The organism is Rhizobacter sp. LjRoot28, from assembly GCF_964253025.1.
In the GTDB taxonomy this organism is placed as follows: Bacteria; Pseudomonadota; Gammaproteobacteria; order Burkholderiales; family Burkholderiaceae_C; genus Rhizobacter.
The window spans coordinates 2407253-2522595 of the sequence record NZ_CAXUQC020000001.1 but is presented as its reverse complement, the minus strand read 5'-3'; the positions used below and the strand labels follow the sequence as shown (position 1 = coordinate 2522595).

75 protein-coding genes and 1 tRNA gene (1 of these 76 cut by a window edge) are annotated in these 115343 nt (G+C 67.2%); 42 read left to right on the top strand and 34 right to left on the bottom strand.

From position 1 onward, the window contains the following. Positions 1-279 precede the first annotated feature (279 nt). The 4 genes from ACSQ2F_RS11490 to ACSQ2F_RS11475 form a co-directional block, all read right to left on the bottom strand. Positions 280-369 (bottom strand) — tRNA-Ser (locus ACSQ2F_RS11490). Positions 370-382: 13 nt separating this feature from the next. Beyond that, positions 383-751, bottom strand: a complete 369-nt coding sequence (locus ACSQ2F_RS11485; protein WP_436022841.1) for a DUF2237 family protein — start codon at positions 749-751, stop codon at positions 383-385. Between the two features lie 2 nt (positions 752-753). Beyond that, positions 754-1665 carry an SPFH domain-containing protein gene (locus ACSQ2F_RS11480; protein WP_436022839.1) on the bottom strand — a complete coding sequence of 304 codons (912 nt, stop codon included), beginning with the start codon at positions 1663-1665 and terminating at the stop codon, positions 754-756. Between the two features lie 29 nt (positions 1666-1694). Continuing rightward, positions 1695-2132, bottom strand: a complete 438-nt coding sequence (locus ACSQ2F_RS11475) for an NfeD family protein (protein ID WP_436022837.1) — start codon at positions 2130-2132, stop codon at positions 1695-1697. A 132-nt stretch (positions 2133-2264) separates the two neighbouring features. Between ACSQ2F_RS11475 and ACSQ2F_RS11470 the strand changes: the two genes are divergently transcribed. Beyond that, on the top strand, positions 2265-4529 hold the full coding sequence (locus ACSQ2F_RS11470; protein ID WP_436022835.1) for an Orn/Lys/Arg decarboxylase N-terminal domain-containing protein: 2265 nt from the start codon (positions 2265-2267) through the stop codon (positions 4527-4529). A gap of 124 nt (positions 4530-4653) precedes the next feature. Here ACSQ2F_RS11470 and fabI read toward each other — a convergent pair whose 3' ends face one another. Next, on the bottom strand, positions 4654-5439 hold the full coding sequence (gene fabI, locus ACSQ2F_RS11465; protein WP_436022833.1) for an enoyl-ACP reductase FabI: 786 nt from the start codon (positions 5437-5439) through the stop codon (positions 4654-4656). A 285-nt stretch (positions 5440-5724) separates the two neighbouring features. Here fabI and rimP point away from each other — a divergent pair, with 285 nt between their 5' ends. The 8 genes from rimP to ACSQ2F_RS11425 all read left to right on the top strand — a co-directional run bounded on the left by rimP (position 5725) and on the right by ACSQ2F_RS11425 (position 16255). Further along, positions 5725-6270: a ribosome maturation factor RimP gene (gene rimP / locus ACSQ2F_RS11460; RefSeq protein WP_436022831.1), complete on the top strand. Its 546-nt coding sequence runs from the start codon at positions 5725-5727 to the stop codon at positions 6268-6270. Further along, positions 6267-7745 carry a transcription termination factor NusA gene (nusA, locus tag ACSQ2F_RS11455; protein WP_436022829.1) on the top strand — a complete coding sequence of 493 codons (1479 nt, stop codon included), beginning with the start codon at positions 6267-6269 and terminating at the stop codon, positions 7743-7745. Before rimP ends, nusA begins: the two co-directional genes overlap by 4 nt. A gap of 69 nt (positions 7746-7814) precedes the next feature. Beyond that, on the top strand, positions 7815-10673 hold the full coding sequence (gene infB / locus ACSQ2F_RS11450) for a translation initiation factor IF-2 (RefSeq protein WP_436022827.1): 2859 nt from the start codon (positions 7815-7817) through the stop codon (positions 10671-10673). Between the two features lie 84 nt (positions 10674-10757). Continuing rightward, entirely contained in the window at positions 10758-11123 is a 366-nt protein-coding gene (gene rbfA, locus ACSQ2F_RS11445) for a 30S ribosome-binding factor RbfA (protein ID WP_436022825.1), read from the top strand. Between the two features lie 10 nt (positions 11124-11133). Next, positions 11134-12123, top strand: a complete 990-nt coding sequence (truB, locus tag ACSQ2F_RS11440) for a tRNA pseudouridine(55) synthase TruB (RefSeq protein ID WP_436022823.1) — start codon at positions 11134-11136, stop codon at positions 12121-12123. Continuing rightward, positions 12120-13946, top strand: a complete 1827-nt coding sequence (gene typA, locus ACSQ2F_RS11435; RefSeq protein ID WP_436022821.1) for a translational GTPase TypA — start codon at positions 12120-12122, stop codon at positions 13944-13946. Before truB ends, typA begins: the two co-directional genes overlap by 4 nt. Positions 13947-14004: 58 nt before the next feature. Further along, positions 14005-14889, top strand: coding sequence for an alpha/beta fold hydrolase (locus ACSQ2F_RS11430; RefSeq protein ID WP_436022819.1), 885 nt, complete (start codon positions 14005-14007; stop codon positions 14887-14889). 13 nt (positions 14890-14902) lie between these two features. After that, positions 14903-16255, top strand: coding sequence for a DNA recombination protein RmuC (locus tag ACSQ2F_RS11425; RefSeq protein ID WP_436022817.1), 1353 nt, complete (start codon positions 14903-14905; stop codon positions 16253-16255). Between the two features lie 41 nt (positions 16256-16296). Here the strand turns inward: ACSQ2F_RS11425 and ACSQ2F_RS11420 are convergent, their stop codons facing one another. From ACSQ2F_RS11420 to ACSQ2F_RS11400, 5 genes are all read right to left on the bottom strand, one after another. Further along, a complete protein-coding gene (locus ACSQ2F_RS11420) occupies positions 16297-16959 on the bottom strand; it encodes a glutaredoxin family protein (RefSeq protein ID WP_436022815.1) in 663 nt (220 codons plus the stop codon). Between the two features lie 52 nt (positions 16960-17011). Further along, positions 17012-19030 carry a M3 family metallopeptidase gene (locus ACSQ2F_RS11415; RefSeq protein ID WP_436022813.1) on the bottom strand — a complete coding sequence of 673 codons (2019 nt, stop codon included), beginning with the start codon at positions 19028-19030 and terminating at the stop codon, positions 17012-17014. Positions 19031-19110: 80 nt separating this feature from the next. Further along, entirely contained in the window at positions 19111-19968 is an 858-nt protein-coding gene (folD, locus tag ACSQ2F_RS11410; RefSeq protein WP_436022811.1) for a bifunctional methylenetetrahydrofolate dehydrogenase/methenyltetrahydrofolate cyclohydrolase FolD, read from the bottom strand. A 74-nt stretch (positions 19969-20042) separates the two neighbouring features. Beyond that, a complete protein-coding gene (locus ACSQ2F_RS11405; RefSeq protein ID WP_436022809.1) occupies positions 20043-20666 on the bottom strand; it encodes a response regulator transcription factor in 624 nt (207 codons plus the stop codon). Positions 20667-20677: 11 nt separating this feature from the next. Beyond that, positions 20678-23212, bottom strand: coding sequence for a PAS domain S-box protein (locus ACSQ2F_RS11400; RefSeq protein WP_436022807.1), 2535 nt, complete (start codon positions 23210-23212; stop codon positions 20678-20680). 182 nt (positions 23213-23394) lie between these two features. On the opposite strand from ACSQ2F_RS11400, the gene aceE reads away from it, so the two are divergent. Genes aceE through lpdA form a run of 3 tightly spaced genes read left to right on the top strand, consistent with a single transcriptional unit; the run spans position 23395 to position 29645 of the window. After that, positions 23395-26100: a pyruvate dehydrogenase (acetyl-transferring), homodimeric type gene (aceE, locus tag ACSQ2F_RS11395; protein WP_436022805.1), complete on the top strand. Its 2706-nt coding sequence runs from the start codon at positions 23395-23397 to the stop codon at positions 26098-26100. A 25-nt stretch (positions 26101-26125) separates the two neighbouring features. Next, a complete protein-coding gene (gene aceF, locus ACSQ2F_RS11390; RefSeq protein ID WP_436022803.1) occupies positions 26126-27838 on the top strand; it encodes a dihydrolipoyllysine-residue acetyltransferase in 1713 nt (570 codons plus the stop codon). A gap of 31 nt (positions 27839-27869) precedes the next feature. After that, on the top strand, positions 27870-29645 hold the full coding sequence (gene lpdA, locus ACSQ2F_RS11385) for a dihydrolipoyl dehydrogenase (RefSeq protein ID WP_436022801.1): 1776 nt from the start codon (positions 27870-27872) through the stop codon (positions 29643-29645). Between the two features lie 82 nt (positions 29646-29727). Here lpdA and ACSQ2F_RS11380 read toward each other — a convergent pair whose 3' ends face one another. After that, complete coding sequence (locus ACSQ2F_RS11380; protein ID WP_436022799.1) at positions 29728-31248, bottom strand: TolC family outer membrane protein; 1521 nt, start codon at positions 31246-31248, stop codon at positions 29728-29730. 255 nt (positions 31249-31503) lie between these two features. Between ACSQ2F_RS11380 and ACSQ2F_RS11375 the strand changes: the two genes are divergently transcribed. Both ACSQ2F_RS11375 and ACSQ2F_RS11370 read left to right on the top strand, forming a co-directional pair. Next, on the top strand, positions 31504-32211 hold the full coding sequence (locus tag ACSQ2F_RS11375; protein WP_436022797.1) for a transglutaminase-like cysteine peptidase: 708 nt from the start codon (positions 31504-31506) through the stop codon (positions 32209-32211). A gap of 25 nt (positions 32212-32236) precedes the next feature. Further along, positions 32237-34162 (top strand): bifunctional diguanylate cyclase/phosphodiesterase, encoded by a 1926-nt coding sequence (locus ACSQ2F_RS11370; RefSeq protein WP_436022795.1) that lies wholly within the window; start codon positions 32237-32239, stop codon positions 34160-34162. A gap of 183 nt (positions 34163-34345) precedes the next feature. On the opposite strand, the gene ACSQ2F_RS11365 is transcribed toward ACSQ2F_RS11370, so the two are convergent. The 4 genes from ACSQ2F_RS11365 to ACSQ2F_RS11350 all read right to left on the bottom strand — a co-directional run bounded on the left by ACSQ2F_RS11365 (position 34346) and on the right by ACSQ2F_RS11350 (position 60194). Next, positions 34346-55609, bottom strand: a complete 21264-nt coding sequence (locus tag ACSQ2F_RS11365; protein ID WP_436022793.1) for an immunoglobulin-like domain-containing protein — start codon at positions 55607-55609, stop codon at positions 34346-34348. A 295-nt stretch (positions 55610-55904) separates the two neighbouring features. Next, positions 55905-57398, bottom strand: coding sequence for an HlyD family type I secretion periplasmic adaptor subunit (locus ACSQ2F_RS11360; protein WP_436022791.1), 1494 nt, complete (start codon positions 57396-57398; stop codon positions 55905-55907). Next, a complete protein-coding gene (locus tag ACSQ2F_RS11355; protein ID WP_436022789.1) occupies positions 57395-59632 on the bottom strand; it encodes a type I secretion system permease/ATPase in 2238 nt (745 codons plus the stop codon). The genes ACSQ2F_RS11360 and ACSQ2F_RS11355 overlap by 4 nt, the downstream gene beginning before the upstream one ends. Before the next feature lie 16 nt (positions 59633-59648). Further along, positions 59649-60194: an NUDIX hydrolase gene (locus ACSQ2F_RS11350; protein ID WP_436022787.1), complete on the bottom strand. Its 546-nt coding sequence runs from the start codon at positions 60192-60194 to the stop codon at positions 59649-59651. 79 nt (positions 60195-60273) lie between these two features. Here ACSQ2F_RS11350 and ACSQ2F_RS11345 point away from each other — a divergent pair, with 79 nt between their 5' ends. The 6 genes from ACSQ2F_RS11345 to ACSQ2F_RS11320 all read left to right on the top strand — a co-directional run bounded on the left by ACSQ2F_RS11345 (position 60274) and on the right by ACSQ2F_RS11320 (position 66618). Further along, a complete protein-coding gene (locus ACSQ2F_RS11345) occupies positions 60274-60981 on the top strand; it encodes a fumarylacetoacetate hydrolase family protein (RefSeq protein ID WP_436022785.1) in 708 nt (235 codons plus the stop codon). Positions 60982-60997: 16 nt separating this feature from the next. Then, positions 60998-61636 (top strand): maleylacetoacetate isomerase, encoded by a 639-nt coding sequence (gene maiA / locus ACSQ2F_RS11340; RefSeq protein WP_436022783.1) that lies wholly within the window; start codon positions 60998-61000, stop codon positions 61634-61636. Beyond that, positions 61636-62406 (top strand): peptidoglycan editing factor PgeF, encoded by a 771-nt coding sequence (pgeF, locus tag ACSQ2F_RS11335; protein ID WP_436022781.1) that lies wholly within the window; start codon positions 61636-61638, stop codon positions 62404-62406. The genes maiA and pgeF overlap by 1 nt, the downstream gene beginning before the upstream one ends. Before the next feature lie 359 nt (positions 62407-62765). Further along, positions 62766-64436 (top strand): class I poly(R)-hydroxyalkanoic acid synthase, encoded by a 1671-nt coding sequence (gene phaC / locus ACSQ2F_RS11330; RefSeq protein WP_436026803.1) that lies wholly within the window; start codon positions 62766-62768, stop codon positions 64434-64436. Positions 64437-64534: 98 nt separating this feature from the next. Then, positions 64535-65713, top strand: a complete 1179-nt coding sequence (locus ACSQ2F_RS11325) for an acetyl-CoA C-acetyltransferase (RefSeq protein WP_436022779.1) — start codon at positions 64535-64537, stop codon at positions 65711-65713. 167 nt (positions 65714-65880) lie between these two features. Further along, positions 65881-66618 (top strand): 3-ketoacyl-ACP reductase, encoded by a 738-nt coding sequence (locus ACSQ2F_RS11320; protein WP_436022777.1) that lies wholly within the window; start codon positions 65881-65883, stop codon positions 66616-66618. 259 nt (positions 66619-66877) lie between these two features. On the opposite strand, the gene ACSQ2F_RS11315 is transcribed toward ACSQ2F_RS11320, so the two are convergent. Both ACSQ2F_RS11315 and map read right to left on the bottom strand, forming a co-directional pair. Then, the gene (locus ACSQ2F_RS11315; RefSeq protein WP_436022775.1) at positions 66878-69481 is read right to left on the bottom strand and encodes a [protein-PII] uridylyltransferase; all 2604 of its coding nucleotides are present in this window, start codon (positions 69479-69481) and stop codon (positions 66878-66880) included. Positions 69482-69488: 7 nt separating this feature from the next. Continuing rightward, the gene (gene map / locus ACSQ2F_RS11310; protein ID WP_436022773.1) at positions 69489-70334 is read right to left on the bottom strand and encodes a type I methionyl aminopeptidase; all 846 of its coding nucleotides are present in this window, start codon (positions 70332-70334) and stop codon (positions 69489-69491) included. Between the two features lie 97 nt (positions 70335-70431). Between map and purL the strand changes: the two genes are divergently transcribed. Continuing rightward, entirely contained in the window at positions 70432-74421 is a 3990-nt protein-coding gene (purL, locus tag ACSQ2F_RS11305; RefSeq protein WP_436022771.1) for a phosphoribosylformylglycinamidine synthase, read from the top strand. A 209-nt stretch (positions 74422-74630) separates the two neighbouring features. Next, on the top strand, positions 74631-75224 hold the full coding sequence (locus tag ACSQ2F_RS11300) for a serine O-acetyltransferase (RefSeq protein WP_436022769.1): 594 nt from the start codon (positions 74631-74633) through the stop codon (positions 75222-75224). Positions 75225-75344: 120 nt separating this feature from the next. On the opposite strand, the gene ACSQ2F_RS11295 is transcribed toward ACSQ2F_RS11300, so the two are convergent. Next, positions 75345-76265, bottom strand: a complete 921-nt coding sequence (locus tag ACSQ2F_RS11295; RefSeq protein WP_436022767.1) for a LysR family transcriptional regulator — start codon at positions 76263-76265, stop codon at positions 75345-75347. 305 nt (positions 76266-76570) lie between these two features. Here ACSQ2F_RS11295 and ACSQ2F_RS11290 point away from each other — a divergent pair, with 305 nt between their 5' ends. Together ACSQ2F_RS11290 and ACSQ2F_RS11285 are read left to right on the top strand one after the other, a co-directional pair. Further along, positions 76571-77407: an MBL fold metallo-hydrolase gene (locus ACSQ2F_RS11290; protein WP_436026802.1), complete on the top strand. Its 837-nt coding sequence runs from the start codon at positions 76571-76573 to the stop codon at positions 77405-77407. A gap of 419 nt (positions 77408-77826) precedes the next feature. Beyond that, the gene (locus ACSQ2F_RS11285) at positions 77827-78450 is read left to right on the top strand and encodes a hypothetical protein (protein WP_436022765.1); all 624 of its coding nucleotides are present in this window, start codon (positions 77827-77829) and stop codon (positions 78448-78450) included. Between the two features lie 16 nt (positions 78451-78466). On the opposite strand, the gene ACSQ2F_RS11280 is transcribed toward ACSQ2F_RS11285, so the two are convergent. Together ACSQ2F_RS11280 and ACSQ2F_RS11275 are read right to left on the bottom strand one after the other, a co-directional pair. After that, positions 78467-78739 (bottom strand): hypothetical protein, encoded by a 273-nt coding sequence (locus ACSQ2F_RS11280; RefSeq protein WP_436022763.1) that lies wholly within the window; start codon positions 78737-78739, stop codon positions 78467-78469. A gap of 179 nt (positions 78740-78918) precedes the next feature. Next, complete coding sequence (locus tag ACSQ2F_RS11275; RefSeq protein ID WP_436022761.1) at positions 78919-79470, bottom strand: DUF924 family protein; 552 nt, start codon at positions 79468-79470, stop codon at positions 78919-78921. A gap of 193 nt (positions 79471-79663) precedes the next feature. On the opposite strand from ACSQ2F_RS11275, the gene ACSQ2F_RS11270 reads away from it, so the two are divergent. The 5 genes from ACSQ2F_RS11270 to ACSQ2F_RS11250 all read left to right on the top strand — a co-directional run bounded on the left by ACSQ2F_RS11270 (position 79664) and on the right by ACSQ2F_RS11250 (position 84774). Further along, positions 79664-80674 carry a sulfate ABC transporter substrate-binding protein gene (locus tag ACSQ2F_RS11270; protein ID WP_436022759.1) on the top strand — a complete coding sequence of 337 codons (1011 nt, stop codon included), beginning with the start codon at positions 79664-79666 and terminating at the stop codon, positions 80672-80674. 176 nt (positions 80675-80850) lie between these two features. Beyond that, positions 80851-81879 (top strand): sulfate ABC transporter substrate-binding protein, encoded by a 1029-nt coding sequence (locus ACSQ2F_RS11265; RefSeq protein ID WP_436022757.1) that lies wholly within the window; start codon positions 80851-80853, stop codon positions 81877-81879. Positions 81880-81936: 57 nt separating this feature from the next. Continuing rightward, entirely contained in the window at positions 81937-82779 is an 843-nt protein-coding gene (gene cysT, locus ACSQ2F_RS11260) for a sulfate ABC transporter permease subunit CysT (protein ID WP_436022755.1), read from the top strand. A 4-nt stretch (positions 82780-82783) separates the two neighbouring features. After that, positions 82784-83701, top strand: coding sequence for a sulfate ABC transporter permease subunit CysW (gene cysW, locus ACSQ2F_RS11255; RefSeq protein ID WP_436022753.1), 918 nt, complete (start codon positions 82784-82786; stop codon positions 83699-83701). Continuing rightward, entirely contained in the window at positions 83698-84774 is a 1077-nt protein-coding gene (locus ACSQ2F_RS11250; protein WP_436022751.1) for a sulfate/molybdate ABC transporter ATP-binding protein, read from the top strand. The genes cysW and ACSQ2F_RS11250 overlap by 4 nt, the downstream gene beginning before the upstream one ends. 130 nt (positions 84775-84904) lie before the next feature. On the opposite strand, the gene ACSQ2F_RS11245 is transcribed toward ACSQ2F_RS11250, so the two are convergent. The 3 genes from ACSQ2F_RS11245 to ACSQ2F_RS11235 all read right to left on the bottom strand — a co-directional run bounded on the left by ACSQ2F_RS11245 (position 84905) and on the right by ACSQ2F_RS11235 (position 88921). Continuing rightward, positions 84905-85849 carry a CysB family HTH-type transcriptional regulator gene (locus tag ACSQ2F_RS11245; protein ID WP_436022749.1) on the bottom strand — a complete coding sequence of 315 codons (945 nt, stop codon included), beginning with the start codon at positions 85847-85849 and terminating at the stop codon, positions 84905-84907. 70 nt (positions 85850-85919) lie between these two features. Beyond that, positions 85920-86561, bottom strand: coding sequence for a peroxiredoxin (locus ACSQ2F_RS11240; RefSeq protein WP_436022747.1), 642 nt, complete (start codon positions 86559-86561; stop codon positions 85920-85922). Between the two features lie 224 nt (positions 86562-86785). Then, entirely contained in the window at positions 86786-88921 is a 2136-nt protein-coding gene (locus ACSQ2F_RS11235; RefSeq protein ID WP_436022745.1) for a sodium-translocating pyrophosphatase, read from the bottom strand. A gap of 226 nt (positions 88922-89147) precedes the next feature. Here ACSQ2F_RS11235 and ppa point away from each other — a divergent pair, with 226 nt between their 5' ends. Further along, positions 89148-89687, top strand: coding sequence for an inorganic diphosphatase (gene ppa, locus ACSQ2F_RS11230; protein ID WP_436022744.1), 540 nt, complete (start codon positions 89148-89150; stop codon positions 89685-89687). Positions 89688-89995: 308 nt separating this feature from the next. Continuing rightward, on the top strand, positions 89996-92722 hold the full coding sequence (locus tag ACSQ2F_RS11225; RefSeq protein ID WP_436022742.1) for a M16 family metallopeptidase: 2727 nt from the start codon (positions 89996-89998) through the stop codon (positions 92720-92722). Here ACSQ2F_RS11225 and ACSQ2F_RS11220 read toward each other — a convergent pair. After that, on the bottom strand, positions 92712-93881 hold the full coding sequence (locus ACSQ2F_RS11220) for a GNAT family N-acetyltransferase (RefSeq protein ID WP_436022740.1): 1170 nt from the start codon (positions 93879-93881) through the stop codon (positions 92712-92714). The two genes, ACSQ2F_RS11225 and ACSQ2F_RS11220, sit on opposite strands and share 11 nt — an antisense overlap. Here ACSQ2F_RS11220 and ACSQ2F_RS11215 point away from each other — a divergent pair, their 5' ends adjacent. Both ACSQ2F_RS11215 and ACSQ2F_RS11210 read left to right on the top strand, forming a co-directional pair. Continuing rightward, entirely contained in the window at positions 93882-95555 is a 1674-nt protein-coding gene (locus ACSQ2F_RS11215; protein WP_436022738.1) for an NAD+ synthase, read from the top strand. Between the two features lie 35 nt (positions 95556-95590). After that, positions 95591-95929 (top strand): P-II family nitrogen regulator, encoded by a 339-nt coding sequence (locus ACSQ2F_RS11210; protein WP_436022736.1) that lies wholly within the window; start codon positions 95591-95593, stop codon positions 95927-95929. Between the two features lie 164 nt (positions 95930-96093). On the opposite strand, the gene ACSQ2F_RS11205 is transcribed toward ACSQ2F_RS11210, so the two are convergent. From ACSQ2F_RS11205 to ACSQ2F_RS11180, 6 genes are read right to left on the bottom strand one after another with little or no spacing between them, the layout of a single operon-like run. After that, positions 96094-96672, bottom strand: a complete 579-nt coding sequence (locus ACSQ2F_RS11205; RefSeq protein ID WP_436022734.1) for a TIGR00730 family Rossman fold protein — start codon at positions 96670-96672, stop codon at positions 96094-96096. Positions 96673-96688: 16 nt separating this feature from the next. Next, entirely contained in the window at positions 96689-97069 is a 381-nt protein-coding gene (locus ACSQ2F_RS11200; protein ID WP_436022732.1) for a diacylglycerol kinase, read from the bottom strand. Positions 97070-97096: 27 nt separating this feature from the next. Then, a complete protein-coding gene (locus ACSQ2F_RS11195; RefSeq protein ID WP_436022730.1) occupies positions 97097-97630 on the bottom strand; it encodes an RDD family protein in 534 nt (177 codons plus the stop codon). Next, entirely contained in the window at positions 97627-98388 is a 762-nt protein-coding gene (locus tag ACSQ2F_RS11190; RefSeq protein ID WP_436022728.1) for a DUF3106 domain-containing protein, read from the bottom strand. The genes ACSQ2F_RS11195 and ACSQ2F_RS11190 overlap by 4 nt, the downstream gene beginning before the upstream one ends. Positions 98389-98410: 22 nt before the next feature. Then, positions 98411-98869 (bottom strand): DUF3619 family protein, encoded by a 459-nt coding sequence (locus ACSQ2F_RS11185; protein WP_436022726.1) that lies wholly within the window; start codon positions 98867-98869, stop codon positions 98411-98413. Then, positions 98866-99432 carry an RNA polymerase sigma factor gene (locus ACSQ2F_RS11180; protein WP_436026801.1) on the bottom strand — a complete coding sequence of 189 codons (567 nt, stop codon included), beginning with the start codon at positions 99430-99432 and terminating at the stop codon, positions 98866-98868. The genes ACSQ2F_RS11185 and ACSQ2F_RS11180 overlap by 4 nt, the downstream gene beginning before the upstream one ends. A gap of 256 nt (positions 99433-99688) precedes the next feature. Between ACSQ2F_RS11180 and ACSQ2F_RS11175 the strand changes: the two genes are divergently transcribed. The 7 genes from ACSQ2F_RS11175 to pbpG all read left to right on the top strand — a co-directional run bounded on the left by ACSQ2F_RS11175 (position 99689) and on the right by pbpG (position 108976). Next, the gene (locus ACSQ2F_RS11175) at positions 99689-101458 is read left to right on the top strand and encodes an acetolactate synthase 3 catalytic subunit (protein WP_436022724.1); all 1770 of its coding nucleotides are present in this window, start codon (positions 99689-99691) and stop codon (positions 101456-101458) included. Between the two features lie 161 nt (positions 101459-101619). Then, positions 101620-102111 (top strand): acetolactate synthase small subunit, encoded by a 492-nt coding sequence (ilvN, locus tag ACSQ2F_RS11170; RefSeq protein WP_436022722.1) that lies wholly within the window; start codon positions 101620-101622, stop codon positions 102109-102111. Positions 102112-102156: 45 nt separating this feature from the next. After that, the gene (gene ilvC / locus ACSQ2F_RS11165) at positions 102157-103173 is read left to right on the top strand and encodes a ketol-acid reductoisomerase (RefSeq protein WP_436022720.1); all 1017 of its coding nucleotides are present in this window, start codon (positions 102157-102159) and stop codon (positions 103171-103173) included. Positions 103174-103337: 164 nt separating this feature from the next. Then, a complete protein-coding gene (gene pssA / locus ACSQ2F_RS11160) occupies positions 103338-104177 on the top strand; it encodes a CDP-diacylglycerol--serine O-phosphatidyltransferase (protein WP_436026800.1) in 840 nt (279 codons plus the stop codon). Positions 104178-104417: 240 nt separating this feature from the next. Then, on the top strand, positions 104418-106103 hold the full coding sequence (gene leuA, locus ACSQ2F_RS11155; RefSeq protein ID WP_436022718.1) for a 2-isopropylmalate synthase: 1686 nt from the start codon (positions 104418-104420) through the stop codon (positions 106101-106103). 49 nt (positions 106104-106152) lie between these two features. After that, positions 106153-107694 (top strand): 2-isopropylmalate synthase, encoded by a 1542-nt coding sequence (locus ACSQ2F_RS11150; protein ID WP_436022716.1) that lies wholly within the window; start codon positions 106153-106155, stop codon positions 107692-107694. A gap of 169 nt (positions 107695-107863) precedes the next feature. After that, positions 107864-108976 (top strand): D-alanyl-D-alanine endopeptidase, encoded by a 1113-nt coding sequence (gene pbpG / locus ACSQ2F_RS11145; RefSeq protein ID WP_436026799.1) that lies wholly within the window; start codon positions 107864-107866, stop codon positions 108974-108976. 269 nt (positions 108977-109245) lie between these two features. Here pbpG and ACSQ2F_RS11140 read toward each other — a convergent pair whose 3' ends face one another. From ACSQ2F_RS11140 to hpnC, 4 genes are all read right to left on the bottom strand, one after another. After that, positions 109246-110013, bottom strand: a complete 768-nt coding sequence (locus ACSQ2F_RS11140) for an IclR family transcriptional regulator (protein ID WP_436022714.1) — start codon at positions 110011-110013, stop codon at positions 109246-109248. A 99-nt stretch (positions 110014-110112) separates the two neighbouring features. Continuing rightward, complete coding sequence (gene hpnE / locus ACSQ2F_RS11135; protein WP_436022712.1) at positions 110113-111387, bottom strand: hydroxysqualene dehydroxylase HpnE; 1275 nt, start codon at positions 111385-111387, stop codon at positions 110113-110115. Next, complete coding sequence (gene hpnD / locus ACSQ2F_RS11130) at positions 111387-112223, bottom strand: presqualene diphosphate synthase HpnD (RefSeq protein WP_436026797.1); 837 nt, start codon at positions 112221-112223, stop codon at positions 111387-111389. The genes hpnE and hpnD overlap by 1 nt, the downstream gene beginning before the upstream one ends. Before the next feature lie 2 nt (positions 112224-112225). Continuing rightward, the gene (gene hpnC, locus ACSQ2F_RS11125) at positions 112226-113077 is read right to left on the bottom strand and encodes a squalene synthase HpnC (protein WP_436022710.1); all 852 of its coding nucleotides are present in this window, start codon (positions 113075-113077) and stop codon (positions 112226-112228) included. A gap of 159 nt (positions 113078-113236) precedes the next feature. On the opposite strand from hpnC, the gene ACSQ2F_RS11120 reads away from it, so the two are divergent. Continuing rightward, on the top strand, positions 113237-114376 hold the full coding sequence (locus ACSQ2F_RS11120; protein ID WP_436022708.1) for an efflux RND transporter periplasmic adaptor subunit: 1140 nt from the start codon (positions 113237-113239) through the stop codon (positions 114374-114376). Then, a protein-coding gene (locus ACSQ2F_RS11115) for an efflux RND transporter permease subunit (protein WP_436022706.1) crosses the window boundary here: on the top strand, positions 114373-115343 show its beginning. The gene runs 2203 nt beyond the window's last position; only the first 971 of its 3174 coding nucleotides appear in the window; its start codon is at positions 114373-114375; the stop codon falls past the right edge of the window. Before ACSQ2F_RS11120 ends, ACSQ2F_RS11115 begins: the two co-directional genes overlap by 4 nt.

Below are 115343 nucleotides of genomic sequence, written 5' to 3'. Positions count from 1 at the left end.
CGTGGAGTTCGCTGCCGGCAATCTGCATTCCGAGAACGGGCGGCCACCGGCCCTCGAACGCATCAGCGGGAGTGGATTCGCCGGCCACGGAAGCGGCGGCTGCCGTGCGCGCGGGCGCGGTGAGCCGGTGGTTCGTCGCGGCCGGTCAATGGCGCGCGTAGTGGCGGGCGGAATGGCGGGCAGAGACCGAGCGGCGAGCGCGGCGCCCAACGAAAAAAGCCCCGGGCACGGGGTGCACGGGGCTTGTTCGCGCATCGGCCGGAAGGCCGATGAAATCAGTGGCGGAGAGAGCGGGATTCGAACCCGCGGTGGGGATTAACCCACACACGCTTTCCAGGCGTGCGACTTAAACCGCTCATCCATCTCTCCGGAGCCCGCGAGTTTAGCCTACCTTTTGCACCGCGTGGGCCTGCAACTGGGCGAGCGTGACAAATTCAAGGGCGCGCTCGTGCGTGCTCTGCAGGACGACGGGCGGGGCGACGCCGGCATCGAGTGCTTCCTTCCAGCGCAGCACGCACAGGCACCAGCGGTCGCCCGGCTGCAGGCCGCGGAACCGGTACTCCGGCTGCGGCGTGCTGAGGTCGTTGCCCTGGCGTGCGGAGAAGGCGAGGAAATCCGCCGTCACCTTGGCGCAGATCACGTGCGTGCCGACATCGTCGCTGCGGGTGTGGCAGCAGCCGTCCCGGAAGAACCCGGTCAGCGGATCGTAGGAGCAGGCGATGAGTTCGCCGCCGAGCACGTTGAGCGCCATGGTCAGTTCGGCGTGCGCTGCTTCATGATGGTCATCGCCGAGCCGATCAGCGTGGCGACCTCGGTCATGTTGCCGGGCACGATCATGGTGTTGTTCGTCTTGGCGAGGTGGGCATAGGCGTCCACGGCCTTTTCTGCCACCTTCAGGTTGACGGCCTCCATGCCACCCGGCTGGCGGATCGCCTCGGCGATCTTGCGGATGGCATCGGCCGTGGCGTCCGCCACGGTGGTGATGGCCGCCGCCTCGCCCTGGGCGCTGTTGATCTCGGCCTGGCGCTGGCCTTCCGAACGGGCGATGAACGCTTCCCGCTCACCGGTCGCGATGTTGATCTGCTCCTGCTTGCGGCCCTCGGAGGCCGCGATCAGGGCACGCTTCTCGCGCTCGGCGGTGATCTGGGCCTGCATGGCCCGGAGGATCTCGTTGGGCGGGGTCAGGTCCTTGATCTCGTAGCGCAGCACCTTCACGCCCCAGTTGGCGGCGGCCTCGTCAAGCGCGTTGACCACGTGTGCGTTGATCTGGTCGCGCTCCTCGAAGGTCTTGTCGAGCTCCATCTTGCCGATCACCGAGCGGAGCAGCGTCTGCGCCAGCTGGGTGATGGCGAACACGTAGTTGCTCGAGCCGTAGCTGGCGCGCATCGGGTCGGTCACCTGGAAATAGATGATGCCGTCGACCTGCAGCTGGGTGTTGTCCTTGGTGATGCAGACCTGGCTGGGCACGTCGAGCGGCACTTCCTTCAGCGAGTGCTTGTAGGCCACCCGCTCGATGAAGGGCACCACGAACTTGAGGCCTGGCGTGAGGGTGCGGTCGAACTTGCCGAGGCGCTCCACCACCCAGGCGTTCTGCTGGGGCACGATCTTGAACGTGCGGAAGATGAAGATGCCGGCGATGACGGCAAGGATGAGTGCGATTTCCATGAGGAGTCCTGGGTGATACAGCGGTAGATTCAGTGAGGGAGGGGGGCGAGCACGAGCCAGTTGCCTTCGACCGCCACCACGAGGTGCTGGCCGGCGGCCTCGGGTGCGCCAGGCTGGATGCGCGCGCGCCATTGGCTGCCGCGGTAGGCGACGCGCGCGGTGTGGTCGCCCAGCCAGGCGTCGACCTGTACCCGCTCGCCGATGTCGAGGTTCACGTCGCGGTTTTGAGCCACCGGCGCCGAGCGCGGTTGCTTGCGCCGCTGAAGGTGCCACAGGGCGGTCGCGCCGCTGCCGACGATGGCTGCCGTGGCGATCTGCCAGGGCAGCGACAGGCCGAGGTGCGCCGCGATGGCCGCCCCCGCCAGGCCCAGGGCGAACATGAGCAGGTAGAAGGTGCCCGTGGCCAGTTCGGCCGCCACCACGGCGCCGGCAGCCACCCACCAGAATGTCGCGATCGAAAGGTCCATCCCCGCTCCTCGTGTTGTAGTTCGTCGTCAATGCCCGCGTGGGGCGCGGGCAGTGTAAGCGGCTCGCCCACAGCGTCATGCACTCGCTCTACACTTCGCGCTTTCGCCCGTTTCCGCCCCCTTGGAGCAGCCATGTCGCGCTTTCGTTTCCCCATTGTCATCATCGACGAAGACTTCCGTTCGGAGAACACCTCCGGATTGGGGATCCGTGCGCTGGCCGACGCGATCGAGAAGGAGGGGTTCGAGGTTCTCGGCGCCACCAGTTACGGCGACCTGGCCCAGTTCGCCCAGCAGCAGAGCCGTGCCAGCGCGTTCATCCTGTCCATCGACGACAACGAGTTCGCCGGTGGTCCTGACATCGACCCCGCCGTGCTGAACCTGCGCAAGTTCATCCAGGAAATCCGCTTCAAGAACGCGGAAATCCCGATCTACCTGTACGGCGAGACCCGCACCTCGCAGCACCTGCCGAACGACGTGCTGCGCGAGCTGCACGGCTTCATCCACATGTTCGAGGACACGCCGGAGTTCGTGGCGCGCCACATCATCCGCGAGGCCAAGAGCTACCTCGACGGCCTGGCGCCCCCGTTCTTCCGCGCACTGGTCGACTACGCCCATGACGGCTCCTACTCCTGGCACTGCCCCGGGCACTCCGGCGGCGTGGCCTTCCTGAAGAGCCCGGTCGGCCGCATGTTCCACCAGTTCTTCGGCGAAAACATGCTGCGCGCCGACGTCTGCAACAGCGTGGACGAACTCGGCCAGCTGCTCGACCACACGGGCCCCATCGCCCAAAGCGAGCGCAATGCCGCCCGCATCTTCAATGCGGACCATTGCTTCTTCGTCACCAACGGCACGAGCACCAGCAACAAGATGGTGTGGCACCACGCGGTGGCGCCGGGCGACGTGGTGGTGGTCGACCGCAACTGCCACAAGTCCATCCTCCACGCGATCATCATGACGGGCGCGGTGCCGGTGTTCCTGCGCCCGACGCGCAACCACTACGGCATCATCGGCCCCATTCCAGAGTCGGAGTTCACCCCCGAGGCGATCCGCAAGAAGATCGCCGCCAACCCGCTGCTCTCGGGCGTGGACGCCCAGACCGTCAAGCCCCGCATCCTGACGCTCACGCAGAGCACCTACGACGGCGTGCTGTACAACACCGAGACGATCAAGCACGGGCTCGACGGCTACATCGACACCCTGCATTTCGACGAAGCGTGGCTGCCGCACGCCGCCTTCCACCACTTCTACGGCACCTACCACGCCATGGGGCGCGACCGCGCCCGCCCCAAGGACCAGCTGGTGTTCGCCACCCAGTCCACGCACAAGCTGCTTGCCGGCCTGAGCCAGGCCTCGCAGGTGCTGGTGCAGGATTCCCAGACCCGCAAGCTGGACCGCCACCTCTTCAACGAGGCCTACCTGATGCACAGCTCCACGAGCCCGCAGTACGCGATCATCGCGTCCTGCGACGTGGCGGCGGCCATGATGGAGGCCCCGGGCGGCATGGCGCTCGTCGAGGAGAGCCTTTCCGAGGCGCTCGACTTCCGGCGCGCCATGCGCAAGGTCGAGCAGGAGTACGACAAGGACTGGTGGTTCAAGGTCTGGGGCCCGGACAAGATCGCCGAGGAAGGTGTTGGCAAACCGAAGGACTGGATGCTCAAGGCGGGCGCCAAATGGCACGGCTTCGGCGACCTGGCCGACGGCTTCAACATGCTCGACCCGATCAAGAGCACGATCATCACCCCGGGGCTCGACATGTCGGGCAAGTTTGCCAAGACCGGCATTCCGGCGGCCATCGTCACCAAGTTCCTGGCCGAGCACGGCGTCGTCGTGGAGAAGACGGGGCTGTACTCGTTCTTCATCATGTTCACCATCGGCATCACCAAGGGCCGCTGGAACACGCTGCTCACCGCGCTGCAGCAGTTCAAGGACGACCACGACCGCAATGCCCCGCTGTGGCGCGTGCTGCCGGAGTTCGTCGCCACCCACCCGCGCTACGAGCGCATGGGCCTGGCCGACCTGAGCCAGGCGATCCACGAGGCCTACGCCCGCAATGACATCGCCCGCCTCACGACCGAGATGTACCTGTCGGACCTGCAGCCGGCGATGAAGCCGAGCGATGCCTTCGCCCGGATTGCCCACCGCCAGACCGAGCGGGTGGCCATCGATGACCTGGAAGGCCGCATCACCGCGTCCCTCGTGACGCCGTATCCCCCGGGCATCCCGCTGCTGATCCCGGGTGAGCGCTTCAACCGGAAGATCGTCGACTACCTGCGCTTCGCCCGCGAGTTCAACGCCCAGTTCCCCGGGTTCGACACCGACGTGCACGGCCTGGTGGAAGAAGACGGCGACGCCGAGACCCACAGCTACTACGTGGATTGCGTGCGCGACGACGCCTGATCGGGCCCGGCCTGGCGTACCAAACGACAAGGGGCCGCGATGCGGCCCCTTGTCGTTTCCGGCGATCACGGCTCCAAAGCCGCGGTGCCCGGCCGACCGCGCGGTCGGCCTGGGTCGCGCGGGATCACTCCCCGTTCATGCCCGACAGCGCCGTCTGGCTGAAGCCGCCATCCACGTAGGTGATCTCGGAGGTAATGCCGGACGCCAGGTCGGACATCAGGAAGGCCGCGGCGTTGCCGACGTCGTCGATCGACACGTTGCGGCCGAGCGGGCAATTGGACGCCATCTCGAGCATCTTGCCGAAGTTCTTGATGCCGGAGGCGGCCAGCGTCTTGATCGCGCCGGCGGAAATGCCGTTCACCCGGATGCCCTTCGGGCCGAGGTTGGCGGCCAGGTAGCGCACGCTGGCTTCGAGCGAGGCCTTGGCCAGGCCCATGGTGTTGTAGCTGGGCATGCTGCGCAGGGCGCCCAGGTAGGTGAGCGTCAGCAGCGCGGCGCCCGGCCGCAGGTGGGGCAGGGCGGCCTTGGCGAGGGCCGGGAAGCTGTAGCTCGAGATGTCGTGCGCGATGCGGAACGACTCCCGGTTCAGCCCGTCGAGGAATTCGCCGGAGATCGCCTCGCGCGGCGCGAACCCGATGGCATGCACGAAGCCATCGAACTCGGGCCATGTCTGGGCCAGGTCGGCGAACATCTGGTCGATCTGGGCATCGTTGGCGACGTCGCAGTCGAACACCAGCTTGGAATCGAACTCGGCCGCGAATTCGGAAACGCGGTCGCGGAAACGCTCGCCCACATAGCTGAAGGCGAGCTCGGCGCCCTCGCGGCGGCAGGCCTTGGCAATGCCGTAGGCGATCGATCGATTGGAAAGCACGCCGGTGATCAGGAAGCGTTTGCCGGCCAGAAAGCCCATGGTGACTCCGTCTAGGTGAAAGAGCGCAGGATTTTGGCACACGCCACGCGCGCCCGGCCGACCTCCGCATGAGCGCCGGTCCGATGGGGCCCCCTCGCTCTTGACAGCTCCGGGCCTTGCCGGTAACACCGGCCCGCGCTACAATTCGTTTTTCTCAAGAAAACTGCATGGGCGGATTCTTTCCAGCCCTTTTTTTTTGCTTGATCGACTTTGCGGTGAGGCCCACATCCGGGCAGCGACGGCACGGCCTGACCAAGCGCTTCAGGTATCAGGACCGACGACTGGATGAATTGGCAAGCTGCTGTTGAAAGCACCGTGACCGGACTGGGTTACGACCTTGTGGACTGCGAGCGCAGCCCCAAGGGGCTGCTGCGCGTGTACATCGACCGCGTCGCCAACGATCCCGCGGGCGAGTACATCGTTGTCGAGGACTGCGAGCGCGTGACGCGCCAGCTCCAGCACGTGCTCGAGGTCGAGGGCATTCCCTACGAACGCCTCGAGGTGTCCTCCCCCGGTCTCGACCGTCCGCTCAACAAGGCGGCCGACTACACGCGGTTTGCAGGTCAGGAAATCGAACTGACCTTGAAAGTCCCGTTCCAGGGCAGAAAAAAATACAAGGGCCTCCTCGAGGCCCTGGGCGAGGGCTGGCGTCTGGTGTTCACCGCCGGCAAGGTCGAGCAGGCGCTCGACTTCTCGCTTGACGAGGTGAAGGAGGCCCGCCTGGTGCCGGTCGTGGATTTCAAGGGTCGCCGGTTCCAGCCGGCCCCCGCGGATGCCGCGCCGGATGCACAGGCGCAGGCTGATGAAACTGACGGAGATCGTAAGCAATGAACCGCGAACTGTTGATGCTGGTAGACGCCATCTCACGCGAGAAGAGCGTGGATCGCGAAGTGGTGTTCGGCGCCGTGGAGGCCGCCCTGGCCTCGGCCAGCAAGAAGCTGCATGGCGGCGAGGTTGACATCCGCGTGACCGTCGACCGGGAGAGCGGCGAGTACGAAACATTCCGTCGCTGGCACGTCGTTCCGGATGAAGCGGGCCTGCAACTGCCGGATTCGGAAATCCTGCACTTCGAGGCACTCGAGCAGATCAGCGACATCGAGGTGGGCGACTACATCGAGGAGCCGGTGGAGTCCGTCACCATCGGCCGCATCGGTGCGCAAGCGGCGAAGCAGGTCATCCTGCAGAAGATCCGTGATGCCGAGCGCGAGCAGCTGCTGACCGATTTCCTGTCGCGCGGCGACAAGATCTTCGTCGGCACCGTCAAGCGCCTCGACAAGGGCGATGTCATCGTCGAGTCCGGCCGCATCGAAGGGCGCCTGAAGCGCAGCGAGATGATCCCGAAGGAAAACCTTCGTTCGGGTGACCGGGTGCGTGCGTTCATCGCCGAGGTCGATCCCACGCTGCGTGGCCCGCAGATCCTGCTGTCGCGCAGCGCGCCCGGCTTCATGATCGAGCTGTTCGCCCAGGAAGTTCCCGAGATCGAGCAGGGCCTGCTCGAGATCAAGTCCTGCGCCCGTGACCCGGGTTCGCGCGCCAAGATCGCCGTCATCTCCCACGACAAGCGTGTCGACCCGATCGGCACCTGCGTGGGCGTGCGGGGTTCGCGTGTCAACGCGGTGACGAACGAGCTCGCCGGCGAGCGCGTGGACATCGTGCTGTGGTCCGAGGACCCGGCCCAGTTCGTGATCGGCGCGCTGGCGCCGGCCAACGTGCAGTCGATCGTCGTCGATGAAGAACGGCATGCCATGGACGTGGTCGTGGACGAGGAGAACCTCGCCATCGCCATCGGCCGGGGTGGTCAGAACGTGCGCCTCGCTTCCGAAATGACCGGCTGGCGCATCAACATCATGACGGCCGAGGAATCGCAGGCCAAGCAGAGCGAAGAGTCCGACAGCCTGCGCAAGCTCTTCGTCGAGAAGCTCGACGTCGACGTGGAAGTCGCCGACATCCTCATCGCCGAAGGGTTTGGCAGCCTGGAAGAAGTCGCCTATGTCCCGATGCAGGAAATGCTCGAGATCGAGGGCTTCGACGAGGACACCGTCAACGAACTGCGCACCCGCGCCAAAGACGCCCTGCTGACGATGGAAATCGTTCGCGAGGAGAAAATGGAAGACGTGTCGCAGAATCTGCGCGACCTCGATGGCCTGTCCACCGAGCTGATCGCCAAGCTGGCTGACGGTGGCATCCACACCCGCGACGATCTCGCCGATCTCGCCGTGGACGAACTCACCGAGATGACCGGCGTCGACGAGACCCAGGCCAAGGCGCTGATCATGAAGGCGCGTGAGCACTGGTTCACTACCTGACTTCCAACGACCGGGTTCCAGAATTCCGTACCGAAGCCGCACTGCACGTACCAAGCAAGGATATAAACAATGGCTGTGACCACCGTCGCCCAGTTCGCCGCCGAGCTCAACCGCTCAGCCGCGGCACTGCTCGAGCAGCTTCAATCGGCCGGAGTCGCGAAGGCGTCCACCGATGACGCGCTGACCGAGTCCGACAAGGAGCGGCTGCTCGATTTCCTGCGTTCATCGCACGGCACCGCTGCCGGCGACCGCAAGAAGATCACGCTGACCCGCAAGTCGACCAGCGAGATCAAGCAGGCCGATGCCAGCGGCAAGGCTCGCACCATCCAGGTCGAGGTGCGGAAGAAGCGCACGTTCATCAAGCGCGATGAAAGCGCACCTGCGGAGGAACCCGCGGCACCGGTCGTCGATGACACCGAACTGCGCCGCCGCGAAGACGAGGCCCGTGCCCAGGCGGAGCAGTTGCGCCGCCAGGAAGAGGAACTCGCCGAGAAGCGTCGCCAGCGCGAGGAGCAGGAGCGCCTCGAACGCGAAGCCGCCGAGCAGCGTGCCCGTGAAGCGGCCGAGGCTGCCGCGGCTGCTGCTGCCAAGGCGGCCCTCGAAGCCGCTGCCGCCGCCGCCCAGCAAGGCAAGAAGGCTGCCGCCGAACCCGAGACGCCCGCTGCTGCACCCGCAGCCGCTGCCGCACCGGCTGCCCCGGCCGAGCCGCCCAAGCCGGCGTTGCGCGTGATCAAGGCCGCCGACGTCGTCGACGAAGAGAAGCAGCGCGCTGCCGACCTCGCCAAGCGCCGCAAGGCCGCCGAAGACGAAGCCGCCGCCATCCGCGCCATGATGAACGCGCCCAAGCGCGTGCTGCAGGCCAAGAAGGAAGAGCCGCCGAAGGTCGATCCGAACAAGGAAGGCATCAAGGGCACGATCCACAAGCCTGCCGGCACGCCGGCGGCTCCTGGCACGACCGCGGCCGCCCCTGGCGCCGCCAAGCCGGGCGACAAGAAGTCGGTCAAGTCCGAGAAGCTGTCGTCCAGCTGGGCCGATGACGCCGCCAAGAAGCGCGGCCTCAAGACCATCAACAGCGGCGGTGGCAACCGTCCGGGCTGGCGCGCGCCGCGCGGCGGCCGCCGTGGCGATCGTGGCGACTCCGGTTCCAACTTCGTGGCGCCGGTCGAGGCGCAGGTGCAGGAAGTGCACGTGCCCGAGACCATCAGCGTGGCCGACCTGGCCCACAAGATGTCCGTGAAGGCCTCCGAAGTCATCAAGACGATGATGAAGCTCGGCCAGATGGTCACCATCAACCAGCAGCTGGACCAGGAAACCGCGATGATCGTCGTGGAAGAAATGGGCCACAAGGCGTTCCCCGCCAAGCTGGACGATCCCGACGCGTTCCTGGAAGAGCAGGACACCGACGCCAACCACGAGGTGCTGCCCCGCGCCCCGGTGGTCACCGTCATGGGTCACGTCGACCACGGCAAGACCTCGCTGCTCGACTACATCCGAAAGAGCCGCGTGGCTTCCGGCGAGGCCGGCGGCATCACGCAGCACATCGGTGCGTACCACGTGGACACCCCGCGCGGCATGATCACCTTCCTCGACACCCCGGGTCACGCGGCCTTCACGGCCATGCGTGCTCGCGGTGCGAAGGCCACCGACATCGTCATCCTGGTGGTGGCCGCCGACGACGGCGTCATGCCGCAGACGAAGGAAGCCATCTCCCACGCGAAGGCGGCCGGCGTGCCGATCGTCGTCGCGATGAACAAGATGGACAAGCCCGAGGCTAACGCCGAGCGCTTGAAGAGCGAACTCGTGGCCGAGGAAGTCGTGCCGGAAGAGTTCGGCGGCGAGTCGCCGTTCGTTTCCGTGTCGGCCAAGACCGGCATGGGCATCGACGACCTGCTCGAGCAGGTGCTGCTGCAGGCCGAAGTGCTCGAACTGAAGGCGCCGGTGGAATCGCTCGCCAAGGGCCTGATCGTCGAAGCCCAGCTCGACAAGGGCCGCGGCCCGGTCGCGACGGTGCTGATCCAGTCGGGCACGCTCAAGCGCGGCGATGTCGTGCTGGCCGGCTCCACCTATGGCCGCGTGCGCGCCATGCTGGATGAGAACGGCAAGTCGATCACCGAGGCAGGTCCTTCCATTCCGGTGGAGATTCAGGGTCTGACCGAAGTGCCGCAGGCGGGTGACGAGTTCATGGTGCTCAGCGACGAACGCCGGGCGCGCGAGATCGCCACCTTCCGTTCGGGCAAGTACCGCGACGTGAAGCTGGCCAAGCGCCAGGCCGCCAACCTCGAGAACCTGATGGACCAGATGGGCCAGGGCGACGTGCAGACGCTGCCGCTGATCATCAAGGCCGACGTGCAGGGCTCGCAGGAAGCGCTGTCCCAGTCGCTGCTCAAGCTCAGCACCGAGGAAGTCAAGGTGCAGGTGGTGCACGGCGCGGTGGGTGGCATCAGCGAGTCCGACGTCAACCTGGCGATCGCCTCCAAGGCCGTCATCATCGGCTTCAACACGCGGGCCGATGCCGGCGCGCGCAAGCTGGCCGAGCACAACGGTGTCGACATTCGCTACTACAACATCATCTACGACGCCGTGGACGATGTGAAGGCGGCGATGACCGGCATGCTGGCCCCCGAGCAGCGCGAGGAAGTCATCGGCACGGCCGAGATCCGCACGGTGTTCGTGGCTTCCAAGATCGGTACCGTGGCCGGCTCGATGGTCACGTCGGGTCTGGTCCGCCGCAACGCACGCTTCCGCCTGCTGCGCGACAACGTGGTGGTCTACACCGGCGAAGTCGAATCGGTGCGCCGCTTGAAGGACGACGTGCGCGAGGTCAAGGAAGGCTTCGAGTGCGGCATCAAGCTGAAGAACTACAACGACATCTCCGAAGGTGATCAGCTGGAGTTCTTCGAAGTCAAGGAAGTGGCCCGGACGCTGTAACGGCAACGCGGGACCTCTCCCTTGCCCCGCCTTCCAAAAGAGGGCGGGGTTTGTGTTTCAGGGGCAGTCCGCGAGGAGCATCACATGCGACATAAACGATCCATTCCCAACCGCGGCTTCCGCGTGGCCGACCAGATCCAGCGTGACCTGGCCGACCTCATCCGCGACCTGAAGGACCCCCGCGTCGGCATGGTCACCATCCAGGCCGTGGAGGTGACGCCCGACTACGCCCATGCCAAGGTGTTCTTCTCCCTGCTCGTCGGTGACGTCGAGCAGACCGAGGAAGCGCTGAACGAGGCGGCCGGCTTCCTGCGCAACGGCCTTTTCAAGCGCCTGCAGATCCACACGGTGCCCACGCTGCATTTCCACTTCGACCGCACGACCGAACGGGCGGCTGAGCTGAGCTCGCTCATCGCCCAGGCGAATGCCACGCGAGCCAAGGACGACTGAGCCAGTGAGCATGGTCAACGCGTCGCTTCAGAACAACCGACCCCGCGTGCCGCGCCGCGCGGTGCACGGTGTGTTGTTGCTCGACAAGCCGCTGGGCTTGTCGAGCAACGACGCATTGCAGAAGGCCAAGCGCCTGTTCCGCGCCGAGAAGGCGGGCCACACCGGCACGCTGGATCCGCTCGCCACCGGCTTGCTGCCGCTGTGCTTCGGCGCGGCCACCAAGTTCTCGCAGATCAGCCTGGACGCCGACAAGCGCTACCTGGCGACGCTCCGCCTGGGTGCCACCACGACCACCGGCGATGCCGAGGGCGAGGTGCTGCAGGTTCGCCCCGTGGCCGTGACCGACGCGGCACTCGCCGCGGCCTGTGCGGGCCTCACGGGCGAGATCGACCAGGTGCCGCCGATGTACTCGGCCTTGAAGCGCGACGGCCGTGCGCTGTACGAATACGCCCGCCAGGGCATCGAGGTCGAGCGCGCTGCGCGCCGCGTGACGATTCACGCCATCGACATCGTCTCCCGGCAGGATGAGCTCGTCACGCTCGACGTGCGTTGCAGCAAGGGCACGTACATTCGCACGCTGGCCGAAGACCTGGGCGAGTCGCTCGGATGTGGTGCCCACCTGGCGGCGCTGCGGCGTACCGGCAGCGGCCCGCTCGGCCTCGACGGAGCGGTGACATTGGCGCAGCTCGCCGAGCTCGACGAGGCCGGCCGCGACCGGCTCCTGATGGATGCCGATGCGCTGCTGGCCGATGCGCCCGTCGTGCGCCTCGACAGCGAGGAGGCCGGCCGCTTCCTCACCGGGCTGCGCCGCCGCGTGCCGCTCGACGATGCGCCCCAGGTGCGCGTCTACGGCCCCGAACCCAAGGCCTTCCTGGGCAGCGCCCGGGTCACGGCCGGAGAACTGATTTCGACGAGGCTCTTGAGCCCGACGGAGGTGAAAGGCCTCCTGGTGATCGAAGAGCCCGAGAAGCAGGAACATTCAGAGAGAACGTCAGCATGACTACCAGACAGATCCGCAACATTGCCATCATTGCCCACGTCGACCATGGCAAGACCACCATGGTCGACCAGCTCCTTCGCCAGTCGGGCACCTTCGCCGAACACGAGAAGGTCGTCGACACGGTGATGGACAACAACGCCATCGAACGTGAGCGCGGCATCACCATCCTGGCCAAGAACTGCGCGGTCAGCTGGGAAGGCACGCACATCAACATCGTCGACACCCCGGGACACGCGGACTTCGGTGGCGAAGTCGAGCGTGCGCTGTCGATGGTCGACGGCGTGGTGCTGCTGATCGACGCCCAGGAAGGCCCGATGCCGCAGACGCGCTTCGTGACCAAGAAGGCCCTGGCCCTCGGTCTCAAGCCGATCGTCGTGGTGAACAAGGTGGACAAGCCGGGTGCCAAGCCCGACGCCGTCATCAACGCCGCATTCGACCTGTTCGACAAGCTCGGCGCGAACGACGAGCAGCTCGACTTCCCCGTGGTGTATGCCTCCGGCATCAACGGCTGGACCTCGCTCACCGAAGGTGCGCCGGGCGAACAATGGGGTCCCGACATGTCGGCCCTGTTCAACACCATCCTCCGCCATGTGCCGCCGAACGCCGGCGACCCGAGCGCTCCGCTGCAGCTGCAGATTTCCGCGCTCGACTACTCGTCGTTCGTGGGCCGCATCGGCGTGGGCCGCATCAGCCAGGGAACGATCAAGCCGTCGATGGACGTGATGGTCATGGAAGGCCCCGATGGCAAGGCCGTGCGTGGCCGCGTCAACCAGGTGCTGACGTTCCAGGGCCTGGACCGCGTGCAGACCGCTGAAGCCGGCCCCGGCGACATCGTGCTGATCAACGGCATCGAGGACATCGGCATCGGCGTGACCGTCACCAGCGTGACCAACCCGTCGCCCCTGCCGATGCTCAAGGTCGACGAGCCCACGCTGACGATGAACTTCTGCGTGAACACCAGCCCGCTGGCCGGCCGCGAAGGCAAGTTCGTCACCAGCCGCCAGATCTGGGACCGCCTGCAGAAGGAACTGCAGAGCAACGTGGCGCTGCGCGTCAAGGAAACCGACGAAGACGGCATCTTCGAGGTGATGGGCCGGGGTGAACTGCACCTGACCATCCTGCTCGAGAACATGCGCCGTGAAGGCTACGAACTCGCCGTGAGCAAGCCGCGCGTGGTCTTCCACAACGTCGACGGCGTGCGCCACGAGCCGATCGAGCTCGTGACGGCCGACATCGAAGAGGGCCACCAGGGCGGCGTGATGCAGGCCCTGGGCGAGCGCAAGGGCGAACTCGTCAACATGGAGCCGGACGGCCAGGGGCGCGTGCGCCTGGAGTACCGCATCCCGGCCCGGGGCCTGATCGGCTTCTCGAACGAGTTCATGAACCTGACGCGTGGTTCCGGCCTCATCAGCAACATCTTCGACGGCTACGAGCCGCACAAGGGCGACATCGGCGGCCGCAAGAACGGCGTGCTGATCTCGATGGACGACGGTGAGATCTTCACCTACGCCCTGGGCAAGCTCGATGACCGCGGCCGCATGTTCGTCAAGGCGAACGACCCGGTGTACGAGGGCATGATCGTCGGCATCCACAACCGGGACAATGACCTGGTCGTGAACGCCACGCGCACGAAGCAGCTGACGAACTTCCGCGTGTCCGGCAAGGAAGACGCGATCAAGATCACGCCGCCGATCGACCTCACGCTCGAATACGGCGTCGACTTCATCGACGACGACGAACTGGTCGAGATCACGCCGAAGTCCATCCGCGTGCGCAAGCGTTACCTCAAGGAGCACGAGCGCAAGCGCGCTTCGCGCGACTGAGCGTCACCCCGGGGGGCCGGCCACTGCCACGCAGTCGCCGGCCCCTCGCACATCCGACATGCAGGTCCAGTCCAACGGAATTTCGATCGAGGTCGATGTCAGGGGCTCGCCCCAGGGCGAGCCTTTGCTGCTCATCATGGGCCTCGGCATGCAGCTGACCGGCTGGCACGATCGCTTCGTGGACGTGCTGGTGTCGCGCGGCTATCGCGTGATCCGCTTCGACAACCGCGACGCCGGCCTGAGCCAGCACTTCGATGCCTTGGGCATGCCCAACCTGCCGCTGGCCGCGGCACGCTCGGCCTTCGGTCTGCCGCTCAGCAGGCCGTATGCGTTGGAAGACATGGCCCGTGATGCCCTCGGGGTGCTCGATGCCCTCGGTATCCGGCGCGCCCACGTGTGCGGCGCCTCCATGGGCGGGATGATTGCCCAGCACCTCGCCGCCCGTCACCCCGACCGGCTCGCCAGCCTGACGCTCATGATGACCACGAGCGGCGCCCGCCGGGTGCCGGGGCCGTCATGGCGCATTCGCGCCGCGATGCTGGCGCGACCCCCCAGGCCGGACGACGCCGAGGCGGTGATCGCGGCACGTGCAGCCTTCTTCCGCCTCATCGAAGGGCCGGCGCATCGCATGGACGACGCGGAATTGCGTGAGCGCCTCGAGCTCGACATGGCACGCGCCTACCGGCCGGCCGGCACGGCTCGGCAACTCGTGGCCATCGCCACGGACGGCGACCGCAGCCCCTTGTTGCCGGCGCTGCGCCCTCCCTGCCACATCATCCACGGCCGTGCCGACCCGATGATTCCCGTCCAGGCCGGAGTCGACCTGCATGCCCGGATCCCCGGGGCGACGCTCGACGTGATCGACGGCATGGGCCATGACATGCCCTCCGTCCTCTACGGGCGTTTCGCCGATGGCATCGATCACGCAGCCGGCCGTGCCTGACACAATCGAGGGCATGCCCCTCGACTGGATCGCCATCGGCCTGCTGCTTGTTCTCTTCGTCCTGCTCGTGATCGTCCTGATCGCGGTGTGGCGGCGTGAGTCGCCCGACGACCTGCTGCGCCAGTTCCACGACGAAGCCCGTGCCGACAACGAGCGCAGCGAGCGCGAGTTGCGCGAGGAAGTCGACCGCAGCGCCCGCGGCACCCGACAGGAGCTGGCCCAGACCCTGTCGCTCTTCCAGCAATCCATGGCCGAGACCTTGCGCCATGCCACCGGCTCCCAGGACGGCGCACTCTCGCGCATGGCCGAGCAGCAGGCGACGGCACTGCAGCGCTTCTCGTCGACGCTGGCCGAGCAGCTGGCCGCGCTCACCGCGACCACCGACCACCGCATGGCCGAGATGCGCACGGCGGTCGAAGCCAAGCTCGCCGCCATCCAGGCCGACAACGAACGCAAGCTCGAGCAGATGCGCGCCACGGTGGACGAGAAGCTCCATGCCACGCTGGAGCAGCGCCTGGGCGAGAGCTTCAAGCAGGTGGCCGATCGGCTGGATCAGGTGCACAAGGGCCTGGGCGAGATGCAGACCCTGGCACGCGACGTGGGCTCCCTCAGCCGGGTGCTGGGCAACGTCAAGACGCGCGGCATCTTCGGCGAGGTGCAGCTCGCCGGCTTGCTGGAGCAGGTGTTCACGCCCGAGCAGTACGCCACCAACGTCGAGACGGTGCCGGGCAGCGGTGCGCGGGTGGAGTTCGCCCTGCGCTTGCCGGGGCAGCGCACCGATGGCGTGCCGCTGTGGCTGCCCATCGACGCCAAGTTCCCGCGCGAGGACTACGAGCGCTTGCTGGACGCGCAGGAGCGCGCCGATCCGGTGGCCAGCGAGGCGGCCGCCCGCGCCATCGAACTGCGCTTGCGCGCCGAAGCCCGCACCATTCGCGACAAGTACCTGGCGCCCCCGCACACCACCGACTTCGCGATCCTCTTCGTGCCGACCGAGGGCCTCTATGCGGAAGCGCTGCGCCGGCCCGGCCTCGTCGAGGCCTTGCAGCGGGAGCACCGCGTGATGCTGGCGGGCCCGACGACCTTGCTGGCCACGCTCAACAGCCTGCAGATGGGCTTCCGCACGCTGGCGCTCGAGCGCCGGTCGGTGGAAGTGTGGGAAGTGCTGGGTGCGGTGAAGACCGAGTTCCAGAAGTTCGGCGAGGCGCTCGCCAAGACGAGAAAGAAGCTCGACGAGGCGAGCAGCAGCATCGAGATGGCCGAACGCCGCAGCCGCGTCATGGCGCGTGAACTGCGCTCGGTGGAGGCGTTGCCCGAGTCACGTGCCCAGGCGCTGCTGCCGCTGCCGTCGGACGACGAACCCGCCTGACGCCGGCTGCACGGCGTCCAGCGCGGGGGGCGCAGGTCGACTCAGAACCGGATGCCGGTTGGCGACGGGGCCGGTGCAGGGGCGGGGGTGGCGGTCGCCGGTGCGGGAGAGGCGGCGCGCGGTGCCGGGGCGGGTGCCGGGGCAGTGCGCGGCTCGGTCAGCGGCGTGGCGCGGCCTTCCGAGTAGCTCGAAGGCAGGCGCGAGGTCTTGGGATACCCTGCGGCATCCAGGTAGCTTGCCCACTCCGCCGGCGCGAAGCCGTTGACGACCTGCGCGCCGATCGAAATCGAGGGCAGGTCGTTCTTGCCAACCAGGCGGCGCAGTTCAGCACTGTCCGCTTCCGAATTGATGGTGCGCTCGACGAACGGCACGCCGCGCTGGCGCAGCAGCTGCCGGCCGCTGTCGCATGGAGCGCAGTCGCGGGCGGTGTAGAGCGTCACCGGGTAGCGCCGCACAACTTGTTGCAAATCGAAGGGCAGGGTGCTGGTGTCGGCGAGGCCGCCCGAGGTCATCGGCGTCACGTTCTCGACCTTGTTCTCTTTTCCCAAGGCCGGGCGGTCGGTGTACGTGACCTTGCCGTCCGGCCCCACCACCTTGTAGAGCGCGTGTGCGGGCATCGTGCCGAGGGCCGTCAGGCACACGGCTGCAAACAGAGAAGCCCGGGCGGCAGTGGACGATAGGGAATGGCGCGATGCTCGGGTCATCGGTGGCTCCGGAAGGAAAGGGGACAGCGGGAAAGGCTCTGGCCGCACTGTATCAAGCCATGCCCTGGTGACGTAACAGGGCGTCGATGCGTGGCTCCCGGCCGCGGAAGGCCTTGAAGCTCTCGAGCGCGGGGCGGCTGCCGCCCACTTCCAGGATGGCCTGACGGTAGCGGCGCCCGGTCTCGGGGTTCAAGGTGCCGGTCTCCTCGAAGGCGCTCCAGGCGTCGGCGCTCAGCACCTCGGCCCATTTGTAGCTGTAGTAGCCCGCCGCGTAGCCGCCGGCGAAGATGTGCGAGAAGCCGTGCTGGAACCGATTGAACGCCGGCGGCTTGACCACGGCCACCTCGGCCCGGACTTCGTCGAGCACCTGCTGGATGCGGTCCTCGCTGCCCGGCTCCGCATGGATGCGCATGTCGAACAGGGAGAACTCCACCTGACGCAGGGTCTGCAGCCCGCTCTGGAAATTCTTGGCCGCCAGCATCTTGTCGTAGAGCGCCCGGGGCAGGGGTTCGCCGGTGTCGACGTGAGCGGTCAGGTGCTTGAGCACCTCCCATTCCCAGCAGAAGTTCTCCATGAACTGGCTGGGCAGCTCGACCGCATCCCACTCGACGCCGGAGATGCCCGCCACGCCCATGTCGGCCACTTGCGTGAGCATGTGGTGCAGGCCGTGCCCGAACTCGTGGAAGAGGGTGGTCACGTCGTCGTGCGTCAGCAGCGCCGGCTTGCCGTTCACCGGCGAGGCGAAGTTGCACACGAGGTGGGCGACCGGGGTCTGGGTGCTGCCCTCCGGACGGGCCCAGCGGCCGCGCACGTCGTCCATCCAGGCGCCGGGGCGCTTGCCGGAACGGGCGTACGGGTCGAGGTAGAACTGGCCGACGAGTTGCCCCGCGCGTTCGATCCGGAAGAAGCGGACGGTCGGATGCCAGACGGGTGCGGTGTCGGGCCGGATGCTGACCTCGAACAGCGTTTCGATGATGCCGAACAGGCCTTGCAGCACCTTGGTCTCGGTGAAGTACGGTTTGACTTCCTGGTCGCTGAAGGCGTAGCGGCGCTCCTTGAGCTTCTCGCTGGCATAGGCCAGGTCCCAGGCCTGCAGGTCGGGCAGACCCAGCTCGGCGGCGGCGAACTCGCGGACCTCGGCCAGGTCCCGCTGGGCGTAGGGACGTGCACGGCGCGCGAGATCGCGCAGAAAGGTGATCACTTCGTCGGGCGAGTTGGCCATCTTGGGCACCAGCGACACTTCGGCGAAGTTGGCGTAGCCGAGCAGGCGCGCCTCTTCCTGCCGAAGTGCGAGCAGTTCGCGCATCACGGCGCTGTTGTCGACCTCGGGCTTGCCCAGGTCGCTGGCCCGGGTGGCATAGGCCGTGTAGAGGCGCTCACGGAGCGCGCGGTTCTCGCCGTACTGCATCACCGGCAGGTAGTTGGGCAGGTGCAGGGTCAGCTTGTGCCCGGCCTGGCCCTCGGCTTCGGCGGCCGCACGGGTGGCCGCCTTCACGTCCTCGGGAACGCCCGCGAGCTCGGCCTCGGTCACGAAGCAGCTGAAGCCGTCGGTCGCGTCGAGCACGTGCTCGGAAAAGCTCTGCGACAGCGCGGCCTGGCGGTCCTGGATCGCGGCGTAGCGCTCCCGATCGGCTCCCTGGAGTTCGGCGCCCGACAGCACGAAATCGCGCATGGCATTGGAGAGCGCGCGTTGCCGGGCCGGGTTGAGCGACTTCGCGGCCGGGCTGGCGGCGATCGCCTTGTATTTGGCGTACAGGCGCTCGTCGGCGCCGAGGCGGGTGTGGAACTCGGTGACGAGCGGCAGGCTTTCGTTGTAGGCCGCCCGCAGCGCGGGGTTGTCCGCCACCGCGTTCAGGTGGCCCACGGCGCCCCAGGCCCGTCCGAGGCGCTCGGTGGCGACGTCCAGCACGGCCGACATGGCGTCGTAGTCGGCCGGCACTGCGTCGCTCGTGACCTGTTCGAGCGCGGCGTTGGCTTCGGCCAGAAGCGCCGAGATGGCCGGGCCGACGTGTTCCGGGCGGATGTCGGCGAAGGGCGGCAGGTCGTGACGGGCGAGCAGCGGGTTGGTCATGCGGAGCCTTTCTGAAGCAGGGATGGGCCTGATCCGGACTCCGTCATGGGAAGCCGGCGCTCAGGCAGCAGCGGTTCGACTCATTGTGCCGCTTCGCGTTCCGCGGCCTCGATGGTGTTCACGAGCAACATCGTGATCGTCATGGGTCCGACGCCGCCAGGCACCGGCGTGATGGCCGAGGCCACCTGCGAGACGCCGGCGAAGTCGACGTCGCCGCACAGCTTGCCTTCGTCGTTGCGGTTCATGCCGACGTCGATGACGATGGCGCCGGGCTTGACCATGTCGGCCGTCAAGGTGTTCCGGCGACCGACGGCGGCAACGATCACGTCGGCTTGGCGGGTGTGATAACCGAGGTCGGCGGTGGCGCTGTGGCAGACGGTGACGGTGGCGTTGGCCTGCAGCAGCAGCAGCGCCATGGGCTTGCCCACGGTGTTGCTGCGCCCGATCACCACCGCATGCTTGCCGCGCAGGTCGAAGCCGGTCGACTCGATGAGCTTCATGCAGCCGTAGGGGGTGCAGGGCCGGAAGCCGGGCAGGCCGGCCATGAGCTCGCCGGCGCTGAGCACGGAATAGCCGTCGACGTCCTTGCGGGTGTCGATGGCCTCGATCACCTTGGCCGAGTCGATGTGCTTGGGCAAGGGCATCTGCACCAGGATGCCGTGGATGCTGCGGTCGGCGTTCAAGGCAGCGATGCGCGCCAGCAGGTCGGCTTCGGACAGCGTGGCGTCGTACTTCTCGAACACCGAACGCAGGCCGTGCTCTTCGCAGGCCTTGACCTTGTTGCGCACGTAGACCTGACTGGCGGGGTCCTCGCCCACCAGGATCACGGCCAGGCCGGGCTGGTGGCCGCGGGCGGTGAGGGCGGCCGCGCGGGTGGCCACCTCGGCGCGGATTTGCTTGGACAGGGCAGTGCCGTCGATCAGGCGGGCGGTGGTCATGGGCGGGTCCTCTCGGTTCGATGATGCAAGTAAAAAGGGCCGCTGCGAAGCGGCCCTTGGATGGGAGACGGGGCTCAGCCCTTGGACTGCGCGCCCAGGGCGATCTTGAGCAGATCGGCCACGGTGTTGGCGTTGAGCTTTTCCATGATGTTGGCGCGGTGCGCTTCCACCGTCTTGATGCTGATGCCCAGGTCGTCGGCGATCTGTTTGTTCAGGCGGCCGGCGACGATGCGCTCGAGCACCTGCGACTCGCGGGTGGTCAGGCGCGACAGCAGGGCATCGCGGCTGGCGGCTTCCTGGTGGTGCGAGAAGGCGCTGCGGGCCTGGTCGAGCATGCGTTCGACGAGGTTCAGCAGTTGCTCTTCCTTGAACGGCTTCTCGATGAAGTCCATCGCGCCCTTCTTCATGGTCGTGACGGCCATGGGCACGTCGCCGTGGCCCGTGATGAAGACGACCGGCAGGGGCGACTTGCGCTCGAGGAGCCGGTCCTGCAGTTCCAGCCCGCTCATGCCGTCCATGCGGATGTCGGCGATGAGGCAGGCCACCTCGCGAGGATCGAAGCGGGACAGGAAGGCTTCGGAGGAATCGAAGCACTTCACCCGGTAGTCCTTGCCCTCAAGCAGCCATTGGAGCGAATCTCGCACGGCCTCGTCATCGTCGACAACGTACACAGTGCCTTTTTTCGGAATCAAGCTCATGAATTCGGGGCTCAGGTCAAGGCTGTTTCAAGGCCGGGAGATTTGGCGGTTTCGACGGGCAGCGTGAAGCTGAAACGGCAACCGACCACGGTGTTCCCATTGTATAAGTTCTCGGCACGGATCCGGCCCCGGTGACTCTCGATGATCGAACGGCACAGACTGAGGCCGATGCCGAGGCCTTCGACCTTCGTCGAGAAGAAGGCTTCGTACAGGCGCCCGAGCACTTCCTCCTTCAGGCCAGGCCCGGAATCGGTGACGGCGAACTCGATCACGCCGCCCTCCTCGGGCGTGTGTCGGGGGATCACCCGCAGCTCGATGTTGCGCCGGGGCAAGGGCAGACCGGCCGAGTCGATGGCTTCCGCCGCGTTCTTCAGCAGGTTCAGCAACACCTGCTCGATGAGGATCGGGTCGACCATCAGGGTGGGCAGTCGTTGCGCCACATAGACGTGCAGTGCCACGTTGCGGCGGCGCAGTTCGATGCCGGCCAGGTCCACCGATTCGTCCACGATGCTGGCCGCCTGCGACGGCTCGCGGCGCGGCTCGCTGCGCTTCACGAAAGCGCGGATGCGGCGGATGATCTGGGCCGCCCGCTCGGCCTGCTTGGCCGTCTTCTCGAGCGCCGCGATCAGGTCGGGCTTCTCGATCGCATCCGACTTCACCCGCGACACCATGCCGTTGCAGTAGTTGGTGATGGCAGTGAGCGGCTGGTTCAGTTCGTGCGCCACCGAGGACGCCATCTCGCCCATGGTCACGAGGCGGCTCGTCACCTGGGCCTTCTCGGCCTGCTGCTGCGCCTGGGATTCGGCGTGCCGGCGGCTCGTGATGTCGGTGGCGATCAGCATCTGGGCGAGGCGGCCGTCAGTCCATTGCAGGTAGCGCGCGCGCACGTCGAACCACTTCTGCAGGGGTTCGACGAACACCTCGCGCGGGTCGGATCCGGCCTCGGTGAGTTCCTGGGTGGGCAGACCGCCGAAGCTGTCGACGGAGTCGCCGTAGTCGCCCATCTGCACCGGTCCGGAGTCAGCGCCGGCCAGGGTGGCGTGACCGCGCGCGTCCGCGCCGAACCAGAGACGATACGACCGGTTGGCGAACAGCAGTTCGCCCTGCTGCACCGACAGCACGGACACCGCCGCGTCGAGTCCTTCGAGCACGGTGGTGAAGCGTTCGTGCGACGCGGTGAGCTGGTCGCGCACCCGCTTGGCCTCGGTGATGTTGGTCATCGAGGTCATCCAGCCGGTCTGCACGCCGCGCGGGTCGATCAGGGGCGAGACGTACATGCGGGCGTCGAACAGGCTGCCGTCCTTGCGCATGGCCTTCACCTCGATGCCGCCCGCGGGGCTTCGCCCCTGCAGCTCCTGCTGAAGCAGGCGCATGTTCTCGTCGTGGCGGTCGGGCGGCCAGTGGGGGAAGGGCGGCAGGTGGCCGAGCAGGTCCTGCTCGTTGAACCCGGTCATGGCGCAGAAGGCGGGGTTCACGTAGGTGATGCGCCCTTCCATGTCCATGGCGCGCATGCCGGTCAGCATGGAGTTCTCCATCGCCCGGCGGAAGTTCGTCTCACTGATGAGCGTGTTCTGCATCTGCAACCGGCGCCGCATGTGGCGCCAGGTGCCGAGCAGCATCCAGACCGTCAGCGTGCTGAGGGCGGCCACCATCCAGAAGAGCGTGTTGCTGATGAGGCCGATGGAGGTGCGGTAGCCGTGCACGCGCAGCTTGAGGCCGTTGCCGGCCGGCGCGAGCGGCACGTCGTAGAGGATGGAGGGCGGGCGCAGCACCTGGCCCGGCGGCAGCATCACCGTACTGGAGAGCACCCTGTTGTCGGAGTCGATCACGCTCACGGCATGGCGGTTCGCCACGTCGGACGGGATGAAATAGCGCACCAGCGCCTCCACCGAATACTCGGCAATGAGCGTGCCGGCGAAGCGGTTGCTGTCGATCAGGGGCACCTGCAACTGGAACACCCAGGCGCCGAAGCTGTTCTGGTAGGGCGCGGAGTAGGTTGGGTAGCGCAGCTGCTGGGTCGCCTCGAAGGCCCGTTCGGGTGCCCGTTCCAGGCCCGGCCGCGGCTGCGTGCGCTCCAGCTCTTCCGGCGTGCTCTCCACCTGCATGTGCATGTTGGCGCTGGAGTAGCTCGCACGCCGGTTGCGCTGGGCATCGACCCACAGCAGGTGGGTGATCTCGGGCCGCTCGCGGGCGAAGCCGGCCGCCGGCTGGGGGAAGCCCTCGGGCTTGATGGTTCGCGTGGCGATCTCGCGCGCCATGCGGATGAGCTGCTCCTGGCTCTCGATCAGGCGCAGGCGCACCTGCTGCTGGGCGATCTCGGTGTCTCGCTTGACCGATTCCTGCTCCCGCTCCAGTTCCTCATTGCGGAGGTACCAGAAGGCCGAGATGATCGCGGCAAGGAACAGGAGCACTGACACCAGGGGGCCCAGCGTGGCGTAGCGATCCTGGCGGGACGGGGATTGGCGGCGCCACCACGTCCCGAAAAGGCGCTTGGCCAAGTCGTCGCCAGGGTGGGACGGAACAGAAACTTCTTTCGCAGGCTGCATCGGCGGATTATCGAGGGTGGCCGCCGCGGAAGCCGCCGTGCCGCTTCGCATTGCGACATGGGGAGAACGACTAGGGCGAGAGATGAATTCCATTATATGAAAGCAACTTGCGCCATTTGAGAATTGCTCAACCCTGTGCGACACTCCGCGCCACCTTCAGAACCGTGAAATAGGAGAGATGCATGTCGGCCCTGCCTGAATCCTTCTTGGGCGCGTCTGCCAACGACGCCGATTCCCAGGAAACCCGCGAGTGGCTCGACGCGCTGTCGGCGCTCATCGAGACCGAAGGTGGCGAGCGAGCGCACTTCCTCCTCGAGCAGCTGATCGACCATGCGCGCCAGGTCGGCATCGACATGCCGTTCTCGGCCAACACGGCCTACGTCAACACCATCCCCGCGGACCAGGAAGAGCGCTGCCCCGGCAACCTCGAGATGGAAGAGCGCCTTCGCGCCTACATGCGCTGGAACGCGATGGCGATGGTCGTCCGCGCGAACCGGCTGCACCCTGCTGACGGTGGCGACCTGGGCGGTCACATCTCCTCGTTCGCGTCGCTGGCCACCATGTTCGGCGCCGGCTTCAACCACTTCTGGCATGCCGCCGATGAAACGCACGGCGGTGACCTGCTGTACATCCAGGGGCACTCCTCTCCGGGCATCTATGCCCGCGCCTTCATGGAAGGCCGCATCACCGAGGAGCAGCTCAACAACTTCCGCCAGGAAGTCGACGGCAAGGGCATCTCGAGCTACCCGCACCCGAAGTTGATGCCCGAGTTCTGGCAGTTCCCTACCGTCTCGATGGGCCTCGGGCCGCTGATGGCCATCTACCAGGCGCGCTTCCTCAAGTACCTGCACGCCCGTGGCATCGCCGACACCTCCAAGCGCAAGGTGTGGGTCTTCTGCGGCGACGGCGAGATGGACGAGCCGGAATCGCTGGGCGCGATCGGCCTGGCCGCCCGCGAGAAGCTCGACAACCTCATCTTCGTCGTCAACTGCAACCTGCAGCGCCTGGACGGCCCGGTGCGCGGCAATGGCAAGATCATCCAGGAACTCGAAGGCGAGTTCCGCGGCTCCGGCTGGAACGTCATCAAGCTGCTCTGGGGCAGCTACTGGGATCCGCTGCTCGCCCGCGACAAGGACGAGCTGCTGCGCAAGGTGATGATGGACACCGTCGACGGTGACTACCAGGCCTTCAAGGCGAACGATGGCGCCTTCGTGCGCAAGAATTTCTTCGGCCGCCATCCGAAGCTGCTGGAGATGGTCTCCAAGCTGAGCGACGATGACATCTGGCGCCTGAACCGAGGCGGCCACGACCCGCAGAAGGTGTACGCCGCCTACCACCGCGCCGTGAACCACAAGGGCCAGCCGACGGTGCTCCTGATCAAGACGGTCAAGGGCTTCGGCATGGGCAAGACGGGCGAAGGCAAGAACACCGCGCACCAGACCAAGAAGATGGTCGACGAGGACGTGAAGGTCTTCCGCGACCGCTTCAACATCCCCATCCCCGACGACAAGATCGCCGAGGTGCCGTTCTACAAGCCGGCCGACGATACGCCCGAGATGCGCTACCTCCACGAGCGCCGCAAGGCGCTCGGCGGCTACCTGCCGCAGCGCCGCCCCAAGGCCGAGGAGCAGTTCACCGTGCCGCCGCTCGAGACCTTCAAGGCCGTGCTCGAGCCGACCGCCGAAGGCCGCGAGATCTCGACGACGCAGGCTTACGTCCGCTTCCTCACGCAACTGCTGCGCGACAAGGAGCTCGGCCCGCGCACGGTGCCCATCCTGGTCGACGAAGCGCGCACCTTCGGCATGGAAGGCCTCTTCCGCCAGATCGGCATCTACAACCCGCAGGGCCAGCTGTACACCCCGGTCGACAAGGACCAGGTCATGTACTACCGAGAGGACAAGGCCGGCCAGATCCTGCAGGAAGGCATCAACGAGGCCGGCGGCATGAGCAGCTGGATCGCCGCGGCCACGTCGTACGCGACGAACAACCGGATCATGATCCCGTTCTACGTGTACTACTCGATGTTCGGCTTCCAGCGCGTGGGCGACCTGGCCTGGGCGGCCGGCGACATGCAGGCACGTGGCTTCCTGCTCGGCGGCACCTCGGGCCGCACGACGCTCAACGGCGAAGGCCTGCAGCACGAGGACGGCCACAGCCACATCCTCGCGGGCACCATCCCGAACTGCATCAGCTACGACCCGAGCTTCGCGCACGAAGTGGGCGTGATCCTGCACCACGGCCTGAAGCGCATGGTCGAGCGCCAGGAGAACGTGTTCTTCTACCTCACGCTGCTCAACGAGAACTACGCCATGCCGGGCCTGACGGCCGGCACCGAAGAGCAGATCATCAAGGGCATGTACCTGCTGCAGGCCGGGGCCAAGAAGACGCCGCGGGTCAACCTGCTCGGCAGCGGCACCATCCTGCGCGAGTCGATCGCGGCCAAGGAGCTGCTCGAAACCGAATGGGGTGTGGCCGCCAACGTGTGGAGCTGCCCGAGCTTCAACGAACTGGCCCGCGACGGACAGGACGCCGAACGCTGGAACCTGCTCCACCCGACCGACAAGCCGCGCGTGCCCTTCGTCACCCAGCAGCTCGACCCGCACGCCGGGCCGGTCGTCGCCTCGACCGACTACATGAAGAGCTACGCGGATCAGATCCGCGCCTTCATTCCGAAGGGCCGTACCTACAAGGTGCTCGGTACCGACGGCTTCGGCCGCAGCGACTTCCGCAGCAAGCTGCGCGAGCACTTCGAGGTGAACCGTCACTACATCGTGGTGGCCGCACTGAAGGCGCTGGCCGAGGAGGGCACCGTCCCCGCGGCGAAGGTCGCCGAGGCGATTGCCAAGTACGACATCAAGGCCGACAAGATCAACCCGCTCTACGCCTGAACGACCAGAAGAATCGGAGAACAACATGGCATTGGTCGAAGTCAAGGTCCCGGATATCGGCGACTTCAAGGAGGTCGAGGTGATCGAGCTGCTGGTCAAGTCCGGCGACACGATCAAGGTGGACCAGTCCCTGCTGACGGTCGAGAGCGACAAGGCCTCGATGGAAATTCCCTCCGGCGCCGCGGGCGTCGTGAAGGAACTGAAGGTCAAGCTCGGTGACAAGGTCAGCGAAGGCACGATCGTGCTGACGGTGGAGAGCGATGCCGCTGCGGCTCCTGCTCCTGCTGCACCCGCTGCCGCACCGGTGGCCGCTGCAGCGGCAGCTCCCGCGACTGCAGCAGCCCCGGCACCGGCGGCGCCGTCCCCGGCGCCCGCAGCAGGCGGCACGCGCACCATCGAGATCGCCGTGCCGGACATCGGCGACTCGAAGGACGTGTCGGTCATCGAGGTGTTCATCAAGGCCGGCGACACGCTCAAGGCCGAGCAGAGCGTGGTGACCGTCGAGAGCGACAAGGCCTCGATGGAAATCCCCTCGTCTCACGCCGGCGTGGTCAAGGAAGTCCGCGTGCAATTGGGTGACAAGGTCAGCCAGGGCAGCGTGCTGGCCATTCTGGAAGTGTCCGGTGGCGGCGCCCCGGCGGCAGCGGCCCCCGCACCTGCTGCGGCGCAAGCGTCTGCATCTGCGCCTGCGTCCGCGCCTGCGGCCGCTGGACAGCAGCCGTCCACGCCGCCCGTGGAACGCGTCGTTCCGACGGCCGCGCTGCCCGCGGCCGAGCCGCCGCCGCCTTCGGGTCGCCTGCCCCATGCATCTCCCAGCATCCGCAAGCTGGCCCGCGAGCTCGGCGTTCCGCTCGGGGAAGTCAAGGGCTCGGGCCTCAAGGGTCGCATCACGCAGCAGGACGTCCACGGCTTCGTGAAGGGCGTGATGGCCGGCGACGTGCGCACCCAGGCGCAGGCGGCCCGCGCCCCTGCCGCTTCGGCCGCGGCAGGTGGCGGCGCCGGCTTCCCCGGCCTGCTGCCCTGGCCTCAGGTCGACTTCGCGAAGTTCGGCCCGGTGGAGCGGCGCGACCTGTCGCGCATCAAGAAGATCTCGGCCGCCAACCTGCACCGCAACTGGGTGATGATCCCGCACGTCACCAACCACGACGATGCCGACATCACCGAGCTCGAGGCCTTCCGGGTTCAGCTCAACAAGGAGAACGAGAAGTCCGGCGTGAAGGTGACGATGCTGGCCTTCCTCATCAAGGCGGTCGTAGCGGCGCTCAAGAAGTTCCCGGAGTTCAACGCCTCGCTCGAAGGCGAGCAGCTCGTGCTCAAGCAGTACTTCCACGTCGGGTTCGCGGCTGATACGCCGAACGGACTGGTCGTGCCCGTGCTGAAGGATGCCGACAAGAAGGGCGTGCTGCAGATCTCCCAGGAGATGAATGCGCTGGCCGCCAAGGCACGCGACGGCAAGCTGAGCCCGGCCGACATGAGCGGCGGTTGCTTCTCGATCTCTTCGCTCGGAGGCATCGGCGGGCGCTACTTCACCCCCATCATCAACGCGCCCGAGGTGGCGATCCTGGGTGTGTGCCGTTCCAGCATGGAACCGGTGTGGGACGGCAAGGCCTTCCAGCCGCGCCTGATGCTGCCGCTCAGCCTCAGCTGGGACCACCGCGTGATCGATGGCGCGTCAGCGGCGCGCTTCAACGCCTACCTCGCGCAGATCCTCGGCGACTTCCGCCGCGTGCTGCTGTAAGCCTTCCGCACCCTCACAGAAAGACAACCCCATGTCGCTCATCGACATCAAGGTGCCGGACATCGGCGATTTCTCCGAAGTGGCCGTCATTGAGTTGCTGGTCAAGCCCGGTGACACCATCAAGGCCGAACAGTCCCTCGTGACCGTCGAGAGCGACAAGGCCTCGATGGAGATTCCGTCGCCCCAGGCGGGCACGGTCAAGGAGGTGCTCGTGAAGCTGGGCGACAAGGTGCGCGAAGGCACGTCCCTCGTGACCCTGGAGGCAGCCGCTGGTTCGGCCGAGACAGCGCCTGCCGCGGCTGCCGCGCCGACACCGGCCGGGCCAGCCTCGTCATCTCCTGCACCGGCACCGGCCGCCGCACCGACCGCCGCCCCGGCCCATGCCGGCAGCGTCGACCTGGAGTGCGAACTGCTGGTGCTCGGCGGGGGCCCGGGCGGCTACTCGGCCGCCTTCCGTGCCGCCGACCTCGGCTTGAAGACGGTGATGGTCGAGCGCTTCGCCACGCTGGGTGGGGTGTGCCTGAACGTCGGCTGCATTCCCTCGAAGGCCTTGCTGCACGTGGCTGCGGTCATGGACGAGGTGCGCCACTTCGATTCTCTGGGGGTGAGCTTCGGTGAACCGCAGATCGACCTCGACCGCCTGCGCGCCCACAAGGACAAGGTCGTCGGCAAGCTCACCGGTGGCCTCGCGGCCATGGCGAAGATGCGCAAGGTGACGGTGGTGCAGGGCGACGGGGAGTTCGTCGATCCGTATCACCTGAGCGTGCGCGCCGCCGATGGCAGCGTGAAGACGATCAAGTTCAAGCAGGCGGTGATCGCCGCCGGCTCGGAGGCGGTGAAGCTGCCCTTCCTGCCGAAGGACGACCCGCGGGTGGTCACGTCCACCGGCGCGCTGCAGTTGCGTCAGCAACCCAAGCGCATGCTCGTCATCGGTGGCGGCATCATCGGCCTGGAGATGGGCACGGTGTACAGCACGCTCGGTGCCCGCCTCGATGTCGTCGAGATGCAGGACAGCCTGATGCTCGGCGCCGACCGCGACCTGGTCAAGGTCTGGCAGAAGATGAACGCCCCGCGCTTCGACAACATCATGCTGAAGACCCGCACCGTCGGGGCCGAGGCGACGCCCGAGGGCATTCGCGTCAGCTTCGAGGGCGAGGGCGCACCGAAGGAACCGCAGCTGTACGACCTCGTGCTGCAGGCGGTGGGCCGTGTGCCGAACGGCAAGCGCATCGGCGCCGAGAAGGCCGGTGTCGCCGTGGGCGAGCGCGGCTTCATCACGGTGGACCGGCAGATGCGCACCAACGTGCCGCACATCTTCGCCATCGGGGACATCGTGGGCCAGCCCATGCTGGCACACAAGGCGGTGCACGAGGGCCATGTGGCCGCCGAAGTGGCCGCCGGCCACAAGGCCGAGTTCGACGCCCGCGTGATTCCGAGCGTTGCCTACACCGACCCCGAAGTGGCGTGGGTGGGCGTGACCGAAGACGAGGCGCGGGCCAAGGGCATGAAGGTTCGCAAGGGCCACTTCCCCTGGAACGCCTCGGGCCGCGCCATCGCGAACGGTCGCGACGAGGGCTTCACCAAGCTGATCTTTGACGAGGAAACCCACCAGATCGTCGGTGGTGGCATCGTCGGCACCCATGCGGGCGACATGATCGGCGAGGTGGCCCTGGCCATCGAGATGGGCGCGGATGCCGTGGACATCGGCAAGACCATCCATCCGCACCCGACCCTGGGTGAGAGCATCGGCATGGCCGCCGAAGCCTTCGAGGGCGCCTGCACCGACCTGCCGCCGGTCAAGCGCTGACCGGCCGCGCGCTCGGGCGTTTCAGGAAGGGCCGCTCACGCGGCCCTTTTGCCGATCTCCACCCGCGGGCGGCCGCGGCCGGTCAGTTCTTCGGCCGGCGGGCGGGACTCGGCGCCGGCCCCGTGCTTGCGGCCGGCGCGGAGGTCGGATTGGCCGCTGCGGGAGGAGGCGCCGTCATGGCGGCGGCACGCTCGCGCAGGCGCACGGTGTCCATGGTCATGGTGGGCACCGCTTCGGCCGGGCAGCGGCCGGGCAGGTCGTCACCGGCCTGCCACGATTGGGCGTCTTCCGGGGGCTGCGCGTCGCGCGTCACACCGAGCAACGGCGTCAGCTTGTTGAGCGCGGCGTGCGTGCGCACGTAGGCCAGACTCAAGTCGAACTCGGCGTTCGCGTACGAGCGCTGTGCGGTGTAGAGCTCGTTCTCGGAGTTGAGCAGGTCCAGCAGGCTGCGCTGGCCGATGTCGAACTGCTGGCGATAGGCATCGCGCGCCTTCGAGATGGCCAGGGTGTTGCGGTCCAGGAACTGCAGCTGGTCGACGAGCTTGCGCGTGTCGTTGAAGGCGATGGCCACGGTCTGGCGAACGTCGCGGCAGGCGCGGTCGCGCAGGTCGGCCGCCTGGTTGACGAGGTTGACCTGCTGGCGGATGCGCGCCTGGTCGGCGCCGCCGTTGAAGAGGTTCCAGTTCAGCACCACCTCGGCGGTGGTGTCGTTGCGCTGGTCGCGCACGCCTTCGAAGTTCTTTCCGGCGCCGGCGCGCAACCGCGCCTCGACCTTCGGCTGATACGCGCTTTCGCGGATGGAAGCGAGCGCGCGTGCCGCGCGCAGCGCCTCGATGCTGGCGCTGATTGCGGGGCTGCGGCGGATCGCCTCGTCGGCCGCTTCGTTCACCGAGCCCGGCACACCGGCCTTGAACTCACCCGGCATCGGCAGCGCCTCTGGCGGCACCTCGCCCACGATGCGCTGGTAGCGCGTCGACACGTCGTAGAGGTTGGAGATCTCGGTGTTCAGGTTGGACTCGGCCAGCGCCACGCGCGCCCCGGCCTGTTCGAGGTCGACGCCCCGGCCCACCCCCGCCTTGAAACGCGACTGGATCTGGTTGAACGCGCTCTGGTGCTGAACGAAGTTCTCCTCGGCCAGCTGGACGAGGCGCCGGTAGCGCAGCACGTCGATGTAGGCGCGCGCGGCCTCCAGCGCGGTCTGTTCGGCCGCGTCCAGGAACTCGAAATAGCGGGCAGTGCGCTCGTGGCCCAGGCGGCCGACGTCGTTGCGAGTGGCCAGGCCGTCCCACAGCAACTGGCTCAGCGTCAGCGATGCACCGGCGCGGTTGGTGGATTGCGTCTCGGGGGTACGGCTGTCGATGCTGTCGCGGTCGCGACCGCCGCTCGCGTTCAGGTCGAGGCGGGGCAGGTAGCCTGCGCGCGCGGCATCGACCGCGTCGACCGAAGCCCGGTAGGCGTTGAATCGCGACGTGACGTCGGGGTTGGCGTTGATGGCCTTCTGCACCGCGCTGCGCAGCGGGGCCGCATCGGGTGTCTGGGCGGTTGCGGCGCCTGCGCTGCACAGGGCAATTGCAATCAGCAGGGCCGGTTGTCTTGAACGCATCTGGATCCTATGGGTCTTGGGGGCCGGGGCCACGCGGGCCGACAGCGCGGTCGGTCGAGTTTAGTGAGCGTGCCATCGGGAAGGATCCCCACGGATGAAGGCCTGTCCGGCAGTAAGTCACGTCTTGATCGTTTGACTGCCGAAGAGTAGCCGAGGTCGCGCAAAGCCGAGGGAGAGTCCGCTTCAGGCACGGGTGGATTTGTCGACAATCCTTGAGGGGCGGGTGCCCCGGGGATCCGTGTGCCGTCCGTTCGCTTGTCATCGCCGTCGCGTTCATTCCGCCCGGGCCTGCTGTCCCGGGTCGCGGCGTGGCGACCGCTGACAGCCGGCCTGCTGGCATTGGTCCTGGCGGTCCTTGCCGACGGGCCGCGCGCCTGGGATGCCGATCGCATGACGGCCGCCGCGCGCAAGCTGGGACCCAATGCGGTCACCGGCGCCCAGGCCCTTCAGCAGTTGCTCGCCGGCAGCAACGGACTGGACGATGCGGCCCGGCTGCAGGCGGTGAACACCTTCTACAACCGCCGCGTGCTGTTCCGGGACGACACCGAGGTCTGGAACCAGGTCGACTACTGGGCCAGTCCCTTCGAGACCTTGCAACGCGGACAGGGCGACTGCGAGGACTTCGCCATCGCCAAGTACTTCACGCTGGTCACCCTGGGCATGCCGGTGAACCGGCTGCGCCTCGTCTACGTGCGTGCCCAGGTGGGCGGTCCACAAGGTGCGGTCCAGGCACACATGGTCCTCGCCTACCATCCCACTCCTGAGGCCGAACCCCTGATCCTGGACAACCTCATCGGCGAGATCCGCCCGGCGTCGCGCCGTCCGGACCTGGCACCGGTGTTCAGTTTCAATGGCGACGGCCTGTGGCAAGGTGTGGGCAGCCAGCCGGCGGGAAATCCGGTGGCGAGGTTGTCGCGGTGGCGGGAAGTGCTTGCGAAGGCGCAGGCGGAAGGGTTTCAATGAGACAAACACACGACAGGGAGCGCGCATGTCGCTGATCCGCCAGATCTGGTTGCTGATGTTCGGTACGGTCCTGCTCGCTTTCCTGGGCAGCGTGACCGTTGCGGTGGAATCGGCCCGCACCTACCTCGAGACGCAACTGCAACTCAAGAACGCGGACAACGCCACGACGCTGGCACTTGCCCTGTCGCAGCAGAAGGGCGACGAGCAGCTGATGAACCTGATGATGTCGGCCCAGTTCGACACGGGTTTCTATCGCCGCATCCGGCTGGTCGGTGCGGATGGTCAGCCGAAGTTCGTGCGCGAGGCGACGGTCGGGCCGGCGCAGGCGCCGGACTGGTTCGTGCGCCTGGTGTCGATCGACTCCCGGCCCGGCCAGGCCCAGGTCTCCGACGGCTGGCGGGCGCTCGGCCACGTGGAGGTGGAGAGCCAGGACGCTTTCGCCTTCGACGAACTGTGGCGCAGCAGCCAGCGCACCGCGTTGGCGCTGGCCGCGGTCGGCGTGCTGGCCGGCCTGCTTGGAACGGTGGTGGTGCGCCGGATCCGCAAACCGATCGATACGACCGTCGGCCAGGCCCACTCGCTGGTGCAGGGCGAGTTCGTCACCGTCGCCGAACCGAACGTGCCGGAGCTCCAGCGGCTGACCCGGGCCATGAACACCATGGTCGAGCGGCTGCGCGTGGCCTTCCAGACGCAGGCGGCGCAGCTCGACGTGCTGCACCGGCAGGCCAACTGTGACCCGCTCACTGGTTTGTCGAACCGCGCCCACTTCCTCGGGCAGTTGGGGGCCGCGCTGCAGCGTGAAGACGGCACGGCCGAGGGCGGCCTCGTGCTCTTGCGTGTCGTCGACCTGGCGGGCGTGAACCGTGCCATGGGCCACGCGGCCACGGACCGCATGCTGATGTCGATTGCGCAATCGCTGCGGCCGTATGCGGAGCGAGTGGATGGTTGCTTCCTCGGGCGCCTCAACGGATCGGATTTCGCGCTGTGCCTGCCGGTGGCCGGTGTGGCGCGCGAGACGGCACAGGCCCTGGCCGACGCGCTGCGCCTGGTGTTGCCGACCATCGGTAGTGGGATGACGGTGGCGCTGGGCGCGGTCGAACTTCGCCGCGACATGAAGCTCGCGCAGGTCATGGGCATGGCCGATGCGGCGCTCGCGCGCGCCGAGAGCTACGGCCCGTTCTCCGTCGAACTCGCGAGCGAGGCCTCGCCGCCGGTCGCGCTGCTGGGCGAGGGCGCCTGGCGCCAACGCATCCGCGAGGCCCTGGTGCACGACCGCGTCCGCCTGATGAGCTTTCCGGTCGTCGACCGTCGCTACCAGCTCATCCACCTCGAGTGTCCGCTGCGCATGCAGCTGGAGGAGGGCGGCACCCTGGAGCCGGCCGCACGATGGCTGCCGCTGGCGATCCGCAGCCGACTCACCGTGGACGTGGACGAGCGCGCGTTGGCGCTTGCGCTGGCCGACGCTGCCCGCGACGGCCAGTCACGTTGCGTGAACCTGTCGCCGTCGTCCCTGGCCGACAGCAGCTTCGCCGCCCGTCTGCGCGCGCTGCTGTGGGCGGCACCTCGCGCCGCGCGCCTGATCTGGCTGGAGGTGGCCGAGTCGGCCGCGGTGGATCACTTCCACCTGCTCCAGGAGCTGAGCCGCCAGCTGCGACCCATTGGCGTGAAGCTGGGCCTTGAACATGCCGGCGAGCGCCTCGGGCAGATCCCTCGCTTGTTCGAGGCCGGCCTCGACTACGTGAAGCTCGACGCCTCCATCGTGCGTGGCGTCGGCACTGACGACAACCGGGCCACCTTCGTGCGCGGCACGGTCACCTTGCTGCACGGCCTGTCGCTGCAGGTCTTCGCCGAAGGTGTCGTCGACGAGCTGGACGCCGAGCGCCTGTGGGAATGCGGCCTCGATGGCGCCACCGGGCCGCACATCAGCAGCCGCCTGAGCGGGCCGGGCTGAGCGCCTCTTCTTCTTGGTCGGGCCTGGGCCCGGGGCCCCGCGGGCAGCCGGGCGGCGCAGCGAACCCATGAATGGCGAAGGTGAGCCGCCGGGCGACCGGAGGTTCACTTGGCGTCCTTCGCGGTACGCCCGCTCGCGAGGGGGCTGCAGGCGCGTCCCGCGCTGCAGCCCCTCGCGGCCTCATCACATCCCGCCGTCGACCACCAGCTTCGACTTGTTGAGCAAGTCCTGGATGATCTGCTGGTCGGTGTTCAGCGCGCCGGAGGCCGTCAGGTCCACGCCTTGCAGCGTGATGGATTGGTCCACGGCACCCGCGTTGTAGCCGCCGGAGAACCCGCCCGACGTGCTGATCTGGATGGTGGTGGAACCGTCCACCGTGTCGAAGTGCAGGTAGCTGGTGAGGTTGCCAGTGGCCGCACCGGCCGCAGTTTCGCCCTGCAGCAGGTCACGCAGGTCGAGCACGTCGCCTCCCGCCGACGCCGGCAGGACATTGAAGTCGGTCACCGTGTCGATGGATGGGGTGCCGTTCACGCCTTGCTCGGCGAACTCCCAGCGGAAGACGTCCGCGCCATCGCCGCCGACAAGCACGTCGTTGCCACGGCCGCCCGACAGCACGTCGTTCCCGGCGCCGCCTTCCAGCCTGTCAGCGCCGTCGCCTCCCAGCAGTCGGTCATGGCCGGCGCCACCTTCCAGGCGGTCGCTTCCGTCTCCGCCCTCCAAGGTGTCGTGTCCCTCACCGCCGCGCAGGATGTCGTTGCCCGCCAGACCGACCAGGCGGTCGTTGGCGGCCGTGCCGGTCAGCGTCTCGGCACCGCTCGTGCCGTAGATGTTGTTCGAGATGGCACCGAGGGTCAGCGTCGACGTGCTGGACTGCCCGTCGTCGTCCGTCAACGTGTAGCCGATCTCGACCGGCGCCACGGCCGGGGCCGTGTTGTCGAGGTTGATGCTCTCGAACGAGATGTTGGAGATGCGCGCCTCGGCGACGCTGTTGGCCTCGACTTCGATGCGGCCGATGTTGCCGTACTCGGAAGGAAGCGTGACGGTGTTCTCTCCGGAACTGTAGAACTGGCCGATCTGCTGGCCGGTGACGTCGAACACCGTGTACGTCAGCGCTCCGATCACGCCGATCAGTGCCCCGGTACCCGGCCCGAGGTTGCTGGCGCCCGCATTGATGCTGAAGCTGACGTTCTGCACGCCGTAAGGATGCGTCACCGTCGAGAACGTGAACACCAGTCGCTCCAGGTCGCCCAGCGTGTTGGCGGAGCTTCCACTGTTGGATACGCCTGCACCCGTGTTGGCGTAGTTGACTGCTACCCCCGTCGCGCCGGGCCTGCCGACCGCCGTGACGGACACGCCGTTCGAGTTCGCGGATCCTGTAGCGCTCAGCTGGTTCGTGACCGCAGCGTCGTGCGGCGTACCCGTCAGCGCGGCCGAGGGCGGCGTGTAGTTGTAGTAGCCGCTGCTGTTGAACACCAGCACACTGCCGGCGTTGGCGCCGGAACCGGTCCACGTCAGCTGCCCGTTGTTGATGACGAAGGTGTAGCCCACGCCCGAGCCACTGCTGTTGGTCGTCAGGTCGAAGCTGCGGCCCTGGAACTGCAGGCTGGTGACCTCCGCGTTGTCCACGGCCGTGTCCACGCCGTCGCCACGCTGCGAGAAACTGGCGACCTGCGTCCCGAGTGCAAGCCCTGCGTCCGTCCCGGCGCCCGTGATCACGTTGCCCTCGAGGCGGGTCTCGTTGATCTGCAGGGTGTCGGTGTCAGGCCGTGCGATGGGCGCGCCGTTGGTCACGACGAAGTTCAGGTTGGTGGTCGGCGTCAGGTCGCCGTCGCCGTCGCGCGCCTGGAACGTGAGCGTGAAGTTGTCGCCCTCGGCGGCCGTGCCATTGGTGTAGTAGGTGTAGCTGCCGGTGCTGAAGTTGAAGATCAGCGTGCCCTTGCCGAAGCCGGTCGACGAGCCGAGCGTCAGCATGTCGCCGCTCTTCGGGAAACCGGTCAGGAACGTGCTGTTCTGGCTGATCTGGTTGGTGGACGCGTTGTACGTGAAGGTCACGTCACGGTCGGGCACGCCATCGCCGTTGCTGTCGAGCTTCACCGTGATGTTCAGAACCTGGCCGCCGTCGGCACCCAGGACCGAGCCCACTGCACTTCCGGTCGTCCCGACAAGGTTGCCGCCGAAGGCGGGCGGAACCGTGCTGAGCAGCGAGGCGCCCAGCTGGTTCAGGTCGGGCACGATCACGGCCGCATCGCGCGTTCCATCGCCGTCACCGTCCACGTTGTGGATGGCGTCCAGCGCGTCGGTGCTCGAAATGCCGGTGCCGATGCCGACGCCATACGAATCGATGCCGTTGGCCGCGATGAAGTTGCCGTAGGTGTTGAGTGCCGTCGTCGTGTTGCCGGTGCTCGGCGCCCCGTCGGACAAGAAGTAGGTTGCGTTGCTGACCGACGTGTTCACCGTGCCGTAGGCGCTGCGTGCCGCGTCCAGCGCCGCCTGGTAGTTGGTGCCGCCGGAGGTCGTGCCGGTGATGCCATTGATGGCGGCCACCGTTGCGGCGAGGGACGTGAACGCGTTGTTGTTGTTCAGGATCGAGGCGCCATCCGAGAAGGTGACGATCTTGATGGCCACCGACTGCGACTGGTTGTAGTACTGCTCGACCAGCTGTACCAGGGCCTCCTTGGCCATCGTCAGGCGAGTGGTCACACTGCTGGTTCCGTCCGCGTTGACGCGACGGACCTGGCCACCGTAGTCGGCGGTCGTCATGCTGCCGGAGATGTCGAGCACCAGCACCAGGTTGTAGCTGGGCAGCGGCACCTGCGAGACGGCGATGTCGTGGTCGGTCACCACCGGCATGTCGTCGACGACGTTCACGCGAAGTGACGCGGTCACGCCGGCGTTCGAGGTGTACTGGAAGACCTCGGTCACCGCCAGGTCGTTGCCTGCGGCGCTGTTGTTCGCATTCGTTTCCAGGGTGTATGTGTACGACCCCGCGTTCGCTCCGGAGGCCTGCACGACAAGCCGGCCCAAGGCCGAGTCCACCGTGATGACGCCATTCTCGGCCGAGTAGGTCGTGCCGTTGTGAACAATGTTGTTGATGACGGTTCCGCCGCCGTCGTTGGCCATCAGCGTTCCCGCGGCGACGAGATCACCACCACCCGTGCCGCTGGCCAGGGCGCTCTCGTGCACGGTGGCCAGGTCGTCACGCGCAATCACGGTGTTGACCGTGACGCTCGCGGTGCTCGTTTGCCCGTCGGTGTCCGTCAGGGTGTAGCTGAACGTGGCGTTGCCGGTCGTGGTCGGTGTGAAAGTGTACGTGCCGTTGTTGTTGTTGACCAGCGTCCCGCCGGAGACAGCGCTCACGCCAGTGATGCGGGCGTCATCCCGCAGGATGTCATTGGCCAGCAGCTGCGCCTGGGTGATCGTGATCGGCGTGCCGAGGGTCGTGCGGAAGGCGTCGGCTGCCGCGACCGGCGCACCGTCGCTCACAGGCGTCACGTTCACCGTCACGGTGTTGGGCGCAGCGTCGAAGCCGCCGTCGCTGTCGCGCACGCTGAAGGTCAGCGCCGCGTAGCCATTGCCATGGTCGTTTGCATTCGGGGCGTAGGTCACCGCCCCGGCCGAGATCTGCGCGGCCGTGACGACTTGTCCGGCCGTGGCTGCGATGCCGCCCACGTACAGCGTGCCGTTCGTCGGCAAGGTGTCGAAGCGCACTGCGGCAGGGGATGCGTTGCTGCCGTCTTCCAGGTCGTTCAGGCGGAAGTCGGCGAGGGTGAAGGGCCGTGCGGTGTCCTCCGCCGTGCTGATGGTGATGTCGCGGCCTTCCGGCAGGTCGTTGACGGACACCACGTTGACCGTGGTCGTGGCCAGGTTGCTGGTGTTGTTGCCGTCATTCACCTGCACGGTGACCGTGCGGGGTGCGGTGCTCGGGTCTTCGCTGTCGTTGACGAAGGTGATGTTCTGGATGCGCTGCAGGTAGTCGGCCAGCGTGGCCGTGCCGGTCAACGTCAGCGTCACCGTGGTGCTGGTGTTGAGGGCGTTGACCGAAATGCCTGACACGTCGTTGCCCAGGTTCAAGGCGTCGCCCGGCTGGCGGTTGGTCAGCGTGATCGTGGCGCTCGTGAGCAGGGTGCTGTCGGCATCCGTGATGCTCATGTCGGTGTCGACGATGCGAACACCGGCGCCGCTCTGGCCTTCCGTGAACGTGACGGCGTAGTTGGCACCCGGCGCGCCACTCGAATTGTTGGCATCCAGGTCGATGACCGGTGCGGAGTCGTTGTCGATGATCGTCGCGATGCCGGTCGCATCTGCGAGGGTCGCGTTCACCGCGCCGGTCAGGTTCACCCTGAACGTCTCGGTGGATTCGACGATGCTGTCGTGCACGAGCGGCACCGTGATCGTCATCGTCGTCTGGCCGGGGGCGAAGGTGACGGTGCCCGTGGTGCTCGTGAAGTCCGAGCCGGCCACGGCCGTGTCGTTGGCCGTCCCGTAGTTCACCGTGACCGTGCGGCCGCTCTCGGCGGACAAGGTGACCGTGAAGGTCGCCGACGTCGCACCTTCGTTGACCGTCACATCACTGATGGACAGGGCGGGTGTCGGATCGGCGTCGACCAGTGTCGTCGTGACTGTGTTGAACGTCGGGCTGGCCGCGATGGCTTCAAAGCCGCCCGTGCCGGTAATCGTTCCAATGGACACCGTCAGGGTCTCGTCCGCCTCGTCACGTCCGTCGGCAACAACCGGCAGCGTGAACGTATACGAGCTGGCGCCCGCAGGAATCGTGACGTTGGTGACAGCCGTGTAGTCAGCTCCGGAGGCGGTGCCGCCGTAGTTGATCGCCACAGTCACCGGCGAGGTGGAGGGCGCGCTCAGTGTGAGCGTATAGCTGGCCGACGCCCCTTCCGTCACGCTGCCCGAAGCCGCCGTGAGCGAGACCGTCGTGACATCGCTGTCGTCGGTGACGATGGTCGAAGCCGACGAGGTTGCAGTGACGGCCTCGTAGTTGCCACCCGAAGTCGAGTTGATCGACACGGCGACGGTCTGGTTGCCTTGCGCCTGGACGTCGTCCGGGCGTACGGCGACCGGCGCGCCGGTGACGGAGCTCTGGTTCACCGGGATGGTGAGGACCTGGCCGTTGGACAGCGTCACAACGAGAGGGGAGCCAGTGACCGGTGCGCTGACGGCTACCGTGTAGCTGATCGATCCGCCTTCGATCACCGAAGTGGCCGACGGCGTGACAGTGATGACTGCGGCATCGGCGTCGTCAGTGACCGTGGTCGTTGCCGAGGACGTTGTGGTGATCGCCTCGAAGGTTCCACCGCTGCGGCCCGACACGGTGACGTTGAGCGTCTGGTTGCCCTGGATGTAGGCATCATCCCCACGGACGTTGAACGGCGTGCTGTTGCCGGACGACTGTCCCACGGGAATGGTGATCGTCTGGCCGTTGGACAGCGTCAGCACCAGCGGCGAGCCGGCCACGGCGTTGTTCAGGGTGGCGGTGTAAACGATGGAGCCACCTTCAGCGACCGACGAAGTGGAGGCCGTGAGGGTGAGCGTGGTGCTATCTGCATTGTCAGTGACGACGGTCGACGCGGACGAGGTCGCGGTCACGGCCTCGTAGTTGCCGCCGGTCGTCGAGTTGATCGACACAGCGACGGTCTGGTTGCCCTGGGCCTGGACGTCGTCCGGGCGCACGGCGACAGGCGTGCCGGTGACCGAGCTCTGGTCCACCGGGATGGTGAGAACCTGGCCGTTGGACAAGGTGACCACCAACGGCGAGCCGGTCACTGGTGCGCTGACCGCGACCGTGTAGCTGATCGAGCCACCTTCCACCACGGACGTGGCAGACGGAGTGACGGTGATGATGGCCGCGTCGGCATCGTCGGTCACGGTTGTCGACGCGGACGACGTGTTGGTGACGGCTTCGAAGGCGCCACCCGTGCGGCTCGCGACTGTGACGTCGAGCGTCTGGTTGCCCTGGACGTAGGCGTCGTCCGCGCGGACATTGAATGCCGCGCTGCTACCGGACGATTGACCGACGGGGATGGTGATCGTCTGGCCGTTGGACAGCGTGAGGACGAGCGGCGAGCCGGCCACGGCGTTGTTCAGCGTGGCGGTGTAGATGATCGAGCCACCTTCGGCGACCGACGAAGCGGAAGCGGTGAGGGTGAGCGTGGTGCTATCGGCGTCGTCAGTGACGACGGTCGACGCAGACGAGGTCGCGGTCACGGCCTCGTAGTTGCCACCAGAGGTCGAGTTGATCGACACGGCAACCGTCTGGTTGCCTTGAGCTTGGACGTCATCCGGGCGCACGGCGACCGGTGCGCCGGTGACAGAGCTCTGGTTCACCGGGATGGTGAGAACCTGTCCGTTGGACAAGGTGACAACCAGCGGCGAACCCGTGACCAGTGCACTGACCGCGACTGTGTAGCTGATCGATCCGCCTTCCACGACGGAGGTGGCAGACGGAGTGACGGTGATGACGGCCGCGTCGGCATCATCAGTCACGGTAGTGGTTGCCGAGGAGATGTTGGTGACCGCCTCGAAGGTTCCACCGCTGCGGCCCGACACGGTGACGTTGAGCGTCTGGTTGCCCTGGATGTAGGCGTCATCCCCACGGACGTTGAACGGCGTGCTGCTGCCGGACGACTGTCCCACGGGAATGGTGATCGTCTGGCCGTTGGAAAGCGTCAGCACCAGCGGCGAGCCGGCCACGGCGTTGTTCAGCGTGGCGGTGTAGACGATCGAACCACCTTCGGCGATGGACGAAGCGGAAGCCGTGAGAGTGATCGTGGTGCTGTCGGCGTCGTCGGTGACGATCGTCGAAGCCGACGAGGTTGCGGTGACGGCCTCGTAGTTGCCACCGGTGGTGGAAGTGACCGACACGGCAACCGTCTGGTTGCCCTGGGCCTGGACGTCGTCCGGGCGCACGGCGACAGGCGCGCCGGTGACAGAGCTCTGGTTCACCGGGATGGTGAGCACTTGACCGTTGGACAAGGTGACCACGAGCGGCGCACCGGTGACCGGTGCACTGACTGCGACCGTGTAGCTGATCGAGCCGCCTTCCACGACGGAGGTCGCGGAGGGCGTAACAGTGATGATGGCCGCGTCAGCATCATCAGTCACGGTAGTGGTTGCCGAGGAGGTGTTGGTGATCGCCTCGAAGGTTCCACCGCTGCGGCCCGACACGGTGACGTTGAGCGTCTGGTTGCCCTGGATGTAGGCGTCATCCCCACGGACGTTGAACGGCGTGCTGCTGCCGGACGACTGTCCCGCGGGAATGGTGATCGTCTGGCCGTTGGAAAGCGTCAGCACCAGCGGCGAGCCGGCCACGGCGTTGTTCAGCGTGGCGGTGTAGACGATCGAACCACCTTCGGCGATGGACGAAGCGGAAGCCGTGAGAGTGATCGTGGTGCTATCGGCGTCGTCAGTGACGACGGTCGACGCAGACGAGGTGGCGGTCACGGCCTCGTAGTTGCCACCAGAGGTCGAGTTGATCGACACGGCAACGGTCTGGTTGCCTTGAGCTTGCACGTCATCCGGGCGCACGGCGACCGGTGCGCCGGTGACAGAGCTCTGGTTCACCGGGATGGTGAGAACCTGTCCGTTGGACAAGGTGACAACCAGCGGCGAACCCGTGACCGGTGCACTGACCGCGACTGTGTAGCTGATCGATCCGCCTTCTACGACTGAGGTGGCAGACGGAGTGACGGTGATGATGCCCGCGTCGGCGTCGTCGGTCACCGTGGTCGATGCGGACGACGTGGTGGTGACGGCTTCGAAGGTGCCACCCGTGCGGCTTGCGACCGTGACGTCGAGCGTCTGGTTGCCCTGCACGTAGGCGTCGTCCGCGCGGACATTGAATGCCGCGCTGCTACCGGACGATTGACCGACGGGGATGGTGATCGTCTGGCCGTTGGACAGCGTGAGGACGAGCGGCGAGTCCGCCACGGCGTTGTTCAGCGTGGCGGTGTAGATGATCGAGCCACCTTCGGCGACCGACGAAGCGGAAGCGGTGAGGGTGAGCGTGGTGCTATCGGCGTCGTCAGTGACGACGGTCGACGCGGACGAGGTCGCGGTCACGGCCTCGTAGTTGCCACCAGAGGTCGAGTTGACCGACACGGCAACCGTCTGGTTGCCCTGGGCCTGGACGTCGTCCGGGCGCACGGCGACAGGCGAGCCGGTGACAGAGCTCTGGTTCACCGGGACGGTGAGCACTTGACCGTTGGACAAGGTGACCACGAGCGGCGAACCGGTGACCGGTGCGCTCACCGCGACCGTGTAGCTGATCGAGCCGCCTTCGACCACGGACGTGGCAGACGGAGTGACGGTGATGATGGCCGCGTCGGCATCGTCGGTCACCGTAGTGGATGCAGACGACGTGTTGGTAACGGCCTCGAAGGCGCCACCGGTGCGGCTCGCCACCGTGACGTCGATCGTCTGGTTGCCCTGGACGTAGGCGTCGTCCGCGCGGACATTGAATGCCCCGCTGCTGCCGGACGATTGACCAACCGGGATGGTAATGGTCTGCCCGTTGGACAGCGTCAGCACCAACGGCGAGCCAGCCACGGCGTTGTTCAACGTGGCGGTGTAGATGATCGAGCCACCTTCAGCGACCGACGAAGCGGAAGCCGTGAGGGCGATCGTGGTGCTGTCGGCATCGTCGGAGACGACGGTCGAGGCGGTGGACGTTGCCGTCACTGCCTCGTAGTTGCCACCCGACGTGGAGTTGATCGACACAGCAACCGTCTGGTTGCCTTGGGCCTGGACATCGTCCGGGCGCACGGCGACCGGCGTGCCGGTGACCGAGCTCTGGTTCACCGGAATGGTGAGGACCTGGCCGTTGGACAGGGTCACCACGAGCGGCGAACCCGTGACCGGCGCGCTGACCGCGACCGTGTAGCTGATCGATCCGCCTTCCACGACGGAGGTGGCAGACGGAGTGACGGTGATGACGGCCGCGTCGGCATCATCAGTCACGGTAGTGGTTGCCGAGGAGGTGTTGGTGACCGCCTCGAAGCTGCCGCCACTGCGGCCCGACACGGTGACGTTGAGCGTGTCGGCGCCCTGGACGTACGCGTCGTCCGCGCGCACGTTGAATGCCGCGCTGCTGCCGGACGATTGACCAACTGGGATGGTGATGGTCTGCCCGTTGGACAGCGTCAGCACCAACGGCGAGCCAGCCACGGCGTTGTTCAACGTGGCGGTGTAGATGATCGAGCCGCCTTCAGCGACCGACGAAGTGGAGGCCGTGAGGGTGAGCGTGGTGCTATCTGCATCGTCAGTGACGACGGTCGACGCGGACGAGGTCGCGGTCACGGCCTCGTAGTTGCCACCAGAGGTCGAGTTGATCGACACGGCAACCGTCTGGTTGCCTTGAGCTTGGACGTCATCCGGGCGCACGGCGACCGGTGCGCCGGTGACCGAGCTCTGGTTCACCGGGATGGTGAGCACTTGACCGTTGGACAAGGTGACCACGAGCGGCGAACCCGTGACCGGTGCGCTGACGGCCACCGTGTAGCTGATCGATCCGCCTTCCAGCACAGACGTGGCAGACGGAGTGACGGTGATGATGGCCGCGTCGGCGTCGTCGGTCACCGTGGTCGATGCGGACGACGTGGTGGTGATGGCCTCGAAGGCGCCACCGGTGCGGCTCGCGACCGTGACGTCGAGCTTCTGGTCACCTTGGACGTAAGCGTCGTCCGCGCGGACATTGAATGCCGCGCTGCTGCCGGACGATTGACCAACCGGGATGGTGATGGTCTGCCCGTTGGACAGCGTCAGCACCAGTGGCGAGCCTGCCACTGCATTGTTCAGCGTGGCGGTGTAGATGATCGAGCCACCTTCGGCGACCGACGAAGCGGAAGCCGTGAGGGCGATCGTGGTGCTGTCGGCATCGTCGGAGACGACGGTCGAGGCGGTGGACGTTGCCGTCACTGCCTCGTAGTTGCCACCCGACGTGGAGTTGATCGACACAGCAACCGTCTGGTTGCCTTGGGCCTGGACATCGTCCGGGCGCACGGCGACCGGCGTGCCGGTGACCGAGCTCTGGTTCACCGGAATGGTGAGCACTTGACCGTTGGACAGGGTCACCACGAGCGGCGAACCCGTGACCGGCGCGCTGACCGCGACCGTGTAGCTGATCGATCCGCCTTCCACGACGGAGGTGGCAGACGGAGTGACGGTGATGACGGCCGCGTCGGCATCGTCGGTCACCGTGGTCGATGCGGACGACGTGGTGGTGATGGCTTCGAAGGTGCCACCCGTGCGGCTTGCGACCGTGACGTCGAGCGTCTGGTTGCCCTGGACGTAGGCGTCGTCCGCGCGGACATTGAATGCCGCGCTGCTGCCGGACGATTGACCAACCGGGATGGTGATGGTCTGCCCGTTGGACAGCGTCAGCACCAACGGCGACCCAGCCACGGCGTTGTTCAACGTGGCGGTGTAGATGATCGAGCCACCTTCAGCGACGGACGAAGCGGAAGCCGTGAGGGCGATCGTGGTGCTGTCGGCATCGTCGGAGACGACGGTCGAGGCGGTGGACGTTGCCGTCACTGCCTCGTAGTTGCCACCCGACGTGGAGTTGATCGACACAGCAACCGTCTGGTTGCCTTGGGCCTGGACATCGTCCGGGCGCACGGCGATCGGCGTGCCGGTGACCGAGCTCTGGTTCACCGGAATGGTGAGGACCTGGCCGTTGGACAGGGTCACCACGAGCGACGAACCCGTGACCGGCGTGCTGACCGCGACCGTGTAGCTGATCGAGCCGCCTTCGATGACGGAGGTGGCCGAGGGCGTCACGGTGATGACTGCGGCGTCGGCATCGTCAGTCACGGTAGTGGTTGCCGAGGACGTGTTGGTGATGGCCTCGAAGGCGCCACCGGTGCGGCTCGCGACCGTGACGTTGATCGTCTGGTTGCCTTGGACGTAGGCGTCGTCCGCGCGGACATTGAATGCCGCGCTGCTGCCGGACGATTGACCAACCGGGATGGTGATGGTCTGCCCGTTGGACAGCGTCAGGATCAACGGTGCCACAGCGACCGGGTTGTTCAGCGTGGCGGTGTAGATGATCGAGCCACCCTCAGCGACCGACGATGTGGAAGCGGTGAGGGTGAGGGCAGTGCTATCGGCATCGTCACTGACGACAGTCGAGGCAGTGGACGTGGCGGTGACAGCCTCGTAATTGCCCCCGGAGGTCGAGTTGATCGACACGGCGACCGTCTGGTTGCCCTGGGCTTGCACGTCGTCCGGGCGCACGGCGACGGGTGTGCCGGTGACGAAGCTCTGGTTCACCGGGATGGTGAGCACTTGGCCGTTGGAAAGGGTCACCACGAGCGGCGAACCGGTGACCGGTGCACTGACGGCCACCGTGTAGCTGATCGAACCACCTTCCACCACGGACGTGGCAGACGGAGTGACGGTGATGATGGCCGCGTCGGCGTCGTCCGTCACCGTGGTCGATGCGGACGACGTGGTGGTGACGGCTTCGAAGGCGCCACCCGTGCGGCTTGTGACCGTGACGTCGAGCTTCTGGTCACCCTGGACGTACGCGTCATCCGCGCGGACATTGAATGCTGCGCTGCTGCCGGAGGACTGCCCGACCGGGATGGTGATCGTCTGACCGTTGGAAAGCGTGAGCACCAACGGCGAGCCGGCCACGGCGTTGTTCAACGTGGCGGTGTAGATGATCGAGCCGCCTTCGGCGACCGACGAAGTGGACGCGGTGAGGGTGAGGGTGGTGCTATCGGCGTCGTCAGTGACGACGGTCGATGCGGACGAGGTCGCGGTGACTGCCTCGTAGTTGCCACCCGAAGTCGAGTTGATCGACACGGCGACGGTCTGGTTGCCTTGCGCCTGGACGTCGTCCGGGCGCACGGCGACCGGCGCGCCGGTGACCGAACTTTGGTTCACCGGGATGGTGAGCACTTGACCGTTGGACAAGGTGACCACGAGCGGCGAACCCGTGACCGGTGCGCTGACCGCGACCGTGTAGCTGATCGAGCCACCTTCGACGACCGAGGTGGCCGAGGGCGTCACGGTGATGATGGCCGCGTCGGCGTCGTCGGTCACCGTGGTCGATGCGGACGACGTGGTGGTGACGGCTTCGAAGGCGCCACCCGTGCGGCTCGCGACCGTGACGTCGAGCTTCTGGTCACCCTGGACGTAGGCGTCATCCGCGCGGACATTGAATGCCGCGCTGCTACCGGACGATTGGCCGACGGGGATGGTGATCGTCTGGCCGTTGGACAAGGTCAGCACCAACGGCGAGCCAGCCACGGCGTTGTTCAGCGTGGCGGTGTAGACGATCGAACCACCTTCGGCGACCGACGAAGTAGAGGCCGTGAGAGTGAGGGCAGTGCTATCGGCGTCGTCAGTGACGACGGTCGACGCGGACGAGGTTGCGGTCACGGCCTCGTAGTTGCCACCCGACGTGGAGTTGATCGACACAGCAACCGTCTGGTTGCCTTGCGACTGAACATCGTCCGGGCGCACGGCGACCGGCGCGCCGGTGACGGAGCTCTGGTTCACCGGGATGGTGAGCACTTGACCGTTGGACAAGGTGACAACCAGCGGCGAACCCGTGACAGGTGCGCTGACCGCGACCGTGTAGCTGATCGATCCGCCCTCCACCACGGAGGTGGTTGACGGCGTGACGGTGATGATGGCCGCGTCGGCGTCGTCGGTCACGGTGGTCGATGCGGACGACGTGGTGGTGATGGCTTCGAAGGTGCCACCAGTGCGGGTTGCGACCGTGACGTCGAGCTTCTGGTCACCTTGTACGTAAGCATCATCCGCACGCACGTTGAATGCCGCGCTGCTGCCGGAGGACTCGCCAACCGGGATGGTGATGGTCTGCCCGTTGGACAGCGTCAGCACCAACGGCGAGCCGGCCACGGCGTTGTTCAGCGTGGCGGTGTAGATGATCGAGCCGCCTTCGGCGACCGACGAAGTTGAGGCCGTGAGGGTGAGGGTGGTGCTGTCGACGTTGTCGGAAACGATGGTCGACGCGGACGAGGTTGCAGTGACGGCCTCGTAGTTGCCACCCGACGTCGCGTTGATCGACACAGCAACCGTCTGGTTGCCCTGGGCCTGGACATCGTCCGGGCGCACGGCGACCGGCGTGCCGGTGACCGAGCTCTGGTCCACCGGGATGGTGAGGACCTGTCCGTTGGACAAGGTGACAACCAGCGGCGAACCCGTGACAGGTGCGCTGACCGCGACCGTGTAGCTGATCGATCCGCCCTCCACCACGGAGGTGGTTGACGGCGTGACGGTGATGATGGCCGCGTCGGCGTCGTCGGTCACGGTGGTCGATGCGGACGACGTGGTGGTGATGGCTTCGAAGGTGCCACCAGTCCGGGTTGCGACCGTGACGTCGAGCTTCTGGTCACCTTGTACGTAAGCATCATCCGCACGCACGTTGAATGCCGCGCTGCTGCCGGACGATTGACCAACCGGGATGGTGATGGTCTGCCCGTTGGACAGTGTCAGCACCAGCGGAGAACCTGCCACTGCATTGTTCAGCGTGGCGGTGTAGATGATCGAGCCACCTTCGGCGACCGACGAAGCGGAAGCCGTGAGGGCGATCGTGGTGCTGTCGGCGTCGTCGGAGACGACGGTCGAGGCGGTGGACGTTGCCGTCACTGCCTCGTAGTTGCCACCCGACGTGGAGTTGATCGACACAGCAACCGTCTGGTTGCCTTGGGCCTGGACATCGTCCGGGCGCACGGCGACCGGCGTGCCGGTGACCGAGCTCTGGTTCACCGGAATGGTGAGGACCTGGCCGTTGGACAAGGTGACAACCAGCGGCGAACCCGTGACAGGTGCGCTGACCGCGACCGTGTAGCTGATCGAGCCACCTTCCACCACGGACGTGGCAGACGGAGTAACGGTGATGATGGCGTCGTCGGCGTCGTCGGTCACCGTGGTCGATGCGGACGACGTGGTGGTGATGGCTTCGAAGGTGCCACCAGTGCGGGTTGCGACCGTGACGTCGAGCGTCTGGTCACCCTGGACGTACGCGTCGTCCGCGCGGACATTGAATGCCGCGCTGCTGCCAGAGGACTCGCCAACCGGGATGGTGATCGTCTGGCCGTTGGACAGCGTGAGGACGAGCGGCGAGCCGGCCACGGCGTTGTTCAGCGTGGCGGTGTAGATGATCGAGCCACCTTCAGCGACCGACGATGCAGAGGCCGTGAGGGTGAGGGCGGTGCTGTCGGTGTTATCGGAGACAAGGGTCGATGCAGTGGACGTCGCGGTGACGGCCTCGTAGTTGCCCCCGGAGGTCGAGTTGATCGACACGGCGACCGTCTGGTTGCCTTGGGCCTGGACATCGTCCGGGCGCACGGCGACCGGCGTGCCGGTGACGGAGCTCTGGTTCACCGGAATGGTGAGAACCTGGCCGTTCGACAAGGTCACCACCAGCGGCGAGCCGGTGACTGGTGCGCTGACAGCGACCGTGTAGCTGATCGAGCCGCCTTCCACGACGGAGGTGGCAGACGGAGTGACGGTGATGATGGCCGCGTCGGCGTCGTCAGCCACGGTGGTCGTTGCCGTCGAGGTGACGGTGAGGCCTTCGAACGTGCCGCCGGTCTGGTTCGTCACCGAGACCGTCAGGGTGTCCGTGCCTTGAACGTAGGCGTCGTCGGCTCGAACCAGGAACGGCGACGTCGCGCCGGTGGACTCACCGACCGGAATCGTGATCGTCTGGCCATTGGACAGCGTTAGCACCAGCGGGGCACTGGCGACCGGGTTGTTCAAGGTCGCGGTGTAGATGACCGAGCCGCCTTCGGCGACGGAGCCGGTCGAAGCCGACAGCACAAGCGTCGTGTTGACCACTTCGTCGGTGACGGTGGTCGAGGCCACGGACGTTGCGTTCACCGCCTCGAAGTTGCCGCCCGAGGTTGTCGTGATCGATACGGTGACCTTCTCATCGCCCTGAGCCTGGGCATCATCCGGACGCACGCCAACCGGCGAACCGGTGACGGTGCTGTCGCCGACGGGAATGGTGAGTACCTGTCCGTTGGACAGGGTAACAACCAGCGGCGAACCCGTGACCGGTGCGCTGACGGCCACCGTGTAGCTGATCGATCCGCCTTCCAGCACAGACGTGGCAGACGGAGTGACGGTGATGATGGCCGCGTCCGCGTCGTCCGTCACCGTGGTCGACGCGGACGACGTGGTGGTGATGGCCTCGAAGGCGCCACCGGTGCGGCTCGCGACCGTGACGTCGAGCTTCTGGTCACCTTGGACGTAAGCGTCATCCGCACGCACATTGAATGCCGCGCTGTTGCCGGAGGACTCGCCAACCGGGATGGTGATGGTCTGCCCGTTGGACAGCGTCAGCACCAACGGCGAGCCAGCCACGGCGTTGTTCAACGTGGCGGTGTAGATGATCGAGCCGCCTTCGGCAACCGACGAAGTTGAGGCCGTGAGGGTGAGGGTGGTGCTGTCGACGTTGTCGGAAACGATGGTCGACGCGGACGAGGTTGCAGTGACGGCCTCGTAGTTGCCACCCGACGTCGAGTTGATCGACACAGCAACCGTCTGGTTGCCCTGCGCCTGGACATCGTCCGGGCGCACGGCGACCGGCGTGCCGGTGACCGAGCTCTGGTCCACCGGGATGGTGAGGACTTGTCCGTTGGACAAGGTGACCACCAGCGGTGAACCCGTGACCGGTGCACTGACCGCGACCGTGTAGCTGATCGAGCCACCTTCCACGACTGAGGTGGCAGACGGAGTGACGGTGATGATGGCCGCGTCGGCGTCGTCGGTCACGGTGGTCGATGCGGACGACGTGGTGGTGACGGCTTCGAAGGCGCCACCCGTGCGGCTTGCGACCGTGACGTCGAGCGTCTGGTTGCCCTGCACGTAGGCGTCGTCCGCGCGGACATTGAATGCCGCGCTGCTACCGGACGATTGGCCGACGGGGATGGTGATCGTCTGGCCGTTGGACAAGGTCAGCACCAACGGCGAGCCAGCCACGGCGTTGTTCAGCGTGGCGGTGTAGACGATCGAACCACCTTCGGCGACCGACGAAGTAGAGGCCGTGAGAGTGAGGGCAGTGCTATCGGCGTCGTCAGTGACGACGGTCGACGCGGACGAGGTTGCGGTCACGGCCTCGTAGTTGCCACCCGACGTGGAGTTGATCGACACAGCAACGGTCTGGTTGCCCTGGGCCTGGACGTCGTCCGGGCGCACGGCGACCGGCGTGCCGGTGACCGAGCTCTGGTTCACCGGGATGGTGAGGACCTGTCCGTTGGACAGGGTGACAACCAGCGGCGAACCCGTGACCGGTGCGCTGACGGCCACCGTGTAGCTGATCGAGCCACCTTCCACCACGGACGTGGCAGACGGAGTGACGGTGATGATGGCCGCGTCGGCGTCGTCGGTCACGGTGGTCGATGCGGACGACGTGTTGGTGATCGCCTCGAAGGCGCCACCCGTGCGGCTCGCGACCGTGACGTTCAGCGTGTCGGTGCCTTGGACGTAAGCGTCGTCCCCGCGGACATTGAATGCCGCGCTGCTGCCGGAGGACTCGCCAACCGGGATGGTGATGGTCTGCCCGTTGGACAGCGTCAGCACCAACGGCGAGCCAGCCACGGCGTTGTTCAACGTGGCGGTGTAGATGATCGAGCCACCTTCAGCGACCGACGATGCAGAGGTCGTCAGGGTGAGGGTGGTGCTGTCGGTGTTGTCGGAGACAAGGGTCGATGCGGTGGACGTCGCAGTGACGGCCTCGTAGTTGCCACCCGAGGTCGAGTTGATCGACACAGCGACGGTCTGGTTGCCCTGGGCCTGGACGTCGTCCGGGCGCACGGCGACCGGCGTGCCGGTGACCGAGCTCTGGTTCACCGGAATGGTGAGAACCTGGCCGTTCGACAAGGTCACCACCAACGGCGAGCCGGTCACTGGTGCGCTGACCGCGACCGTGTAGCTGATCGAGCCACCTTCCACCACGGACGTGGCAGACGGAGTGACGGTGATGATGGCCGCGTCGGCATCGTCGGTCACGGTTGTCGACGCGGACGACGTGTTGGTGACGGCTTCGAAGGCGCCACCCGTGCGGCTCGCGACTGTGACGTCGAGCGTCTGGTTGCCCTGGACGTAGGCGTCGTCCGCGCGGACATTGAATGCCGCGCTGCTGCCGGACGATTGACCGACGGGGATGGTGATCGTCTGGCCGTTGGACAGCGTGAGGACGAGCGGCGAGCCGGCCACGGCGTTGTTCAGCGTGGCGGTGTAGATGACCGAGCCGCCTTCGGCGACCGAGTCGGTCGAAGCCGACAGCACGAGCGTGGTGTTGGCGATCTGATCGGTGACGGTCGTCGACGCCGTCGAGGTGGTGTCGACCGCCTCGAAGTTGCCACCGGAGGTGTTCGCGATCGAGACAGCGATCGTTTCGTCGCCCTGCGCCTGGGCGTCATCGGGACGAACGGCCACCGGCGAGCCGGTGACGGAGCTCTGGTCTATGGGGATGGTGAGGACCTGGCCGTTGGACAAGGTCACGACGAACGGCGAGCCGGTCACCGGCGCGTTCACGTTGACCGTGTAGACAATCGATCCGCCTTCCGCGACCGAGGTCGACGAGGCCGAGACCGTGACGATGGCTTGATCGGCATCGTCGGTGACGGCGGTCTGCGCCGTCGAGGTGACGGTGAGGCCTTCGAACGTGCCGCCGGTCTGGGTGGCGACCGAGACGTTGAGCGTGTCCGTGCCCTGCACATAGGCGTCGTCGGCTCGAACGAGGAACGGCGACGTCGCGCCGGTGGACGCGCCAACCGGAATCGTGATCGTCTGACCGTTCGACAGCGTCAGCACGAGCGGGGCGCCAGCGACCGGGTTGTTCAGGGTCGCGGTGTAGATGATCGAGCCGCCTTCGGCGACCGAGCCGGTCGAAGCCGACAGCACGAGCGTGGTGTTGGCGATCTGATCGGTGACGATGGTCGACGCTGTGGAGGTGGCATCCACCGCCTCGAAGTTGCCACCGGAGGTGTTCGCGATCGAAACAGCGATCTGCTCGTCGCCCTGTGCCTGGGCGTCATCGGGACGAACGGCCACCGGCGAGCCGGTGACGGAGCTCTGGTCTACGGGGATGGTGAGGACCTGGCCGTTGGACAAGGTCACGACGAACGGTGAGCCGGTCACCGGCGCGTTCACGTTGACCGTGTAGACGATCGATCCGCCTTCCGCGACCGAGGTCGACGAGGCCGAGACCGTGACGATGGCTTGATCGGCATCGTCGGTGACGGCGGTCTGCTCCGTCGAGGTGACGGTGAGGCCTTCGAACGTACCGCCGGTCTGCGTGGCGACCGAGACGTTGAGCGTGTCCGTGCCCTGCACGTAGGCGTCGTCGGCTCGAACGAGGAACGGCGACGTCGCACCGGTGGACGCGCCAACCGGAATCGTGATCGTCTGACCGTTCGACAGCGTCAGCACGAGCGGAGCGCCAGCGACCGGGTTGTTCAGGGCCGCGGTGTAGATGACCGAGCCGCCTTCGGCGACCGAGCCGGTCGAAGCCGACAGCACGAGCGTGGTGTTGGCGATCTGATCGGTGACGGTCGTCGACGCCGTCGAGGTGGTGTCGACCGCCTCGAAGTTGCCACCGGAGGTGTTCGCGATCGAGACAGCGATCGTTTCGTCGCCCTGCGCCTGGGCGTCATCGGGACGAACGGCCACCGGCGAGCCGGTGACGGAGCTCTGGTCTATGGGGATGGTGAGGACCTGGCCGTTGGACAAGGTCACGACGAACGGCGAGCCGGTCACCGGCGCGTTCACGTTGACCGTGTAGACAATCGATCCGCCTTCCGCGACCGAGGTCGACGAGGCCGAGACCGTGACGATGGCTTGATCGGCATCGTCGGTGACGGCGGTCTGCGCCGTCGAGGTGACGGTGAGGCCTTCGAACGTACCGCCGGTCTGCGTGGCGACCGAGACGTTGAGCGTGTCCGTGCCCTGCACGTAGGCGTCGTCGGCTCGAACGAGGAACGGCGACGTCGCACCGGTGGACGCGCCAACCGGAATCGTGATCGTCTGACCGTTCGACAGCGTCAGCACGAGCGGAGCGCCAGCGACCGGGTTGTTCAGGGTCGCGGTGTAGATGACCGAGCCGCCTTCGGCGACCGAACTCGTCGAAGCCGACAAGACGAGCGTGGTGTTCGCCACGTTGTCCGACACGGTGGTGGTCGCGGTCGAGGTGGCGCTGACCGCTTCGAAGTTGCCGCCCGCGCTGTTCGCGATCGACACGGCGATCGTCTCGACGCCTTGCGCTTGGGCGTCATCGGGACGGACTGCGACTGGAACGCCGGTGACCGTGCTCTCACCGACCGGGATCGTGAGCGTCTGACCGTTCGACAAGGTCACGACGAACGGCGAACCCGTCACCGGCGCGTTCACGCTCACGGTGTAGGCGATGGAACCGCCCTCGGCGACCGAGGTCGATGAGGCGCTGACCGTGACGACGGCCTGGTCGCCGTCGTCGGTGACCGCGGTCTGGGCGGTCGAGGTGAGCGTCAGGCCTTCGAACCTGCCGCCGGTCTGGTTGGTCACCGCGACGTTCAGCGTGTCGGTGCCCTGACGGTAGGCGTCGTCCTCGCGGACGGAGAAGGGCGACGTGGACCCGGTGGAGGAGCCCACCGGGATGGTGATGGTCTGGCCGTTGGACAGCGTGAGCACCAACGGCGAGCCGGCGACGGGGTTGCTGAGCGTGGCCGTGTAGACCACCGACCCACCTTCGGCCACCGTGGCCGCCGAGGCGCTGAGGCTCAGCGTCGTGCTGTCTGCATTGTCGGAGACGAGGGTCGACGCAGTGGCCGTCGGCAGGATGGCTTCGAAGTTGCCGCCGCTCGTGCCGCTGACCCCGACGGACAGCACCTGGTTGCCCTGTTGCTGGACATCATCCGGTCGCACGGCGAAGGCAGCGCCGGTGGCGGACGACTGGCCCACGGGGATCGTGATCGTCTGGCCGTTGGTGAGCGTCACCACGAGCGGTGAACCGGTGACCGGGCTGGACACCGTGGCGGTGTAGGTGAGGCTGCCGCCCTCCGTCACGGTGGACGACGATGCGCTGAGGGCGACGGTCGTCGTGCTGACCTGGTCGGCAACAAGCGTGCTGGCGGTGGTGAAGGAGGTGGCCTCGAAGTCGCCGCCCGAAGCGCTGGACACGCCCACGGTGACGGTTTCGCTGCCCTGCACATAGGCGTCGTCGCCGCGCACCGGGAACGGCGCGCTCGTGCCGGTGCTCGCCCCCACCGGGATGGTGACGGTCAGGCCGTTCGAGAGCGTGAGCACGAGGGGCGAACCGGCCACCGGGTTCGACGTGGTGGCGGTGTAGACCACGCTGCCGCCTTCCGACACGCTGCTGCTCGACGCGGACAAGGTCACCGTGGTGGCGGTCGGCGTGTCGGTGACGGTGAGGGCCACCGACGGTGCAGCACCGAGCGCTTCGAATTGACCACCGGCCGTGCCGGTGACTTGAACGGACACCGCCTCGTTGCCTTGAGCGCTGACGTCGTCCTGGCGGACGAGGAACGGCGTGCTGCTGCCGACGCTGGCGCCGACCGGAATGGTCACGGTCTGGCCATTCGACAGCGTGATCACCAGCGGGCTGCCGGCGACCGGGGCGTTCAAGGCCACGGTGAAGACCACGCTGCCGCCTTCACCGACGGTGCTCGACGAGGACGTCAGGGTCAGCGAAGTGACGTCGGTGTCGTCGATGACGTCGGCACGCACGGAAGGGGTCGGCGTCAAGCCGGCACCATTGCCGCCGGTCGCGCCGGCCACACCGACCTCGATGGCTTGCGAGCCCTGGGCCTGGACGTCGTCCGGGCGCACGAGGATGGGTGCGCTCGTCCCCGAGGTCTCTCCCACGGGAATGGTCACCGTGGCGCCATTGGTGAGCGTGAGCACGAGCGGGGCACCGGTCACCGGCGTGGCGACAGTCGCCGTGAAGGTCAGGCTGCCGCCTTCGGCCACCGTGCTGGCCGACGCCGTGAGCGTCACTTCCAGCGGCGGTGCTGGCTGCTCCGGCTCGGGTTGGGTTTCCGAAGCCGCCACCGGCTGCGTGATGGGGGCGGCCGCGTAGTCGGTAGGCAGCAGCGCAGCGGGGGTCGTGCCTTCCGCCACCCGATCGACGCGCAACCCGGCCTGCAGGCCGCCGCCATCGCCTGCGCTCAGGCCGGCCGCCGGTGCGGTGTCGGCGGTGGGGTTGTCCACCTCGGCAATGATCCGGTCGAGCTCGGAATCGGCATCTGTCGACGGCGGGGCCGCTGCCACCTGGAGTGCCTGATCGGGCGTCAGCTCGACGATGCCGTCCTGGGTCGTGATGATCACGTCACCCTTGGCCACCTTGTCGCCGAGCTGAAGGACCCGCACCTTGCCGTCCGGGCCACGGACGAGGGCCACGCCTCCCCAGAGACCACTGACGGTGCCGTTGAGGGTCTGGATCAGGGTGGGCATGGGCAATCCTTGTCTTTACTGCTTGTGTTGCGAGATGTTACTCAGGCATCGGCTGGCTTATTCGTCGCGTGGCCGGGCATTTCGTGAAGAGGATCACCCGAAATGCATGCCTGACGGCGAATAAGGGCGTGCGCCCCCGCGCCAGCCGGATACACCGGCAGCGCTTCGACGGCATATCGGCGCTCCGCGGCAGAAATTGAGGACTGATTTCGAGCTTCGGTGCAGAAAGTGCACGGCACACCGTGAAAGGCATCACGGCCAACTCGGGGGCGGCCTGCAATAGGCGCGCCGCGGCTCAGCGTTCGCGCAGCGCGTAGGCTTTGGCCTTGAGGACCGGCTTGAGCAGGTAGGACAGCACGGTCTTCTCGCCGGTGAGGATGTCCACCTCGGCGGTCATGCCCGGGATGATGGGCAGTTTCTCGCTGAAATTGGCGCGCTGGGTGCGCACGCGCACCAGGTAGAACGCATTGCCCCGCTCGTCGACGACGGTGTCCGGGCTGATGTTCTCCACCTTGGCGTCGAGGCCGCCGTAGATGGAGAAGTCGTACGCGGTGAACTTGACGAGGGCTGCCTGATCCGGCCGGATGAAGGCGATGTCCTTGGGCGCGATGCGCGCCTCGAGGACGAGTTCATCGTCCAGCGGGACGATCTCGACGATGTCCTTGCCGGGCGTGACGACGCCGCCCACGGTGTTGGCGAACAGCCGCTGGACTCGGCCGCGCACCGGCGAGCGCACCTGCGACTTGTCGACCTTGTCGGTCAGCGCGACGGCGCCTTCATTCAGGGCGTTGAGCTTGCCGAGCACCTCGGCCAGTTCCTTGCGCGCTTCGTTGCGGAACTGGATCTCGGTTTCCTGGCTCTTGCGTTGCGCCTCGCCGATGGACGCCTGGACCCGGGCGATCTGGGCACTCGCCTGCTCGGACTCACCTCGCGACCGGGAGATGTCGCGTTCGAGCCGAAGGATTTCCACTTCCGACACGGCGCCGCTGGCCAGCAGCGGCCGCGTCTTGGCCAGCTCCTGCTGGCCGAGTTCCAGCGATCGCTCGGCCGACAACTTGCGCGACCGCATTTCGGCGAGCTCCTGCTGCCGCTGCTGCAGCTGCTGCGCATTGATGGACAGCAGCGTGGACAGTTCCGAACGGCGCGCCTCGTAGAGTTGGCGTTCGCCCAGGACGATGCGCTCCTGCTCGGGATCGCCGGCAGCGTCCGGCGGTTGGAAGGCGGCGTCTTCGGCGAGCGCCCTCAACCGCGCCATGCGCGCTCGCAAGGCGAACACCTGCGCATCGCTTTCGCGCACCCCCGAGGTGGCGCGCGTCTCGTCGATCTTGAGCAGCAGCTGCCGGGCTTCGACGACCTGGCCCTCCTGGACGAGAATCTCGGTGACGACGCCGCCATCGAGCGCCTGCAGCACCTGCAGCTGGCGCGAGGGCACCACCTTGGCCTCGCCGCGGGTCACTTCGTCGACCTTGGCGAGCGCCGCCCACAGCAGGAGCAGCAGCACGATGACGGCGGCCGCGCGCACGATGGCCTGGGCACGATGGGTGGCCCGGCGGGACATCAGGCCGTCGGCCTCCCGCTCGAAGCTGGTGAAGCCCGCCTGGGCGGCCTGCTCGCCGCTGCCGGCGGGCGGGCCGAACAGGCGCAGGGTGACGGGCTCGAGAAACAGGCGGATGCGCTCCAGCGGGCGCAGCACGGCCAGGCCCGCACGCCGCAACAAGCCGTAGGTTCGGCCCTCGGGTGCGTCGTCGGGGCCCGGGGTCGGCGTGGGGTCGGTGGGCGTCATGTTCATGCGGCGCGCGCGATGCGCCCGGTGGACAGTGCTTCCATGATGCGGTCGCGGGGACCGTCGGCGACGATCTTGCCGCCGTCGATGACGATCACGCGGTTGACCATCGACAGCAGCGAGGTGCGGTGCGTGACGAGCACCACCGTCTTGCCCTCCGCAAATTTGGTGATCTGCTGGGTGATCTGGGCTTCGGTGGAGAAGTCCATCGCGCTCGTGGGCTCGTCGAGCAGCAGGATGGGGGCGTTGTGCAGCACCGCGCGGGCGAGGCCGATGCCCTGGCGCTGGCCGCCCGAGAGCGACTCGCCGCGCTCGCCCACCGGCATGTCGAAGCCGCGCGGATGGCGGTTGATGAAGCCGGTCATGCCGGCCAGTTCGGCGGCGGCGACGATGGCACTGTCGTCCGCGTACGGCAGGCCGAAGGTGATGTTGTCGCGCAAGGTGCCGTAGAACAGCGTGACATCCTGGGACACATAGCCGAGGTTGCGGCGCACGTCGGCGGGGTCGAGTTGCCGCAGGTCGATGCCGTCCAGCAGGACGGCGCCTTCGGTCGGCTGGTAGAGGCCCATGATCAGCCGCTCGATGGTCGACTTGCCGGAGCCGACGCGCCCGATGAGCGCGATCCGCTCGCCGGCCGCCACCTTGAAGCTCAGGCCGTCGAGGGCGCTGTCCTGGCGCCCGGGGTAGGAGAACTTGACGTTGCGGAACTCGATGTCACCCCGCAGCTGCGGGCGCTGGATGAAGTTCTCGCCGGCTGGCCGTTCGACGGGCCGGTCCATGATCTTGTTGAGCGACTCCATGGCAGTGCGGGCGCCCTGGTACTGCATCAGCAAGCCGACGATCTGGCCGGCCGGCCCGAGCGCGCGCCCGGCGAGCATCGAGCCGGCGATGAGGGCGCCCATCGTGAGTTCGCGCAGGCCGATCAGGTGAACGCCGATGATGACCACCGACACCGTGACCGCCTGGGTCAGCCAGCCGGTGCCATAGCTGGCGGTCGACGACAGGGCGCGCATCCTGACGTTCGTACGTGCGAGAAAGAGGTTGGCCCGCTCCCAGCGTCCCTGGATGACCCCCTCGGCGCCGAGCGACTTGATGGTCTCGATGCCCGTCAGGCTCTCGATGAGGGTGGCGTTGCGCTGGGCGGAGGCCTGGTAGGTGGTCTGGGAGAGGTCGTGCAGCCGGTGCTGCAGGACGTAGCCCATGACGAGGATGATGGTGAAGGCCACGATGACCGGCAGGGCCAGCCACGGGGAGATCCAGGCGAGCACCAGCACGAAGAGCAGCGCGAAGGGCAGGTCGATCAATGCCGTGACCGTGCCCGAGGCGATGAAGTCGCGCACCTGCTCGAAGCCGCGCAGGTTGGAGGCGAAGGAGCCCACCGACTCGGGCCGGTTCTCGAGCCGCATGCCGAGCACCCGCTCCATGAGGCGGGCGGAGATCTGCACATCGATCCGGGCGCTGGCCTCGTCGACGAAGCGGCTGCGCAGCAGACGCATGAAGAGGTCGCCGCACATGATGAGCAGCACGCCGATGGACAGGGTCCAGAGTGTCTCGATGGCGTTGTTGGGCACCACCCGGTCATAGACGTTCATGGTGAACATCGGGAAGGCCAGGGCGAAGAGGTTCACCAGCAAGGCGGCCCACAGCACGTCGCGGTAGACGAAGCGCTGCTCCAGGATCGCGCCCCAGAACCAGTGCCGGCGCCGCACGGCGCGCACCTCGGGCGTGCGGGCATCGAAGCGGAAATGGGGCCGGACGAAGAGCACGACGCCGGTGTAGCGCTCGGCCAGCTCGTCACGCCCGATGCCGACCGAACCCTGGCCGGTCTCGGGCAGCAGCACGCGGGCTTCGCTGCGATCGGCGTTCCAGCTCAGCAGGACGCAGGCCTTGCTGTCCTTGAGGACGAGGATGGCGGGGAGGGCGGCGGCGTCGATCTGGTCGAGGGCCAGCCGCTGCAGCTTCGTCGACATGCCGGCCCGCGCCGCGGCACGCTCGGCCAATTCCAGCGTCAGGCGGCCCTTGCCGCTGGTGCCGAGCGGCAGCCCGGCGGACAGGGACGCACGCGAGGCGGCCTGGCCGCCCAGCCGACACACCTCGACCAGGCAGTCGAGGAGCGGGTCCGGATGGATCAGGTCCTCGCGCAGGCGCTGGGTGGCGGCATCCGCCGTGACGGGCGGCGCGGCGGCGGCGGACTGGGCCGCGGCGGGTGGGGGAGGGGTCGGGTTGCCGGGTGCGGACATCGTTGAAGCCTAATGCTCAACGAATATCGGCACAAAGCAAACCGTATTGACCCCGACGTCGGTCGGCGAAGAAGTGCTCGAGCGTCTGGCGGACGGTGCGGAAGGCGAGTTCGTCCCACGGCACCTCATGTTCGGCGAAGAGCTGGGCCTCGATGGTCTCGGGTCCGGGGGCGAAGTCGGTGTCGAGCAGGCGCGCCCGGTAGAAGAAGTGGACCTGGCCCACCGACACGACGTTCATGAGCGTGTACAGGCCCTGGAGCTCGACGCGGGCGCCTGCCTCCTCGGTGGTTTCGCGCACCGCGCCTTCTTCCGTGGTCTCGTCGAGCTCCATGAACCCGGCCGGCAGCGTCCATTTGCCGTAGCGCGGCTCGATGTTGCGCCGGCACAGCAGCACCTTGTCTTCCCAGATCGGGAGGGTGCCCACGACGTTGAGCGGGTTCTCGTAGTGGATGGTCAGGCAGGCGGTGCAGGTGGCACGTTCGAGCGAGTCGTCCGCGGGGACCTTGTAGGTCGTGGGCGACCCGCAGGCCTTGCAATGCTTGATGCTGCGGTACTGGAACATCGGGCCAGTTTAGCGCCGCACACGACGCCCCGGCGGCGTGGCATCATCGGCGACATTCCTGTCGTCCCCGAGAAATCCCATGAGCCACGTGTTGACCGCGCCGCCCATTGCCACCGTTCCTGTCGCGGGGACCGACCCCGACGCCACGTTCCCCGTCCACCGCATCTACTGCGTGGGCCGCAACTACGTGGACCACCAGATCGAGATGGGCGGCAGTGGCCGCGAGGAGCCGTTCTTCTTCATGAAGCCGGCCGATGCCGTGTTGCCGGTGCGCGAGGGTGAGACCGGGCGCATGCACTACCCCAGCCTGACGAGCGACCTGCACCACGAGGTGGAGCTGGTCGTGGCGATCGGCAAGGGCGGCCGCGACATCCCGGCCGAGTCGGCGCTGGCGCACGTCTGGGGCTACGCGGTGGGCATCGACATGACCCGGCGCGACCTGCAGGCCGAGGCCAAGAAACTGGGGCGGCCCTGGTGCACCTCCAAGGGCTTCGATGAGTCCGCGCCCATCGGTGCGATCCGCCCCGCCGCCGAGTGCTACCTGAACGCGGCCACCGTCATCTCCCTCGACGTCAACAACGCCAAGCGCCAGCACAGCGTCATCGGCAAGCTGATCTGGAGCGTGCCCGAGATCATCGCCAAGGTGTCTGCGGCCTGGACGCTGCAGCCGGGTGACCTGATCTTCACCGGAACACCCGAGGGCGTGGCCAAGGTGGGCATCGGTGACACGCTCGCCGCCCGCATCGACGGCGTGGGCAGCCTGCGGGTGCAGCTCGTCGAACGCTGAGCCCGGGCGCACCGCCGTGCAGCTCTACAACTACTTCCGGTCGTCGGCCTCCTTCCGCGTGCGCATCGCGCTGGCGCTCAAGGGCCTCGACTACGAGTACGTGCCAGTGCACCTGGTCCGCAACGAGCAGCTGGCGCCCCCCTTCAGCGACATGACACCGGCGCGTCTGGTGCCGCTGCTGAAGGATGGCGATGCGACGCTCGTGCAGTCGCTTGCCATCATCGAATACCTCGACGAGACCCATCCCGAGCCGCCGCTGCTGCCGGCCGATCCGCTGGCCCGGGCCAGGGTGCGGGCACTCGCGCTCGATGTGGCGTGCGAGATCCACCCGCTGAACAATCTGCGGGTGCTGCGCTACCTGACGCGCGAACTGAAGGTCGAGGAGTCGGCGAAGGATGCCTGGTATCGCCACTGGGTGGAGGACGGCCTGGCGGCCGTCGAGGCCCAGTTGACGAACCATGCCGCCACCGGGCGCTTCTGCCATGGCGAGCGGCCGACGGTCGCTGACATCTGCCTCGTGCCGCAGGTGTTCAACGCGCAGCGGATGAACTGCCGGCTGGACCACGTGCCCACGGTGATGCGCATCGTGGAGGCCTGCATGGCGCTCGACGCCTTTGCTCGCGCGCAGCCTTCCGCCTGCCCGGACGCCGCCTGATGCACCCCGACTGGCTGCGCCCGGATTGGACGGTCGATGGCGTGGGCGGACTGATGTCCACCCGGGCCGGCGGGCAGAGCACGCCGCCCTTCGATCGTCTCAACCTCGGCACGGGCGTCGGTGACGATCCGGCCGTGGTGGCGCGCAACCGCGCCATCTTTCGCGCGGCGACCGAGGGGGCGGCCCCGGTGTTCCTCAAGCAGGTGCACGGCACGCGCGTCGTGCGGCTCGCCCATTCCCATGCTGCCTCCGACGCCACGCCGGAGGAAGCGGACGCCAGCGTCACCACCGAGCCAGGACTGGCCTGTACGGTGCTGGTCGCCGACTGCCTGCCGGTGCTCTTCGCCGCCCCCGGCGGGCGGGCGGTGGGGGCGGCGCATGCCGGGTGGCGCGGCCTGAAGGCCGGTGTTCTTGAAGCCACCCTGCGGGAAGTGTGCGCCGCCGGCGTCTGTGCGCCTGAGGAAGTGGCCGTCTGGCTGGGCGCATGCATCGGGCCGCGACGGTTCGAGGTGGGCCCCGACGTGCTCGAGGCGTTCGGGGCAGCGGGCGATACCGCCGTGGCCGCCTGCTTCGCTCCCGTGCGGCCGGGCAAGTGGCTGGCCGACCTGCCGCGACTGGCACGTGGCCGCCTGGCCGCGGCCGGCGTGAGCCAGGTCAGTGGCGGCGACTGGTGCACCGTCGAGGACACCTCACGGTTCTTCTCGTTCCGGCGGGACGGCGTCACCGGCCGGATGGCCGCGGCCGTCTGGATCACCCGCAGCGGCGGCTGAGGCATCAGCCTCGCGGCGGGCCCGCCGGCGCGCGGGCGTTGCCATCACGTAGAGCACGAGCGACAGCGGCAGCGCGCCGTACAGCAGGAAAGTGAAGAAGGCGCCCAGCACGGTGCCGTTCGGACTGGTCGCTTCCGCGACCGTCATCATCAGTACGACATACATCCAGGCGATCGCTACGAGGTACATGGTGTTTCACGGCGTGACATTTGAGGCGAGAATGGCGGGGCAGTTGTCGCCCGGGGAATGCAGTACGCCCGCCGTCCGAGTGTCCATCAAGGAGAGCTGTGAACCACCGCGCTTCCCCCGATTCCCAGATCGCCGAGGCCCTCGGCGCCTTCGGCAGCACCGCGGCCGACATGCTGAAGGCCGCGTCAGGCCTCAGTGTGCCACCCGCGGTCCTCGGTGCCTTGCAGTCGGAGTACCTCCAGCAGGCCAGCGCGCTGTGGAACCGTGCGGTGAACCCCGGTTCAGGCGCAACCTCCGGCGCCGAGGCTGCGCCCGGCCGAGGCCCTGCGGCGGCCCCGGCCCCGCTCGCCGACCGCCGCTTCGCCGCGCCGGAGTGGCAGGCCGACCCGATGGCCTCCTTCACGGCCCAGTTGTACCTGCTCAATGCGCGCACGCTGGGGCGCCTGGCCGACAGCGTCGAGGGGGACGACAAGTTGCGGCAGCGGCTGCGTTTCGCGGTGCAGCAGTGGGTGGCCGCGGCAGCGCCGAGCAACTTTCTCGCGAGCAACCCCGAAGCCCTGAAGAAGGCCGTCGAAAGCCGGGGTGACAGCCTCGGGCAGGGGCTTTCCCATCTGCTGCAGGACCTGCGGCAGGGCCACATGTCGCAGACCGACGAAAGCCTGTTCGAGGTGGGCCGCAACGTGGCGACCACCGAAGGCAGCATCGTCTTCGAAAACGAGTTGTTCCAGCTCATCGAGTACAAGCCGCAGACGGCCAAGGTGTACAGCCGGCCCTTGCTGATGGTGCCGCCCTGCATCAACAAGTACTACATCCTTGACCTGCAGCCGACCAACTCGCTGATCCGCTATGCAGTCGAGCAAGGCCACCGGGTGTTCGTCGTCAGTTGGCGCAACGCCGACGCCGACATGGCACACCTCACGTGGGACGACTACATCGCCGAGGGGGCCATCCGCGCGATCGACGTGGTCCAGGAGATCACCGACGCCAAGACCATCAACACCCTCGGGTTCTGCGTGGGTGGCACCATCCTCGGGACGGCGCTGGCCGTGCTGGCGCGGCAGGGCCGCAAGCCGGCGGAGAGCCTCACGCTGTTGACCACCTTTCTCGACTTCACCAACACCGGCGTACTCGACCTCTTCATCGACGAGGCGATGGTGCGCCTGCGCGAACTCACCATCGGGGCGGACAGCCCGTCCGGCGGCGGGTTGCTCAAGGGTCAGGAACTCGCCAGCACCTTCAGTGCCCTGCGGCCGAACGACCTGGTGTGGAACTACGTGGTCGGCAACTACCTGAAGGGCGAGACCCCGCCGGCCTTCGACCTGCTGTACTGGAACAGCGACAGCACCAACCTGCCCGGCCCCATGTACTGCTGGTACCTGCGGCACACCTACCTCGAGAACAACCTGGTCAAGCCCGGGCGCGTGACGGTGTGCGGGGAGCCGGTCGATCTCGGCCTGATCGACGTGCCCGCCTACGTGTATGGCTCCCGCGAGGATCACATCGTTCCCTGGGACGCCGCGTTCCGCAACGTGGCGGCCTTGCGCGGCAACAAGGGGCAGTCCCGCTTCGTGCTCGGCGCCTCCGGTCACATCGCAGGTGTGATCAACCCCCCGGCCAGCAAGAAGCGCAGCCACTGGATCGGTCCGGCCGGCAAGGTGCCTGCCAGTCACGAGGAGTGGCTGGCCGGCGCGACCGAGCACCCAGGCAGCTGGTGGACGGACTGGTCTGCCTGGCTCGGGCGGCACGGCGGGCCCCAGGTGCCCGCACCCAAGAAGCCCGGATCCACCAAGTACCGCGCCATCGAACCGGCGCCCGGACGCTATGTCAAGCAGAAAGCCTGACATCTTGACGCGCCGGGCACGGAAGCCGACATTGCCCGCATGGCGTCCCGCTTCGCCTGCTCCACCCGATTTCTTCCTTCCCCTCTGGAGAGACTCCCATGACTGACATCGTCATCGTCGCCGCCGCCCGCACCGCCGTGGGCAAGTTCGGTGGCTCCCTGGCCAAGACGGCCGCCCCGGACCTTGGCGCGGCGGTGGTCGTGGACCTGCTTCGCCGCGCCAAGCTGGCCGGCGACCAGATCAACGAGGTGATCCTCGGCCAGGTGTTGACCGCCGGCTCGGGCCAGAACCCCGCCCGCCAGACGGTCATCAAGAGCGGCCTGCCGCAGAGCGTGCCGGCCATGACCATCAACGCCGTGTGCGGCTCGGGCTTGAAGGCGGTGATGCTGGCCGCCCAGGCCATCCGCGACGGCGACTCCGAGATCGTCATCGCCGGCGGCCAGGAGAACATGAGCCTGGCGCCTCACGTGCTGCCGAACTCGCGCGACGGCCAGCGCATGGGCGACTGGAAGCTGGTCGACACCATGATCACCGACGGCTTGTGGGACGTCTACAACCAGTACCACATGGGCATCACCGCCGAGAACGTGGCCAAGAAGCATGGCATCAGCCGCGAAGTGCAGGACGCCTTCGCCCTGGCGTCGCAGCAGAAGGCCGTGGCCGCGCAGGAGGCGGGCCGGTTCAAGGACGAGATCGTCCCGGTGAGCATTCCGCAGAAGAAGGGCGACCCGGTCGTCTTTGATGCGGACGAGTTCATCAACCGCAAGAGCACCGCCGAGGCGCTGGCCGGCCTGCGCCCCGCTTTCGACAAGGCGGGCGGCGTGACGGCAGGCAACGCATCCGGCATCAACGATGGCGCTGCGGGCGTCGTGGTCATGACGGCCAAGCGGGCGGACCAGCTGGGGCTCACGCCCCTGGCCCGCATTGCGAGCTACGCCACCGTGGCGCTCGACCCGTCGATCATGGGCATGGGCCCGGTGCCGGCTTCCCAGAAGGCGCTGCAGCGCGCCGGCTGGAAGGCGACCGATCTCGACCTCCTCGAGATCAACGAGGCCTTCGCCGCACAGGCGTGCGCGGTCAACAACGAAATGGGCTGGGACACCAGCAAGGTCAACGTGAACGGCGGCGCCATCGCCATCGGTCACCCGATTGGTGCATCGGGCGCGCGCATCCTGGTCACGCTGCTGCACGAGATGCAGCGCCGCAGCGCCAAGAAGGGCATCGCCAGCCTGTGCATCGGAGGTGGCATGGGCGTTGCGTTGACCGTCGAGCGCTGAGCGGCGAGCCGCCGGCGCGTCAATGCCGACTGAGCGTGCTCAGTCGGTCGGGAGATTCGGGGTTCGCACGGGCCGGTTCCGAGGGGGAACCCGGTTGACCGGTGCGGGCCACCGGGGGAGGCTGGAGACCCTGGTCATCCCCATTCACTGATCACAAGGAGAGGTTAATGACCCAGAAGATTGCATACGTCACCGGCGGCATGGGTGGCATCGGGACCTCGTTGTGCCAGCGGCTGCACAAGGACGGTTTCAAGGTGATCGCAGGCTGCGGTCCGAGCCGTGATTTCAAGAAGTGGCTGGACGAGCAGAAGGCGATGGGCTTCACCTTCTACGCCTCCGTCGGCAACGTGGGCGACTGGGACTCCACGGTGGCGGCCTTCCAGAAGGCCAAGGCCGAGCATGGGCCGATCGACGTGCTGGTGAACAACGCCGGCATCACCCGCGACGGCATGTTCCGCAAGATGAGCCGCGCCGATTGGGACGCCGTCATCGAAACCAACCTGACGAGCCTGTTCAACGTCACCAAGCAGGTGATCGAGGACATGCTGGAGCGGGGCTGGGGCCGCATCATCAACATCAGCTCGGTCAACGGCGAGAAGGGTCAGTTCGGGCAGACGAACTACTCCGCAGCCAAGGCGGGCATGCACGGCTTCACGATGGCGCTGGCCCAGGAAGTGGCCAACAAGGGCGTGACGGTCAACACCGTGAGCCCCGGCTACATCGCCACCGACATGGTGAAGTCCATTCGCCAGGACGTGCTCGACAAGATCGTCGCGGGCATTCCGGTCAAGCGCCTCGGAACGCCGGAGGACATCGCCTCCATCGTGGCCTGGGTGGCATCGGATGAGTCCGGTTTCGCAACCGGCGCCGACTTCTCGGTGAACGGCGGCCTGCACATGGGCTGAGGGGCCGTGCCGGCGTTCGCGCGGCTTTGCTGGCGAGCGACCGTCGTGCACCGGGAACCTGGCTCCGGCCAAGGGTCGTCCTTGAACCCGGCTTCTTGCCGGGGGCTCTCCGTGAACCCGGGGCGCCCATCCTCGAACCCGGCTTCCGCCGGGTTTTCTCATGGGGACAGGGCTTTTGAGAAGGCCGCATGGCGATCTGCCTTTCGGGGCAGGTGCGGATGCGATTCCGCCCCGCGCAAGCTGGCGTTGCCTGCCGGGCTCAGGCGCTGATGGCGTCCAGCAGCTCGGTTTCGATCGCGATCTGCGCGCGGTTCTGCGCCAGGGTCGGCCCGTCGATCAGGAAGACGTCTTCCACCCGCTCGCCCAGCGTGACGATCTTGGCGAGCTGCAGGTTGATGTGGTGGCGCGCCAGCACCCGGGCGATGCAGAACAGCAGGCCGGAGCGGTCGCTGGTGGACACGCCCAGGATCCAGCGCTGGGCGCGTTCGTCCGGCCGCAGCGTGACCCGGGGTGTGACGGGGAACGATTTGACGCGCCGTGAGAGGCGACCCCGGTTCGGCTCGGGCAGCGGGCCGGTTTCCTTGAGCGCCAGCGTCGCCTGGGTTTCCACGAGGGAGATCAGGTCGCGGTAATGCTGGTCGAGCTGCGGGCTGATGACCTGGAAGGTGTCCAGTGCGTAGCCTGCGCGAGTGGTGTGGATCTTCGCCTCGAGAATGTTGAAACCTGCGCCGTCGAAGTAGCCGCAGATGCGTGCGAAGAGGTCAGGGCGGTCGGGTGCGTAGACCAGCACTTGCAGGCCCTCGCCGAGCGACGACAAGCGCGCCCTGACCACCGGCTCGCTGCCGTTCACGTGCCGGAAGAGCGACCTGGCATGCCAGGCGATGTCGGCCGCATCATGGCGAGCGAAGTAGCTGAGTTCGAGCGTCTCCCACAGCGGCCGCTCGGTGTCGGGCAGCATGGAGTACAGGTTGAGCATGTGCCGCGCTTCCTGCTTGCGCGCCTCGATCTCGGCATCGACGTTCGGCCGTGCGCCGCCCAGCGCCCGCAACGCGAGGCGGTACAGGTCTTCCAGCAGCTTGCCTTTCCAGGCGTTCCAGACCTTGGGACTCGTGCCCCGGATGTCCGCGACGGTCAGCAGGTAGAGCGCGGTCAGGCGCCGCTCGGTTCCCACACGGCGGGCGAAGGCCTCGATGACTTCCGGGTCGCTCAGGTCTTCCTTCTGGGCGATGCGGGACATGGTGAGGTGCCCGGCCACGAGGAATTCCACCAGCGCGGTGTCTTCCTTGTCGATCCAGTGGTCACGGCAGAAGCGGCGCACCTCGGTCGCACCGAGTTCGGAGTGATCGCCGCCGCGGCCCTTGGCCACGTCATGGAACAAGGCGGCCACGTACAGCAGCCACGGCTTGTCGAAGGTGGACGCCAGCTGTGAGCAGAACGGGTATTCGTGCGTGTGCTCGGCGATGAAGAAGCGCCGCATGTTCCGCAGCACCATGAGGATGTGCTGGTCCACCGTGTAGACGTGGAACAGGTCGTGCTGCATCTGGCCGACGATGCGGCGGAACACCCAGAGGTACCGCCCCAGCACGCTGGTCTGGTTCATCAACCGGAAGGCGTGCGTCTGGCCCTCCGGGGCCGACAGGATGCGCATGAACATCGCGCGGTTCGCCGGGTCCCGACGGAAGCTGCTGTTCATCACCTCACGCGCGTTGTAGAGCGCGCGCAGGGTACGTGCCGACAGGCCTTCGAGGCCGGGGGTCTGCTGGAAGACGAGGAAGGTCTCGAGGATGGCGTGCGGTTCGCGCTCGTACAGGTCGTCGCTGGCCACCTCGAGCATGCCGCCGCGGTCGAGGAAGTGGTCGTTGATGGGCTGCATCGGCGCATCCTGCGAACCGTTCACCTGTTCCTCGATGTTGAGCATCAGGATCTGGTTCAGCTGCGTGACGGCTTTGGCGGCCCAGTAATAGCGGCGCATCAGCACTTCGGAGACACGCTGGCCCTGCGTGGGCGCGTAGCCGAAGCTCTCGGCCACGGCGGTCTGCAGGTCGAAGACGAGCCGGTCCTCGCGGCGGCCGGCAACGAGGTGCAGCCGCGCCCGGATGAGTCGCAGCAGGCCTTCGTTGCGCTGCAGCTGCTTCACCTCGAACGGGGTGATGAGTCCCTTGGTGGCCAGCTCGGTCCAGCTCTTGCCGAGACCCGCCGCACGGGCGACCCAGATCAGCGTCTGCAGGTCGCGTAGCCCGCCCGGGCTTTCCTTGCAGTTCGGCTCCAGGGAGTACGGCGTGTCTTCGTACTTCTGGTGGCGCTGGCGCATCTCGAGCGTCTTGGCGCGCAGGAAGGCCCGTGGGTCCATCGCGTCGAGGTTGGCCCGGCGAAACGTGCTGAAGACGCGCTTGGCGCCGCACAGGTAACGGGATTCCAGCAGGGCCGTCTGGACGGTGACGTCGGACTGGCTCTCGGCAATGCACTCGTCCACCGTGCGCACGCTCGACCCGATCTCGAGCCCGATGTCCCAGCAGGCGGTGATGAAGCCTTCGATGGCCGAGCGCAGGGCGTCGTTGCCGCAGGCGTCGGGGCCGGGCAGCAGGACGAGGACGTCGATGTCGGAGTACGGGAAAAGCTCGCCCCGGCCGTAGCCGCCGACGGCCACCAGGGCGGCCCCGGGCGGCATCATGGCGTGCGTCCACAGGTCGCTCAGCAGACCGTCGACATGGCGGCTCAGTGCTTTCAGCAGGCGCGTCGCGTGGGAGGACGTCGCCCGGCTTTCGCGAAACTCCTGCAGCAGGCGCGTCTTGCCCTCCCGGAAGCGGGCGCGCAAGCCGGCGATGCCGGTGGCCGGACTGACGGCTTCCGCCACGGCCGACATGGGAGCGTCAGCCCACGGTCGCGACGGCCGCGGACTGGGTGACGAAGTCCGGGGGCGGGGGGCTGCCGGCCGACAGGGTGAGCACCTCGTAGCCCGTGTCGGTGACGAGGATCGTGTGCTCCCACTGTGCCGACAGCGAACGGTCTTTCGTGACGATGGTCCAGCCGTCGTAGGGGCGGTTGCCCTTGCGGTCGTCCTTGATGTCGCGCCGGCCGAGGTTGATCATGGGCTCGATCGTGAAGATCATGCCCGGGACCAGTTCCTCGAGCGTGCCCGGGCGGCCGTAGTGCAGCACCTGCGGCTCCTCGTGGAACTTCTGGCCCACGCCATGGCCGCAGAACTCGCGCACCACGGTGTAGCCGGCGTTCTCGGCGAAGGTCTGGATGGCATGCCCGATGTCGCCCAGCCGGGCGCCGGGCTTGACCTTGACGATGCCTTTCCACATGGCCTCGTAGGTGACGCTGCACAGCCGGCTGGCGGCGATGGAGCACTTGCCCACCAGGAACATGCGGCTGTTGTCGCCGTGCCAGCCGTCCTTGATGGTGGTGACATCGATGTTGATGATGTCGCCGTGCTTGAGCGGGATGTCGTTCGGGATGCCGTGGCAGACCACCTCGTTCACCGAGGTGCACAACGATGCGGGGTAGGGCGGATGTCCCGGCGGCTGGTAGTTCAGCGTGGCAGGCACGGTGCCCTGCACGTTGACCATGTAGTCATGGGCGAGCTGGTCGATCTGGCGCGTGGTGATGCCCGGCACGATGTGCGGGGTCAGCATGTCCAGGACTTCCGAGGCCAGCCGGCAGGCGGTGCGCATGCCGGCGATCCCGGCGGCGTCTTTGATCACGATGCTCATGCTCGGAATTATCTCATCGACCCCGTAAAATCACTGATTCACCGGCCGGGAGCCATCGGCGCCCACCCGGATTTCCCACGTAACCAGCCCCTCCAGCGTGACTTCTACCCCCAAGCATCTGCTGCATTTCGAAGGCGGCAACGCCTTGTCGGCCTTCCGCGCCCAGGCCCTGCTGCCCCGGCTGCAGGCGGTGTCCTCCCGGATCACGGGCGTTGCGGCCCGTCATGTGCACTGGGTGTGGAGCGAGGCGCCGCTGGCCGAGCCCGCCCGGCACACGCTCCAGGAACTCCTTCGCTACGGAGACGCCTACACCGGTCCCGACGAGGGCGCCCTGGTGGTGGTGGCACCTCGGCTGGGGACGGTGTCGCCCTGGGCCTCCAAGGCGACCGACATCGCGCACAACTGCGGTCTGGCCATCAAGCGGGTGGAGCGGGTGACCGAGTTCCGGCTCAGCCTCAAGGGCGGCCTGCTGGGTGGGGTCAAGCCGCTTGCGGCGGAAGAGTTGCAGGCGGCCGCCGCACTGCTGCACGACCGCATGACCGAAAGCGTGCTGCTGGCCCGCGACGACGCAGCCCACCTGTTCGACGAACAGGCCGGCCGCCCCATGGCCCACGTGGACGTGCTGGGCCAGGGTCGCGTCGCATTGGTCAGCGCGAACCGGGAATTCGGCCTGGCCTTGTCGGACGATGAGATCGACTACCTGGTCGACGCCTTCACCGGGCTGAAGCGCAACCCGACCGACGTCGAACTCATGATGTTCGCCCAGGCCAACAGCGAGCACTGTCGGCACAAGATCTTCAATGCGGCCTTCACCATCGACGGCGAGCCGCAGGAACGCTCGATGTTCCAGATGATCCGCAACACCCACCAGCTGGCGCCCCAGCACACCGTCATCGCCTACAGCGACAACGCCTCGGTGATGGAGGGCGGGTCGGTGGAGCGCTGGCTGCCCGGTGAAGACGGCCGCTATGGCGCGCGCGAGGACACCGTGCACGTCCTGATGAAGGTCGAGACGCACAACCACCCGACCGCCATCTCGCCCTTCCCGGGCGCGTCCACCGGCGCGGGCGGGGAAATCCGTGACGAAGGCGCCACCGGCCGCGGTTCGCGCCCGAAGTCCGGCCTGACCGGCTTCAGCGTCTCCAACCTGCACCTGCCCGGCACGGACGAACCCTGGGAGCAGGATCCCGTGGGCAAGCCCGAGCACATCGCCAGCCCGCTGCAGATCATGATCGACGGCCCGCTCGGCGGCGCCGCCTTCAACAACGAATTCGGCCGGTCCAATCTGGGCGGCTATTTCCGCGTCTACGAACAGACCGTGGGCCAGGGCGCCGACGCCGTTCGCCGCGGGTATCACAAGCCCATCATGATCGCGGGCGGCCTGGGCCAGATCTCCGCCTCGCAGACGCGCAAGGTGCAGTTCCCCGCCGGCACGCTGCTGATCCAGCTCGGCGGCCCGGGCATGCGCATCGGCATGGGCGGAAGCGCCGCGAGTTCGATGGCGGCCGGCGCAAACGCGGCCGAACTCGACTTCGACTCCGTGCAGCGCGGGAACCCCGAGATCCAGCGCCGCGCCCAGGAGGTCATCAACCACTGCTGGTCGCTCGGTACGGACAACCCGATCCTCGCCATCCACGACGTGGGCGCTGGGGGCATCTCGAACGCCTTTCCCGAGCTGGTGGATGGTGCGGGCCTTGGCGCGCGCTTCGACCTGCGCCAGGTGCCGCTCGAGGAGTCGGGGCTGGCTCCGAAGGAAATCTGGTGCAACGAGAGCCAGGAACGCTACGTCATGGCGGTGTCGCCCGAGGCCCTGCCGGTCTTCCAGGCGTTCTGCGAACGTGAACGCTGCCCCTTCGCGGTGGTGGGCGTGACCACCGCCGAACCGGAGCTCGTGCTGGAGGACGGGCCTGGCGGCGAGCAGGCCATCCACATGCCCATGGAGGTGTTGCTCGGCAAGCCGCCGAAGATGCACCGCGACGTGAAGCGGGTGTCCCGCCAGTTCGCCGCCGTCGACCTGACCGACGTTTCGCTCGACAAGGTGGCCTTCGACGTGCTCCGGCACCCCACGGTGGCGAGCAAGCGATTCCTGATCACCATCGGCGACCGCACGGTGGGTGGCCTCAACAGTCGCGACCAGATGGTCGGCCCCTGGCAGGTGCCGGTGGCCGACTGCGCCGTGACCCTGGCCGACTACGCCGGCTTCCAGGGCGAGGCGATGAGCATGGGCGAGCGCACACCGCTGGCCGCACTCGATGCCCCCGCATCGGGTCGCATGGCGGTGGCCGAAGCCATCACCAACCTCCTGGCCGCCCCGATCGACCTGCCGCGGGTCAAGCTCAGCTGCAACTGGATGGCCGCCTGCGGCGAGGCCGGCGAAGACGCTGCACTCTACGAGACGGTCCGCGCCGTGGGCATGGAGCTGTGCCCGGCGCTCGGCATCAGCGTGCCCGTGGGCAAGGACAGCCTCTCCATGCGCACCCGCTGGAGCCACGACGGCGAGACGCGCCAGGTCACGGCTCCGGTGAGCCTGGTCGTCACGGCCTTCGCGACGCTGGCCGACGTGCGGCCTACCCTGACCCCCGAACTGCAAGCCGGCGACACCACGCTGGTGCTCATCGACCTGGGAGAGGGCCGCAACCGCCTGGGCGGCTCCATGCTGGCCCAGGTGCTCAACCAGTTCGGTGACCGCGTGCCGGACCTCGACGACCCCGCGCAACTCAAGGCACTGGTCGCTGCAGTGAACGCGCTGCGGGCGCAAGGCCGCGTGCTGGCGTACCACGACCGCAGTGACGGCGGGCTGTGGGCGGCGGCCTGCGAGATGGCGTTCGCGGGGCACCGGGGCATCAGCCTCAACGTCGACATGCTCGTGACCGAAGGCGACGGCATCAACGACAGCCGTGCCGAATACGGTGACTCCAAGAACTGGGCGACCCAGGTGGGCGCACGCCGCAACGAGCTCACCTTGCGGGCGCTCTTCAACGAGGAGCTGGGCGTGGTGCTGCAGGTGCCCACCGCCGTGCGCAACGAGGTGATGCAAACCCTGCGGGAACACGGCCTGAGCAAGCACAGTCACTTCATCGGCAAGACCAACGAGCGCGGGCTGGTGGAAGTGTGGCGCGACGCGAAGGCGGTGTTCAGCGCGCCGCTGGCCGAGTTGCACCAGGCGTGGGATGACGTGAGCTGGCGCATTGCCCGGTTGCGCGACAACCCGAGCTGTGCCGATGCCGAGCATGCGGCAGCCGGCCGTGCCGAGGACCCCGGGCTGCACCTGCACCTGAGCTTCGATCCTCGGGAGGACGTGGCCGCGCCGTACCTCCATCTCGCGCGGCCCCGCATGGCCATCCTGCGCGAGCAGGGCGTGAACAGCCATGTCGAGATGAGCTACGCCATGGCGAAGGCCGGCTTCGACACGTTCGACGTGCACATGAGCGACCTGCAGTCGGGCCGCGCAGTGCTCTCGAACTTCCAGGGGTTCGTCGCCTGTGGCGGGTTCAGCTACGGCGACACGCTCGGCGCGGGCGAAGGCTGGGCCCGTTCGGTCATGTTCAACCCTTCACTGGCCGAACAGTTCGAGGCCTTCTTCAAGCGCCAGGACACCCTCGCGCTGGGCGTGTGCAACGGCTGCCAGATGCTGGCGGCCCTGTCACCCATCATTCCGGGCGCGGAGCACTGGCCCAAGTTCACCCGCAACCGCAGCGAGCAGTTCGAGGCGCGCCTGAGTCTGGTCGAGGTGCTGGAGAGTCCGTCGGTGTTCTTCACCGGCATGGCCGGAAGCCGGATGCCGATCGCGGTCGCTCACGGCGAAGGTTATGCCGACTTCTCCCAGCGCGGCGATGCCACGCGCGTCCAGCGGGCCATGCGTTTCGTCGACCACCACGGGGCACCGACCGAGGCCTACCCGTTCAACCCGAACGGCAGTCCCGAAGGACTCACTGCGGTTACGACGCCGGACGGGCGCTTCACCGCGTTGATGCCGCACCCCGAGCGCGTGTTCCGCAACGTGCAGATGAGCTGGACCTCGGGTGACCGGTCGGCGCCGAGCCCGTGGTCGCGCCTCTTCGCCAACGCGCGTCGCTGGGTGGGTTGAGCCCGCTTGGGTGAGCCCCGCCGAGTCCCCCAAGCGGTTCGGGACTCGGCCCGCGCAGGCATGGCGCCGCGGTCCGATGCCGCGCGCCTCGAGTGACGCGTTCGTCCGTCGCACTACACTGCTGCGCCATGTGCGTCCGGCCACCCGTGTCCGGGATGCCGGCCGCAAGTCGCCGGCGGCTGCAGTCGTCGCGTCCACGAGGGAGACCCATGAGATTCAGTGAGTACAAGTACCTGGTGATGTCAGACCTGTATCGGATCACCGGAAAAGCCGACGCGCTGACCCTCATCCGCTACCTGCTGGTGGGCGAAGCGTTCAAGTACAGCTTCTGGATGCGGACTTGCGGCTACACCAAGCGCCACCGCCTGCTGAAGTTCGCCCTGTTTCCGCTCTGTCGGTTCAGGCTCGGCCAACTCATCTACAAGTTCGGCATCTCGATTCCCTCGGGCACCCGCATCGGCAGTGGGTTCTACATCGGCCACTTTGGCGGCATCGTGGTGAACGGGGAGAGCGTGATCGGGAAGAACTGCAACATTTCCCAAGGCGTCACGCTGGGGCAGGCCAATCGCGGACGAAACAAGGGTTGCCCGATCGTGGGCGACAACGTCTACATCGGGCCTGGGGCGAAGCTGGTCGGAGCCGTCCGGATCGGCAACAACGTCGCGATCGGTGCGAACGCGGTCGTCACGCGTGACGTGCCGGACAACGCCGTTGTGGTCGGGATTCCGGCAAGGGTCATTTCCCAGGAAGGATCGGCCGGGTACGTGAACAACACGGACTACGAGGACAAGCTCCGGCGCTGATCGCTCTGAGCGCCGCGAGCGCCGAGGGACCGGGTGGCACCGGCTGGGCTGTCGGTGCGCGCTGACCCGTGCATCCGCCTTCGACGACGATGCCATGCTCGCCGGCGGTCGGCCCGATCGTCAGGGCGCCGAGCCGGAGAGGGCGGCCACCGAGACGAACAGGGCGCGCAACCACTGATGGCCCGCATCCGGTTGGGCCAGAGGATGCCACGCCATCGAAAGGCGGAACGGCGGCACGTCGATGGGCGCCGGCAGGATCTCCAGCATCGCCCCGTAGCGCATCAGCAGCCGCGTGGGGAGCGTTGCCACGCAGTCGGTGTTGGCCAGCACGAGCGCGACCTGGTTGTAGCTCGGGACCGTGACCGCCACGTGGCGCGTGCGCGAGACCGCCGCCAGCAGTTCGTCGATGTGGCTGTTGGACTGCCCGAGCTGCGACACCATCACGTGGGACAGGCTGCAGTACTCGTCGAGCGACGCCGGACGCGGCCCGCGCGGATGGCCGTTGCGCTGGGCCATCTCGAAGCCGTCGCTCATCAGGAACCTCGCCTTCAGCGACGCAGGCACTTTGCCTTGGTCGCCGAGGAACAGGTCGACCTCGCCGCGCTCCATGCGCGCCGCCAGGTCGTCGTCGCTCGTGCCGACGAAGCTCACCCGCAGGCTGGGGTTGCCGAGGGCCATGATGCGGGCGAGGGCAGGCAAGCCGAGGATGGTGAAGACGCTGTCGTTGGCCGCGATGACGAAGGTGCGGCGGGCCGCGGCGGGGTCGAACCCCTCGCTCGGCAGGACGGCCCCGTGCAGGAGCCGAAGCGCCTCGTTGAGCCGCGGCTTGAGCTCCAGCGCGCGGCGTGTGGGTGCCATGCCGCGTCCGCCCTGCGCGGGCACGAGCAGTGGGTCTCCGAACAGCTCGCGGAGCCGGGCCAGCTGCCCCGACATGGCCGGCTGGCTGAGGTTCAAGCGCCTCGCCGCCCGGGTGACGTTCAGTTCCTCGAGCAAGGCGTCGAGTGAAATCAGCAGTGGCAGATCCGAGCGCCTGATATCCATGGACCCCATACCTCGCATTCCCAAATCCGATTAACGGTCAAGCCCACTCGGGACCTATCGTTCAGGCCTCTTCAACAAAGGGCCAGAACGTGATTCCATCTTATTTCCAAGTCGGCGGACCTTCGACGCCTCGTTCCCTTCCGGGCGGGCGGTCCGCAGTCGCGCTCGCGCTCGCAGGTGCGCTGTTGCTGGCCTCGGCATGGCCGGCCACCGCCGGGACGCGCGAAGCATCCGCATCATGCGCAGCATCCGCGCCCGAGGCATCGCAGGCAGCGTTCTACCGGTTCCAGGTGGGCGGGGTCACGGTGGTCGCCTTGTCCGATGGGACTGTGCCGCAAGACCTGCACGCCTTGCTGCGGGATGCTCACAAGGACGACATCGATCACCTGCTTCACCGCGCGTTCCTCAGCAATCCGATCGAGGCCTCCATCAATGCGTACCTCATCGAGTCAGGTTCACGCCTGGCGTTGGTCGACGCCGGGGCAGGGGCCTTCTTCGGCCCGGGGGCGGGTGGCAAGCTGGTGGCCAGCCTGTGCGCCGCCGGCTACCATCCGGACCAGGTCGACGACATTCTCCTTACCCACGTGCACACCGACCACAGCGGTGGCCTGGTCGACGGGAACGGGCGCCCGGTATTCCGTCGCGCCACCGTGCATGTCGGGCAGGCCGACCTCGACTTCTTTCTCGACCCGGCCCATCGCGCTGGCGTCGGTGGCTATGACAAGATCTACTTCGAGCAAGCCCACGTCAGCCTGCAGCCGTACCGCGCGGCCGGCAAGCTGAAGGGTTTTGCCGGAACAACGCCGGTCATCCCGGCCGTCCGGGCCGTGCCGACACCCGGTCACACGCCAGGGCACGCCTTCTTCGTGCTGGAAAGCGAGGGCGCGGCCATCGAGTTCATCGGCGACGTGCTGCATGTGCAAGCGGTGCAGATGGCCCGCCCGGAGGTGACGATCGTCTATGACGTCGAACCGCCGGCGGCGCGGTCCCAGCGTGAGCAGCAGTTCGATCGGCTTGCCCGGCAGCGCCGGATGGTCGCCGGAGCGCACTTGCCATTCCCGGGCATCGGGCACCTGCGGCGCGAGTCGGCGGGGTTCAGTTTCGTCCCGACGGACTACCGGTACCGGGCCGGCAAGCCCTGAAGGGGCGAGCGTGCGGTTCGGTGCAGCGGAGCGGCTCCGCGCCGAGCCTGCGCAGGCGCAAACGACATGCGGCCGCCGGGAACCGCGCCCCAGAAGTTGGACGTCAATCCAGCGGATGCGGTGTCTTTCATGGTGCGCACAGTGAGCGCTTCAGGCTCTAACTAGCCCGGATTCCTGTCGAGGCCCAGGCCGCCGAAGGGGCGCTCGATGCGAACGGTGGAGAGGTCTCAGGGCTGTTGCGTGCCGGCCGCGCGAATGCCGACTTTTTCCCGGATTTCGCCGACGTGAGAGGGCGGCGAAATCCTGCACCGGCTTTTGCCGGTCGCGCGCTACGCTGGGCGACGAGGGCCCGGGCGGAACGGAAACGGGCCCTCGGGTACAAAGCCAAGGCGGCCACAGCCGCTTGCCGGAGAAACAACATGTTGCCTCTTTCCATGCGCACTCCCTCGCTTTCCCACTCCGTCGCGCCCTTGCTGGCCGGCGTGCTGCTCGCCGGCTGCGGCGTCGCACCACTGGACGCGCAGTGGAAGGACAACAGCCAGCCGGTCGAGTCGCTGCGCGGCGCCACCGTCCTTGTGGTCTGCGAATCGGATGAGCCCGTGGTGCGGCAGATGTGCCAGGACCGCGTCGCCACCGAGCTGCGAACGCTCGGCGCCAACACGGCCGTGATCCCCACCTCCGCGGAGCGCACCGCACAGCGTGCCAGTGACGAGGCGCGCGCCGTCAAGGCGCGGGTGATCTTCACGACCGCCATCACCCCGGATGTACCGCGGTTCGGCGGCGGCTCCGGTGTTTCGGTCGGCATCGGCATGGGCGGCGGTTTCGGCGGACGCGGGTTTGGCGGCTTCGGCGTCTCGGCCCCGATCGGCGGTTCGCGCATCAGCCAGGGCTACGTCGCCAATGCAAGCCTGACCGACGCAGCCACGGGTCGGCTCATGTGGACCGGCAAGGCCAGCACGAGGCAGGCCGACAACCTCGAGTGGCAACTCGACTCGCTGACGAAGGCCGTGGTGAGCGGCGTCCAGCAGGCTGGCTTCTTCTGACCCGCTGCCGAGGCGCTCAGTTCACCGGGGGCAGTGGCTGGTCGGCGTCCTCATCGGTGCGGGCGAGCCACAGGTACGCCGCCGTGTCGGCGGGGAGCGTGCGGTAGGCGGCCGTGCGGCTGAGCGTCGCCGCCAGGTCATCGGCAGGGATGCCGTTCAAGGCAGGGTCGACGTCGGCGAGCGTTCGAGCGCATAACAGGCGCCACACGAGGGTCTCGGGCGAATCGCTGGCCGGATCGGAGGCGAGCGGCGCGGCAAGATCGATGAGGTCGTCGGAAGGCGTGTTCATGGACGGCTCCGTGGTGGCGGCTGCGCGGAAGTGCATCGAGCGGCGCCCTGCAGGCGGCGAGGCCACGCTTCGATACTGCAGTCGAACACGTCCTTCCCCGGGGCGCAAGCTGACAGGTCTTTCAGGTCCCGGATGTCTGCTGTCGAGTGCCCGGCAGCGCCCGCGGGCACGACCGGCGTTCAGCCCGCGAAGCCGCCTTCGTCGAGGAACCGCTGTTCGGCCTGCGTCGTCACGCGGCCGAGTACCGCGTTGCGGTGAGGGAAGCGACCGAACCGCTCGATCACTTCAAGGTGGATTTCAGCGAAGTGCAGCCACTTGGCATCGGCACCCGCGTTCAGCTCCACCGCCCGCCGCTGATCAGCGAGTTCCTCCGTGTGCGAGAACGGGAGATGGAAAAAGCCGCGCAGGCCCGGTTCCACAGACCGGGGAAAGCCCCGTTCCACGGCACGTCTGGCAAGGGCCAGCGCCTGCGCGTCGGTCGCAAACATGCGCGCCGTGCCACGATAGGCGTTGCGCGGGAACTGGTCGAGCAGGACGAGCAAGGCGAGCGATCCGTCCGCCGCTTCTTCCCATGCGGCCAGGCGGCCCGAAGCCGCCGCTTCATGAGCCGCCTCGAAACGCTGGCGGAACGTGGCATCGAAGGCCTCGTCCTTGGCGAACCAGCGGCTGGGCCCGGCTTCTCGCCAGAACGCAATCACGTCGTCGGGTGAAGCGGCAGGGGTGGACGTCATGGGCTGAGGGGCGAATCGAAGAGGTGCGGTCCGGCACTGTGCCATGGCGGCCGCCCGATGAAGGGACCAGGGCCTTCATCGAAAATCGAATGAGCATCGGCTCTTTCATTCGTTCCCGTCGCGCACTTGCGTTCCTACGATGCGGGCAACGCGGGTGGACGCCCGCAGATCCCGCAGACCACAAGGAACCCGAATGACCCGCCTCCGTCCTGTTCAGCTCTGGCTCGCCGCCGCCGCATTGGCCTTCTCCGCGGCCAGCCCGGCCAAGGACATCACGCTGCTGAACGTTTCCTATGACCCGACGCGCGAGCTCTACACCGAGTACAACGCTGCGTTCGCCCGGCACTGGAAGGCCAAGACCGGAGACACCGTGACGGTCAAGCAATCGCACGGCGGGTCGGGCAAGCAGGCGCGCTCCGTCATCGACGGCATCGACGCCGACGTCACGACCCTCGCGCTCGCCTACGACATCGACGAGATCGCCCAGAAGGCCAAGCTCATCGCGCCGGACTGGCAAAAGCGCCTGAAGCACAACAGTGCTCCCTACACGTCGACCTACATCTTCCTGGTTCGCAAGGGCAACCCGAAGGGCATCAAGGACTGGGGCGACCTCGTCAAGCCGGGCGTCTCCGTCATCACGGCCAACCCCAAGACGTCGGGCGGCGCCCGCTGGGGCTACCTGGCCGCCTATGGGTACGCGCTCCGCCAGCCCGGCGGCACCGACGCCCGGGCGCGGGAGTTCGTGTCGGCCTTGTTCAAGAACGTGCCCGTGCTGGACTCGGGCGCCCGGGGCTCCACCGTCACCTTCGCAGAACGGGGCATCGGCGACGTGCTGCTGGCCTGGGAAAACGAGGCACACCTCTCCATCAAGGAATTCGGCGACGGCAAGTTCGACATCGTCTACCCGCCCTCGAGCATCCTGGCCGAGCCGCCGGTGGCGGTGGTCGACAAGGTCGTGGACAAGCGCGGCACGCGTGAGGTCGCCTCCGCCTACCTCGAATACCTCTACAGCACCGAAGGCCAGGAGATCGCCGCTCGCAATTTCTATCGGCCCATTGATCCCGCCGTGGCCGCGAAGTACGCACGCAGCTTTCCCAAGGTGAACCTGTTCACCATCGGCGAGGTGTTCGGTGGCTGGACGCAGGCGCAGAAGACCCACTTTGCGGACGGCGGCGTATTCGACCAGATCTACACCCGCAAGTAACGCGCACTTCAGCGGCCTTGATCAGGACGCGGCACTCAGCCCAGGGCAGTTGCCGCGTCCGGTGGTCCGGGGCATCCATATTCGTTTTTCGCCTAAGCAAGGAGAAATCGCGTTGTTTACGCGGGTTGGTGGCCTCCCTTAGCATTCGGTGTTGCTTTTCCCACAGGCCTGATGACATGACCTCCGCCCGCTTCGCCACCCGCCGCGCCAGCCTCGCCGCCGCCGCGGCCGCCTTTCTCCTGGGCGCCGCCCCGGCCTTCGCCGCCGGCCCGACGCTGCTGAACGTCAGCTACGACGTGGCGCGCGAGCTCTACAAGAACTACAACCCTGTCTTCATCGCCCACTGGAAGAAGACCACCGGCGAGGACCTGTCGATCAACCAGTCGCACGGCGGTTCAAGCAAGCAGGTGCGCAGCGTGGCCGACGGCCTCGAGGCGGACGTCGTGACCATGAACCAGGCCAACGACATCGACTTTCTCCACGACCGCGCCAATCTGGTGGCGGCCGACTGGGCTCGCCGCCTGCCGAACAACAGCGCTCCCAGCACGTCCACCTCGGTCATCCTCGTCCGCAAGGGCAATCCGAAGGGCATCAAGGAATGGGCGGACCTGGGCAAGCCGGGGGTCTCGGTGGTCATCCCCAACCCCAAGGTGACGGGCAACGGCCGCTACACCTACCTCGCGGCCTGGGGCTCCATTCTCAAGAGCGGCGGCGACGCCGCCAAGGCGCGTGACGTCGTCACCCGCATCTTTGCCAACGTGCCCGTGTTCGACGGCGGCGGCCGGGCGGCCACCACCACCTTCGCCCAGCGCAACATCGGTGATGCCCTCGCCACTTTCGAGAGCGAAGTGCCGCTGATCCAGCGCGAGTTCGGTGCCGACTTCGATGTCGTCTATCCCAGCACCAGCATCCTGGCGGAGAACCCGGTGGCCGTGGTGGACAAGGTGGTCGATCGCAAGGGCACCCGCAAGCAGGCCGAGGCCTACCTGAAGTACCTCTGGTCCGACGAAGGCCAGGAGATCATCGCCCAGCACAACCTGCGGCCGCGCTCGGAGAAAGTGCTGGCCAAGTACGCCAAGGCCTTTCCGAAGATCAATCTCTTCACGGTGGACGAGTTGTTCGGTGGCTGGAAGAAGGCACAGAAGGACCACTTCGATGACGGCGGCACCTACGACCAGGTGATCGCGGTCGCCAAGAAGCGCTGATCGCCGCGGCCCGCCGACGGCGTCGGCGGGACCCTTTCCGTTTTTCAAGCCTCCCCCATGCTCCTTTCCCGCACGCTCCTGAAGCGGCACAGCGTGCTGCCCGGTTTCGACCTGGCGCTCGGCTTCACCCTGCTGTACCTGTGCTTCATCGTGCTGATCCCGCTGTCGGCCGCCTTCCTCAAGACGTTCACCATGACATGGCCGGCGTTCTGGGAGGCGGTGGCGTCTCCTCGCGTGGTGGCGTCGTACCGGCTCACCTTCGGCGCGTCGTTCGCGGCCGCCTTGATGAACGCCTTCTTCGGCCTCATCGTCGCGTGGGTGCTGGTGCGCTACGACTTCTTCGGCAAGCGGGTGATCGACGCGCTCGTCGACCTGCCGTTCGCCCTGCCCACGGCCGTGGCCGGCATCGCGCTCACCGCGCTCTATGCCGCCAACGGCTGGATCGGCCAGTACCTCGCGCTGGTGGGCATCAAGGTGTCGTACACGCCGCTGGGCGTGTTCGTCGCGCTCACCTTCATCGGCCTGCCGTTCGTGGTGCGCACGCTCCAACCCGTGCTGGAAGACCTGCAGTCTGAACTGGAGGAGGCCGCAGCCACCCTCGGCGCCACGCGCTGGCAGACATTCACCCGCGTGCTGCTGCCGATCATGCTGCCCGCGCTGCTCACGGGCTTCGCGCTGGCCTTCGCGCGCGCGCTGGGCGAGTACGGGTCGGTGATCTTCATCGCCGGCAACATGCCGATGGTCTCCGAGATCACGCCGCTGCTCATCATCACCAAGCTGGAGCAATACGACTACACCGGCGCCACGGCCATCGCGGTGGTGCTGCTGGTGGTGTCGTTCCTGATGCTGCTGGCCATCAACCTCATCCAGGCGTGGGCGCGCAAGCGCCAGGGAGGCTGACCCGATGAATGCTTCAACGACTTCAACGCCGCTGTCGAGCGCCGAGGCCGGTCAGGCCCGCGGCTCCGCGCTCGCCGCCACCCAGGAACCCCACTGGGTGCGGTGGCTGCTCATCGCCACGGCCCTGGTGTTCCTGACGCTGTTCCTTTTCGTGCCGCTGGTGGCCGTGTTCGTCGAGGCCTTCAAGAAGGGCGTCGAGGTGTACCTCGCCGCCATCGTGGAGCCTGATGCGCTGTCGGCCATCAAGCTCACGCTCATCGCCGCCGCCATCTCCGTTCCCTTGAACCTGGTGTTCGGGGTCGCCGCGGCCTGGGCCGTGGCCAAGTTCGATTTCCGGGGCAAGAACGTGCTGCTCACCTTGATCGACCTGCCGTTCTCGGTGTCACCGGTGATCGTGGGCCTCATCTACATGCTCGTGTTCGGCCTTCAGGGCTGGATGGGCGAGTGGCTGCGCGAGCATGACCTGAAGGTCGTCTTCGCCGTGCCCGGCATCGTGCTGGCGACCGTGTTCGTGACCTTTCCCTTCGTCGCCCGGGAGCTCATCCCGCTGATGCAGGCCCAGGGCCAGGAGCAGGAGGAGGCCGCCCGCGTGCTGGGCGCCTCGGGCTGGCAGATGTTCCGCCGGGTCACGCTGCCCAACGTCAAGTGGGCCTTGCTGTACGGGGTGATCCTCTGTAACGCCCGCGCCATGGGCGAGTTCGGTGCGGTGTCGGTCGTGTCGGGTCACATCCGGGGCCAGACGAACACCATGCCGCTGCACATCGAGATTCTCTACAACGAGTACCAGTTCGCGGCCGCATTTGCGGTGGCGTCGCTGCTCGCCGGCCTCGCGCTGGTGACGCTGGTGCTGAAGTTCGTGGTCGAGCGCCGCGTCAAACAGGAAGTGCGTCTCGCCAGCGAGCGCCCAGGAGTCCCCCAATGAGCATCCAGATCCGCAACCTGAACAAGCGCTTCGGGGCGACGGTCGTCTGCGACAACCTGAACCTCGACATTCCGTCAGGCGAGCTCGTCGCGCTGCTCGGCCCGTCCGGGTCTGGCAAGACCTCGCTGCTGCGCATCATTGCCGGCCTCGAGCGTCCGGACTCCGGCAGCGTGCTGTTCCATGGCGCCGATGCCACCCATGACGACGTGCGCGACCGCAACGTCGGTTTCGTGTTCCAGCACTACGCGCTCTTCGCGCACATGAGCATCTTCGAGAACGTGGCGTTCGGCCTGCGAGTCCGGCCTCGTGCCACGCGGCCCTCCGAGGCGAAGATCCGCGAGAAGGTCATGGAACTGCTCAAGCTCGTGCAGCTCGACTGGATCGCCGACCGCTATCCGCACCAGCTTTCGGGCGGCCAGCGACAGCGGATCGCGCTGGCGCGCGCCCTCGCGGTGGAGCCGAAGGTGCTGCTGCTCGACGAGCCCTTTGGTGCCCTCGATGCGAAGGTGCGCAAGGAACTGCGCCGATGGCTGCGCCGCTTGCATGACGAGGTGCATGTGACCAGCGTCTTCGTGACCCATGACCAGGACGAAGCCATGGAAGTGGCCGACCGGGTGGTGGTGATGAACAAGGGCCGCATCGAGCAGGACGGTACGCCCGACGAGGTCTACGACCGCCCGGCCACCCCGTTCGTACTGCAATTCCTGGGGGATGTGAACCTGTTCCATGGCCGGTTCGGTCATGCACCGGGCGGCGCCACGGAAGCGGCGGAGGTCAGCTATGTGCGGCCGCACGAACTGGAGATCCTCGCCGAGCCGCGAGACGGTGCCCTGCCGGTCACCTTGTCGCAGGCCCTGACGGTCGGGCCCCAGACTCGCATCGAGTTCAAGCGGCTCGATGACGGCAGCTATGTGGACGTGGAGATGGCACGCAGCGAGTACAACGCGGTGCGAGATCGCCTCCAACTGGCGCCTGGCAGCAAGGTCCACCTGCTGCCCCGTCGAGTGACCCGATTCACGGCCGGCAGCAATGCGCTGGGCGGCGAGGCGAGTGATCCTGCGGCGCTGATCTGAATCCGGCAAGCGGTGCAGTGCACCAGGCACCGCGGGTGCGCCGGCGCCGCCCCTCGTGATGAGCGGGCGCGTCTCGCACGCGGCTCGGGGCCGCCCGCGCACGGCCCGGCTCTGCTCCGGCCCGTACGCCTCAGGCTTCGGCGATTTCTCCGGGGCCTGACGCCATCGCGCGCTGCACCACATCGCGGGTCAGGGTGGGTGCGAAAGTTTCGACGAAGTCGTAGACATAGCTGCGCAGGAAGCTGCCGCGACGCACCGCGAGCTTGGTGAGGTTGATCGCGAACAGGTGGCCCGCGTCGATCGCACGCAAGGTGCGATCACGTTCCTCGTCGAAGGCGATGGAGGCGACGATGCCCACGCCGAGGCCGAGTTCCACATAGGTCTTGATGACGTCCGCGTCCATGGCGGTGAGCACCAGGTCGATGGGCACCCCCGCCTTCTCGAAGGCCTCGTCGATGTGCAGCCGGCCCGTGTAGCCGGCCCCGTAGGTGATGAGCGGGTACTGCGCCAGGCGCTCCAGCGTCAAGGGTTCAGAGTCGAGCAGCGGGTGGCCAGGCGGCACGATCACGCTGTGCGTCCAGCGGTAGCAGGGCAGGGCGACCAGGTTGTCGTAGCGGGCCAGCGCCTCGGTGGCGATGCCGATGTCTGCCTCGCCCGAGAGCAGCATCTCGGCCACCTGCTTGGGCGAGCCTTGATGAAGGTTCAGCGTCACCTGCGGATAGCGCTGGCGGAAGTCCCGTACGGCGCCGGGCAGCGCATAGCGGGCCTGCGAATGGGTGGCCGCGATCGACAGCCGCCCGTTCGCCTGCTGGGTGAACTCCTCGCCGGCGCGCCGCAGGTTCTCCGCGTCGTTCAGCATGTTCTCCACGATGGGAACGATGACGGCGCCCACCTCGGTCAACGAAGTGAGGCGCTTGCCCGCGCGAACGAAGAGGTCCACGCCGAGTTCCTCTTCGAGTTCCCGGATCTGCCGACTCACGCCCGGCTGGGAGGTGTGCAGCACGCGGGCCACCTCGGTGAGATTGAAGCCGCAACGGACGGCCTCGCGGACGGAGCGAAGTTGTTGGAAATTCATGGGACGGCAAGGAAAGGCCCGCCGCGCACCCGCAGGCCGCGGTCGGCTTGCGCTGCGGCGGGCAGGCAGCTCATTTGTTCGGCTGGGGCGTCAGGCGCAGGTACGGAGTGACGGCGGTGTAGCCCTTGGGGAACTTCTGCTTGATGAGGTCCGGGTCCTGGATCGAGGGGACGATCACCACGTCGTCGCCATCCTTCCAGTTGCCGGGGGTGGCCACGCTGTGCGAGTCGGTAAGCTGCAGCGAGTCGATGACCCGCAGGATCTCATCGAAGTTGCGCCCGGTGCTGGCCGGGTAGGTGATGATCAGGCGGACCTTTTTCTGCGGATCGATCACGAAGAGCGAACGCACCGTCGCCGTGGTACTGGCGTTCGGGTGGATCAGGTCGTAGAGCTCGGAGACCTTGCGGTCGGCGTCCGCCAGGATGGGAAAGCCGACGACGGTCTTCTGCGTGCGGTTGATGTCCTCGATCCACTTGGCGTGGGAGTCCACGGGGTCGACCGACAGCGCGATGGCCTTCACGTTGCGGCGCGCGAACTCGTCCTTCAGCTTGGCCGTGAGGCCGAGTTCGGTCGTGCACACGGGCGTGAAGTCGGCAGGGTGCGAGAACAGCACGCCCCAGCTGTCGCCCAGCCAGTCGTGGAAACGGATTTCCCCGGTGCTGGATTGCTGGGTGAAGTCGGGCGCGGTGTCGCCGAGTCTGAGGCTGGCCATGGTTCATCCTTTCGGTGTTGAGGCAAGGAGCGCGGAAGGCTGTGCCGTCCACACTGCTGGGCGCAGTATCCCGGCGTCGAATGGCGGACGGAACAACGGAATCGTGCTGTGCTTATGCGGTTTGTGCAGCATGCGCCGCGCAGCGCTCCGCAGCGGCCGGTGAAAGGCCGGCGCGCAAAGCGGAACGGAGGCCCAGGCCTCCGTTGGCGCGTGGGCGTGGGCGCTCAGCGCGCCGTGGTCGGCGCCGCTGCGACGATGGCCGCGGGGGCCGACGCCGCGTCGGTCCTGTCCGTCATCGCACCGGGCAGCAGCGGGACGATGAGCAGGGCCACGATGTTGATGATCTTGATGAGCGGGTTGACCGCCGGACCGGCCGTGTCCTTGTAGGGGTCGCCGACCGTGTCGCCGGTGACGGCCGCCTTGTGGGCGTCCGAGCCCTTGCCCCCGTGGTGGCCGTCCTCGATGTACTTCTTTGCGTTGTCCCAGGCGCCGCCGCCCGTGCACATCGAGATGGCGACGAAGAGGCCGGTGACGATCGTTCCCATGAGCAGGCCGCCGAGCGCGGCGGGGCCGAGCAGCAGGCCGACCAGGATGGGCACCACCACCGGCAGCAGGCTCGGCACGATCATCTCCTTGATGGCCGCACCCGTCAGCATGTCGACGGCCCGGCCGTACTCGGGCTTGCCCGTGCCATCCATGATGCCCTTGATGTCACGGAACTGGCGCCGGACTTCCTCGACCACCGCGCCCGCCGCGCGGCCCACGGCTTCCATGGCCATCGCGCCGAAGAGGTAGGGAATCAGCCCGCCGATGAAGAGGCCGACGATGACCATGGGCTCGGACAAGTCGAAGCGGACGTTGAGTCCCTGGGCGGTGAGGGCGTGGGTGTAGTCGGCGAAGAGCACCAGGGCGGCGAGACCGGCCGAGCCGATGGCATAGCCCTTGGTCACCGCCTTGGTGGTGTTGCCCACGGCGTCCAGCGGATCGGTGACGTCACGCACGGACTTGGGCAACTCGGCCATCTCGGCAATGCCCCCGGCGTTGTCGGTGATCGGGCCGTAGGCATCGAGCGCGACGACGATGCCGGCCATGCTGAGCATGGCGGTGGCGGCCACCGCGATGCCGTAGAGGCCGGCCAGTTGGTACGACACCAGGATGGCGATGCACACGAAGATCACCGGCCAGGCGGTGGATCGCATGGAAACGCCCAACCCGGCGATGATGTTGGTGCCATGGCCGGTGGTCGAGGCCTGCGCGATGTGCTGCACGGGCTTGTAGTTCGTGCCGGTGTAGAACTCGGTGATCCAGACCATGGCGGCGGTCAGCACGAGGCCCACCGCACAGGCACCGAAGAGCCGCATCTGGGTGGATGCACCCAAGGCATCGTTCGGAACCACGGCGGCGGTGATGAACCAGAAGCCGATGAGCGAGATGACACCGGCGACGGTCAGGCCCTTGTAGAGGGCCGGCATCACGTTCTTCATGCCGGGGCTCGCCTTCACGACGCTGCAGCCGATGATGGAGGCGATGATCGAGAACCCGCCCAGCGCCAGCGGATACACCACGGCGGCCAGCGCGGCCTCAGGCACCACCAGTGCACCGAGCGCCATGGTCGCGATGAGGGTGACGGCGTAGGTCTCGAACAGGTCGGCCGCCATGCCGGCGCAGTCGCCGACGTTGTCGCCCACGTTGTCGGCGATCACGGCCGGGTTGCGTGGATCGTCCTCGGGAATGCCGGCCTCCACCTTGCCGACCAGGTCCGCGCCGACGTCGGCGCCCTTGGTGAAGATGCCGCCCCCCAGTCGGGCGAAGATGGAGATGAGCGAGGCGCCGAAGGCCAGGCCCAGCAGGGGCTTCAGGGTGGTGGACAACTGCTCGGCCGGCACCTCGGCCCCGCGGGTCAGGTAGAGGAAGAAGAGGGTGACGCCCAGGAGCCCGAGGCCGACCACCAGCATGCCGGTGATGGCGCCGCCCTTGAAGGCGACGTTGAGTGCCGGGGCGATGCCCTGGGTCGCAGCCTGCGCGGTGCGCACGTTGGCGCGTACCGACACGTTCATGCCGATGAAGCCGCAGGCGCCCGACAGCACCGCCCCGACCACGAAGCCGGCCGCGGAGGTGAGACCGATGAAGATGCCGATGAGCACCGCCAGCACGACGCCGACGATGGCGATGGTCTTGTACTGCCGCGCCAGGTAGGCGGCAGCCCCTTGCTGGATCGCCGCGGCGATCTCCTGCATGCGCGCGTTGCCGGGATCTTGCTTGAGGATCCAGCTTCGCTGGAAGAACCCGTAGAGCACGGCGATCACGCCGCAGGCCAGGGCCAGGTACGCCAGCAGGTTAGGCGCAAGGGGGTTGGACATCGGGGACTCCTTCTTCTTCGTCTGAGGGATGACTACTGGAACGGAACCGACAAATCCGGAACGCCCCTTGGCCGGGCGGCAAGGGGCGTGCTGCGGGGCATGCTACGGGAAGCCGCCGTCGAAGTCCTCATGGTGTTTTCCAGCGGTAAGGCCAACGTCAGGCGTCGGGGCGTCTGCCGGATAAAATCCGGGTTTCCCCGCGCTTCAACCAGAGAACCGAGAACCCATGAGCCTGCACAAAGTGACCCCCGGGGCGAAGGCGCCCGACCAGTTCAACGTGATCATCGAGATCCCGATGAACGCCGATCCCGTCAAGTACGAGGTGGACAAGGAAAGCGGGGCCCTGTTCGTGGACCGTTTCATGAGCACCGCCATGCACTACCCGTGCAACTACGGCTACATCCCGCAGACGCTCTCGGACGACGGCGATCCGGTGGACGTGCTCGTGATCACGCCGTTCCCGCTGGTGCCGGGCGTCGTGGTGCCCTGCCGTCCGGTGGGCATTCTCAAGATGGAAGACGAAGCCGGCGGCGACGCCAAGCTGCTGGCCGTGCCCATCGACAAGATCCTGCCGATCTACACGCACTGGCAGAAGCCGGAAGACATGAACCCGCTGCGCTTGAAGACCATCCAGCACTTCTTCGAGCACTACAAGGACCTCGAGCCCGGCAAGTGGGTGAAGGTCACGGGTTGGGAAGGCCCGGAGTCGGCCAAGGAAGAAGTTCGCAACGGCATCGAGGCGTACGCCAAGTCGCAGAAGGCCTGAGCGATGTCGCACCTGCTCGGCCTGCCGCTGGCAGCCGAGCAAGGCGATGCCCCCGAAAGCCGCAGTTCGCTGCGGCTTTTTTTGTGCCTTCGCACGCCTGCGTGCCCGCGGGGCGTCGCCATCAGCCATGGGCTTCACGCGGCCGATGCAGCACGTCGATCGTGGCATCGCGGACTCGAAGGCTTCAGGTGTTCGGCATGCCGGGCGGGACGTCAAGGATAGCCCCGCCGATTCGGGCATGAAGACGGAACCGTGGTGCGCGCCCACCGCTCTACACTGCTCGTTTCGCCGTCGGAGCCCCCTTGCCCATGCTGCATCGAATCTTCCGCCTCACCTTCGGCCTGTCGGTCGCCTTGTTCATCCACGCCACGCCCGCTTTGGCCGAGGCACTTCCTGCCGGCGTCACGCGGGTGCAGGCGGTCGAGGGGATCACGGAATACCGGCTGAAGAACGGGCTGCAGGTGCTGCTCATCCCGGACGCGTCCAAACCCACCACCACGGTCAACATGACGTACCGCGTGGGCTCCCGCCACGAGAACTATGGCGAGACGGGCATGGCCCATCTGCTCGAGCACCTGTTGTTCAAGGGCTCCCCCAAGCACCCGGAGGTCTGGGCCGAATTCACCCGACGTGGCCTCGCCGCCAACGGCAGCACGTGGTTCGACCGCACCAACTACTTCGCGAGCTTCGCCAGCAACGAGGAGAACCTTCGCTGGTACCTCGGCTGGCAGGCCGACGCCATGGTCAACAGCTTCATTGCCCGCCGTGATCTCGACACCGAGATGACGGTCGTGCGAAACGAAATGGAGATGGGCGAGAACAGCCCGCAGCGCATCCTCTTCGAGAAGACGCTGGCCACGATGTTCCAGTGGCACAACTACGGAAAGAACACGATCGGCGCGCGCACCGACGTGGAGAACGTCGACATTCCGCGGCTCAAGGCCTTCTACCAGCGCTACTACCAGCCGGACAATGCGACGCTCATCGTTGCCGGGCGCTTCGAGCCGCAGCAGGTGCTGCGATGGATCGCCAGTGACTTCGGCCGCATCCCGAAGCCGGCGCGCAAGCTGCCCGTGCAGTACACCCTCGACCCGGTACAGGACGGCGAGCGCAGCGTCACGCTGCATCGCGTGGGCGGCGTGCCGCTGTTGAACGCCGCCTACCATGTGCCGCCCGGCGCCAGCGCCGACTATCCGGCGGTGGAGCTGATCAACCTGATCATGGGTGACACCCCGTCCGGCCGCTTGCACCGGCGCTTGACCGAACAGCAACTGGCGGCCGCCACCTTCGCCTTCGCCGAAGGTCTCGCCGAGCCGGGCTTCACGCTCTTTGGCGCGCAGCTGGCGCCGGGCCAGGACCTCGACCGCGCTCGGGTGGCCTTGCTTGCGACCGTGGAATCCGTGGCGGCGGAACCCGTGACGGATGAGGAATTCAAGCGCGCACAGGTCAAGTGGCTCAAGGACTGGGAACAGGCCTTCACCAACCCGGAGACCGTCGGGGTCGCGCTCAGCGAGTCGGTGGCCCAGGGCGACTGGCGGCTCTTCTTCCTCACCCGCGACCGGGTGCGCGACATGGACCGCGCCGAGGTGCAACGGGTGGCCGAACAGCGCCTCGTGCGCAGCAACCGGACCCTGGGCACCTACGTACCGACCGACAAGCCGGTGCGTGCGCCCACGCCGGCGCGCGTCGACGTGGCCGCCGAGCTCAAGGCGTTCAAGCCGCAGGCCGCGGCCTCGGCCGTGGAGGCCTTCGATGCATCGCCCGCCAACATCGACCGCCGCACGCAGCGCTTCGACATCGGCAACCTCAAGGTCGCGGTCTTGCCCAAGGGCGCACGTGGCGGTGCGGTGCGGGCCACCTTGAGCCTGCACTTCGGCAACGAGAAGACCCTGTTCGGCCAGAACGACGTCCCCGCCTTCGTGGCAGAGCTTCTCGACAAGGGCACGGCCACCTTGACACGCCAGCAGGTCCAGGACCGGCTCGATGCCCTCAAGACGGAGCTGTCGGTGGGCGGCAGCGATGGCAGCGTGTCGGTGACCTTGCAGACCCGGCGTGAGCACCTGGCTGACGCCGTCGCGCTGGTCGGGGAGATGGTGCGCCGCCCGGCGTTGCCGGAGGACGCGCTCGCCGAACTCAAGCAGCAGTCGCTCTCGGCCATCGCGCAGCAGCGCCTCGAGCCGGGCGCCGTGGCGGCCAACCAGCTCGCCCGGCACGGCAATCCGTATCCGCGCGGCGATGTTCGCCATGCCCGGAGCTTCGACGAGATGGTGCAGGACATCGAGTCGGTCACCATCGAGCAGGTGAAGGCCTTCCATCGCCGCTTCTACGGGCTGCAGCGGGCCGAGTTCGGCGCGGCCGGCGACATCGACGTGCCGGCGTTGCGCGCAGCGTTGGAGAAAGCCTTGGGCGACTGGCAAGGCGGCGAACCCTACACGCGTGTGCCCAACCCCATCGTGCCGGCGAAGGCCGAGCGGTTCATGCTGGCGACGCCGGACAAGCAGAACGCCACCTTGCTCGCCGGGATGCCGGTGCCCCTGTCGGACACCGATGCCGACTACCCGGCCCTGACGATGGCCAACTACCTGCTGGGCGCCGGCGGCAATTCGCGGTTGTGGAAGCGCATTCGCGAGAAAGAGGGCCTGTCGTACGACGTTCGCACGAGCATCGGGTGGAACTCCGTGGAACCGCACTCCGAGTGGCAGGCAAGCGCCATCTTCGCGCCGCAGAACCGCGCCAAGGTGGAGGCGGCCTTCCAGGAGGAACTGGCGCGTGCGCTCAAGGAAGGCTTCACGGCCGCCGAGCTTGCTGCCGGTCAGCGGGGGTTGCTGTCGTTCCGCCGGCTGTCGCGGGCGCAGGACGGCGTGCTGGCCTCGGCACTGGCCAACAACCTGTACCTCGGCCGGACGTTCGAGGTGTCGGCCCGGGTGGATGAAGCCCTGTCCAAGCTGACGGTGGAGCAGGTGAATGCGGCGCTGCGTCGCTACGTCAAGCCGTCCGACCTGGTGGTGGTGTACGCCGGCGACTTCAAGCCTTGAACGGTCGACGGCTGTTGAGCTCGTCGAGGTAGTCGGCCACGCCTTCGCCCTCTCGGGCGAGGTGCTGCGCGACGGCTTCGGCGAACTGCGGGTGGGCGAGCCAGTGGGCTGACCAGGTGGCGACTGGCAGCAGGCCGCGCGCCATCTTGTGCTCGCCCTGGGCGCCGCCTTCGAAGCGCCGGAAGCCGCGGGCGATGCACCATTCGAGCGGTTGGTAGTAGCACGCCTCGAAGTGCAGGTGCGAGATGGCATCCATCGCGCCCCAGTACCGGCCGAAGGCATGGCCGCGCTCCGGATCGATGGCGATCAGGGAGGCGGCCACGCGGCTGCCATCCCGCCAGGCAATGAAGAGCAGCCAGTTCCTTGCCATGTTGCCCTGCATGCGGGCGAAGAAGTCGCGGGTGAGGTACGGGGTCGAACGGTGTTCGCGATAGGTCTGGGTATAGCAGCGGTAGAAGAAGTCCCAGTCCTCGCCCGAGATGGCCTCGCCCTCGTGCACGGTGAACGTGATACCCGCCTCCTGAACGCGCCTGCGCTCCTGCTGGATCTTCTTGCGCTTGTCGCGCGTCATGTCGGCCAGGAAGTCGGCGAAGTCGGCGTAGGGCGTGGGTTCGCGCTGCATCCAGTGGAACTGCACCGTCCTGCGCATCAGCCAGCCCGCTTCCTGTGCCGCGGCCTGATCTGCGGCGTCGAGGAACAGGAGGTGCGCCGATGACAGACCGGCCTGCGTGGCGAACTGCCGAATGCCTTGCAGCAGCGCCAGGCGCGCAGGGGCGTCTCGCGCCATCAATCGGGGGCCCGGGACCGGCGTGAAGGGCACCGCCGACAGCAGCTTCGGGTAGTACGCCAGCCCGTGGCGATGGTAGGCGTCGGCCCAGGCCCAGTCGAACACGTATTCGCCGTATGAGTGCGACTTCAGGTACAGCGGGCACGCACCCACCAGTTCTCCGCCCTGATGCACCGTCAGGAAGCTGGGTTGCCAGCCGGTCTCCTCGGTCGCGCTGCCCGACGCCGTCAGCGCGTCGAGGTAGGCATGGCGGGTGAACGGCGTCGCCGACGGCTGGGCGTCATGGAGTGCATCCCACGCCGCGGCATCGACCTCGGTCGGGTTGTCCAGCACCCGGATGACATAATCGTTCGAGCCGTCCCTGCGATCCATATGCTTCCTCAATCCAGCGTCAAAGTCGCGCTTGCCCAGATCAACGCCACGGTCGGCGACCTGGCAGGCAACACGCGAAAGATCATCGATTTCTCCCGCCGTGCATACGCGCAGGGCGCGCGGCTCGTGCTCACCCCGGAACTGGGCCTGTGCGGCTATCCGCCCGAAGACCTGCTCCTGCGCCCGGCGTTCATGGAGGCATGTTCGCAGGCTCTGCTTGACTGCGCTGCGGCGCTGGCCGATTTGCCCGGATTGTCGGTGGTCGTCGGGCACCCGCACGCACTGGAGGCGGCAGTCGGGTTGCGCACGCGATCCCAATCGGTGCCACACCGCCTGAACGCCGCCTCGGTGCTGCGCGAAGGGCGGGTCATCGCCACGTACGCCAAGCGCGAGCTGCCGAACTACCAGGTCTTCGACGAACGTCGGTACTTCGTGTCCGGGCGCGATGCCGGCTTGGCCCCGGTCGTCATCGACGTGCAGGGGATCAGGTTCGGCCTGAACATCTGCGAGGACGCCTGGTTCAACGAGCCGCCCCGCGCTGCGCGCGCGCTGGGGGCCGATGTGCTGTGCGTCCTCAACGCGTCCCCGTTCCACCTCGGCAAGGTGGATGAGCGTGAATCCCGCATGAGCCATTGCGCCCGCGAGATCGGCGTGCCCGTGCTCTACGCCCACCTCACAGGCGGCCAGGACGAAGTCGTCTTCGATGGCGGCTCGTTCGCCGTGGGTGCCACGGGCGAGGTGACGGCCCGTGCGCCGATGTTCGAGGAGTCGATCACGCTGCTGGAGGTGTCCCGCGACGGGGTGCGCGGCGACATCGCGCCGGTGCCGGCGGTCGAAGCGCAGGCCTGGGGCGCCCTCGTCACTGGGGTACGCGACTACATCGGCAAGAACGGTTTCCCGGGCGCGCTGATCGGCTTGAGCGGCGGCATCGATTCCGCGCTCGTGCTCGCGGTGGCGGTGGATGCCATCGGCGCGGACAAGGTGCGCACCGTGATGATGCCTTCGCCCTACACGGCGGACATCTCGTGGATCGACGCACGCGACATGGCCGGCCGGCTCGGCGTGCGCTACGACGAGATCTCCATCGTCCCCGAGTTCGAGGCCTTCAAGAAGAGCCTGGCCACGGAGTTCGCCGGCCGAGCCGAGGACGCCACGGAGGAGAACATTCAGGCCCGCATCCGGGGCACGCTGCTGATGGCCCTGTCCAACAAGTTCGGCAGTATCGTGCTGACCACGGGCAACAAGAGCGAGATGGCCACCGGTTACTGCACCCTGTACGGCGACATGGCAGGTGGGTTCGCCGTCATCAAGGACGTCGCCAAGACGCTGGTGTACCGGCTTGCGCGCTGGCGCAACGCACAGGGTGCCGAGGTGATCCCCGAGCGCATCATCATCCGGCCGCCTTCAGCTGAGCTGCGCCCGGACCAGAAGGACCAGGACAGTCTGCCGCCCTACGACGTGCTGGACGCCATCCTTCAACACTACATGGAAGAGGACCAGTCCATCGAGGACATCGTGGCCGCCGGGTTCGACCGTGCCGATGTCGAACGGGTCACGCGCCTCATCAAGATCAACGAGTACAAGCGCCGGCAGGCGCCGGTCGGCATTCGAATCACCCACCGCGCCTTCGGACGAGATTGGCGGTACCCGATCACATCCGGCTTCCGCGCGTAAACTCGACTCATATCACCTTTTCCCTGGAGACCCCGATGAAACAAATCACCGCGATCGTCAAGCCGTTCAAGCTCGAGGAAGTTCGTGAAGGGCTGGCCGAGGTCGGCGTCACCGGGCTGACCGTCACCGAGGTGAAGGGTTTCGGCCGCCAGAAGGGCCACACCGAGCTGTACCGCGGCGCCGAGTACGTCGTCGACTTCCTGCCCAAGGTGAAGGTCGAAGTGGTGGTGAAGGACACGGACGTCGACCGCTGCATCGAGGCCATCGTCAAGGCGGCCAAGACGGGCAAGATCGGTGACGGCAAGATCTTCGTGACGGCCGTGGAGCAGGTGGTTCGCATTCGCACGGGCGAGACCGACGAAGCCGCCGTCTGACGCCGCAGGCACGCAGGCCGGAGTGCCTCCAAGTCGTCACGTCGGCGTCGGAGGCTGCGTCGGCGCCGTGAACTGTCGGTTCGAACCGCAGGGCCCGCTTCGTGCGGGCTCTTTCACGGTTGCTGCGTCACCGGCGGGAGTCCGCGGGCATGCCAGTAGCCGCGTCAGATGAGGCGATAGTCGTCCGGGGCAGGGGAGTGGGCCGCCTCGTTGGCGAGCCTCTCCAGCAGGTCGCCGGCGTCGGTCGACACCCGGAGCAGTTCGTGCTGCGCGTCCCGGATGAAACCCTGATCGCGTGAGCGATCGAGAAAGCCCAGCAGCGGGTCGTAGTAGCCCGCCACATTGAGCAGCCCGACCGGTTTGTCGTGGTAGCCCAGCTGACGCCAGGTCCACACCTCGAACAGCTCCTCGAACGTGCCGATACCGCCCGGCAGCGCGACGAACGCATCCGCGCGTTCGGCCATCAGCGTCTTGCGCTGGTGCATGGTGTCCACGACGTGAAGTTCGGTGAGACCGGCATGGCCCAGTTCGCGGACCATCAGGCTGCGCGGGATCACGCCGATGACCGGCGCCCCCGCGGCCAGCGCCGCGTCCGCGACGATGCCCATCAGCCCGGCGCGACCGCCGCCGTAGACGAGTTGCCAGCCCCGCTGGCCGATCAGGGTGCCCACCTGCCGGGCGGCGGCCGCATAGGCCGGTTCAGTGCCCGGGCTCGAACCGCAGTAGACGCAAAGACTTTTCATCGGGGAACGGCGTGCATCAGGCGAGAAAGCGATGGTACAGCGTCGCCGACCAGACGCCGAGACACAGCAGCACCGACAGGAAGACTGCGGCGCTGGCCTGGTCCTTGGCCCGCTTGGAGAGCTCGTGGTGGGCGAAGGAGATGCGGTCGATGGCGGCCTCGATGCCCGAGTTGAGCAGCTCCACGATCATCACCAGCAGCACCGAGCCCACGAGAAGGGCCACCTCGATCCAGGTGCGTCCAAGCCAGAAGGCCGCCGGCAGCATGACGACGGCGGCCCAGGTTTCCTGGCGGAAGGCGCTTTCGCCGCGATAGGCCGAGCTCAACCCGTCGAGCGAATAGCCGAGAGCGCGGTAGACCCGGTCGAGGCCGATGCGCCCCTTGTATGGATTCGTCATGGGCGGCGATTGTGCCGCCCGCATGCGTCAGCGCGTTGACGGTCGGGGCGCGGGCTTGGCGTCGATCAACCGCGTGCCGCACAGCGCGTCGTGGAGGAACTGCCCCTGCGGATGGAGCCGGGCGAGCGCGGCGTAGGCGACCATGCCGACACCGACCGCCGCCAGGGCCTGCCAGCGCGTCCACCCGTTGGCCCAGGACAGCGCCACCGCAGGCGCCACCCAGGCGCAGGCCGCCACGTAACGCGCGGCGGCGCGCCCGAAGCGCACCGGGCCCCCGTCGGCCGCGACCAGCCGCATGTGCCACGTCTGCATGGGCAGCGTCTGGCCCCTGCGGGTCCAGAACCAGGTGAAGTACGCGCCGAAAATGAGGAACGCGATGACGCGTGAGGCCGCTTCCTGGGGTTCGCCCGTGATGCCGAGCAGCAGCGCGCCGATGGCGCCCGGCACGAGCGCGACGCCGAAGCAGACCAGCACCTCGTACACCAGGGAAGCGAAGCGACGACGCAGGCTCGGCGCCTGCAGCGACACGCCGGGCGCCGCTGCAGCGGATGGAATGGTCATGGGCGGGGAACGTCGAGGGGACCGGAAGCGGCGCGGGCCGAGCGAGCGGCGGCACCTTGCGCGCCCCGCTTGGGGAGCAGTGTCTTGCTGTCCACGAAGGTGGAGCTCGTGGGGATCTTGGGCAAGCCGGGTTGCTGGTGCGGCGGCGGCGACGGCCGCTTGGTCACGAGGTTGGTCGTGGCCCCGGGGCGGGCCTGGGCGACCGTCGGTGCCACCGCGGTCGGTCGGGCCGCATAGGCCGTGTTGGGAACGAGCGTCGATTTCTCGGAGGAGGCGTCGCGTCGCTCACGCCGGGCGGCGGCGGCGGCCTTCGCCGGCGAGGCGCGTTCGGCCAGCTGGCGCTGCTGGTCTGGCGGGAGCGACTTGTAGGCTTCCCAGCGGGCGCGGCGGTCTTCCACCGGCAGCCGCTGCAACTCGTTGTAGTTCAACCGCGCCTGGGCCCGTTGACGCGGGGTCAGCTGTGCCCAGTCAGTCATGCGCTCCTGGATGCGCTCCCGCTCGGCCGGCGCCATCCGGGGCATCCGATCGGCCACCTCGATCCACTTGCTCTTGCGCAGGGCATCAATGCTGTTCCACTCCCGCTGCAGCGGGCGAAGCGCCTGTTGCTGCGCTGGCGTGAGGGCCGACCAGGGCTTGCCTTCGGCGGACGCCACGGCGGCGGTGCGCGACGGCGCGGTCTGGGCGAGCGCCGGCACACCCGCCGTGGCCCCGAGGGCGCACGCGACACACCAGGCAGCGATGGAGCGACGGGCAGGCACGATTCTGTTCCGGTGCGTCAAGTCAGTCCTGGGCGGTCTTGAGGAATTCGACGAAACCCGGGTCGCTGTAGGCGGAGGGCGGCAGGTCGTCGGCCAGCAATGAGGTGTCGAGTTCGGCGGCCGCGGCCACCTGGTTGTTGCCGTGCCAGTCCTGGATGAGCATCAGCCCGGCCAGGAGCACGAGCAAGGGGACGATCGCCCCGAGCTTCACCCACCAACCGGAGCCGCTGTCCCCACCGGTGCCCGCGCCAGGCCACGTGAGGACCGGACCGGTGCTGGAGGCCGTCTCGGGGGCGGTTTCGCGGCGCACGGCGCGTGCGCGCTCGAGTGCCTGTTCGCGGGCGACGCGCAGCCGCTCGGAGATGTCCTGGGGCAGGGCGTCGGTCTGCGCGGTGAGGTGAGCGGCGGCGCGCAATGCGAAGCGCGCCTCGATCGCTTCCTGGTGAGGTGGTGCGAGGTTCGGGCGGTTGGCGGTGTTCATAGCGTGATCCCCTTGGTCTTCAACGTCGCTGCCAGCGAATGGACGGCTCTCGAGCAGTGCGTCTTCACGCTGCCCTCCGAACAACCCATCACCGCCGCCGTTTCGGCGACGTCGAGCTCCTCCCAGTAACGAAGCAGAAACGCTTCGCGTTGACGCGTCGGCAATCGTGACACCTCGGCATCGATCACCAGCAGGATCTGGTCCCGCGAGACGGTGTCGGCGGCGCTTTCCGTGGCAGAAGTCTCGCCCTGGCCGGCAAGTGTCTCCAGCAGATCGAAATCGGCGTCGTCGCTGGAGGAATCGAACTCCGAAAAGTTCCGGAACAGTGCGCCGCGCACCTTCTGGCGGCGGAACCAATCCATCGTCGCATTCGACAGGATCCGGTGGAATACCAGGGGCAGTTCGGCCGCCGGGCGGTCGACGTACTTCTCCGCCAGCCGGATCATGGAGTCCTGGACGATGTCGAGGGCTGCATCGTCATCCCGCACGGCGTAGGCCACGCGCTTGAACGCGCGGCGCTCCACACTTTTCAGGAAATCGGACAGTTCTTTGTCGGATGCCAAGGCGAGGTGCCCGGGGTCAGGCATGGTCAAAACGGGGCGGATTATCGCATTGCACCGTTCGAGGGCCGCAGTTGGTGCACGCCTGTGTGACAAACAGATGCCATAATCCCCTCCTTGCACAACACCCATTTGATCTCGAATGAGCGGCCCGACCCGGGCACCCTGTTTTGGATTTAGCAGGTACCACACCCGCCCCACGAAGGCGAGGAGAGGTGCACCGATGGTTTTTCGTCAGAGAAATTCACAAAGGTTCTGAATGAACATGTCTGCCACTGAAATCAAGCGCGCCCCCGCGGCCGCTTCTCCCGCCTCCACCGACCCGAACGGGTCCGAGATCCTGGTCCGCTGCCTCCAGGCCGAAGGGGTCAAGTTCCTCTGGGGCTATCCCGGCGGTGCCGTCCTCTACATCTACGACGCGCTGTACAAGCAGGACGCCATCCAGCACGTGCTGGTGCGCCACGAGCAGGCCGCCGTCCACGCCGCCGACGGCTACGCCCGCGCAACCGGCGAGGTGGGCGTCGCGCTCGTCACGTCCGGCCCGGGTGTCACGAATGCCATCACCGGCATCGCGACCGCCTACATGGATTCCATCCCGATGGTGATCATCACCGGGCAGGTGCCCACGGCCGCCATCGGCCTGGACGCCTTCCAGGAGTGCGATACCGTCGGCATCACCCGTCCGATCGTCAAGCACAACTTCCTGGTGAAGGATGTGCGCGACCTGGCCTCGACGCTCAAGAAGGCGTTCCACATCGCGCGCACCGGTCGCCCGGGCCCGGTCGTGGTCGACATCCCGAAGGATGTGTCGCTGCACACCACGCCGTTCAGCTACCCGGCGTCGGTCGAGATGCGCTCGTACAACCCGGTGCGCAAGGGCCACGGCGGTCAGATCCGCAAGGCCGTGCAGCTGCTGCTGCAGGCCAAGCGTCCGTACATCTACACGGGTGGCGGCGTCATCCTGGGCAATGCGTCGGCCGAACTGCGCGAACTGGTGAACCTGCTCGGCTATCCGGTCACCAATACCCTGATGGGTCTGGGCGCCTACCCGTCCTCCGACCCGAAGTTCCTGGGCATGCTCGGCATGCACGGCACCTACGAGGCCAACATGACGATGCAGAACTGCGACGTCCTGCTGGCCGTGGGAGCGCGCTTCGACGACCGCGTGATCGGCAACCCGAAGCACTTCGCCTCGGTCGAGCGCAAGATCGTCCACATCGACATCGACCCCTCGTCCATTTCGAAGCGGGTGAAGGTCGACATCCCCATCGTGGGCGACGTGAAGGACGTGCTGCAGGAGCTGATCGCCCAGGTCAAGGAAGCGCAGGCCAAGCCGGATGCGAACGCGCTCAATGCCTGGTGGAACCAGATCACCGAGTGGCGTCGCCGCGAGTGCCTGGTCTACAAGCCGAGCACCGAGGTCATCAAGCCCCAGAGCGTGATCGAGACGCTCTGGCGCCTCACGAAGGACGGTGACACCTACATCACCTCCGACGTCGGCCAGCACCAGATGTGGGCGGCACAGTACTACCGGTTCGACGAGCCGCGCCGCTGGATCAATTCCGGGGGCCTCGGCACGATGGGCGTGGGCCTGCCGTACGCGATGGGCATCAAGCTCGCCAAGCCGGATGCAGACGTCTTCTGCATCACCGGCGAAGGCTCGATCCAGATGTGCATCCAGGAGCTGTCCACCTGCTTCCAGTACAAGACGCCGGTGAAGGTGATCTCGCTGAACAACCGCTACCTGGGCATGGTGCGGCAGTGGCAGGAGCTCGACTACGGCAAGCGCTACTCGCACAGCTACATGGAGGCGCTGCCCGACTTCGTGAAACTCGCCGAGGCCTATGGCCACGTGGGCCTGAAGATCGAGAAGCCGTCCGACGTCGAGCCCGCACTGAAGGAAGCCATCCGCCTGAAGGACCGCACCGTCTTCCTCGACGTCCGCACCGACCCGACCGAGAACGTCTGGCCGATGGTGCAGGCAGGCAAGGGCATTTCCGAAATGCTGCTGGGATCCGAAGACCTGTGACCCGTTGAACGCGGCCAGGGGCGGGGAGGCACGACCTTCCGCCCGAACGCCCGCGGAATGCGACGAACGACTTCCATCCTCATCCTCACGACCTCTACTGGAGCGCCGCGCCCAGGCCTGCTGGTTACCGCCAGCCGGTCGATGCGCGTGGCGAGACACCCATGAAACACATCATTGCCCTGTTGCTCGAGAACGAACCCGGCGCCCTGTCGCGCGTGGTCGCCCTGTTTTCCGCTCGCGGCTACAACATCGAGAGCCTGACGGTCGCTCCCACCGAGGACCCGTCGCTCTCGCGCATGACCATCGTGACCACCGGGTCCGACGACGTCATCGAACAGATCACCAAGCACCTGAACCGCCTGATCGAGGTGGTGAAGGTCGTGGACCTCACCGAGGGCAGCTTCACCGAGCGCGAACTGATGCTCATCAAGGTGCGCGCGGTGGGCAAGGAGCGCGAAGAGATGAAGCGCATGGCCGACATCTTCCGCGGCCGCATCATCGATGTGACCGAGAAGAGCTACACCATTGAACTCACCGGCGATTCCAGCAAGCTCGATGCCTTCCTCGAGGCCATCGACCGCACCGCCATTCTTGAAACCGTGCGTACCGGCGCCAGCGGGATCGGTCGCGGCGAGCGCATTCTGCGCGTCTGATTCCACCCCGACCCGCCTCACTGAACTGATTTGAAGGAGAGATAGATGAAGGTTTATTACGACAAGGACGCCGACCTCAGCCTGATCAAGGGCAAGAACGTCACGATCATCGGCTACGGCTCGCAAGGCCACGCGCACGCCCAGAACCTGAACGACAGCGGCGTCAAGGTGACCGTCGGCGTTCGCAAGTCGGGTGCCTCGTGGAGCAAGGCCGAGAAGGCAGGCCTCAAGGTCGCCGAGATCGCCGACGCGGTGAAGTCCGCCGACGTCGTCATGATCCTGTTGCCGGACGAGCAGATCGCCTCCGTCTACAAGGAAGAGGTCGAGCCGAACATCAAGCAGGGCGCCTCGCTCGCCTTCGCCCACGGCTTCAACGTCCACTACGGCCAGGTCGTTCCCCGTGCCGACCTCGACGTGTGGATGGTCGCCCCGAAGGCCCCTGGCCACACGGTGCGTGGCACGTACGCACAGGGTGGCGGCGTGCCGCACCTGATCGCGGTGCACGCCGACAAGACCGGCAAGGCCCGTGACCTGGCCCTGAGCTACGCCGCAGCCAACGGTGGCGGCAAGGCCGGCATCATCGAGACCAACTTCCGTGAAGAGACCGAGACCGACCTCTTCGGCGAGCAGGCCGTGCTCTGCGGCGGTGCCGTCGAGCTCATCAAGGCTGGCTTCGAGACGCTGACCGAAGCCGGTTACGCGCCCGAGATGGCCTACTTCGAGTGCCTGCACGAGCTCAAGCTGATCGTCGACCTGATCTACGAAGGCGGCATCGCGAACATGAACTACTCGATCTCGAACAACGCCGAATACGGCGAGTACGTGACGGGTCCCCGTGTCGTGACCGAGGCCACCAAGGACGCCATGCGCCAGTGCCTGAAGGACATCCAGACCGGCGAATACGCCAAGAGCTTCATCCTGGAGAACAAGGCTGGTGCGCCGACGCTGCTGTCGCGCCGCCGCCTCACGGCCGAGCACCCGATCGAGCAGGTCGGTGAGCAGCTGCGCGCGATGATGCCCTGGATCAAGAAGAACCGCCTCGTCGACCAGAGCAAGAACTGATCGATGTGCCCGGCCGGTTCGCCGGCCGCGCGGTGCAGGCCGCAAGGGAAACCTTGCGGCCGTTTTTTTTGACCCGTGTGGCACGGCAGTTCATGCGGCCCCCGGGACAGTGCTAAGTTATCCTTCGCGCGATGAATTTTCCGACCCCAGAGGCAGTGAACAAGATGCACGATGGCGACAACCCGACGCTGGAAGTGGACGACGCCCCGGCCCGGCCGCGCCGCAAGGGCATCTATATCCTGCCCAACCTGTTCACCGTCGCAGCCCTGTTCGGCGGCTTCTATGCCATTGTCATGGCCATGAACGGCCGCTTCGAGCAGGCCGCGATCGGTGTCTTCTGCGCGATGGTGCTCGACAGCCTCGACGGCCGCGTGGCCCGCATGACCAACACGCAAAGCACGTTCGGCGAGCAGATGGACAGCTTGTCCGACATGGTCTCCTTCGGGGCCGCGCCAGCCCTGATCGTCTACGAGTGGGCCCTGACCGGTCTCGGCAAGCCGGGCTGGATCGCCGCCTTCGTCTACTGCGCCTGTGCGGCCTTGCGTCTCGCGCGCTTCAACACCAACCTCGCCGTCGTGGACAAGCGCTTCTTCCAGGGCCTGCCGAGTCCGGCTGCCGCGGCGCTGGTCATGGGGTTCATCTGGGTGATGGACAGCCTGGGTTACCTGGGCGGCCGCAACGGCATCGACGCATTCCCCGGCTGGCTCGCCTGGCTGGCCTTCGGCTTCACGCTGTACGCCGGCCTCACCATGGTCACGAACGTGCCGTTCTACAGCTTCAAGGACGTGAGCTTCAAGCGCTCGGTGCCCTTCATCGTCATCGTGGCCATCGCCCTCGGGATCGCACTCATCACGCTGAATCCGCCGTTCGTGCTGTTCGCACTGTTCTGCCTCTACGGAGCCTCGGGCTATGGCGTCTATGCCTGGAAGCGGGCGAAGGGTCGCCCCGTGAGCGTCATTGCCACCTCGACAGACGAGCCGGACGAAGAGGGGCTTCATCGGTGAGCGTACGGCCTTGCGGCACGCCATCCACGCGAACCGCTCGCCACGGTTGGCCGCGTGATGCTATATTCGAACCCATGACGTTGATTGCCACCCTGTCGCTAGGCCTAGGAGTTCTCCGGGCTCGCTGACCAGTCACGTCTTCGTTTTCTCGTCTCAACGGCCCGTATGCAACCAGCATTGGGCCGTTTTGCTTTTTCCGATCATGCGTGCTGGTTGCGAACCCTCTCACAGGAGCTCTCCATGTTGAAGCAACCGCAGCAGAAGTACCGTCCGTTCGCGCCCGTCCGCCTGGCTGACCGCCGCTGGCCCGATGCCGTGCTGGACCGCGCGCCCGTGTGGCTCAGCACCGACCTGCGCGACGGCAACCAGGCGCTCATCGAACCGATGGACCTGGCCCGCAAGCTCCGGCTGTTCGAGATGCTGGTGAAGGTCGGCTTCAAGGAGATCGAGGTCGGGTTTCCGTCCTCCTCTCAGACCGAGTTCGATTTCCTCCGCCGCCTGATCGATGAGGATCGCATTCCCGCCGACGTGACCATCCAGGTGCTGACGCCGGCGCGCGAGCCCCTCATCCGCCGCACTTTCGAAGCGTTGGAAGGTGTCCCTCGGGCCATCGTCCACCTGTACAACGCGACGGCGCCAGTGATGCGGGAAAAGGTGCTGGGCCTCGACGAGGACGGGGTCGTGGCCTTGGTCGAGACCCATGCACGCCTCTTCGTCGACCTGGCCAACGCTCGGCCGGATACGCAGTGGCGCTTCGAGTACTCGCCGGAAACCTTCTCGGACACCGAACTGCCTTTTGCCAAGCGGGTGGTCGACGCGGTCACTGCGATCTGGCAGCCGACGGCCGACAGGAAGTGCATCATCAATCTGCCCACCACGGTCGAGCGCTGCACGCCCAACGTGTTCGCCGACATGGTGGAATGGATGCACCGCCACATTGCGCGTCGCGAGCACATCGTGCTGTCGGTCCATCCGCACAACGACCGGGGCACGGGCACCGCCACGGGTGAACTGGCCCTGATGGCCGGGGCCGAGCGCATCGAAGGTTGCCTCTTCGGCAATGGCGAGCGCACGGGCAATCTTGATCTGGTCAACGTCGCCCTCAATCTGTACACGCAGGGTGTCGCTCCGGGCCTGGACTTCTCGGACATCGACGAGGTGCGCCGTTGTGTCGAACACTGCAACCAGCTGCCCGTGCACCCGCGCCACCCTTACGTGGGCGACCTCGTCTACACCTCGTTCTCCGGGTCCCACCAGGACGCCATCCGCAAGGCCTTCGCCCAGCGGCGCGACGGTGACATCTGGGACATCCCCTACCTTCCCATCGACCCGAAGGACCTCGGCCGCAGCTACGACGCCGTCATTCGCGTCAACAGTCAGTCCGGCAAGGGCGGCATCGCCTACCTGCTGGAGGCCGAGTACGGCATCGAGCTTCCGCGCCGCCTGCAGATCGAGTTCAGCCAGGTCGTCCAGGCAGTGATGGACGACACCGGCAAGGAGCAGAGCGCAGTCGACATCTGGGGCATCTTCGAGCGCGAATACGCGTTGAACGAGGTGTCGGTCGCCCATCCGGCGATCACCAGCGTGGAGCCCGGCGTCGTCTCGCTGGGCGCCCGCGTCGACGCAGCGGGCCGGCAGATGCAGGTCGAGGGCGTGGGCGCAGGACCCATCGATGCCTTCGTGGCGGGTCTGCAGGCTCGCGGCGAGCGGGTGAGGGTGCTCGACTATCACGAGCACGCCATCGGCAGCGGCGCGGACGCACGGGCCATCGCATTCCTCGAACTGCGCCTCGACGATCAGACCAGCCTGTTCGGCGTGGGCATCGACGCCGACATCGTGAGCGCCTCGCTGAAGGCCATCCTGTCGGGCGTGGTCCGCGCACGGCGGCAGCCCGCGCAAGCCGCCTCCGTGGCCATCGTCGCCTAAGATTCCACCTGACGCCCGAACGCATTCCCGAACTCCAGGACACACCACCATGGCCGACAAGCTCATCATTTTCGACACCACGCTGCGAGACGGCGAACAGTCGCCCGGCGCCTCCATGACCAAGGACGAGAAGCTGCGCATCGCACGCCAGCTCGAGCGACTGAAGGTCGACGTGATCGAGGCCGGGTTCGCTGCCTCTTCCAACGGTGACTTCGATGCCGTGCGCGCCATCGCGAACGCGATCAAGGACAGCACGGTGTGCTCGCTGGCCCGCGCCAATGACCGCGACATCGCGCGTGCCGCCGAGGCCTTGCAGGGCGGGGCCTCCACCCGCATCCACCTCTTCCTTGCGACCAGCGCGCTGCACATGGAGAAGAAGCTGCGCATGACGCCTGACCAGGTGTTCGAGCAGGCGCGGCTGTCGGTGAAGTTCGCCCGCAACCTCACGGGCGACGTCGAGTTCTCGCCGGAGGACGGGTACCGCTCCGACCCGGATTTCCTCTGCCGCGTGCTGGAGGCCGTGATCGATGCCGGGGCCACGACCATCAACATCCCCGACACCGTGGGCTACGCCGTGCCGGAGCTGTACGGCAACTTCATCCTGGATTTGCGTCGCCGCATTCCCAACTCGGACAAGGCCATCTGGTCGGTGCACTGCCACAACGACCTCGGCATGGCGGTGGCGAACTCCCTGGCCGGCGTCAAGATCGGCGGTGCCCGGCAGATCGAGTGCACCATCAACGGACTGGGCGAACGTGCCGGCAACTGCTCTCTCGAGGAAGTGGTCATGGCGGTCAAGACCCGCCGCGACTACTTCGGTCTCGAGGTGGGCATCGATGCCTCGCAGATCGTGCCGGCTTCCCGCCTCGTGTCGCAGACCACGGGTTTCGTGGTCCAGCCCAACAAGGCCGTGGTCGGTGCGAATGCCTTCGCGCATGCGTCAGGCATCCACCAGGACGGCGTGCTCAAGGCCCGTGATACCTACGAGATCATGCGCGCGGAGGATGTGGGCTGGTCGGCCAACAAGATCGTCCTCGGCAAGCTGTCGGGGCGCAATGCCTTCAAGCAACGCCTGCAGGAGCTGGGGGTGGTGCTGGAGTCCGAGGCCGAAATCAATGCCGCCTTCGCCAAGTTCAAGGAGCTCGCTGATCGCAAGAGCGACATCTTCGACGAGGACATCCTGGCCCTGGTGATGGACGAGTCGGTCACTTCGGAGCAGGAACACTTCCGGCTGCTGTCGCTGTCGCAGCGCTCGGAAACCGGGGAACGCCCGTTCGCCAAGGTGGTGTTCGCCGGCGGGGCCGAAGAGCACCACACCGAGGCCCAGGGCAACGGCCCGGTGGACGCGAGCCTCAAGGCCATCGAGTCCCAGGTGAAATCAGGCGCGGAAATGCTGCTCTATTCCGTGAATGCCATCACCTCCGGAAGCACAGAATCCCAGGGTGAGGTGACGGTGCGGCTGCAATTGGGTGGCCGGGTGGTCAACGGCGTGGGTTCCGACCCTGACATCGTCGTGGCGTCCGCCAAGGCCTACCTCGCAGCGTTGAACAAGTTGCACAGCAAGAACGAACGCGTCGCTGCCCAGGGTTGAGTTTTGCTCAACATGGCCGATATCCTCACCACGGCGGTTGAGGAAAGCAGCGTAAGTTTTTGATCTTGCGCGGCTTTTTTCTATCGCCTACACTTGTTGTTACTGTGCGTGAAGGGGTGATGTCGTGCAATTTGCGCCTAAGTCTGTGTCGGGTCTTCTGCGTGCCCTGATGGTGCTGGTCGTGGCCGTTTCGGTGCCGCTCGGAGCCGGCGCAGCCGCGTCGAAATCGCGCGCCGTCAAGAAAAAGCCCACCGTCGTGGCGAAGGCCTCGTCGGCCAAGGCCGTGCGCAGCAAGACGGTGTCCACCCGTGCGGCCGTGAAACGCTCCAGTTCCCTGGTCCGCAAGGGCAAGGCCATCTCGGTGCGCTCCCGCGCCCGGCTGGTTCGCGCAGAGCCCGTTCGGGCGTCGTTCGGCCAGCTCTCCGGTCTGCACAGCACCGACGATCCGCTTGACCTGAAGTCGAGCGTCGCCCTCGTGCTCGACCAGGACACGAACGAGGTCCTCTTCAGCAAGAATTCGCAAGCCGTCCTTCCCATCGCCTCCATCACGAAGCTGATGACTGCCGTGGTGGTAACGGAGGCGAAGCTCCCGCTCGACGAGGTCCTCACCGTCACCCAGGACGATGTCGACACCGAGAAGGGCAGCAGCTCGCGTCTCAGCGTGGGCGCCCAGCTCACGCGTGAGGAGATGCTCCACCTGGCGCTGATGTCGTCGGAGAACCGGGCGGCCAACGCGCTTGGGCGGCACTATCCAGGCGGCTTGCACGCCTTCGTCGCGGCCATGAACCAGAAAGCCGCCGAACTTGGCATGCACGACACCCGCTACGTCGAACCGACGGGCCTGTCGAGCCGCAACCAGTCCAGCGCGCGTGACCTGGCCACCCTCGTCAAGCACGCCCATGGGCATCGCATCATCCGCGACCTGTCCACCTCGCTCGAGTACCAGGTGGCCGTGGGCCACCGCCAGCTGCAGTACCGCAACACCAACGGCCTGGTGAAGAACCCGGAGTGGGAGATCGGCCTGCAGAAGACGGGCTACATCTCCGAAGCCGGCCGCTGCCTCGTCATGCAAGCCCGCCTCGCCGGCCGCCAGGTGATCATGGTCTTCCTCGACTCCGCCGGCCGCTACTCGCGGATCGGCGACGCCGAGCGCGTGCGCAAGTGGATCAACGAGACCCTGCCGCTGGCCGATCACCATTCGCCCTCGCTGCCCTCCCTGCCGGGCAACCCGACGCTGCCGGCCGTGCCCACGGCCAGCGCCATGCCCAAGGTCACCTCCTGAGGCGCCGACGGCTTTGACCCCACGCCCTGGCGGCGTGTGTGTTGAGCACACGCCCAGGCGGTGTGTGTGGCCTGACGGCTCCCTCGGGAGCCGTTTTCATTTGCAAACCGGGGCTGCTGCTTCAATTCGCGGCTCGTACGGCATGAGCGCAAGGTCTTTCCGCGCCGGCGTGGCACAGTCAGCAAGCTGGCGTCGTGTCGAGGCCTGCGGCCGTCAACCGCGATTGCCGACCGCGGGCTGCGCGGACATCGGCGGGCCCGACCGGGACCTTACTTGCGATACCCGAGGGCCGCGGAGATCTGGGCGGCGGTGGCCTTGAGGCGCTCGAGCCAGCTCTCCTCAAGGCGGTCGGCCGGCGCGGAGATGGACAGACCGGCCACCAGCTTCCCCTGGTCATCGAGGATGGCGGAGGCCATGCAGCGCACGCCGAGCTCGAGTTCCTCGTCGTCACGGGCGGTGCTGTACTGCAGCACCTTCGACAGCTCACGCTCCAGCGCGGTGATGTCGGTGATGCTGTTCTTCGTGTGGCCCGCCAGTCCCGTGCGGGTCGCGTAGGCCCTAACCCGTTGCGGGTCATCGTGGGCCAGGAAGAGCTTCCCGACGGAGGTGAGATGCAGTGGCGCGCGGCCGCCGACGGCGCGGACGACCTGCATGCCCGATCGCTCGCTGTAGGTGCGTTCGATGTAGACGATCTCGTCGCCCTGGCGCATCGACAGGTTCACCGGCTGGTGGGTGAGCTTGTGCAGCTCGCGCATGGGACCCAGGGCGGCATCACGGACGTCAAGGCGGGCCTTGACGAGGTTGCCGAGTTCGAGGAGCCGCATGCCGAGCCGGTAGCTTCCTGCTTCGGGCCGGTCGACATAGCGGCCGACGGTCAGGTCGTTCAGGATGCGATGGGCGGTGGACGGGTGCAGCCCGGTCTGTTCGCTGATGAGCTTGAGCGACACCGGGTCCTGGTGGGAAGCCAGCAGGTCCAGCAGCGAGAACATGCGCTCGAGCACCTGGATCGCGGGCTTCTGATCCTCTTTGCTTTTCATGCCGACATTGTCGCCGAATCGCTCCAGGTTTTGCATGGCGAAATTCACAATCGCCGCCGTGCCGCCGTATCGAGCTGTCTCAGGGTTTCTCGAGAGGTGTCATGACAAGGCTTCCACGGCCAGGTGGCCGGAGCGCACCGCGCCTTCCAGCGTGGCCGGATACGGGCCGTCGATGAAATCGCCCGCTGCCACGAGGCCCGGAAGTATGCGGGTTGGGGGGCGCTGCAGGCCGGGCGTGCAAAGGAAGGTCGCGCGTTTCTCCGTCACGCAGCGGACCGCCACGAGTTCGGAGCCGAGGTGAGAACCCAGCGCCTGCTGCGCCTGCGCCAACGTTGCGGTCTGGGTGACGTCGCTCCCGCGCCCCACCCAGGCCGCGGCGCCGCTGATCACGAAGGCGAGGAGGCCGTCCAGCCCGCACAGGGCACCCAGGTCGAAGGCGAACTGGGCCGGTCGCGCCGCGTCGGCATGGAGGGCCATCATCGGATCGGGGAGGCGGACGCCAGATGCCCTGGCGTACACCGTGATGATCGGCTCGTATTGCAGTGACCGGGCCTGCGCCGCCCAGTCGGGCGCCACGTCGGCCGTGAGGCGCGCGGCTTCCGCCGCCGAGCAGGCGAGGACCACGGCGTCGAACCGCTCGCCGTCGACGCGCCAGGCCGTGCCTTCGGGCTGCACCGATTCCACTCGGCGAGACAGGTGCAGCTTGGCACCGGCCTGGGCCAGCCACCGCGCCGCGGGATCGGGCAGGAGTTCGCCCAGGCGAAGGCGGGGCAGCAGCAAGTCCGCGGAACCGGGGCCGCTGAACAGCGCATCCCTCAGCACACGGAGGAACACCGTGGCGCTGGCCTGGTTCGCGGGCGTGTTGAGCGCGGCCACGCACAGGGGTTCGAGCAGGTCCTGACGCACGGCCGGCGGAAGATGGGAGGCCAGGCGCTCGACAGTCCAGGTTTCATCGCAGCGAAAGCCCGTCAGCGCCCAGCGGCTCGCCGTCGACAACAGGGCGGCCTTGGCCGACAGGCTCCAGCCGGGGTATCGCGCGACGGCTGCCAGGAATGCGAGCACGGGCGCGCCAGGGCGCATCTGCAGGCCGCTGCCTTCGGGATAGCAGATGCGCAGCGGCGTGCGCAGCAGGGCCTGCGAGACGTCGACGCCGACGGTGCGCATGAGCGCGAGCGTCTCGGTGTAGGCCCCGATGAGGATGTGCTGGCCGTTGTCGAGCGGCAAGCCGTGGCTGTCGATGGTGCGGGCTCGCCCGCCCAGCTGGGGCGCCATTTCGTGGACGCTCACGCGCAGGCCCGCCGCCGTCGCGGACGTGGCGGCCGCAAGCCCCGCCCATCCGCCCCCGATGACGGCCACCGAGTGTGCGAAGGGCATCAACGAACGGTCCAGTTGGTCTTCGCGGCGATCCACAGCTTGCGCAGGGGGGTGAGCGAGGTGCGCTGGTGCAGCACTTGAAACTGCTGGACTTCGATCTCGCGCAGGAGCGTGCGGTAGATCTGCGCCATCATGAGCCCCGGTTTCTGCGCCCGGCGGTCTGCCTCGGGCAGCAAGGCCAGGGCCTCGTCGTAGCAGCGGTGCGCGCGCCCGGCCTGGAAGGTCATCAAGGCGGTGAAACGCTCGCTGTAGCCGCGATTCAGCACCTCGTGCGCCTTGACATCGAACTGCTGCAGTTCCGAGACGGGAAGGTAGATGCGGCCGCGCCGCGCGTCGTCTCCCACGTCGCGGATGATGTTGGTCAGCTGCATGGCCAGGCCCAGGCGGTGGGCGTAGGCGATGGTCTGGGCCTGGGTGCGCCCGAAGATGCCTGAGGCGACCTCGCCCACGATGCCCGCCACCAGGTGACAGTAGCGCGCGAGGCCGGCGAAATCGAGGTAGCGCGATTGATCCAGGTCCATCTGGCAACCGTCGATGACGGCCTGCAGGTGTTCCGCACGGATGTCGTAGGCCGCAACGTGCGGCATGAGGGCCAACGTCACGGGATGGGAGGGCTTTCCGGAGAACGCGGATGCGACCTCCTTGCGCCACCAGGCCAGCTTGGTGGCCGCCACGCCCGGGTCCTGCACCTCGTCGACCACGTCGTCGACCTCACGGCAGAAGGCGTAGAACGCGGTGATGGCGGCTCGCCGCGGCGGCGGCAGGAAAAGGAATGCGTAGTAGAAGCTCGAGCCGCTCTTGGCGGCCTTGTCCTGCACGTACTGTTCGGGGGTCATCATCAGGCTTTCTGCAGGCGGGCCAGGTGCGAGCGGGACATGCGGCAGGCGCGCCATGCCATCACGGCCGCGTCGGTCCATGCAAGCTTCGGGCGCGAGGAGAGGGTGGCGAACTGCATCGCTTCGATGCGGGCGAGGATCCGCAGACCGCCTTGAACCACCAGCCGCAGCTCCCAGCCGGCGCGGCCGGGCACGCGGTGGACGAGCGGACTGCCGGCCAGCATCATCTGGCGCGTCCATCCGACAAGATCGGCGACCAGCGCGCGGCTCGCCGGCGCATCGTCTCCGGCCAGCAAGGACTCCGGGCTCACGCCGAACCGGTCGCAATCGGCGACGGGGACATACAGGCGTCCGCGGCGGGTATCGATGGAAAGGTCCTGCCAGAAGTTGGCGAGTTGCAGCGCGCTGCAGATCCGGTCCGACTGCTCGAGGCTCGCTGGATCATCGACGCCGTACAGGTGCAGCAACAGCCGACCGACCGGGTTCGCGGAACGCTCGCAATAGCGGAGCAGTTCCTGGCGGTCGGCATAGCGGTGCTGCACCAGGTCCTGGCGAAAGGCATCGAGGAGGGCGTGGAGCAGCGGCACGGGCAACCGATGCCTGACGAGCTGCTCCCGCAAAGGCAGGAACACCCTCGCCCAGCGATCACCCGGCGCGCGGCCCGCGGCGATCACATCGAGCTCGGCTCCATAGGCGAGCAGCTCGGCCAGGCGCTCATGCGGCGGCGCGTCACCCTCGTCGGCGATGTCGTCGGCGGTGCGGGCGAAGTGATAGATAGCCGTGACCGGCGCGCGCAGTGCCGGGGGGCACAACACCGAGGCAACGGGGAAGTTTTCGTAGTGTTCGATGCTCATGTGGAGGAAGATCCGGCGCGCATTGTCGCCGCATCGTGCGGACTTCACGTGGCAGTACCCGGACGGGGATGACGCGTTGACAGGCCGCTCGGCCCGAGAATACATTACTGACCAGTCAGTCATTTAGCGCGTCGCCGCTTCGTCTTGCCGAGGAATTCCATGCGCGTTACATCCTTCGTCCCCTTGCTCGGCCTCGCGATCCTGGCCGCGTGTTCCAAGCCCGAGCCGGCGCCCACGCCCGTCCGCGCGGTTCGCACCATGACCGTCGCGACGGCCAGCACGGCCGGCACGCACGAATACGCGGCCGAAGTCCGCGCGCGCACGGAGTCGCGGCTCGGGTTCCGAGTGGGCGGCAAGATCGTCCGGCGCGCCGTCAACGTGGGCGACGCGGTGAAGCCGGGCCAATTGCTGGCGCAGCTGGATCCGCAAGACCTCAAGCTGGGCCAGGACGCCGCCCGTGCGGCCCTCGTTGCGGCCCAGGCCAACCTGGACCAGACCGAGGCGGACTACAAGCGCTTCAAGGAACTGCGCGACCAGGGCTTCATCAGCTCGGCCGAACTGGAGCGGCGCGACACCGCCTTGAAGGCGGCACGTGCCCAGTTCGATCAGGCGAGGGCGCAGTCCAGCGTGCAGGGCAACCAGGCGGCCTACGCCGCGCTTGTGGCCGATGTGGCCGGCGTCGTGACCGGCGTCGAGGCGGAGCCCGGCATGGTGGTGGCGGCCGGCGCGCCCGTCATCCGGCTTGCTCATGATGGTCCGCGTGACGTGGTGTTCTCCGTCCCTGAAGACAAGGTGGGCGTCGTCAAGTCGCTTGCTGCCCAGCCGGGCAACCTCAAGGTCCGGCCCTGGGGGAGCGATGCCCCGCCCATCCCGGCGAAGCTGCGGGAAGTCGCCGCCTCCGCCGACCCGGTCACCCGCACGTTCCTGGTGAAGGCCGACCTGGGCGACAGCCGCGACGCGCGCTCGTTGCGCCTGGGCCAGACCGCCACGGTGGTGGCGGAGACACGCAAGACCGAGGGGGTGACGAAGCTGCCCTTGTCCGCGCTGCGTGAGGACAAGGGGCGCTCGTCGGTGTGGCTCCTGGACCCGCGGACCATGACGGTCAAGACCCATGTGGTGGAAGTGGCCGGCGCCGAGGGCAACGAGGCGGTCGTCACCGGCGGCCTCGCTCCCGGCATGGTTGTCGTCACCGCCGGCGTGCATGTGCTGAACCCCGGCCAGAAGGTCAAGCAGTTCGTCGAGCCCGGGTCGTCGTCCCCCGCCGTCGCCGCCAACCCGACTGCGGTGAGCGCCAAATGAGCGAGGGCGTGGCAGCGGAACCCCGCAAGTCGTTCAACATCTCGCGCTGGGCGCTGGAGCACACGGCGCTGACGCGCTACCTCATGGTGGTGCTGATGGTGCTCGGGCTGGCCGCCTACTTCCAGCTGGGCCAGGACGAGGATCCGCCGTTCACCTTCCGGGCCATGGTTGTTCGCGCCTACTGGCCGGGCGCCACGGCGCAGCAGGTCGCCGAGCAGGTCACCGACAAGATCGAGAAGACGCTGCAGGAAGCGCCCTATGCGGACAAGATCCGCAGCTACTCCAAGCCGGGCGAGACCCTCATCATCTTCCAGGTGAAGGACTCCTCGCCGCCCAAGGAGATGCAGCAGATCTGGTACACGGTGCGCAAGAAGATCGGCGACATGCGGGGCACCTTGCCCTCGGGCGTGGTCGGCCCGTTCTTCAACGACGAGTTCGGCGACGTGTACGGCAGCATCTATGCACTCTCGGCGGACGGCTTCAACGCCGTCGAGCTCAAGACCCAGGCCGACCTGGTGCGCCAGCGGCTGCTCAAGGTCAAGGACGTCAGCAAGGTCGAGGTCTTCGGCGCGCAGGACGAGAAGATCTTCATCGAGATCTCCCAGCGCCGCCTGGCCCAGCTGGGGCTCGATTTCAACGCCGTGCTTTCCCAGTTGGGGCAGCAGAACGCCGTGGAATCCGCCGGCTCGTTCAACGCGCCCACCGACATGGTCCAGGTGCGTGTGGCGGGGCAATTCAATTCGGTGGAAGAACTCAAGGCGTTCGCCATCCGTGCGGGTGGCGCGAGCCTGAAGCTCGGCGACATCGCCACCGTGCGGCGCGGCACGGTGGACCCACCGCAGGTGAAGGTGCGCCACCAGGGCAATGAAGTCATCGCGCTCGGTATCTCCATGGCCAAGGGCGGGGACATCATCGGGCTGGGCGACTCCCTCAAGGTGGCGATGGAGGAAATCCGGGCCGACCTGCC

What these genes read in the sequence shown, in the direction of transcription:
- ACSQ2F_RS11270 (WP_436022759.1), top strand. Translation starts at nt 79,664, where the DNA reads ATGACCCGCCTCCGTCCTGTTCAGCTCTGGCTCGCCGCCGCCGCATTG.
- hpnE (WP_436022712.1), bottom strand. Translation starts at nt 111,387, where the DNA reads ATGCCCTTCGCACACTCGGTGGCCGTCATCGGGGGCGGATGGGCGGGG.
- ACSQ2F_RS11355 (WP_436022789.1), bottom strand. Translation starts at nt 59,632, where the DNA reads ATGTCCGCACCCGGCAACCCGACCCCTCCCCCACCCGCCGCGGCCCAG.
- truB (WP_436022823.1), top strand. Translation starts at nt 11,134, where the DNA reads ATGGTCAACGCGTCGCTTCAGAACAACCGACCCCGCGTGCCGCGCCGC.
- ACSQ2F_RS11285 (WP_436022765.1), top strand. Translation starts at nt 77,827, where the DNA reads ATGTTGCCTCTTTCCATGCGCACTCCCTCGCTTTCCCACTCCGTCGCG.
- ACSQ2F_RS11295 (WP_436022767.1), bottom strand. Translation starts at nt 76,265, where the DNA reads ATGGATATCAGGCGCTCGGATCTGCCACTGCTGATTTCACTCGACGCC.
- ACSQ2F_RS11120 (WP_436022708.1), top strand. Translation starts at nt 113,237, where the DNA reads ATGCGCGTTACATCCTTCGTCCCCTTGCTCGGCCTCGCGATCCTGGCC.
- ACSQ2F_RS11200 (WP_436022732.1), bottom strand. Translation starts at nt 97,069, where the DNA reads ATGACGAATCCATACAAGGGGCGCATCGGCCTCGACCGGGTCTACCGC.
- ACSQ2F_RS11370 (WP_436022795.1), top strand. Translation starts at nt 32,237, where the DNA reads ATGTCGCTGATCCGCCAGATCTGGTTGCTGATGTTCGGTACGGTCCTG.
- ACSQ2F_RS11235 (WP_436022745.1), bottom strand. Translation starts at nt 88,921, where the DNA reads ATGTCCAACCCCCTTGCGCCTAACCTGCTGGCGTACCTGGCCCTGGCC.
- leuA (WP_436022718.1), top strand. Translation starts at nt 104,418, where the DNA reads ATGTTGAAGCAACCGCAGCAGAAGTACCGTCCGTTCGCGCCCGTCCGC.
- aceF (WP_436022803.1), top strand. Translation starts at nt 26,126, where the DNA reads ATGGCATTGGTCGAAGTCAAGGTCCCGGATATCGGCGACTTCAAGGAG.
- pssA (WP_436026800.1), top strand. Translation starts at nt 103,338, where the DNA reads ATGCACGATGGCGACAACCCGACGCTGGAAGTGGACGACGCCCCGGCC.
- ACSQ2F_RS11215 (WP_436022738.1), top strand. Translation starts at nt 93,882, where the DNA reads ATGCTTCCTCAATCCAGCGTCAAAGTCGCGCTTGCCCAGATCAACGCC.
- ppa (WP_436022744.1), top strand. Translation starts at nt 89,148, where the DNA reads ATGAGCCTGCACAAAGTGACCCCCGGGGCGAAGGCGCCCGACCAGTTC.
- hpnD (WP_436026797.1), bottom strand. Translation starts at nt 112,223, where the DNA reads ATGACCCCCGAACAGTACGTGCAGGACAAGGCCGCCAAGAGCGGCTCG.
- ACSQ2F_RS11280 (WP_436022763.1), bottom strand. Translation starts at nt 78,739, where the DNA reads ATGAACACGCCTTCCGACGACCTCATCGATCTTGCCGCGCCGCTCGCC.
- cysW (WP_436022753.1), top strand. Translation starts at nt 82,784, where the DNA reads ATGAATGCTTCAACGACTTCAACGCCGCTGTCGAGCGCCGAGGCCGGT.
- ACSQ2F_RS11350 (WP_436022787.1), bottom strand. Translation starts at nt 60,194, where the DNA reads ATGTTCCAGTACCGCAGCATCAAGCATTGCAAGGCCTGCGGGTCGCCC.
- ACSQ2F_RS11175 (WP_436022724.1), top strand. Translation starts at nt 99,689, where the DNA reads ATGAACATGTCTGCCACTGAAATCAAGCGCGCCCCCGCGGCCGCTTCT.
- ACSQ2F_RS11320 (WP_436022777.1), top strand. Translation starts at nt 65,881, where the DNA reads ATGACCCAGAAGATTGCATACGTCACCGGCGGCATGGGTGGCATCGGG.
- rimP (WP_436022831.1), top strand. Translation starts at nt 5,725, where the DNA reads ATGAATTGGCAAGCTGCTGTTGAAAGCACCGTGACCGGACTGGGTTAC.
- ACSQ2F_RS11315 (WP_436022775.1), bottom strand. Translation starts at nt 69,481, where the DNA reads ATGTCGGCCGTGGCGGAAGCCGTCAGTCCGGCCACCGGCATCGCCGGC.
- ACSQ2F_RS11250 (WP_436022751.1), top strand. Translation starts at nt 83,698, where the DNA reads ATGAGCATCCAGATCCGCAACCTGAACAAGCGCTTCGGGGCGACGGTC.
- ACSQ2F_RS11220 (WP_436022740.1), bottom strand. Translation starts at nt 93,881, where the DNA reads ATGGATCGCAGGGACGGCTCGAACGATTATGTCATCCGGGTGCTGGAC.
- ACSQ2F_RS11205 (WP_436022734.1), bottom strand. Translation starts at nt 96,672, where the DNA reads ATGAAAAGTCTTTGCGTCTACTGCGGTTCGAGCCCGGGCACTGAACCG.
- nusA (WP_436022829.1), top strand. Translation starts at nt 6,267, where the DNA reads ATGAACCGCGAACTGTTGATGCTGGTAGACGCCATCTCACGCGAGAAG.
- ACSQ2F_RS11300 (WP_436022769.1), top strand. Translation starts at nt 74,631, where the DNA reads ATGAGATTCAGTGAGTACAAGTACCTGGTGATGTCAGACCTGTATCGG.
- ACSQ2F_RS11195 (WP_436022730.1), bottom strand. Translation starts at nt 97,630, where the DNA reads ATGACCATTCCATCCGCTGCAGCGGCGCCCGGCGTGTCGCTGCAGGCG.
- ACSQ2F_RS11185 (WP_436022726.1), bottom strand. Translation starts at nt 98,869, where the DNA reads ATGAACACCGCCAACCGCCCGAACCTCGCACCACCTCACCAGGAAGCG.
- ACSQ2F_RS11380 (WP_436022799.1), bottom strand. Translation starts at nt 31,248, where the DNA reads ATGCGTTCAAGACAACCGGCCCTGCTGATTGCAATTGCCCTGTGCAGC.
- typA (WP_436022821.1), top strand. Translation starts at nt 12,120, where the DNA reads ATGACTACCAGACAGATCCGCAACATTGCCATCATTGCCCACGTCGAC.
- ACSQ2F_RS11430 (WP_436022819.1), top strand. Translation starts at nt 14,005, where the DNA reads ATGCAGGTCCAGTCCAACGGAATTTCGATCGAGGTCGATGTCAGGGGC.
- ACSQ2F_RS11475 (WP_436022837.1), bottom strand. Translation starts at nt 2,132, where the DNA reads ATGGACCTTTCGATCGCGACATTCTGGTGGGTGGCTGCCGGCGCCGTG.
- map (WP_436022773.1), bottom strand. Translation starts at nt 70,334, where the DNA reads ATGAGCATCGTGATCAAAGACGCCGCCGGGATCGCCGGCATGCGCACC.
- ACSQ2F_RS11325 (WP_436022779.1), top strand. Translation starts at nt 64,535, where the DNA reads ATGACTGACATCGTCATCGTCGCCGCCGCCCGCACCGCCGTGGGCAAG.
- ACSQ2F_RS11420 (WP_436022815.1), bottom strand. Translation starts at nt 16,959, where the DNA reads ATGACCCGAGCATCGCGCCATTCCCTATCGTCCACTGCCGCCCGGGCT.
- lpdA (WP_436022801.1), top strand. Translation starts at nt 27,870, where the DNA reads ATGTCGCTCATCGACATCAAGGTGCCGGACATCGGCGATTTCTCCGAA.
- ACSQ2F_RS11360 (WP_436022791.1), bottom strand. Translation starts at nt 57,398, where the DNA reads ATGAACATGACGCCCACCGACCCCACGCCGACCCCGGGCCCCGACGAC.
- rbfA (WP_436022825.1), top strand. Translation starts at nt 10,758, where the DNA reads ATGCGACATAAACGATCCATTCCCAACCGCGGCTTCCGCGTGGCCGAC.
- ACSQ2F_RS11470 (WP_436022835.1), top strand. Translation starts at nt 2,265, where the DNA reads ATGTCGCGCTTTCGTTTCCCCATTGTCATCATCGACGAAGACTTCCGT.
- ACSQ2F_RS11400 (WP_436022807.1), bottom strand. Translation starts at nt 23,212, where the DNA reads ATGCAGCCTGCGAAAGAAGTTTCTGTTCCGTCCCACCCTGGCGACGAC.
- ACSQ2F_RS11425 (WP_436022817.1), top strand. Translation starts at nt 14,903, where the DNA reads ATGCCCCTCGACTGGATCGCCATCGGCCTGCTGCTTGTTCTCTTCGTC.
- ACSQ2F_RS11275 (WP_436022761.1), bottom strand. Translation starts at nt 79,470, where the DNA reads ATGACGTCCACCCCTGCCGCTTCACCCGACGACGTGATTGCGTTCTGG.
- ACSQ2F_RS11150 (WP_436022716.1), top strand. Translation starts at nt 106,153, where the DNA reads ATGGCCGACAAGCTCATCATTTTCGACACCACGCTGCGAGACGGCGAA.
- phaC (WP_436026803.1), top strand. Translation starts at nt 62,766, where the DNA reads ATGCTGAAGGCCGCGTCAGGCCTCAGTGTGCCACCCGCGGTCCTCGGT.
- ACSQ2F_RS11485 (WP_436022841.1), bottom strand. Translation starts at nt 751, where the DNA reads ATGGCGCTCAACGTGCTCGGCGGCGAACTCATCGCCTGCTCCTACGAT.
- ilvN (WP_436022722.1), top strand. Translation starts at nt 101,620, where the DNA reads ATGAAACACATCATTGCCCTGTTGCTCGAGAACGAACCCGGCGCCCTG.
- ACSQ2F_RS11480 (WP_436022839.1), bottom strand. Translation starts at nt 1,665, where the DNA reads ATGGAAATCGCACTCATCCTTGCCGTCATCGCCGGCATCTTCATCTTC.
- fabI (WP_436022833.1), bottom strand. Translation starts at nt 5,439, where the DNA reads ATGGGCTTTCTGGCCGGCAAACGCTTCCTGATCACCGGCGTGCTTTCC.
- ACSQ2F_RS11140 (WP_436022714.1), bottom strand. Translation starts at nt 110,013, where the DNA reads ATGAAAAGCAAAGAGGATCAGAAGCCCGCGATCCAGGTGCTCGAGCGC.
- hpnC (WP_436022710.1), bottom strand. Translation starts at nt 113,077, where the DNA reads ATGAGCATCGAACACTACGAAAACTTCCCCGTTGCCTCGGTGTTGTGC.
- pgeF (WP_436022781.1), top strand. Translation starts at nt 61,636, where the DNA reads ATGCACCCCGACTGGCTGCGCCCGGATTGGACGGTCGATGGCGTGGGC.
- ACSQ2F_RS11210 (WP_436022736.1), top strand. Translation starts at nt 95,591, where the DNA reads ATGAAACAAATCACCGCGATCGTCAAGCCGTTCAAGCTCGAGGAAGTT.
- ACSQ2F_RS11415 (WP_436022813.1), bottom strand. Translation starts at nt 19,030, where the DNA reads ATGACCAACCCGCTGCTCGCCCGTCACGACCTGCCGCCCTTCGCCGAC.
- ACSQ2F_RS11245 (WP_436022749.1), bottom strand. Translation starts at nt 85,849, where the DNA reads ATGAATTTCCAACAACTTCGCTCCGTCCGCGAGGCCGTCCGTTGCGGC.
- cysT (WP_436022755.1), top strand. Translation starts at nt 81,937, where the DNA reads ATGCTCCTTTCCCGCACGCTCCTGAAGCGGCACAGCGTGCTGCCCGGT.
- ilvC (WP_436022720.1), top strand. Translation starts at nt 102,157, where the DNA reads ATGAAGGTTTATTACGACAAGGACGCCGACCTCAGCCTGATCAAGGGC.
- ACSQ2F_RS11345 (WP_436022785.1), top strand. Translation starts at nt 60,274, where the DNA reads ATGAGCCACGTGTTGACCGCGCCGCCCATTGCCACCGTTCCTGTCGCG.
- aceE (WP_436022805.1), top strand. Translation starts at nt 23,395, where the DNA reads ATGTCGGCCCTGCCTGAATCCTTCTTGGGCGCGTCTGCCAACGACGCC.
- ACSQ2F_RS11240 (WP_436022747.1), bottom strand. Translation starts at nt 86,561, where the DNA reads ATGGCCAGCCTCAGACTCGGCGACACCGCGCCCGACTTCACCCAGCAA.
- infB (WP_436022827.1), top strand. Translation starts at nt 7,815, where the DNA reads ATGGCTGTGACCACCGTCGCCCAGTTCGCCGCCGAGCTCAACCGCTCA.
- folD (WP_436022811.1), bottom strand. Translation starts at nt 19,968, where the DNA reads ATGACCACCGCCCGCCTGATCGACGGCACTGCCCTGTCCAAGCAAATC.
- ACSQ2F_RS11365 (WP_436022793.1), bottom strand. Translation starts at nt 55,609, where the DNA reads ATGCCCACCCTGATCCAGACCCTCAACGGCACCGTCAGTGGTCTCTGG.
- ACSQ2F_RS11225 (WP_436022742.1), top strand. Translation starts at nt 89,996, where the DNA reads ATGCTGCATCGAATCTTCCGCCTCACCTTCGGCCTGTCGGTCGCCTTG.
- ACSQ2F_RS11265 (WP_436022757.1), top strand. Translation starts at nt 80,851, where the DNA reads ATGACCTCCGCCCGCTTCGCCACCCGCCGCGCCAGCCTCGCCGCCGCC.
- pbpG (WP_436026799.1), top strand. Translation starts at nt 107,864, where the DNA reads ATGGTGCTGGTCGTGGCCGTTTCGGTGCCGCTCGGAGCCGGCGCAGCC.
- ACSQ2F_RS11405 (WP_436022809.1), bottom strand. Translation starts at nt 20,666, where the DNA reads ATGAGCTTGATTCCGAAAAAAGGCACTGTGTACGTTGTCGACGATGAC.